The sequence below is a fragment of the Pseudomonas corrugata genome (assembly GCF_001269905.1).
GTDB classification, from domain to species: domain Bacteria; phylum Pseudomonadota; class Gammaproteobacteria; order Pseudomonadales; family Pseudomonadaceae; genus Aquipseudomonas; species Aquipseudomonas corrugata.
This window is the reverse complement of sequence record NZ_LHVK01000007.1, coordinates 1-112,115: the sequence shown is the minus strand read 5'-3', so window position 1 is coordinate 112,115 and position 112,115 is coordinate 1. Positions and strand designations below refer to the sequence as shown.

General features: G+C 59.1%; 107 protein-coding genes, 1 rRNA gene and 1 pseudogene. 47 read left to right on the top strand and 62 right to left on the bottom strand.

Annotation, left to right across the window (positions count from 1 at the left end; translation table 11 throughout):
• Positions 1 to 70: 70 nt before the first annotated feature.
• The 3 genes from AD665_RS10205 to AD665_RS10195 form a co-directional block, all read right to left on the bottom strand.
• Positions 71 to 841, bottom strand: a complete 771-nt coding sequence (locus AD665_RS10205; protein WP_024778397.1) for a MetQ/NlpA family ABC transporter substrate-binding protein — start codon at positions 839 to 841, stop codon at positions 71 to 73.
• Positions 842 to 919: 78 nt separating this feature from the next.
• A complete protein-coding gene (locus AD665_RS10200) occupies positions 920 to 1,594 on the bottom strand; it encodes a methionine ABC transporter permease (protein ID WP_024778398.1) in 675 nt (224 codons plus the stop codon).
• A complete protein-coding gene (locus AD665_RS10195) occupies positions 1,594 to 2,601 on the bottom strand; it encodes a methionine ABC transporter ATP-binding protein (protein ID WP_024778399.1) in 1,008 nt (335 codons plus the stop codon). Before AD665_RS10195 ends, AD665_RS10200 begins: the two co-directional genes overlap by 1 nt.
• 363 nt (positions 2,602 to 2,964) lie before the next feature.
• On the opposite strand from AD665_RS10195, the gene katE reads away from it, so the two are divergent.
• Positions 2,965 to 5,103 carry a catalase HPII gene (katE, locus tag AD665_RS10190; protein ID WP_053191972.1) on the top strand — a complete coding sequence of 713 codons (2,139 nt, stop codon included), beginning with the start codon at positions 2,965 to 2,967 and terminating at the stop codon, positions 5,101 to 5,103.
• 134 nt (positions 5,104 to 5,237) lie between these two features.
• Here katE and AD665_RS10185 read toward each other — a convergent pair whose 3' ends face one another.
• Genes AD665_RS10185 through zur form a run of 4 tightly spaced genes read right to left on the bottom strand, consistent with a single transcriptional unit; the run spans position 5,238 to position 8,034 of the window.
• Positions 5,238 to 5,951: a PA5502 family lipoprotein gene (locus tag AD665_RS10185; RefSeq protein WP_024778401.1), complete on the bottom strand. Its 714-nt coding sequence runs from the start codon at positions 5,949 to 5,951 to the stop codon at positions 5,238 to 5,240.
• A 37-nt stretch (positions 5,952 to 5,988) separates the two neighbouring features.
• The gene (gene znuB / locus AD665_RS10180; RefSeq protein WP_024778402.1) at positions 5,989 to 6,777 is read right to left on the bottom strand and encodes a zinc ABC transporter permease subunit ZnuB; all 789 of its coding nucleotides are present in this window, start codon (positions 6,775 to 6,777) and stop codon (positions 5,989 to 5,991) included.
• Positions 6,770 to 7,552, bottom strand: coding sequence for a zinc ABC transporter ATP-binding protein ZnuC (gene znuC, locus AD665_RS10175; RefSeq protein WP_024778403.1), 783 nt, complete (start codon positions 7,550 to 7,552; stop codon positions 6,770 to 6,772). The genes znuB and znuC overlap by 8 nt, the downstream gene beginning before the upstream one ends.
• Positions 7,552 to 8,034, bottom strand: coding sequence for a zinc uptake transcriptional repressor Zur (zur, locus tag AD665_RS10170; RefSeq protein WP_024778404.1), 483 nt, complete (start codon positions 8,032 to 8,034; stop codon positions 7,552 to 7,554). The genes znuC and zur overlap by 1 nt, the downstream gene beginning before the upstream one ends.
• A 66-nt stretch (positions 8,035 to 8,100) precedes the next feature.
• On the opposite strand from zur, the gene AD665_RS10165 reads away from it, so the two are divergent.
• Entirely contained in the window at positions 8,101 to 9,024 is a 924-nt protein-coding gene (locus AD665_RS10165; RefSeq protein ID WP_024778405.1) for a zinc ABC transporter substrate-binding protein ZnuA, read from the top strand.
• Between the two features lie 122 nt (positions 9,025 to 9,146).
• On the opposite strand, the gene AD665_RS10160 is transcribed toward AD665_RS10165, so the two are convergent.
• Positions 9,147 to 10,097 carry a homoserine kinase gene (locus AD665_RS10160; protein ID WP_024778406.1) on the bottom strand — a complete coding sequence of 317 codons (951 nt, stop codon included), beginning with the start codon at positions 10,095 to 10,097 and terminating at the stop codon, positions 9,147 to 9,149.
• Positions 10,098 to 10,151: 54 nt separating this feature from the next.
• Positions 10,152 to 10,442: a DUF2782 domain-containing protein gene (locus AD665_RS10155; protein WP_024778407.1), complete on the bottom strand. Its 291-nt coding sequence runs from the start codon at positions 10,440 to 10,442 to the stop codon at positions 10,152 to 10,154.
• Positions 10,443 to 10,516: 74 nt separating this feature from the next.
• Here AD665_RS10155 and polA point away from each other — a divergent pair, with 74 nt between their 5' ends.
• Positions 10,517 to 13,285: a DNA polymerase I gene (polA, locus tag AD665_RS10150; RefSeq protein ID WP_024778408.1), complete on the top strand. Its 2,769-nt coding sequence runs from the start codon at positions 10,517 to 10,519 to the stop codon at positions 13,283 to 13,285.
• Positions 13,286 to 13,588: 303 nt separating this feature from the next.
• Here the strand turns inward: polA and yihA are convergent, their stop codons facing one another.
• The gene (yihA, locus tag AD665_RS10145) at positions 13,589 to 14,230 is read right to left on the bottom strand and encodes a ribosome biogenesis GTP-binding protein YihA/YsxC (protein WP_024778409.1); all 642 of its coding nucleotides are present in this window, start codon (positions 14,228 to 14,230) and stop codon (positions 13,589 to 13,591) included.
• A gap of 190 nt (positions 14,231 to 14,420) precedes the next feature.
• On the opposite strand from yihA, the gene AD665_RS10140 reads away from it, so the two are divergent.
• The 7 genes from AD665_RS10140 (at position 14,421) to AD665_RS10110 (ending at position 21,719) form a co-directional block, all read left to right on the top strand.
• Positions 14,421 to 14,711, top strand: coding sequence for a c-type cytochrome (locus tag AD665_RS10140; RefSeq protein WP_024778410.1), 291 nt, complete (start codon positions 14,421 to 14,423; stop codon positions 14,709 to 14,711).
• A 46-nt stretch (positions 14,712 to 14,757) separates the two neighbouring features.
• Positions 14,758 to 15,369, top strand: a complete 612-nt coding sequence (locus AD665_RS10135; protein WP_024778411.1) for a c-type cytochrome — start codon at positions 14,758 to 14,760, stop codon at positions 15,367 to 15,369.
• 196 nt (positions 15,370 to 15,565) lie between these two features.
• Positions 15,566 to 16,210 (top strand): thiol:disulfide interchange protein DsbA/DsbL, encoded by a 645-nt coding sequence (locus AD665_RS10130; protein WP_024778412.1) that lies wholly within the window; start codon positions 15,566 to 15,568, stop codon positions 16,208 to 16,210.
• Between the two features lie 14 nt (positions 16,211 to 16,224).
• Positions 16,225 to 17,103 (top strand): endonuclease/exonuclease/phosphatase family protein, encoded by an 879-nt coding sequence (locus AD665_RS10125; RefSeq protein WP_024778413.1) that lies wholly within the window; start codon positions 16,225 to 16,227, stop codon positions 17,101 to 17,103.
• On the top strand, positions 17,100 to 19,145 hold the full coding sequence (locus tag AD665_RS10120) for a GGDEF domain-containing protein (protein WP_024778414.1): 2,046 nt from the start codon (positions 17,100 to 17,102) through the stop codon (positions 19,143 to 19,145). The genes AD665_RS10125 and AD665_RS10120 overlap by 4 nt, the downstream gene beginning before the upstream one ends.
• Positions 19,146 to 19,249: 104 nt before the next feature.
• The gene (locus AD665_RS10115) at positions 19,250 to 20,029 is read left to right on the top strand and encodes an N-acetylmuramoyl-L-alanine amidase (RefSeq protein ID WP_053191970.1); all 780 of its coding nucleotides are present in this window, start codon (positions 19,250 to 19,252) and stop codon (positions 20,027 to 20,029) included.
• Positions 20,030 to 20,105: 76 nt separating this feature from the next.
• Positions 20,106 to 21,719, top strand: coding sequence for an EAL domain-containing protein (locus AD665_RS10110; protein WP_024778416.1), 1,614 nt, complete (start codon positions 20,106 to 20,108; stop codon positions 21,717 to 21,719).
• Between the two features lie 12 nt (positions 21,720 to 21,731).
• On the opposite strand, the gene AD665_RS10105 is transcribed toward AD665_RS10110, so the two are convergent.
• Together AD665_RS10105 and algB are read right to left on the bottom strand one after the other, a co-directional pair.
• Positions 21,732 to 23,522: an ATP-binding protein gene (locus AD665_RS10105; protein WP_053191968.1), complete on the bottom strand. Its 1,791-nt coding sequence runs from the start codon at positions 23,520 to 23,522 to the stop codon at positions 21,732 to 21,734.
• Between the two features lie 10 nt (positions 23,523 to 23,532).
• Complete coding sequence (algB, locus tag AD665_RS10100; RefSeq protein ID WP_024778418.1) at positions 23,533 to 24,879, bottom strand: sigma-54-dependent response regulator transcription factor AlgB; 1,347 nt, start codon at positions 24,877 to 24,879, stop codon at positions 23,533 to 23,535.
• A gap of 436 nt (positions 24,880 to 25,315) precedes the next feature.
• Here algB and AD665_RS10095 point away from each other — a divergent pair, with 436 nt between their 5' ends.
• The 5 genes from AD665_RS10095 to AD665_RS10080 all read left to right on the top strand — a co-directional run bounded on the left by AD665_RS10095 (position 25,316) and on the right by AD665_RS10080 (position 29,786).
• Positions 25,316 to 25,603 carry a hypothetical protein gene (locus AD665_RS10095; protein ID WP_024778419.1) on the top strand — a complete coding sequence of 96 codons (288 nt, stop codon included), beginning with the start codon at positions 25,316 to 25,318 and terminating at the stop codon, positions 25,601 to 25,603.
• A 77-nt stretch (positions 25,604 to 25,680) separates the two neighbouring features.
• Positions 25,681 to 25,845: a DUF1328 domain-containing protein gene (locus AD665_RS26815; protein ID WP_009041538.1), complete on the top strand. Its 165-nt coding sequence runs from the start codon at positions 25,681 to 25,683 to the stop codon at positions 25,843 to 25,845.
• Between the two features lie 2 nt (positions 25,846 to 25,847).
• A complete protein-coding gene (locus tag AD665_RS10090; protein ID WP_053191966.1) occupies positions 25,848 to 26,312 on the top strand; it encodes an inhibitor of vertebrate lysozyme family protein in 465 nt (154 codons plus the stop codon).
• A 691-nt stretch (positions 26,313 to 27,003) separates the two neighbouring features.
• Positions 27,004 to 28,335: a glutamate/aspartate:proton symporter GltP gene (gltP, locus tag AD665_RS10085; RefSeq protein ID WP_024778421.1), complete on the top strand. Its 1,332-nt coding sequence runs from the start codon at positions 27,004 to 27,006 to the stop codon at positions 28,333 to 28,335.
• Between the two features lie 221 nt (positions 28,336 to 28,556).
• The gene (locus AD665_RS10080; protein WP_024778422.1) at positions 28,557 to 29,786 is read left to right on the top strand and encodes a nucleoside recognition domain-containing protein; all 1,230 of its coding nucleotides are present in this window, start codon (positions 28,557 to 28,559) and stop codon (positions 29,784 to 29,786) included.
• A gap of 201 nt (positions 29,787 to 29,987) precedes the next feature.
• Here the strand turns inward: AD665_RS10080 and AD665_RS10075 are convergent, their stop codons facing one another.
• From AD665_RS10075 to AD665_RS10050, 6 genes are all read right to left on the bottom strand, one after another.
• Complete coding sequence (locus AD665_RS10075; RefSeq protein ID WP_024778423.1) at positions 29,988 to 30,995, bottom strand: DUF5924 family protein; 1,008 nt, start codon at positions 30,993 to 30,995, stop codon at positions 29,988 to 29,990.
• A 210-nt stretch (positions 30,996 to 31,205) separates the two neighbouring features.
• Entirely contained in the window at positions 31,206 to 32,582 is a 1,377-nt protein-coding gene (locus tag AD665_RS10070) for a M16 family metallopeptidase (RefSeq protein ID WP_053191964.1), read from the bottom strand.
• Positions 32,583 to 32,640: 58 nt separating this feature from the next.
• Complete coding sequence (locus AD665_RS10065) at positions 32,641 to 34,299, bottom strand: Na/Pi cotransporter family protein (protein WP_024778425.1); 1,659 nt, start codon at positions 34,297 to 34,299, stop codon at positions 32,641 to 32,643.
• 323 nt (positions 34,300 to 34,622) lie between these two features.
• Positions 34,623 to 35,390, bottom strand: a complete 768-nt coding sequence (locus AD665_RS10060) for a TerC family protein (protein WP_024778426.1) — start codon at positions 35,388 to 35,390, stop codon at positions 34,623 to 34,625.
• Between the two features lie 76 nt (positions 35,391 to 35,466).
• A complete protein-coding gene (locus AD665_RS10055) occupies positions 35,467 to 36,774 on the bottom strand; it encodes a CitMHS family transporter (protein WP_024778427.1) in 1,308 nt (435 codons plus the stop codon).
• A 423-nt stretch (positions 36,775 to 37,197) separates the two neighbouring features.
• On the bottom strand, positions 37,198 to 37,524 hold the full coding sequence (locus AD665_RS10050) for a DOPA 4,5-dioxygenase family protein (RefSeq protein ID WP_053191962.1): 327 nt from the start codon (positions 37,522 to 37,524) through the stop codon (positions 37,198 to 37,200).
• 76 nt (positions 37,525 to 37,600) lie between these two features.
• Between AD665_RS10050 and AD665_RS10045 the strand changes: the two genes are divergently transcribed.
• Positions 37,601 to 38,260, top strand: coding sequence for an NAD(P)-dependent oxidoreductase (locus tag AD665_RS10045; RefSeq protein WP_053191960.1), 660 nt, complete (start codon positions 37,601 to 37,603; stop codon positions 38,258 to 38,260).
• A 170-nt stretch (positions 38,261 to 38,430) separates the two neighbouring features.
• Here the strand turns inward: AD665_RS10045 and AD665_RS10040 are convergent, their stop codons facing one another.
• Positions 38,431 to 39,381 (bottom strand): choline sulfate utilization transcriptional regulator, encoded by a 951-nt coding sequence (locus tag AD665_RS10040; protein ID WP_024778430.1) that lies wholly within the window; start codon positions 39,379 to 39,381, stop codon positions 38,431 to 38,433.
• Between the two features lie 114 nt (positions 39,382 to 39,495).
• Here AD665_RS10040 and betC point away from each other — a divergent pair, with 114 nt between their 5' ends.
• From betC to AD665_RS10025, 3 genes are all read left to right on the top strand, one after another.
• Positions 39,496 to 41,010 (top strand): choline-sulfatase, encoded by a 1,515-nt coding sequence (gene betC, locus AD665_RS10035; protein ID WP_053191957.1) that lies wholly within the window; start codon positions 39,496 to 39,498, stop codon positions 41,008 to 41,010.
• Positions 41,011 to 41,025: 15 nt separating this feature from the next.
• A complete protein-coding gene (choX, locus tag AD665_RS10030) occupies positions 41,026 to 41,946 on the top strand; it encodes a choline ABC transporter substrate-binding protein (protein WP_024778432.1) in 921 nt (306 codons plus the stop codon).
• Positions 41,947 to 42,082: 136 nt separating this feature from the next.
• Complete coding sequence (locus tag AD665_RS10025) at positions 42,083 to 43,651, top strand: SulP family inorganic anion transporter (RefSeq protein WP_053191955.1); 1,569 nt, start codon at positions 42,083 to 42,085, stop codon at positions 43,649 to 43,651.
• 104 nt (positions 43,652 to 43,755) lie between these two features.
• Here AD665_RS10025 and aroE read toward each other — a convergent pair whose 3' ends face one another.
• Positions 43,756 to 44,577, bottom strand: a complete 822-nt coding sequence (aroE, locus tag AD665_RS10020) for a shikimate dehydrogenase (RefSeq protein WP_053192117.1) — start codon at positions 44,575 to 44,577, stop codon at positions 43,756 to 43,758.
• Positions 44,578 to 44,598: 21 nt separating this feature from the next.
• Positions 44,599 to 45,513, bottom strand: a complete 915-nt coding sequence (gene hemF / locus AD665_RS10015) for an oxygen-dependent coproporphyrinogen oxidase (RefSeq protein WP_053191953.1) — start codon at positions 45,511 to 45,513, stop codon at positions 44,599 to 44,601.
• A 165-nt stretch (positions 45,514 to 45,678) separates the two neighbouring features.
• Between hemF and AD665_RS10010 the strand changes: the two genes are divergently transcribed.
• On the top strand, positions 45,679 to 46,656 hold the full coding sequence (locus AD665_RS10010) for an NADPH:quinone reductase (protein WP_053192115.1): 978 nt from the start codon (positions 45,679 to 45,681) through the stop codon (positions 46,654 to 46,656).
• 200 nt (positions 46,657 to 46,856) lie between these two features.
• Here the strand turns inward: AD665_RS10010 and tsaC are convergent, their stop codons facing one another.
• The 3 genes from tsaC to AD665_RS09995 all read right to left on the bottom strand — a co-directional run bounded on the left by tsaC (position 46,857) and on the right by AD665_RS09995 (position 49,683).
• Entirely contained in the window at positions 46,857 to 47,414 is a 558-nt protein-coding gene (gene tsaC, locus AD665_RS10005; protein WP_003196294.1) for an L-threonylcarbamoyladenylate synthase type 1 TsaC, read from the bottom strand.
• 61 nt (positions 47,415 to 47,475) lie between these two features.
• Complete coding sequence (gene dprA / locus AD665_RS10000) at positions 47,476 to 48,576, bottom strand: DNA-processing protein DprA (protein ID WP_053191950.1); 1,101 nt, start codon at positions 48,574 to 48,576, stop codon at positions 47,476 to 47,478.
• A gap of 81 nt (positions 48,577 to 48,657) precedes the next feature.
• A complete protein-coding gene (locus tag AD665_RS09995; RefSeq protein WP_053191949.1) occupies positions 48,658 to 49,683 on the bottom strand; it encodes a LysM peptidoglycan-binding domain-containing protein in 1,026 nt (341 codons plus the stop codon).
• Positions 49,684 to 49,838: 155 nt separating this feature from the next.
• Here AD665_RS09995 and def point away from each other — a divergent pair, with 155 nt between their 5' ends.
• From def to AD665_RS26810, 6 genes are all read left to right on the top strand, one after another.
• On the top strand, positions 49,839 to 50,345 hold the full coding sequence (def, locus tag AD665_RS09990; protein WP_041023908.1) for a peptide deformylase: 507 nt from the start codon (positions 49,839 to 49,841) through the stop codon (positions 50,343 to 50,345).
• Between the two features lie 69 nt (positions 50,346 to 50,414).
• The gene (gene fmt, locus AD665_RS09985; RefSeq protein ID WP_053191946.1) at positions 50,415 to 51,374 is read left to right on the top strand and encodes a methionyl-tRNA formyltransferase; all 960 of its coding nucleotides are present in this window, start codon (positions 50,415 to 50,417) and stop codon (positions 51,372 to 51,374) included.
• Positions 51,371 to 52,681: a 16S rRNA (cytosine(967)-C(5))-methyltransferase RsmB gene (gene rsmB, locus AD665_RS09980; RefSeq protein WP_053191944.1), complete on the top strand. Its 1,311-nt coding sequence runs from the start codon at positions 51,371 to 51,373 to the stop codon at positions 52,679 to 52,681. Before fmt ends, rsmB begins: the two co-directional genes overlap by 4 nt.
• Positions 52,682 to 52,705: 24 nt before the next feature.
• A complete protein-coding gene (gene trkA, locus AD665_RS09975) occupies positions 52,706 to 54,079 on the top strand; it encodes a Trk system potassium transporter TrkA (RefSeq protein WP_024778442.1) in 1,374 nt (457 codons plus the stop codon).
• 192 nt (positions 54,080 to 54,271) lie between these two features.
• On the top strand, positions 54,272 to 54,583 hold the full coding sequence (locus AD665_RS09970) for a tetratricopeptide repeat protein (protein ID WP_041023912.1): 312 nt from the start codon (positions 54,272 to 54,274) through the stop codon (positions 54,581 to 54,583).
• A 122-nt stretch (positions 54,584 to 54,705) separates the two neighbouring features.
• Positions 54,706 to 54,882 carry a colicin E3-like toxin immunity protein gene (locus AD665_RS26810; RefSeq protein WP_080996580.1) on the top strand — a complete coding sequence of 59 codons (177 nt, stop codon included), beginning with the start codon at positions 54,706 to 54,708 and terminating at the stop codon, positions 54,880 to 54,882.
• Between the two features lie 180 nt (positions 54,883 to 55,062).
• Here the strand turns inward: AD665_RS26810 and AD665_RS09965 are convergent, their stop codons facing one another.
• Complete coding sequence (locus tag AD665_RS09965; protein WP_053191942.1) at positions 55,063 to 56,028, bottom strand: endonuclease/exonuclease/phosphatase family protein; 966 nt, start codon at positions 56,026 to 56,028, stop codon at positions 55,063 to 55,065.
• A gap of 272 nt (positions 56,029 to 56,300) precedes the next feature.
• Here AD665_RS09965 and AD665_RS09960 point away from each other — a divergent pair, with 272 nt between their 5' ends.
• Positions 56,301 to 56,780 carry a hypothetical protein gene (locus AD665_RS09960; RefSeq protein WP_053191940.1) on the top strand — a complete coding sequence of 160 codons (480 nt, stop codon included), beginning with the start codon at positions 56,301 to 56,303 and terminating at the stop codon, positions 56,778 to 56,780.
• Between the two features lie 12 nt (positions 56,781 to 56,792).
• Entirely contained in the window at positions 56,793 to 57,035 is a 243-nt protein-coding gene (locus tag AD665_RS09955; RefSeq protein WP_053191937.1) for a hypothetical protein, read from the top strand.
• A gap of 21 nt (positions 57,036 to 57,056) precedes the next feature.
• Here the strand turns inward: AD665_RS09955 and AD665_RS09950 are convergent.
• Positions 57,057 to 57,447: pseudogene (locus AD665_RS09950) on the bottom strand (hypothetical protein).
• A gap of 101 nt (positions 57,448 to 57,548) precedes the next feature.
• Between AD665_RS09950 and AD665_RS09945 the strand changes: the two are divergent.
• Positions 57,549 to 57,854: an NIPSNAP family protein gene (locus AD665_RS09945; protein ID WP_053191935.1), complete on the top strand. Its 306-nt coding sequence runs from the start codon at positions 57,549 to 57,551 to the stop codon at positions 57,852 to 57,854.
• A gap of 123 nt (positions 57,855 to 57,977) precedes the next feature.
• Here the strand turns inward: AD665_RS09945 and AD665_RS09940 are convergent, their stop codons facing one another.
• Positions 57,978 to 58,574: a hypothetical protein gene (locus AD665_RS09940; RefSeq protein WP_053191933.1), complete on the bottom strand. Its 597-nt coding sequence runs from the start codon at positions 58,572 to 58,574 to the stop codon at positions 57,978 to 57,980.
• A gap of 899 nt (positions 58,575 to 59,473) precedes the next feature.
• Between AD665_RS09940 and AD665_RS27365 the strand changes: the two genes are divergently transcribed.
• The 3 genes from AD665_RS27365 to AD665_RS09925 all read left to right on the top strand — a co-directional run bounded on the left by AD665_RS27365 (position 59,474) and on the right by AD665_RS09925 (position 62,449).
• Entirely contained in the window at positions 59,474 to 59,977 is a 504-nt protein-coding gene (locus tag AD665_RS27365; RefSeq protein WP_147460430.1) for a hypothetical protein, read from the top strand.
• A gap of 14 nt (positions 59,978 to 59,991) precedes the next feature.
• Complete coding sequence (locus AD665_RS09930) at positions 59,992 to 60,555, top strand: YfbU family protein (protein WP_053191930.1); 564 nt, start codon at positions 59,992 to 59,994, stop codon at positions 60,553 to 60,555.
• Between the two features lie 409 nt (positions 60,556 to 60,964).
• Entirely contained in the window at positions 60,965 to 62,449 is a 1,485-nt protein-coding gene (locus tag AD665_RS09925; protein ID WP_053191928.1) for an SIR2 family protein, read from the top strand.
• 235 nt (positions 62,450 to 62,684) lie between these two features.
• On the opposite strand, the gene herA is transcribed toward AD665_RS09925, so the two are convergent.
• The 9 genes from herA to AD665_RS09875 form a co-directional block, all read right to left on the bottom strand.
• Positions 62,685 to 64,448 (bottom strand): anti-phage-associated helicase HerA, encoded by a 1,764-nt coding sequence (gene herA / locus AD665_RS09920; protein WP_053191926.1) that lies wholly within the window; start codon positions 64,446 to 64,448, stop codon positions 62,685 to 62,687.
• The gene (locus tag AD665_RS09915; RefSeq protein ID WP_053191924.1) at positions 64,445 to 65,695 is read right to left on the bottom strand and encodes a DUF4297 family anti-phage-associated protein; all 1,251 of its coding nucleotides are present in this window, start codon (positions 65,693 to 65,695) and stop codon (positions 64,445 to 64,447) included. The genes herA and AD665_RS09915 overlap by 4 nt, the downstream gene beginning before the upstream one ends.
• 647 nt (positions 65,696 to 66,342) lie before the next feature.
• Entirely contained in the window at positions 66,343 to 68,217 is a 1,875-nt protein-coding gene (locus AD665_RS26805; protein ID WP_057432283.1) for an AAA family ATPase, read from the bottom strand.
• Positions 68,218 to 68,518: 301 nt separating this feature from the next.
• Complete coding sequence (locus AD665_RS09900; RefSeq protein ID WP_053191917.1) at positions 68,519 to 68,881, bottom strand: DUF6124 family protein; 363 nt, start codon at positions 68,879 to 68,881, stop codon at positions 68,519 to 68,521.
• A 612-nt stretch (positions 68,882 to 69,493) separates the two neighbouring features.
• The gene (locus AD665_RS09895) at positions 69,494 to 70,129 is read right to left on the bottom strand and encodes an SCO family protein (RefSeq protein WP_053191915.1); all 636 of its coding nucleotides are present in this window, start codon (positions 70,127 to 70,129) and stop codon (positions 69,494 to 69,496) included.
• Positions 70,126 to 71,025: a heme o synthase gene (cyoE, locus tag AD665_RS09890; protein ID WP_024778451.1), complete on the bottom strand. Its 900-nt coding sequence runs from the start codon at positions 71,023 to 71,025 to the stop codon at positions 70,126 to 70,128. Before cyoE ends, AD665_RS09895 begins: the two co-directional genes overlap by 4 nt.
• The gene (locus AD665_RS09885; RefSeq protein ID WP_053191913.1) at positions 71,013 to 72,092 is read right to left on the bottom strand and encodes a COX15/CtaA family protein; all 1,080 of its coding nucleotides are present in this window, start codon (positions 72,090 to 72,092) and stop codon (positions 71,013 to 71,015) included. The genes cyoE and AD665_RS09885 overlap by 13 nt, the downstream gene beginning before the upstream one ends.
• Before the next feature lie 10 nt (positions 72,093 to 72,102).
• Positions 72,103 to 72,696 (bottom strand): hypothetical protein, encoded by a 594-nt coding sequence (locus AD665_RS09880; protein ID WP_024778453.1) that lies wholly within the window; start codon positions 72,694 to 72,696, stop codon positions 72,103 to 72,105.
• Positions 72,662 to 73,399, bottom strand: coding sequence for an SURF1 family protein (locus AD665_RS09875; protein ID WP_053191911.1), 738 nt, complete (start codon positions 73,397 to 73,399; stop codon positions 72,662 to 72,664). The genes AD665_RS09880 and AD665_RS09875 overlap by 35 nt, the downstream gene beginning before the upstream one ends.
• A gap of 70 nt (positions 73,400 to 73,469) precedes the next feature.
• On the opposite strand from AD665_RS09875, the gene AD665_RS09870 reads away from it, so the two are divergent.
• On the top strand, positions 73,470 to 73,673 hold the full coding sequence (locus AD665_RS09870; protein ID WP_024778455.1) for a twin transmembrane helix small protein: 204 nt from the start codon (positions 73,470 to 73,472) through the stop codon (positions 73,671 to 73,673).
• Positions 73,674 to 73,681: 8 nt separating this feature from the next.
• Here the strand turns inward: AD665_RS09870 and AD665_RS09865 are convergent, their stop codons facing one another.
• The 4 genes from AD665_RS09865 to coxB all read right to left on the bottom strand — a co-directional run bounded on the left by AD665_RS09865 (position 73,682) and on the right by coxB (position 78,065).
• Positions 73,682 to 74,569 (bottom strand): cytochrome c oxidase subunit 3, encoded by an 888-nt coding sequence (locus AD665_RS09865; RefSeq protein WP_024778456.1) that lies wholly within the window; start codon positions 74,567 to 74,569, stop codon positions 73,682 to 73,684.
• A gap of 24 nt (positions 74,570 to 74,593) precedes the next feature.
• Positions 74,594 to 75,145, bottom strand: coding sequence for a cytochrome c oxidase assembly protein (locus AD665_RS09860; protein WP_024778457.1), 552 nt, complete (start codon positions 75,143 to 75,145; stop codon positions 74,594 to 74,596).
• 117 nt (positions 75,146 to 75,262) lie between these two features.
• A complete protein-coding gene (gene ctaD / locus AD665_RS09855) occupies positions 75,263 to 76,855 on the bottom strand; it encodes a cytochrome c oxidase subunit I (RefSeq protein ID WP_024778458.1) in 1,593 nt (530 codons plus the stop codon).
• Between the two features lie 82 nt (positions 76,856 to 76,937).
• Entirely contained in the window at positions 76,938 to 78,065 is a 1,128-nt protein-coding gene (gene coxB / locus AD665_RS09850; RefSeq protein WP_024778459.1) for a cytochrome c oxidase subunit II, read from the bottom strand.
• A gap of 373 nt (positions 78,066 to 78,438) precedes the next feature.
• Between coxB and AD665_RS09845 the strand changes: the two genes are divergently transcribed.
• Positions 78,439 to 79,089: a hypothetical protein gene (locus AD665_RS09845; RefSeq protein WP_024778460.1), complete on the top strand. Its 651-nt coding sequence runs from the start codon at positions 78,439 to 78,441 to the stop codon at positions 79,087 to 79,089.
• A gap of 131 nt (positions 79,090 to 79,220) precedes the next feature.
• Here the strand turns inward: AD665_RS09845 and AD665_RS09840 are convergent, their stop codons facing one another.
• From AD665_RS09840 to AD665_RS09830, 3 genes are all read right to left on the bottom strand, one after another.
• Positions 79,221 to 80,750, bottom strand: a complete 1,530-nt coding sequence (locus tag AD665_RS09840) for a SulP family inorganic anion transporter (protein WP_024778461.1) — start codon at positions 80,748 to 80,750, stop codon at positions 79,221 to 79,223.
• 93 nt (positions 80,751 to 80,843) lie between these two features.
• A complete protein-coding gene (locus AD665_RS09835) occupies positions 80,844 to 81,575 on the bottom strand; it encodes a carbonic anhydrase (RefSeq protein ID WP_024778462.1) in 732 nt (243 codons plus the stop codon).
• A 196-nt stretch (positions 81,576 to 81,771) separates the two neighbouring features.
• The gene (locus AD665_RS09830; protein ID WP_024778463.1) at positions 81,772 to 82,830 is read right to left on the bottom strand and encodes a PA0069 family radical SAM protein; all 1,059 of its coding nucleotides are present in this window, start codon (positions 82,828 to 82,830) and stop codon (positions 81,772 to 81,774) included.
• 196 nt (positions 82,831 to 83,026) lie between these two features.
• Here AD665_RS09830 and AD665_RS09825 point away from each other — a divergent pair, with 196 nt between their 5' ends.
• Positions 83,027 to 83,707 carry a phosphatase domain-containing protein gene (locus AD665_RS09825; RefSeq protein WP_024778464.1) on the top strand — a complete coding sequence of 227 codons (681 nt, stop codon included), beginning with the start codon at positions 83,027 to 83,029 and terminating at the stop codon, positions 83,705 to 83,707.
• Here the strand turns inward: AD665_RS09825 and AD665_RS09820 are convergent.
• The 3 genes from AD665_RS09820 to prlC form a co-directional block, all read right to left on the bottom strand.
• Positions 83,688 to 85,685: a M3 family metallopeptidase gene (locus AD665_RS09820; RefSeq protein ID WP_053191909.1), complete on the bottom strand. Its 1,998-nt coding sequence runs from the start codon at positions 85,683 to 85,685 to the stop codon at positions 83,688 to 83,690. The two genes, AD665_RS09825 and AD665_RS09820, sit on opposite strands and share 20 nt — an antisense overlap.
• 112 nt (positions 85,686 to 85,797) lie before the next feature.
• On the bottom strand, positions 85,798 to 86,076 hold the full coding sequence (locus AD665_RS09815; RefSeq protein ID WP_024778466.1) for a YheV family putative zinc ribbon protein: 279 nt from the start codon (positions 86,074 to 86,076) through the stop codon (positions 85,798 to 85,800).
• On the bottom strand, positions 86,073 to 88,151 hold the full coding sequence (gene prlC / locus AD665_RS09810) for an oligopeptidase A (protein WP_170167965.1): 2,079 nt from the start codon (positions 88,149 to 88,151) through the stop codon (positions 86,073 to 86,075). The genes AD665_RS09815 and prlC overlap by 4 nt, the downstream gene beginning before the upstream one ends.
• 72 nt (positions 88,152 to 88,223) lie before the next feature.
• On the opposite strand from prlC, the gene AD665_RS09805 reads away from it, so the two are divergent.
• From AD665_RS09805 to AD665_RS26800, 3 genes are all read left to right on the top strand, one after another.
• Complete coding sequence (locus AD665_RS09805; RefSeq protein WP_024778468.1) at positions 88,224 to 88,769, top strand: gamma carbonic anhydrase family protein; 546 nt, start codon at positions 88,224 to 88,226, stop codon at positions 88,767 to 88,769.
• A 192-nt stretch (positions 88,770 to 88,961) separates the two neighbouring features.
• Positions 88,962 to 89,612 carry an HAD family hydrolase gene (locus AD665_RS09800; RefSeq protein WP_053191907.1) on the top strand — a complete coding sequence of 217 codons (651 nt, stop codon included), beginning with the start codon at positions 88,962 to 88,964 and terminating at the stop codon, positions 89,610 to 89,612.
• 187 nt (positions 89,613 to 89,799) lie between these two features.
• Positions 89,800 to 90,258, top strand: coding sequence for an REP-associated tyrosine transposase (locus AD665_RS26800; RefSeq protein WP_024778470.1), 459 nt, complete (start codon positions 89,800 to 89,802; stop codon positions 90,256 to 90,258).
• A 136-nt stretch (positions 90,259 to 90,394) separates the two neighbouring features.
• Here the strand turns inward: AD665_RS26800 and AD665_RS09790 are convergent, their stop codons facing one another.
• Positions 90,395 to 91,471: an aminopeptidase gene (locus tag AD665_RS09790; protein WP_053191903.1), complete on the bottom strand. Its 1,077-nt coding sequence runs from the start codon at positions 91,469 to 91,471 to the stop codon at positions 90,395 to 90,397.
• 60 nt (positions 91,472 to 91,531) lie between these two features.
• On the opposite strand from AD665_RS09790, the gene AD665_RS09785 reads away from it, so the two are divergent.
• Both AD665_RS09785 and AD665_RS09780 read left to right on the top strand, forming a co-directional pair.
• Positions 91,532 to 91,945 (top strand): PA0061/PA0062 family lipoprotein, encoded by a 414-nt coding sequence (locus AD665_RS09785; RefSeq protein ID WP_024778472.1) that lies wholly within the window; start codon positions 91,532 to 91,534, stop codon positions 91,943 to 91,945.
• A 39-nt stretch (positions 91,946 to 91,984) separates the two neighbouring features.
• Complete coding sequence (locus AD665_RS09780; protein ID WP_024778473.1) at positions 91,985 to 92,410, top strand: PA0061/PA0062 family lipoprotein; 426 nt, start codon at positions 91,985 to 91,987, stop codon at positions 92,408 to 92,410.
• On the opposite strand, the gene AD665_RS09775 is transcribed toward AD665_RS09780, so the two are convergent.
• Positions 92,407 to 92,640, bottom strand: a complete 234-nt coding sequence (locus AD665_RS09775; protein WP_024778474.1) for a DUF1161 domain-containing protein — start codon at positions 92,638 to 92,640, stop codon at positions 92,407 to 92,409. The genes AD665_RS09780 and AD665_RS09775 overlap by 4 nt on opposite strands.
• A gap of 130 nt (positions 92,641 to 92,770) precedes the next feature.
• Positions 92,771 to 93,202, bottom strand: coding sequence for an OsmC family protein (locus tag AD665_RS09770; protein ID WP_053191901.1), 432 nt, complete (start codon positions 93,200 to 93,202; stop codon positions 92,771 to 92,773).
• 233 nt (positions 93,203 to 93,435) lie between these two features.
• On the opposite strand from AD665_RS09770, the gene AD665_RS09765 reads away from it, so the two are divergent.
• Positions 93,436 to 94,437: an LLM class flavin-dependent oxidoreductase gene (locus tag AD665_RS09765; RefSeq protein WP_024778476.1), complete on the top strand. Its 1,002-nt coding sequence runs from the start codon at positions 93,436 to 93,438 to the stop codon at positions 94,435 to 94,437.
• 53 nt (positions 94,438 to 94,490) lie between these two features.
• On the opposite strand, the gene AD665_RS09760 is transcribed toward AD665_RS09765, so the two are convergent.
• Positions 94,491 to 94,712 carry a DUF1161 domain-containing protein gene (locus AD665_RS09760; RefSeq protein ID WP_024778477.1) on the bottom strand — a complete coding sequence of 74 codons (222 nt, stop codon included), beginning with the start codon at positions 94,710 to 94,712 and terminating at the stop codon, positions 94,491 to 94,493.
• A gap of 115 nt (positions 94,713 to 94,827) precedes the next feature.
• The gene (locus tag AD665_RS09755) at positions 94,828 to 95,043 is read right to left on the bottom strand and encodes a dodecin (RefSeq protein ID WP_024778478.1); all 216 of its coding nucleotides are present in this window, start codon (positions 95,041 to 95,043) and stop codon (positions 94,828 to 94,830) included.
• Between the two features lie 170 nt (positions 95,044 to 95,213).
• Between AD665_RS09755 and AD665_RS09750 the strand changes: the two genes are divergently transcribed.
• Positions 95,214 to 95,540: an ElaB/YgaM/YqjD family protein gene (locus AD665_RS09750; RefSeq protein ID WP_024778479.1), complete on the top strand. Its 327-nt coding sequence runs from the start codon at positions 95,214 to 95,216 to the stop codon at positions 95,538 to 95,540.
• Here AD665_RS09750 and AD665_RS09745 read toward each other — a convergent pair.
• On the bottom strand, positions 95,537 to 96,430 hold the full coding sequence (locus AD665_RS09745; protein WP_024778480.1) for a LysR family transcriptional regulator: 894 nt from the start codon (positions 96,428 to 96,430) through the stop codon (positions 95,537 to 95,539). The two genes, AD665_RS09750 and AD665_RS09745, sit on opposite strands and share 4 nt — an antisense overlap.
• Positions 96,431 to 96,542: 112 nt before the next feature.
• Between AD665_RS09745 and trpB the strand changes: the two genes are divergently transcribed.
• Both trpB and trpA read left to right on the top strand, forming a co-directional pair.
• Positions 96,543 to 97,775 (top strand): tryptophan synthase subunit beta, encoded by a 1,233-nt coding sequence (gene trpB, locus AD665_RS09740; protein ID WP_024778481.1) that lies wholly within the window; start codon positions 96,543 to 96,545, stop codon positions 97,773 to 97,775.
• The gene (trpA, locus tag AD665_RS09735; RefSeq protein ID WP_024778482.1) at positions 97,775 to 98,587 is read left to right on the top strand and encodes a tryptophan synthase subunit alpha; all 813 of its coding nucleotides are present in this window, start codon (positions 97,775 to 97,777) and stop codon (positions 98,585 to 98,587) included. The genes trpB and trpA overlap by 1 nt, the downstream gene beginning before the upstream one ends.
• Positions 98,588 to 98,647: 60 nt before the next feature.
• On the opposite strand, the gene AD665_RS09730 is transcribed toward trpA, so the two are convergent.
• The 10 genes from AD665_RS09730 to AD665_RS09685 all read right to left on the bottom strand — a co-directional run bounded on the left by AD665_RS09730 (position 98,648) and on the right by AD665_RS09685 (position 108,471).
• On the bottom strand, positions 98,648 to 100,609 hold the full coding sequence (locus AD665_RS09730; protein WP_053191899.1) for a DUF7844 domain-containing protein: 1,962 nt from the start codon (positions 100,607 to 100,609) through the stop codon (positions 98,648 to 98,650).
• Entirely contained in the window at positions 100,606 to 100,926 is a 321-nt protein-coding gene (locus AD665_RS09725; protein ID WP_003187020.1) for a DUF2388 domain-containing protein, read from the bottom strand. The genes AD665_RS09730 and AD665_RS09725 overlap by 4 nt, the downstream gene beginning before the upstream one ends.
• Positions 100,927 to 100,952: 26 nt before the next feature.
• On the bottom strand, positions 100,953 to 101,261 hold the full coding sequence (locus tag AD665_RS09720) for a DUF2388 domain-containing protein (RefSeq protein WP_053191898.1): 309 nt from the start codon (positions 101,259 to 101,261) through the stop codon (positions 100,953 to 100,955).
• 107 nt (positions 101,262 to 101,368) lie between these two features.
• Positions 101,369 to 101,686, bottom strand: coding sequence for a DUF2388 domain-containing protein (locus tag AD665_RS09715; protein ID WP_024778485.1), 318 nt, complete (start codon positions 101,684 to 101,686; stop codon positions 101,369 to 101,371).
• A gap of 327 nt (positions 101,687 to 102,013) precedes the next feature.
• Positions 102,014 to 102,229, bottom strand: a complete 216-nt coding sequence (locus AD665_RS09710; RefSeq protein ID WP_024778486.1) for a DUF1127 domain-containing protein — start codon at positions 102,227 to 102,229, stop codon at positions 102,014 to 102,016.
• 324 nt (positions 102,230 to 102,553) lie between these two features.
• A complete protein-coding gene (locus tag AD665_RS09705; protein WP_024778487.1) occupies positions 102,554 to 104,047 on the bottom strand; it encodes a succinyl-CoA:acetate CoA-transferase ScpC in 1,494 nt (497 codons plus the stop codon).
• A gap of 198 nt (positions 104,048 to 104,245) precedes the next feature.
• The gene (locus AD665_RS09700; RefSeq protein WP_024778488.1) at positions 104,246 to 105,682 is read right to left on the bottom strand and encodes an NAD(P)(+) transhydrogenase (Re/Si-specific) subunit beta; all 1,437 of its coding nucleotides are present in this window, start codon (positions 105,680 to 105,682) and stop codon (positions 104,246 to 104,248) included.
• Positions 105,682 to 106,002, bottom strand: a complete 321-nt coding sequence (locus AD665_RS09695) for an NAD(P) transhydrogenase subunit alpha part 2 (protein ID WP_003220416.1) — start codon at positions 106,000 to 106,002, stop codon at positions 105,682 to 105,684. Before AD665_RS09695 ends, AD665_RS09700 begins: the two co-directional genes overlap by 1 nt.
• A 15-nt stretch (positions 106,003 to 106,017) precedes the next feature.
• The gene (locus tag AD665_RS09690) at positions 106,018 to 107,139 is read right to left on the bottom strand and encodes a Re/Si-specific NAD(P)(+) transhydrogenase subunit alpha (protein ID WP_053191896.1); all 1,122 of its coding nucleotides are present in this window, start codon (positions 107,137 to 107,139) and stop codon (positions 106,018 to 106,020) included.
• Positions 107,140 to 107,574: 435 nt separating this feature from the next.
• Complete coding sequence (locus AD665_RS09685; RefSeq protein WP_024778490.1) at positions 107,575 to 108,471, bottom strand: LysR family transcriptional regulator; 897 nt, start codon at positions 108,469 to 108,471, stop codon at positions 107,575 to 107,577.
• Between the two features lie 157 nt (positions 108,472 to 108,628).
• Between AD665_RS09685 and AD665_RS09680 the strand changes: the two genes are divergently transcribed.
• The 3 genes from AD665_RS09680 to AD665_RS09670 all read left to right on the top strand — a co-directional run.
• A complete protein-coding gene (locus AD665_RS09680) occupies positions 108,629 to 109,810 on the top strand; it encodes an acyl-CoA dehydrogenase (RefSeq protein WP_024778491.1) in 1,182 nt (393 codons plus the stop codon).
• 13 nt (positions 109,811 to 109,823) lie between these two features.
• Positions 109,824 to 111,044 (top strand): CaiB/BaiF CoA transferase family protein, encoded by a 1,221-nt coding sequence (locus AD665_RS09675; protein WP_024778492.1) that lies wholly within the window; start codon positions 109,824 to 109,826, stop codon positions 111,042 to 111,044.
• Positions 111,045 to 111,685: 641 nt separating this feature from the next.
• Positions 111,686 to 112,115 (top strand): 16S ribosomal RNA (locus tag AD665_RS09670); the annotation flags it as partial.

The following is a 112,115-nucleotide window of genomic DNA, read 5'->3' as shown; positions in this document are numbered from 1 at the left end:
ATTTATCATGAGTGCAAAAAAAACGGGCCTGCATTCCCACGCAGCCCCGTTTTTTTCATCACCGATCAGATCAGAACGCCGGCAAAACCGCGCCTTTGTACTTCTCCAGAATGAAAGCCTTCACTTCCGGGCTATGCAATGCAGCGGCCAGCTTCTTCATTGCGTCGCTGTCCTTGTCGTCCTCACGGGCCACCAGGATGTTCACGTAAGGCGAATCGCTGCCTTCGATCACCAGGGCATCCTTGGACGGATCCAGCTTGGCTTCCAGCGCATAGTTGGTGTTGATCAGCGCCAGGTCGACCTGGGTCAGCACGCGCGGAATGGTCGCGGCTTCCAGTTCACGGAATTTCAGGTCCTTTGGATTCTCGGTAATGTCCTTGGTGGTCGACAGGATGTTGGTCGCATCCTTGAGCTTGATCACCCCGGCCTTCGCCAGCAGCAACAGCGCACGGCCGCCGTTGGTGGCGTCGTTCGGGATCACTACGTTGGCGCCGCCTGGCAGTTCTTCGAGCTTCTTGTACTTGCTCGAGTAGGCACCCAGGGGTTCCAGGTGCACACCCGTCACGCTTACCAAGTGCGTGCCCTTGGCCTTGTTGAACTCATCCAGGTACGGCTGGTGCTGGAAGAAGTTGGCGTCCAGGCGCTTTTCGGCGACCTGGACGTTCGGCTGGATGTAGTCGGTGAAGACCTTGACCTTGAGGTCCACGCCTTCTTTGGCCAGTGCCGGCTTGACGAACTCGAGAATCTGCGCGTGTGGCACCGGCGTTGCTGCAACGGTCAGGGTGTCGGCGTGGGCGGAAAACGCTGCGGCGGCAGCGAAGGCAACCAATAACTTCTTCATTCAGCTAACTCCTTGTGGGGCGCCCGCTCTTGGCGCCTGCCAGCGAATGGCTGGCTCATGGTTTATGGGCACGAGGCCTTATTTTCTAGAGAAATGCACAACCAGCTTGTCGCCTACCGTTTGCAGGACCTGGACCAGCACCAGCAGCAAGACCACCGTGACCACCATGACATCGGTCTGGAAACGCTGGTAACCGAACCGGATCGCCAGGTCGCCCAAGCCACCGGCCCCGACCACACCGGCCATGGCCGTGTAGGACACCAGCGTAATTGCTGTCACCGTAATCGCGGCAAAGATGCCCGGACGGGCTTCCGGCAGCAAGGCGTTGACGATGATCTGCCGGGTGGTTGCGCCCATGGCCTGGGTCGCTTCGATGATGCCGCGATCGACTTCGCGCAGGGCGGTTTCCACCAGGCGGGCGAAGAACGGTGTCGCGCCGACCACCAGAGGTGGAATTGCGCCGGCCACGCCCAACGAGGTACCGGTAATCAATACCGTGAACGGAATCATCACGATCAATAGGATGATGAACGGCAGCGAGCGCAGGATGTTGACGATCAGCGACAACAGCGCATAAACGCCGCGGGCCTCAAGCAACTGGCGTGGGCTGCACAGAAACAGCAGCACCCCCAGCGGCAGGCCGAGCAGCACGGTGAACAACAGCGAACCGAACAGCATCAGGAAGGTATCACCGGTCGCCAGCCAGATTTCCAGCCAGTCGATATTTGAGAAGAACGAACTCAACAGGTCCATCAGCGCAGCACCTCCATGTGGACATCGGCCGCGGTGAAGTGGGCGAACGCCGCTTCCATGTCACCGCCGGTGATGGCGAGGGTCAGTTGCCCGTAGGGAGTGTCTTTGATGCGGTCGATACGGCCGGCCAGGATGCTGTAGTCCACACCGGTTTCCCGGGCGACAGTGCCGAGTAATGGTGCGTAGGTCGCGTCGCCCTGGAATGTCAGACGCACGATGCGTCCCGGTACATGGGCAAAATCGTCGCGTTGTTCGCTCTCGTCGATTTGCTCGTCTTCCTGGACGAAACGCTTGGTGGTCGGGTGCTTGGGGTGCAGGAACACGTCGGCCACCGGCCCTTGCTCGACGATGACGCCGGCGTCCATCACCGCCACTTCATCGCAGACCCGGCGGATCACGTCCATTTCGTGGGTGATCAACACAATGGTCAGCTTCAGCTCGCGGTTGATTTCGGCCAGCAGTTGCAGCACCGACGCGGTGGTCTGCGGGTCCAGCGCACTGGTGGCCTCGTCGCACAGCAGAATCTTGGGCTTGGTCGCCAGGGCGCGGGCGATGCCGACGCGCTGCTTCTGGCCGCCGGACAACTGCGCCGGGTATTTCCTGGCGTGATCGGACAAGCCTACACGGGCCAGCAATTCAGCCACTCGCCGGTCGATTTCGCTACGGGACAACTCACCCGCCAAGGTCAGTGGCAGGGCCACGTTGTCGGCCACGGTCTTGGAGGCCAACAGGTTGAAGTGTTGGAAAATCATCCCGACCTGTTGACGGAAGCGGCGAAGGCCTGTGGCGTCCAGGGCGGTGACTTCTTCACCGTCGACGATGATCTTGCCGCCGCTGGCGTCCTCCAGGCGATTGATCAGACGCAGCAGGGTACTTTTTCCTGCACCAGAATGGCCAATCAAGCCGAAGACCTGACCGTTCTCGATCGTCAGACTGGTCGGGTGCAGCGCGGGGATATCCTTACCGGCGACGCGGTAGGTTTTATGGACGTTTTGAAACTCGATCACGTAGCGAACCTTGTGGGGCGCGTTGGAAAAGGGGGCAGCGGTTAGCCGGGGCGCATTTTAGCCTGTCTGTATAGAGGTCATTAGCATTTATTTCGCAATCTGGCTGCCATTTGGCAATAACACGATCGAAGGCCAGCAGGCCTGGGTGTCAGTTGTTGGGGGCTCACCCTGGTCGCTATCGGGGACCAAGCAGCCGCATCGTCGGCTTGGCGCCGGCCGGGAAAATCCAGGCACGCTCCGAGGGAACGGCTAGAACCCTCATCAGTCACTACATAAGCCACTCCCGAATGCCTGGGCGCCACTGCCCGGCGCTTGTCCGCAAGCCCTGTGTGGAAAGGGATCGAAACGAGGAGTTTATGTCTGATGAATACCAAGCAGCCTGCAACCGGCAAGAGCCAACTGGCCGGGACCGACACCCTGGATCGCGGCAACAGCAACGCCAAGCTTGAGAGCCTGGAGCCGTTTCGCTCCGATGCCACCGAACAGGCCTTGCGCACCAATCAGGGTGTGAAGATCGCCGACAACCAGAACACCCTCCGCGCTGGTGCCCGTGGGCCTTCGCTGCTGGAAGACTTCATCATGCGTGAAAAGATCACGCATTTTGACCATGAGCGCATTCCTGAGCGCATCGTTCATGCCCGCGGCACCGGCGCCCATGGTTATTTTCAAAGTTATGAAGCGCATTCGGCACTGACCAAGGCTGGCTTCCTGCAAGACCCGAGCAAGAAGACCCCGGTATTCGTGCGCTTTTCCACCGTGCAAGGCCCGCGGGGTTCCGGTGACACGGTGCGTGATGTGCGGGGCTTTGCGGTGAAGTTCTTCACCGACGAAGGTAACTTCGACCTGGTTGGCAACAACATGCCGGTATTTTTCATACAGGATGCGGTGAAGTTTCCAGACTTCGTCCACGCGGTAAAACCCGAACCCCACAACGAGATTCCTACCGGCGGCTCGGCCCACGACACCTTTTGGGATTTTGTCTCGCTGGTGCCGGAATCGGCTCATATGGTGATCTGGGCGATGTCCGACCGAGCCATTCCAAAAAGCCTGCGGAGCATGCAAGGTTTCGGCGTGCATACCTTCCGCATGATCAACGCTGAGGGCCGCAGCAGTTTCGTCAAGTTCCATTGGCGACCCAAGGTCGGTACGTGTTCGTTGGTGTGGGACGAAGCCCAGAAGCTGGCCGGTAAAGATACGGACTACCACCGTCGCGATCTGTGGGAGGCGATCGAGATGGGGGATTACCCGGAATGGGAATTCGGCGTGCAGATCGTCGCCGAGGAAGATGAGCACACATTCGATTTCGACCTGCTCGACCCGACCAAGATCATTCCTGAAGAACTCGTACCCATTACGCCGCTGGGCAAGATGGTGCTGAACCGTAATCCGGACAACTTCTTCGCTGAAGTCGAGCAGGTCGCCTTCTGCCCCGGGCATATCGTGCCGGGAATCGACTTTTCCAACGATCCTTTGCTGCAAGGCCGGCTCTTTTCCTACACCGATACGCAAATCAGCCGGCTCGGTGGACCGAACTTTCATGAGCTGCCGATCAACCGTGCGATCACTCCGGTGCACAACGGCCAGCGTGACGCCATGCACCGCACCACCATCGACAAGGGCCGGACCTCCTACGAGCCCAACTCCATCGACGGTGGTTGGCCGAAGGAAACCCCGCCCGGCCCGCAAGACGGTGGCTTTGAAAGCTATCCAGAGCGCATCGACGCCTACAAGATCCGCCAGCGCAGTGACTCGTTCGGTGACCATTTTTCCCAGGCGCGACTGTTCTACAAGAGCATGAGTGCTCACGAGCGGGAGCACATCATCGCGGCCTACAGTTTCGAATTGGGTAAGGTCGAGCGGGAGTACATCAGGGCGCGGCAGGTTAACGAGATCCTTGCCAACATCGATCTGGAACTGGCGGCGCGGGTGGCGAAAAACCTCGGATTGCCGGCACCCGCCGCATGCACCGTGGATGTGCCGACCCCTTCGCTGGAGACATCCCCGGCCTTGAGCCAGGCGAACCTGCTGTCTGGAGATATCAAGACGCGCAAAGTCGCGGTGCTGGTGGCGAACGGTGTCGATGGGGCGATCATCGATGCGCTCAAACAGGCACTGAAGGCCGAGGGCGCCCATGCAAAAGTTCTCGGGCCGACCTCCGCGCCGGTCATGACCGCCGATGGGCAGACGCTGCCGGTGGATGCGTCCATGGAGGGGTTGCCGTCCATTGCGTTTGACGCCGTGTTCGTACCGGGCGGCGCGCAATCGATTCAGGCCTTGAGTGCCGATGGCGTTGCGTTGCATTACTTGCTGGAAGCCTACAAACACCTGAAGGCCATCGCCCTCAACGGCGAAGCCAGGCAGTTGCTGGCGTTGCTGAAACTGGAGGCGGATGCAGGGCTGATTCCGGAGGCGGATGCCGGTAAGTTCGCGGATTTCTTTGCGGCGATTGCCCAGCATCGGGTTTGGGCGCGGGAGCCCAAGGCCAAGGGGATTCCGGCTTGATGAGCGTCTGAAAAGGGCTTTTTGCCTGTCAGGCCGCTATCGCGAGCAGGCTCGCTCCCACATTGGATGTGTTGTGAATACAAATGTTGTATTCGACACAACCCCCTGTGGGAGCGAGCCTGCTCGCGATGCTTTTAAGATTTACGCGGAGTCAGCACCAGCTGTGCCTGCACGCTGCGCAGAATCTGTTTGCGAAGCCTCAGATCAAACCCGGGATCGAGCTTTTTAACCCGCTTGGTCAGCAAGTTCGCCAGCCACGGATAATCGTCGGTGCGCGGCGCCTGGACAGTCACATCACACTGAAAATTCACCACATCAGCGGCAATGGCATCCAGTTGCCGACGCATTTGCTGGATATCGCTGATGTTTAGCTGAATCGTGGTGCTCTCGGCGCTCGGATCGATCAGCTTGGCAACCGGTTTGGTTTCGGCAGCCTGGAGAGCCGCTTCGGCTTTATCCAACTCGATCTTGCGGGCTTCGGCGATCGCGCCGTTGACTTCACCGGTCAGTGCCGGGGCCTTGGGCATCAGAGCGCGGGCACGGCTCAGGGCGGTGGCGGCGGCGTTTACATCGCCTTTTTGCAGATCGATCTGGCTGCGGCGCAGATACGCCTCGGCCAGTTGCCGCTGATAGGGCTCCAACGCCGGGTCATTCGGCGCCTGGGCCTGCAGTGCGGCCAATTGATCTTCAGCGGTGGCCAGCTCATTGCCGGCCAGGCTTTGTTCCAGCTGCGCAATGGCCGGGCCCCGGGTGTCGGGCGCTTCGGTCACTGGCGGCGAACTCGTGCAAGCCCCCAGCAGCAAGAAAAATGCGACAAGGAGCAGATAACGGGAGGCGAACGGCTTCATTCCTGCGACTCTCTATTTGCGCAAAAAGCGAGCAAGTCTACACCCCTCGGCGGGGCAGGACAAAACTCAGCAGAAACAATGCCGCGGCGCTGACCACGATCGACGGGCCGGCCGGGGTGTCCTTGAACCACGACAAGGCCAGCCCGCCACACACCGCAAGCATGCCCAGCAGGCTCGCGCCCAGGGCCATCTGCTCCGGCGAGCGGGCGTGACGTTGTGCCGCGGCCGCCGGGATGATCAGCAATGAAGTAATCAGCAACACCCCGACGATTTTCATCGCCACGGCAATCACCACGGCAATCAGCAGCATCAGCGCCAGCCGCAGCCCGGTCACGGGCAGGCCTTCTACCCGGGCCAGTTCTTCGTGGACGGTGACGGCCAGCAAGGGTCGCCAGAGCGCTACCAGCAACAGCAGGACGGCTGCACTGCCACCCAGGATCCAGGCCAGATCCGTCGGACTGATGGCCAGCAGGTCACCGAACAGATAGGCCATCAAGTCGATCCGTACTTCACGCATGAAGCTCAGCACCACCAGCCCGAGGGACAGGGTGCTGGGTGCAAGGATACCCAGCAGTGTGTCGGACGCCAGGGGCTGGCGCTGTTGCAGGGTCACCAGCACCACTGCCAGCAACAGGCAACCGACGGTCACCGCCACCGTTGGGCTGACATCCAGCAGGAACCCCAGCGCTACACCCAGCAATGCCGCATGGGACAAGGTATCGCCGAAATAGGCCATGCGTCGCCAGACCACGAACGAGCCCAGGGGACCGGCCACCAGCGCGAGGGCCAGGCCTGCGAGCAGGGCATACACCAGAAAATCAGCCATGCTTGCAGCCATCTCCATGAATGTGGGGGGTAACAGGTGCACCGATGACCACCGAGCCGTGCAGGTCATGGGCGTGGTCATGGTGGTGGTGATAGATCGCCAGGCTGGGTGCGTTCTTGCCGAACAGTTCGACGAACGCCGGGTCGCCGCTGACCTGCTCGGGATGCCCGGAACAACAGACATGACGATTGAGGCAGACCACCTGGTCGGTGGTGCTCATGACCAGGTGAAGATCATGGGAGACCATCAGCACACCGCAGCCGTGACGGTCGCGCAGGCGGGTGATCAGGCTGTACAGCTCGGCCTGTCCCGCGACGTCGACCCCTTGTACCGGCTCGTCGAGCACCAGTAGTTCAGGCTCGCGCAGCAAGGCACGGGCCAGCAGTACCCGCTGCATTTCACCACCGGAGATGCTTTGCACCGGGTTGTCGATCACGTGCTCGGCGCCGACTTCGTTGAGTGCCGCCAGGGCCCGCCCGCGATCCACGCCAGGTACCAGGCGCAGGAAACGCAGGACCGACAGGGGCAGCGTCGGGTCCACATGGAGTTTTTGTGGCATGTAGCCGACCCGCAGCTTCGGCTTGCGCCAGACACTGCCGCTGTCCGGCTTGAGCAAACCCAGCACGGCACGCACCAGGGTGGTCTTGCCGGCGCCGTTGGGGCCGATCAGGGTGACGATCTGCCCCGGCTCGACGCTCAGGTGGATGTTGTCCAGCACGTTCTGCCCGGCGAACGTCACGGCCACCTGCTCGAGGCGGATCAAGGCATTGCTCATCAGGCCCCCTGGCAACCGGAGCAGAGACCGACCACTTCGACGGTCTGGCTGTCGACCACGAAGCCGACCTCCTTGGCACTGGCGACGATGGCATCGCTGATGGACTTCTGCTCCAGCTCGATGGCGGCGTGGCATTCGCGGCAGATCAGGAACTGGCCTTGATGGGCATGTTCGGGATGATTGCAACCGACAAAAGCGTTCAGGGAGGAAATTCGATGCACCAGGCCGTTTTCCAGCAGGAAATCCAATGCCCGATAAACTGTTGGCGGCGCGGCGCGGCGGCCGTCCTGTTCGCTGAGCACCGCCAGGATGTCGTAGGCGCCCAACGGCTTGTGGCTTTGCCAGACCAGTTCCAGCACGCGGCGTCGCAAGGCGGTCAGGCGCAGCCCCTGCCGTGCGCAGATGGCATCAGCCTCGGACAGCGCGCTATGCACGCAGTGGGAGTGATCGTGGGGACGACTGGCGAGTGGCGTAATAGGCATGGGCAGCGACGAGTTCAGTGAGAGACGTTATTATGTTACCCGTTCTCGCCTCTTCGAGTAGTTATCGTGTCCCGATTTTTTTCGCTCTTTGTCGCTTTTGTCGCAAGTTTTCTACTGATCGGTTCGGCCCAGGCCGAGGTCAAGGTCCTCACCAGCATCAAGCCGTTGCAGTTGATTGCCGCTGCGGTGCAGGACGGCGTGGCGGTTCCCGAGGTGCTGCTGCCTCCTGGAGCTTCGCCTCACCACTACGCCTTGCGCCCATCCGACGTACGCAAGGTGCAGTCGGTGGATCTGTTGTACTGGATTGGTCCAGACATGGAAGGTTTCCTGCCGAGGGTGTTGAACGGTCGTACGCTGCCTTCCGTCGCGGTACAGGATCTGCCGGGGCTCAAATTGCGGCACTTTACCGAGGACAGCCAATCCCATACCGACGATGATGGCGACGACCATGATCATGACCATCGTCCTGGCACGATCGATGCCCATTTGTGGCTTTCACCGATCAATGCACGGGTGATCGCCGCCAGAATGGCCGCTGACCTGAGCGCTGCCGACCCGGCCAACGCCGAGCGTTATCAAAGCAACCTCAAGGGCTTCAACCAGCGGCTCGATGCCTTGGATACGCGTCTCAAGTCTCGTCTGGCCGGGATTGCGGACAAGCCCTACTTCGTGTTCCACGAAGCGTTCGATTATTTCGAGGACACCTACGGGCTCAAGCACACCGGGGTGTTCGCCGTGGCCGCCGAGGTCCAGCCCGGCGCCCAGCATGTGGCGGCGATGCGTACGCGTTTACAGGCCGTGGGCAAGACGTGCGTGTTCAGCGAACCGCCCCTGCGCCCGCGCCTGGCCGAAACCCTGGTGGCGGGGTTGCCGGTGAAGCTTGCGGAGCTGGATGCGCTGGGCGGCTATACCCCGGCGACGGCACAGGGGTATGAGCAGTTGTTGGAAAAGCTGGGGAATGATTTGGCGGGGTGCCTGGAGTCGTTGTAACGTTTGATTGGCGACGATCCCGATCGCGGGCAAGCCTTGCTCCCACAGGGTAAAACACAGGCAGGCCTTGCTCCCACAGAGTAAACACAGACCTGTGGGAGCAAGGCTTGCCCGCGATGCTTTTACAGGGCAAAAGGCAGCGGTGTATGAACGTCCTGTCGCTGCGCCAACCGCTGCTGAAACTCCATCGGATCGTGGATCAACACGTCCTGTCCGGCAAAGGATTCGGCTGCGATCAGACGCGACAGCCAGAACCGCACGCACGCCACACGCAGCATGGTCGGCCAAAGCTCGGCTTCGGCGGCGGTGAAGGGGCGCAGCGCCGCGTAAGCGCCCAGCAACGCCCGTGCTCTCGGGCCATCGAGCACACCGTCGTCATCCGAGCACCAGTCGTTCAGGGCAATGGCGACGTCATACAGCATCGGCCCGGAGCAGGCGTTGTAGAAGTCGATCAACCCGGTCAGGTGCGTGCCTTCGAACATGGCGTTATCACGGAACAGGTCCGCATGGATGTTGGCGCGGGGCAGCGCAAGGATGGCTGTCTTCTGAGCCGATATTTCGTCCAGCGCCGCTTGCAGCAGCCGACGAGGCTCGGTAGCCAGGTGTGACAGCAGCTTTGCGCCCTCCTCCTGCATCCAGTCGAGGCCGCGATCGGTCTTGCGCTTGATCATGTGGTCCCGGGTTGCCAGGTGCAGACGCGCCAGCAACTCGCCGACCTGGGCGCAATGCTGCGCATTGGCCTGTTTGACATGCTTGCCAGCCAGGCGCGGTTGCAGCAGCGCCGGTTTGCCGGCCAGCTCCCTGAGCGCAACACCGTCGGTGGTGCGCAGCGCATAAGGCACCGGCAGATCGGCCTCATGCAGTACGTCCAGCAGTTCGATGAAGAACGGCATTTCCTGCACCGGGCCGCGTTCGACCAGGGTCAGGACGAATTCACCCTGCTCCAGACTGATAAAGAAATTGGTGTTTTCGCTGCCGGCGGCGATCCCCTGGAAATCAAGCAGGCGGCCGAGCCCGTAAGGGGCAAGAAAGGTTTCCAGCTCGGGCCGAGCCAGGGGGGTGAACACAGACATGGTTAAACTGCCAGTACGGGCGCCCTTTAGCGGGCGCCGGTTGAAATTAGGAAACTATTTCCACTCAAAGATCTTCCATGACGGGATCAGCATATCCGGTTGGTCCGAACGGATGAAGTTTGCATCAGTGCCGTCGGCGCGTACCAGAAAATAAGGTTTGCCGTGCTTGGGCGTGACCTTGATCGCATACAGGAAACCGTTTTGCCGGTACTCCTGGATGGTTTTATCGCCTTCCGTGCGAATGGTGACGGAAGGGTCTGCCGAAGGCGCGTCGTCCGCCGCCATGACGGTAAGCGGGGTGATCGCAAACAAGCCAGCCAGTAACAGGCGATTTAGTGTACGCATGATAACCTTGTCCCTTTGTCGTCAACGGTCCCGCTATTCTAGCTCCGGACCCGCCGAAAAGGTTGATCTTGCTCATGAGCCAAGCCCCCCTCGTCCTGGTGGACGGTTCTTCTTATCTGTACCGCGCTTTTCATGCGCTGCCACCGCTGACCACATCCAAAGGCCTGCCGACCGGGGCGGTCAAGGGCGTGCTGAATATGCTCAAGAGCCTGCGCAAGCAGTATCCGGACAGCCCGTTCGCCGTGGTGTTCGACGCCAAGGGCGGGACGTTTCGCGATGCGCTGTACGCCGAGTACAAGGCCAACCGCCCGAGCATGCCCGACGACATGCGCGTGCAGATCGAACCGCTGCATGCCAGCGTCAAGGCCCTGGGCTTCCCGCTGCTGTGCGTGGACAACGTCGAAGCCGACGATGTCATCGGTACCCTGGCCCGCAGCAGCGCCGCAGCCGCCCGCCCGGTGGTGATCTCCACCGGTGACAAGGACATGGCTCAGTTGGTCGACGGGCACATTACCTTGGTCAATACCATGACCGGTAGTTCGCTGGACGTGGCTGGCGTAAAGGAGAAATTTGGTGTCGCTCCGGAGCAGATCATCGATTATCTGGCATTGATGGGCGATTCTTCCGATAACATCCCGGGCGTTCCGGGGATCGGGCCCAAGACCGCCTCCGGCTTGCTGGTAGGGGTCAACGGCGGCCTGACCGAGTTGTATGCGCAACTGGACGTCGTTCCCACGCTGCCGATTCGCGGCGCCAAGACCCTGCCCGCCAAGCTCGAAGAACACAAGGAAATGGCGTTTCTTTCCTACGAGCTGGCGACGATCAAGACTGACGTGCCGCTGGATGTCGGCCTCGACGACCTGCAAATGGGCCCACCGGACCACGAGAAGCTCGCCGAGCTGTACACCTTGCTGGAGTTCAAGAGCTGGTTCGAAGAAAACCAGCGGGACGCCAAGCGTCTCGGCCAGGAAATCGTCGAAGTGGCCGACGAACAACCCAGTGGCACCGAGGCGAAGTACGAAGTCATTCTCGATCAGGCGCGCTTCGACGCCTGGCTGGCCAAGCTCGAGCAAGCGCCGCTGTTTGCGTTCGTCACGGAAACCAGCGGTGATGATCCGCAGCATGCGCAACTGGTCGGGTTGTCGTTCGCCGTTGCGGCCCACGAAGCGGCTTACATTCCGCTGACCCATTCCTACATGGGCGTGCCGGAGCAGCTGGACCGTGACACGGTGCTTAAAGCTCTCAAGCCGTTGCTGGAAAACCCCGACAAGCTCAAGGTCGGCCAGCACGCCAAGTTCGAGACCAACATCCTGGCCAACTGCGCCATTGGTGGCGATCAGGACAACGGCATCGTGGTCCAAGGCGTTGCCTTCGACACTATGCTGGAGTCCTACGTGCTGGACTCCACCGCGACCCGTCACGACATGGACAGCCTGGCACTCAAGTACCTGGGGCAAAGCAAGACCGATTTCCAGGACATCGCCGGCAAAGGGGTCAAACAGCTGACCTTCGACCAGATCTCCCTGGAACTGGCCGGCCCTTACGCTGCCGAAGATGCCGACGTAACCTTCCGGTTGCACCAGGCCTTGCAGGAAAAGCTGGCGGCAATCCCGAGCCTGAACAAAGTACTCAATGAGATCGAGATGCCGCTGATGCCGGTCCTGGCTCGCATCGAGCGTCAGGGCGCGTTGGTGGATGCCAATCTGCTGGGCGCGCAGAGCGTCGAGCTGGGCGAGAAACTGGTGGCGTTGGAGCGTGAGGCGTTTGCCATCGCCGGAGAGGAATTCAACCTCGGCTCGCCGAAGCAATTGGGCGTGATCCTGTACGAAAAGCTTGGTTTGCCGGTGCTCAGCAAAACCGCCAAGGGCCAGGCATCCACAGCCGAAGCGGTGCTCGCCGAATTGGCCGAGCAGGACTATCCGCTGCCCAAGGTGCTGATGCAATACCGCTCGCTGAGCAAGCTCAAGAGCACGTATACCGATCGCCTGCCGGAGCAGATCAACAGCCGTACCGGCCGCGTCCATACCAACTATCAACAAGCCGTTGCCGCGACCGGACGGCTGTCGTCCATCGATCCGAACCTGCAGAACATTCCGATCCGCACCGCCGAAGGTCGACGGATCCGGCAGGCGTTCGTTGCACCGAAAGGCTACAAGCTGCTCGCGGCGGACTATTCGCAGATCGAGTTGAGGATCATGGCGCACCTGGCCAAGGATGAAGGTCTGCTTCACGCGTTCCGCAACGATCTGGACGTTCACCGGGCCACTGCCGCCGAGGTGTTCGGCGTCGAGCTGGAGGCCGTCAGCCATGACCAGCGTCGCAGCGCCAAGGCGATCAACTTTGGCTTGATCTACGGCATGAGCGCCTTTGGTCTCGCCAAACAGATCGGTGTCGATCGCAAACAGTCCCAGGCCTACATCGACCGCTACTTTGCCCGCTACCCGGGCGTACTGGAGTACATGGAACGCACCCGCGCGCAGGCCGCCGAACAGGGTTTTGTCGAAACCATTTTCGGCCGTAGGCTCTACCTGCCGGATATCAATGCAAAGAACCCGGCGCTGCGCAAGGGGGCTGAGCGCACGGCGATCAACGCTCCGATGCAAGGCACCGCTGCCGACATCATCAAGAAAGCGATGGTGGCCGTGGATCGCTGGTTGTCGACCTCAAGGCTGGATGCGAGGGTCATCCTGCAGGTACACGACGAACTGGTGCTGGAAGTACGGGAAGATCTGGTCGAGCAGGTCAGCAAGGAAATCCGCCAGCACATGAGCGCCGCCGCCACGCTGGACGTGCCGCTGCTGGTGGAAGTGGGCGTGGGCAACAACTGGGATGAGGCGCACTGAGGCGTGACGAACTTCTGGGGGCTGCTTTGCAGCCCGGCGGGGATAAATCCCCCCGCCACAATGGAATGTCATTGCCTGCGAGGGGTGAGTAAGAAATTTCCTAAGGTCATTTCAAAAATAATCTGAACTAAACCCATGAAATGCTACTCAGAGATTCTGAATGGCTGGTGAAGCCCTTCAATGCTCCTATGTTGTGTTAAGTGTTGGCAGATATCTGGACCCCGCCCTAGCGGTCCGGAACTTGGACCCCGAACTTCCCCCTCCCCATACGAAGTCCGGGGTTTTTTTTGCCTGCGATTCGGCTTATTCGGCCTCTTCGCTGCCCTTGTCCGCGAGCTCCATCCAGTCGGCCAGCACGGTATAGGCTTCTTCGAGGCCCATGCGCTTGGGTGCCGAGAACAGCTGGATGGTGATCGCATCGCCCCAGCCCTTGCGGATTTCCGACTGCACTTTGAGAAGCGTGTTCTTGGCCGCACCGTAGGTGAGCTTGTCCGCTTTGGTCAGCAGGATGTGCATGGGCATGCCGCTGGCGACCGCCCAGTCCAGCATCAGCGTATCGAAGTCGGTCATCGGATGGCGGATGTCCATCATCAGGATCAGACCCTTCAAACTTTCGCGACTGCCCAGATAGGCTTCCAGGTGGCGCTGCCAGTGTTGCTTGAGCGGAATCGGCACCTTGGCGTAGCCGTAGCCGGGCAGGTCGACCAAACGGCGTTCATCGTCTAGTTTGAAGAAGTTCAGCAGCTGCGTGCGACCTGGGGTTTTCGAGGTGCGTGCCAGGCTTGCATGGGTCAAGGTGTTCAGCGCGCTGGATTTGCCGGCGTTTGAACGCCCGGCAAACGCTACTTCGAAGCCTTCGTCGTCGGGGCATTGATCGACTTTGGCGGCGCTGAGCATGAAGGTGGACTGTTGGCACAGGCCAAGGATGGGGTTCTTCAGTTGCATGGGATTTCCGATGTGGGTGGCGTCGGGAATGGACGCGGCAAGCTGTGTCGTTTCCGTTTCAGTGACGCCAGTATATAATGCCGCAGATTTTGTGTGCGCTTTGTCCCAGCGAAGGATGAGGCTCACGAGAGCGACCGACCTGAATGCGCACAAGAACGCAGCTTGCTCTCAACCCTGAAAAGGTCGTTTTATGACGAAATGGCTGCTAGCTGCCGGTGTCCTGATGCCGCTTTACAGCGCTCAGGCTACACAGGATCCGGAAGCTGTGTACAACCGTGTTTGTGGTGCCTGTCATTCCGGCCAACTCCCAACGGCGCCCCGCAAGGGCGATCAGGAAGCTTGGACGCCGAGGTTGGCGAAAGGTATGGGGACGCTGGTGCAACACGTGACCCAGGGTTTCAAGGCGATGCCGCCGCGTGGTTTGTGCATGGACTGCAGTGCCGAGGATTACCAAGCCATCATCCAGTGGATGAGCGAGTGAACCCGGTCCATAACTCTTTAACCCTTAGCCGTAGTTGGATTAGCTGATGAACAAACTGATCGTGAGTCTGCTGTTGACCTTGGGGATATCCGGCGTAGCCCACGCCGCTGGCGATGCCGCCGCCGGTCAGGCGAAAGCCGCCGTTTGCGGGGCCTGCCATGGGCCGGATGGCAACAGCGCAGCACCAAACTTTCCGAAACTGGCGGGCCAGGGCGAACGCTACCTGACCAAGCAATTGCACGACATCAAGTCGGGCAAGCGTACCGTTCTGGAAATGACTGGCCTGCTGACCAACCTGAGCGATCAGGACCTGTCGGACATCGCCGCCTATTTCTCCAGCCAGAAAGGCAGCGTCGGCGCCGCCGACCAGAAACTCGTGGCCCGCGGTGAGAAGCTGTTCCGTGGCGGTGACCTGGAAAAAGGCCTGCCGGCCTGCACCGGTTGCCATTCGCCGAACGGTGCCGGCAACGCCGCTGCCGGCTTCCCGCACCTGGGCGGTCAGCATGCCCAGTACGTGGCCAAGCAATTGACCGATTTCCGCAAGGAAGAAGGCGGTCGTGCCAACGACGGCGACGCGATGCCCATGCGCACCATCGCTCGCAAGCTGAGCGACGAAGATATTGCAGCTGTCGCCAGCTACATCCAGGGCCTGCACTAAGGTCTTTGAGCGGCGTTGCGAGGGGTGTATACCGCTTGTAACGTTAACGCTCGATTAATCTGTCGATGCAAGCATCAAAAGGGTGGCTTTGGCCGCCCTTTTTTGTGGCCGCTGCCGTTACACTAAGAACTTGAACCCGCCATGGTCTGTCTGAGAACACACCTCGCGAGGCCACCTATTTGTCCAGGAGTAAAGCATGCGTAATCTGATCATCAGCGCCGCGCTCGTCGCCGCCAGCCTGTTCGGCATCGGCGCTCAAGCCAACGCCGAGGAATCGAAAGCCCCTTACGTCGAATTGAGCAACTCGGTTCCGGTGGCCGTGCCCGGCAAGATCGAAGTGGTGGAGCTGTTCTGGTATGGCTGCCCGCACTGCTACGCTTTCGAGCCGGTGATCAATCCATGGGTCGATAAGCTGCCTTCGGACGTGAACTTCGTTCGCATCCCTGCCATGTTCGGCGGCCCGTGGGATGCCCATGGCCAGATGTTCCTGACCCTCGAGGCCATGGGTGTCGAGCACAAGGTTCACGCTGCGGTGTTCAACGCGATCCAGAAAGAACATAAAAAGCTGACTGACAAAAATGACATGGCAGACTTCCTGGCAACCCAGGGCGTAGACAAGGAGAAATTCCTGGCGACCTTTGACTCTTTCGCCGTGAAGGGCCAAATCGTCAAAGCCAAGGAGCTGGCGAAGAAGTACGAGATCACCGGCGTACCAACCATGATCGTCAACGGCAAATACCGCTTTGATATCGGCTCTGCCGGCGGCGCGGACGAAGCGCTGCAACTGGCCGACAAGCTGATCGCCAAAGAGCGAGCGGCAACCAAGGCTGTTGCCAACTAAGCGCGGGCCACGTCATGGCTCGCTGGAGCACCGAACGCATCGTTGGCCTGCATGAGCCGCGGGTCAACGAGCATCATGTCGCGTCCACGGGCCTGCCCACCGACAGTCGTTTGCGATTGCTCAGCTTCAACATCCAGGTTGGTATCAGCACCGAACGCTACCGACATTACCTGACCCGGGGTTGGCAACATCTGCTGCCACACACCGGGCGTGCCGGTAACCTGCAGAAAATCGGCGATCTGCTGAAGGATTTCGACCTGGTGGCCTTGCAAGAGGCCGATGGCGGCAGTCTGAGGTCGGGCTACGTCAACCAGGTGGAGCATCTGGCCCAACTGGGTGCGTTTCCCTACTGGTATCAACAACTCAATCGCAACCTCGGCCGTCTCGCCCAGCACAGCAATGGTGTGCTGAGTCGCCTGCGGCCCTGGGCGATCGAAGACCATCCACTACCGGGTCCCAAGGGGCGTGGAGCGATCCTTGCGCGCTTCGGCGAAGGTCCGGAGGCATTGGTCGTGGTCATGATGCACCTGGCCCTCGGGGCGCGTACCCGGACGATGCAACTGGCCTATATCCGTGAATTGATCGGTGGGTATAAACATCAGGTACTGATGGGAGACATGAATACCCATGCCAGCGATCTGCTGCAGACGTCGCCACTGCGTGACCTCGGCCTGCTCGCGCCCCAACTCGAAGCGACATTCCCCAGCTGGCGCCCCCAGCGCTGCCTGGACCATATACTGCTGAGCCCGACCCTGACCCTTGAGCGTGTCGAAGTTCTGGCCCAGCCCATTTCCGATCACCTGCCGGTTGCAGTCGAAATTCGTTTACCGGGTTCGCTCACGGCTGACGCATTGCCTGCGCTGAGTTCTGCCCCTTGCGGACCCGATGAATGAGCGACGACGCCGAACGCTGGAGAGAGAAGTACCTCAAGAGCATTGAGCAGCAGGAAAAGCTGGAGCGCCGCTGGGGCGCTCGGCTCGATTTGCTGCGCCGTGGCCTGGTACGCAGTACCCTGGCCGCCGAAGGCACGGACCGGGCCGTTGATCAATGCATGAAAGAGATGCGCGAAGTGGTGCGCACCGATGACATGGACGCCGCCCTCGCCGCCCTGTTGCCACGCCTGGAAAAAGCCGTGCTGGATTCCGAGCAGCGCCGCGAGACCCGGGTCGAACAGATGAGCACCGCGTTGACTGCGTTGGTCGCTCAGTTGCAGACCCTGCCGCTGCCGAAGGACGTTCGCCGGCCGCTGAAAAAGTTTGCCAAGCATCTGGAGACGCGAGTCGACCAGGCCCGGGAAATTCCCCTGCTGCTCAGCGAGTTGAGCGACTTGCAGGGCAAGGCGCTGAGTGTATTGGAGGCGCCTGCCGAAGCGAGTCGTCCCGGCCTGCTGCAACGGTTGTTTGGTGGCCATGGTCATGAGGAGGTGGCACCTCAGCCCCACGAACCCGTTCCGGACAGCGTTGCGCCTGTGCCCTTGGCGACACCGATCGAAGCGCCACCGCCAGCGCCGACGCAGCCGATGACCGTTACTGCACCGGTCATGTCGACGGTGGAACAGGCCAGGCCCGTTGATGAAGCCCCCGAACCGGTGGCCTTCATTCCGCCGATGCTCGACCCAGCTCCGAAGTCGATCACCGACAATGCCCCGCCGGTTCTCGAGCCGGAGGAAGCCACTGGGCCTGTGCCGACTGCCACGCAGCCTACTGTCACAGAGCCTACGGTTGCCGCCGCTGCGCTGGAGAATCCCGACGAGCTGGTGTCCGAAGCGCTATCAACCGATGAAGCACAGCCCCCCGATACAGAACCTGATGAGCCGTCGACAACCGTCGCGCCAGTGGCTGCTGATTCGGATGAGGCCCATTACGCCCTGCCCGACTCCCCGGAACCCTCCTACAGTTCGGTGGCAAGGCACATCGAAGACACCCTGCTGGGCCTGCTGGGCGACCTGACCCTGCCTGAGCGTCATCGTCCTCAAGCCGAGGCCATGGGTGAACGCCTTCGAAATGGTCTGAACTGGTATGAATTGCTACCGATTCTCGACGATTTCGCGACGCTGATGTTGGCCGTGACGGACAGCGGTCAGCATGAATTCGAAGCGTATCTGCAACGTCTCAATGATCGCCTGGAGTCCTTCCAGAGCAGCCTGCGTGCCGCCAGTGAAGGCCATGCCGACAATCGTTCGGCCTCCAGGGAAATGGACACCCAGATTCGCGAGCAGGTCGATGGCCTGCAAAGCAGCATGCAGGAAGCCGACGATCTGGAAGGTCTCAAGCAGGTGCTGGAGAACCATCTGGAAGGCCTGCTCGGTACGATGGATCAGCACCAGAAGCAGCGTGATCAGCGCGAGCAGGAGGTTTCCAGTCGCCTCAAGAGCCTGGCCGAGCGCGTCGCGGTGATGGAACAAGAAGCCCAGGTCGTGCGTGAGAATCTGGAAGAGCAGCGCCAAAAGGCGCTGATAGACCCGCTCACCGGGCTGCCCAACCGTGCCGCCTGGGCCGAGCGGCTGGAACACGAAGTCGCTCAGTGGCAGCGGCACGGCAACAGCTTGTTGCTGGCGATGCTCGACCTCGATCACTTCAAGCGCATCAATGACAATTACGGGCACCTGGCTGGTGACCGGGTATTGAAGATCATTGCCACCGTGCTGCGTAAACGTCTGCGGGGCAGCGACTTCATCGCTCGCTTTGGTGGCGAGGAGTTTGTCCTGCTGGTGCCCGACACGCCGTTGGCATCGGGCGCCAAACTGGCTGAGGTCCTGCGCGCGGCAATCGAAGCCTGCCCGTTTCACTTCAAGGGCGAGCCGGTAACGATCACCGTGTCCATGGGCATGACCGCGTTCAAGCCGGGTGAACACAGCGATCTGGTACTTAAAAGGGCCGATCAGGCGCTATATCGGGCAAAATCTGCCGGGCGTAACCGAGTGGAACTGGGCTGAGATCAATTGTTCCATTCTGTTTAATCCTGGAAGGCAATCCAGATCCTTGCACAGTGATACGTTACACTGTTGCATTATTCGCCATCCGTAAACGCATTCGCGCCATGAAAACTGTCTCAATCATTGTATTTTTGCTGGCCCTGGCCGGTTGTGCCAGCGGCCCCCGGATTGATACCAGCCACCCGTCGGCCAACCAGGACAGCCGTATCCAGTTCGTCGTGGTGCATTACACCTCGGCCTCCCTGGAGCGGTCCCTGGCGCTGCTGACCCACGGTGAGGTCAGCGCCCACTACCTGATCAGCGACGACAAGGATGCGACCATCTACAAGCTGGTGGATGAAAGCCGGCGCGCCTGGCACGCCGGGGACAGCGAATGGCAGGGTCGGACCTGGCTCAACTCCAGTTCCATCGGTATCGAGATCGTCAATCCGGGGTACCTCGACACCCCCACCGGGCGTCTCTGGTATCCGTATAGTGAAGCCCAGGTCCAATCCTTGATCGCATTGCTCAAGGACATCACCCGGCGCAACGCGATCAACCCAATCAACATCATCGGACACAGCGACATCGCCCCCCTGCGCAAGCTTGATCCGGGGCCGTTGTTCCCCTGGAAGCGCCTGGCGGAAGCAGGCCTGGGCGTCTGGCCGGACGAACAGGCAGTGGCACGCCAGCAGGCTTCCTTCGTAGCGCAACTGCCGAGCGCCACGTGGTTCCAGACCGAGTTGGCCCGCCTCGGCTATCCAACTCCCCGGACCGGCGACTGGGACGTGGCTACCCGCCATGTGCTGGCCGCCTTCCAGATGCGTTATCGACCGACCCGGTTCGACGGTATGCCTGACGCGCAAAGCGCGGCGATCCTGCAGGTGCTCAACAGGACAAAATAATGACGCCTGTCCGATGATAAAGGCCGATTCCCAATCAGGGGCTATAACTCATTGGTAACTTTCGGATTACCAATCGATGAAGGCTGCCCGCGAAACGCTGCACAGCTGGCTCCATCGCCCTCTCTTCCTGGCGACGGTTGCGGCTGCCCTTAGTACGCTGCTGTTGCTGGCGGGGAGCCTGTTTGTGGTCGTGCAACAGACCCAGCAGCGCGAAAGCGACCAGATGAATGCCCAAGGCGAACGCTTCCTGCAAAGGCTGGAGCAGCTTTTCGGACAACTGCGCGAAAGCCTTGATGACCTGCAAGCCCAACCGCTGCGTGGGTGCGACGAGGAAATGATTGCGACCTTGCAACAGGCCAGCTTCAACTATCGCTTCGTCTACGAGGCGGTGTATGTCGACAGTCGCGGTGCCTGCTCCAGTCGTCCACGCCAGAGCGGATTGTCCCTCGCCCGTGCCCCTGACTTACGGGGGCCGACCTATAGTTATTGGCTAAACACCACCACTGAGCCCGACGAAAACCGCGCCGTGTTGATGTTGGGACGCGGTAATTTTCGGGTCGCCACTTCCAGAGGGCATCTGACCGACGTGGTGGACCTGCCGCCAGGCAGCAGCCTGCTGGTGGTCCTGGACCATGGTGAGCGTGCCGTTCCCGTGCTGGGTACCGATCAATACTGGCCACCCACCGAGCCTTGGCCTCCGAAAAACCGCAATGCCCTGCAGGTGACAGCGACCCGGTTGATCTATCGCATGCAGACCGACAGCCCGGAATATCAGTTGGTGCTGATTGCCCAGCGCAACGGCTTTCATATTCCGGCCAACGCCTGGTGGATGCTGCCCACCAGCCTGATACTGGGCCTGGGGATCGGTTTTCTGGTGTTCCTCCTGGCGCGTCAGCATCAATCCATGGATGCCGAGCTGCATGGGGCCATCCGTCGGGGCGAGTTCCAGGTGCTTTATCAGCCGATCTTCGACTTGCACAGCCGCAACTGTGTCGGTGCTGAAGCCTTGTTGCGCTGGCGACGACCGGACGGCACCTTGACCAGTCCCGATCTGTTCATTCCCATGGCGGAAGATACCGGGCAGATCCGCCAGATCACCGACTTCGTCTTGCAGCGGCTGTTTGATCAGTTGGGCCAGCTATTGCGAGCCAATCCGCAGCTCTATATTTCCGTGAACCTGGCGGCGTGCGACGTGATGGTACCGCGCATCGGTGAGGTGATTGCGCGCTTGCTGGCGCGGCATCGGGTGTCGGCGCGGCAGATTGCCTTTGAAGTAACGGAGCGCGGGCTGATCGATGTGCTGGTTGCCAGGGATAACCTGCAGTCGTTGCGGGATGTGGGCCATCAAGTACTGATTGACGATTTTGGCACCGGTTATTGCAGTCTGGCTTACCTGCAGACGCTGCCGGTGGACTGTCTGAAAATCGACAAGGCCTTTATCGATGCCCTCGGCCACGACGCCGCCAGCAGTGGCGTGGCGCCGCACATCATTCGTATGGCTCACGCGCTGGAACTCAAGGTGATCGCCGAAGGTATCGAGCACGAGGCCCAAGCGTCATACCTGCGTAGCGAAGGCGTCACGTTCGGCCAGGGTTGGCTGTTTGCCCATGCCCTCAGCGCCGTGCAGCTTATTGAGCTGATTACCCGCGGGCGACGACTGGTCGGAAGGCGCCTGGATGATGAGGCCTAGACACTTACGGCTTCAAACCGTCAGCGCCATGTAGAACTGCGTACCCTGCCCTGGCCTTGAATAAACACCCATGCGCCCGCCATGGAGCTGCACGATCTCCTTGCACAGGGCCAGTCCGAGGCCTGCGCCCCCTTTTTTGCGTCCGACCTGGACGAAAGGTTCGAAGATTCGCCCTTGTTGGCCATAGGCAATGCCTTCGCCATTATCTTCGACGCTGATGATGACCCGCTCACCATGGCGCCGGGCCTGCAAGCGGATCTGGCCGTTGTCGCCGGTGTGACGCATGGCATTGTCGATCAGGTTATCCAGCACCCGTTCCAGCTGCGCCGCATCGGCGTGCAGGCGTGGCAGCGGACCTTGGATCGCCACGAGCAACTCGATGCCCTTGGCTTGGGCCTGGGCGGCAAATCGCAGGCGGGTCGCCTCCAGCAGGTCTTCGATGGAGCAAGGTGCCAGGGTCAGCTTTTGCAGGCCGTTCTGGTAGCGCGAGAAATTCAGCAGGTCATTGATGAGCTGCATCAAGCGCTGCATCTCTTCATTGACGGTGTCGAGCAGGTCTGCTTCGCGGGAGTCTTCAGGGAAATGAACGCGCTCGCGCAACAGGCCGAACGCCATGTGCATACCGGTTACCGGTGTGCGCAGCTCGTGGGAAGCCCGCAGCACGAACTCACTGCGTACCCGTTCGAAGGCACGTTGTTCGGTGACGTCGTGCAGCACCATCACTGCCCCGAGAATATGTCCCTGGGTATGGCTGACAGGCGTAAGGCTGTAGGTCAGCAGTCGGGATTCGCCATCCACTTCGATGCCCAGATCGTCCGGTGCCCGTTCCAGCGTTCCGCCGCGCAGCACCAGGTGCAATTCCTCATCCAGATCAGGGCGGCCAAGCGCCTCGCCCAATCCCTGGCCCAGGCGCTCCTCATCCCAGCCCAGTTGTCGTTGAGCCACCGGGTTCAGGTGCTCCAGGCGGCCCTGGCGGTCGATCATCAGCAAGCCATCGTCAATGCTGTCCAGTACCGCTTGCAAGCGCTGCTGGCCGGCCAGCAGCTCATCGACGTTGGTGGCCTGGTGCTCTCGCAGGGCCTGGGCCATGATTCCGAAACGACGCGTCAGCAGGTTCAGTTCAGGGGTAGAGGAAACCGGCAACGTTACTTCGAAATTGCCCTGGCCGATGTCGTCCGCAGCCGAAACCAGCGCCTCGATCGGTGTCCCGAAACGCCGGGCGATGCCATGGGCCGTAATGAAACCGATGACCAGCACCGCCGCTCCTACCAGGCCCAGCAGGCCGGAAATCAGAAACGCCCGGTCACGGCCGCGGGTCTGAGTGTCGCTGATGTTGGTCAAGGCATGCCGGTACCCTGCGATCAGCCCTTTACGCAATACATTGAATTTCTCGGTGAGGTCCTGGATGCTCGTGAGCTGGGACGGCTGCTGGCGAGAGGCTGCAAAGGCCTCGAGGAACCCGAGATAGTCGGCCTTGGCCTGGGTGAAGCTGGTCGTCGGCTCGTCCAGGCTCTGTTCGTGGGCAATGCCCTCCTCCAGCAGACCGAAATATTGCCGCTTGGAATCTTCGAGCGCGGCGAGGTCGGGTTTGTCATCGAGCATGATCATCAGCTGGTCGCCCAGGGTCTGGCGTAGCTTGAGACCCAGGTCCAGGAGGACGAAGTTGTCGCGCACCGATTTTTCCTGGGTATTGGCCATTTGCATCACGCCGACCAAGCCAAGCAGCAATCCCAGCAACGCCACCGTTATCAGCGCCGAGATACTGAGAAACAGTCGAGTGCGCAGCTTCATCGCCAGTTTCATAAGGTACCGCTCATAGGTTGTATTGCTTGCGTTTGCGATACAGCGTGGAGGCGTCGATGCCCAGGGTCTTGGCAGCCTGGTCCAGCGTATCAGCCGTGGCCAGCACGGCACCGATGTGGGCTTTCTCCAATTCGTCGAGGCTCAGCGCGGCGCCGATTCGCGGTGCGTTGTTGACCGTTTGCTCGGCCATGCCCAAATGACTGATCTCAACTTTTTCCTGGGGGCATATGATGCTGGCGCGCTCCACTACGTTACGCAGTTCCCGGATGTTACCCGGCCAGCGATAGCCTAGCAGCGCTTCACGGGCCTCATCGCTGAATCCCCGGGCTGGACGGGCATATTCCTTGACGAAGCGGGCCAGGAAACGGTCCGCCAGGGTCAGGATGTCTTCGGCGCGCTCGCGTAGCGGCGGCAAGTGCAGCGTAATGACATTCAACCGGTAGAGCAGATCCTCCCGAAAACGTCCGTCGCGGACCATGTCTTCAAGGTTCAGGTTAGTCGCTGCGAGGATCCGTACATCGGCCCGGCGGGTGACCGGGTCGCCGACCCGTTCGTATTCCTTGTCCTGGATGAAACGCAACAACTTTGGTTGCAACGTCAGCGGAAAATCGCCGATCTCATCGAGAAACAGTGTTCCGCCATCCGCCTGGTTAACCCGCCCCAGCGTACTCTCGCTGGCACCGGTGAACGCGCCACGGCTGTGACCGAACAACTCGCTTTCCATCAGCTCGGTCGTCAGCGACGGACAATTGATGGTGACACAGGATTTTTTCGCGCGTTTGCTCCAGCCATGGATCGCTCGGGCCAGTTCTCCCTTGCCGGTACCTGATTCGCCAAGGATCAGGATATTGGCGTCGGTGCTGGCCACTTGGCGGGCGGTCTCCAGCACCACCTTCATAGCCGGGCTGTGGGAGTCGAGGCCGTCCTTGGGTTTGCGCATCTCCCCTTCCAGTGCCTCCAGCCTTGCCGACAACTGGCGGACTTCCAGTTGTTTGGCGGTCGCCAGACGCAATTGGTCCGGGCTGCATGGCTTGACCAGATAGTCGGCGGCACCGGCCTGGATCGCGTCTACCGCAGTGTCGACAGCCGAGTGGGCGGTGACAATCACCACGCGCATCCACGGTGCCTGGATGCGCATCTGGGCCAACACATCCAGGCCGTTGTCTTCCCCCAGGCGAAGGTCGAGAAAGCACAGATCGAATACCTGGCGCTGCAACAAGGTATCGGCCTGGGCGGCGCTGTTGGCGGTGGCAACGGTATAGCCTTCGTCTTCCAGGCAATAGCGGAACGTACGCAGGATGGCGGACTCATCGTCTACCAGCAGAATGCGGCCTTGATGCTCAGTGGCTGATTCCATTTTTCCTACGCTCCTTTAATGAATGATGTTGGTTAGTGTCAGAAAAATCGGGCAAGTTGCATGGTCGATTCTGAGCGAATATTACCTATAGAAAGCGCCACGGTGAGCTGTAGAAGTCTAAAGACCTGATTTACGTATAGTTTCTGGGGTTCGTTCGCCATGAGTGGTCAGACCTGCTCATTCCGACCGCCGTTCTCGAACAGCAATTCAAAAAGAATCTGCCCGTCTCTCTCTCCCTCGTTCGTGCAATACGCACGACTGCGCTTCGGGCCATCGTGCAGGATGCGATTTCCCTGTTTTTATAAGCACGTCTAACTCACTGATTAATAAAGTATATTTCTAGGTAAATTTCTGGCATGACGTCTGCAATGGTCTGGTCATCGTGGCGTTAAAGCGCCTAACCAGATCACCACCCGGGGTGGGGAGGAATTCCAGGATGAATTTGCAACGTGCCGCCCGATTACCTGTCACCCCCCTGCAGATTCAGCAGGGGCTGTGGGCTGTTCTGGCATTGCTGGTAACCCTCGTGGTTAGCCAGCAACTGCTCCTCTGGCACTACAGCCAACAGCCCGAGCCAGTACAGGTGTCGATGCATCGAGCGCCTCAAACCCACTTCAGTGCGGTAAGCAGTGTTGCCGAAGCGTCTGCCTCAATGCGGATGATGGATGTCGATCAGGCTCAGCCGGTGACCGACGTGCCCCGTCAGGAACGCTGGGTGTTTTGACTCGACCGTGCGTCCGACATGTCCGGAACCATTCCAACCAGTCTTTCACTAAATAGAAAAGCGTAAGGAGAATCACCATGTTGAGTTGGGCAATTACCTTCCTGATCATTGCCATCATCGCTGCAGTGCTGGGCTTCGGTGGTATCGCAGGCACTGCCACGGGCATCGCCAAGATTCTCTTTGTCGTGTTCCTGGTGATGTTCATCGTCTCCTTCTTCTTTGGCCGTCGCGGCCGAGGTTGACCATGAATGCTGTATTGAAAGGACTGGCCGCCGCCCTGCTCCTGGGCGGCAGTGCCACGGCAATGGCTGCCAATGACGGACAGATGCGGGTCAATCAATTGCTTCAGGCTGACGCGCAATACCGTGAAACCTGGCAGCACGTCGTCAAGAAAGAAGAGCGTCTGCCGGAATGGGTGATGAATCTGTCGGGCGATTCGGAACAGATGAACGCTGTCGAGGAAGACGGTGACAAGTATCTGGTGGGCCCGTTGTGTGAAACCCACGCCACATGCCGTAATGAGCGCCTGTTCGTCGCTTTCAGTTTCGACAAGGATGAGGCCTACGCTTTGCTGGTCGAGGTGCCCGCCGGGCTGCCCGCCGACAAGTCGCCGACCCGTCATGCCAACTACCGCTTCCTCGGCAATCCCGATGACGGTATGCAAGAACTGTTAATGGAACAACTCAAGAAAGATCCAGACTGGTACTGATTCTGGAATACGGGAAAAGCAGCCTTGCTTTTCTCCCTGCACAGCCCGAGGAGGGCCGATGCATGACCAGGGGGCCGGGACGTTCTGACTGTTCAGGGTCGGAGTGACCTACGGGCACAAGGGGTGCCTGCGAAAGGGCCGGGTCAGGAAAAAGCTGCGACGCAGGTTCGCGAAACCGCAATGGCTTGGCGAACCTGCGTAGAGCTTGGCAAGCAGGAAGCCCGTTCCAGAGCGGCTTGTTCTCAGCACCTCATGATCACAGATCCGATGCGGCATTTTGTCCTGTCACTTCCATCTCTTTCCTGACGTCTGACCGTATATCGGAGAGCTTTCCGGCCATTGCGGTCGCTTTCGGCTGCCCGGTTCGTCGGTTTTACCGGCGGATGAAACAAAGCCCGGCTACGCTGAAACCGCCGGTTCACGGCATTTATGCCTGCTGAAATGTCGCATTCGAACCGTTTGGGACGCAGGTTTTGTTTTGAAAATCCTATGCCGATTCGGCATAGGGTAGGCGTTTACGGCATTAGACGATCCCCCCTCGCATCGCAATAGTTGCGCCTTTTTTCGCCCGCCAGTAAGCCGCCAGCGCGCGCTCGGGTGACCTTATACGGGGGCGGGAGCACGACTTGTATCGCCATTGGCGGTTCGATTTGCGCTTCTGTCCGAGTCCAATCGAAGTAAGGGTAATGATATGAAGAAGGCAAGATTAAGCCTCGCCTGGCAGATCCTCATCGGTCTCGTGCTCGGGATTGCGCTGGGCGCGCTGCTCAACCATTTCAGTGCCGAGAAGGCCTGGTGGATCAGCAACGTGCTGCAACCGGCGGGCGATATCTTTATCCGTCTGATCAAGATGATCGTGATCCCGATCGTGATCTCCTCGCTGATCGTCGGCATTGCCGGGGTCGGTGATGCGAAGAAGCTCGGGCGAATCGGCCTCAAGACGATCCTCTACTTTGAAATCGTCACCACCATCGCCATTGTCGTCGGTCTGTTGCTGGCCAACTTCTTCCATCCAGGCAGTGGCATCGACATGAGCACTCTGGGCACGGTGGATATTTCCAAGTATCAGGCCACGGCCGCCGAAGTGCAGCATGAGCATGCCTTCGTCCAGACCATTCTCAATCTGATCCCGTCGAACATCTTCGCGGCGCTGACCCGCGGCGAGATGCTGCCGATCATTTTCTTCTCCGTACTGTTCGGCCTGGGTCTTTCCAGCCTGCAATCGGACCTGCGCGAGCCGCTGGTGAAAATGTTCCAGGGCGTGTCGGAAAGCATGTTCAAAGTCACCCACATGATCATGCAGTACGCCCCGATCGGCGTTTTCGCGCTCATTGCGGTGACGGTGGCCAACTTCGGTTTCGCGTCTCTGCTGCCGCTGGCGAAACTGGTGATCCTGGTTTATGTCGCCATTGCCTTCTTCGCTTTCGTGGTGCTGGGGCTGATCGCCCGCCTGTTCGGCTTCTCGGTGCTCAAGCTGATGCGTATCTTCAAGGATGAACTGGTACTGGCCTACTCCACCGCCAGCTCCGAAACCGTGTTGCCGCGTGTCATCGAGAAGATGGAAGCCTACGGGGCTCCGAAAGCCATCTGCAGCTTCGTGGTGCCGACCGGTTACTCGTTCAACCTCGACGGTTCGACGCTGTACCAGAGCATCGCGGCGATTTTCATTGCCCAGTTGTATGGCATCGATCTGTCCATCAGCCAGCAATTGCTGCTGGTGCTGACGTTGATGGTCACCTCCAAAGGTATCGCCGGCGTGCCGGGCGTGTCCTTCGTGGTATTGCTGGCAACTCTGGGCAGCGTCGGTATCCCGCTGGAAGGCCTGGCCTTCATCGCCGGTGTCGACCGCATCATGGACATGGCCCGTACCGCATTGAACGTGATCGGCAACGCCCTGGCCGTGCTGGTCATCTCTCGCTGGGAAGGCATGTACGATGATGCCAAGGGCCAGCGCTACTGGAATTCCCTGCCGCACTGGCGCAGCAAGGAGCCGCTGCCGGCCGGCGAGCCTTCCAGTCGCTGATCCGAGATGTTGGTGAGAGCAAAAATACCTGTGGAGCAAAGCTTGCTCGCGATAGAAATCTGTCAGCCACATTGAGCCAGCAGACCTTTCGCTGATCGCGAGCAAGCTTTGCTCCCACAACGAATGCTCTGTGTACCCTGTCTGAACCCCGGAGAAATCCGGGGTTTGTCGTTTCTGCTGGCCCCGCTATTATTCGCGGCATCTTCCGGGGGATTTAACCGATGCTCAATGGCCTGTGGCTTGGCTTCTTTATCGTGGCGGCCGTCTCGGCGCTGATGCAGTGGCTGGTGGGTGGCAACGCCGGCATCTTCGCGGCGATGGTGGAAAGCATCTTTGCCATGGCCAAGCTGTCGGTGGAGGTGATGGTCGTGCTGTTCGGTACCTTGACCCTGTGGCTGGGATTCCTGCGAATAGCCGAAAAGGCCGGCATCGTCGACTGGCTGGCCAAGGCCCTCGGCCCGCTGTTCCTGCGGCTGATGCCGGAAGTGCCGCCGGGCCATCCGGCCATTGGCCTGATTACGCTCAATTTCGCCGCCAACGGCCTGGGCCTGGACAACGCCGCTACCCCCATCGGCCTGAAGGCCATGCGCGCCTTGCAGGACCTGAATCCCAACCCGACCATCGCCAGCAACGCACAGATCCTGTTCCTGGTGCTCAATGCCTCGTCGCTGACGTTGCTGCCGGTGACGATCTTCATGTACCGCGCCCAGCAAGGCGCGCCGGACCCGACCCTGGTGTTCCTGCCGATCCTGCTCGCCACCAGTTGTTCCACCCTGGTGGGGCTGTTGTCGGTGGCATTCATGCAACGCCTGCGTCTATGGGATCCGGTGGTGCTGGCTTATCTGATCCCTGGTGCGCTGGCGCTGGGCGGTTTCATGGCGTTGCTGGCGACGCTCTCGGCGACGGCCCTGGCGAGCCTGTCCTCGATCCTCGGCAACTTGACGCTGTTCGGCCTGATCATCCTGTTCCTGGTGGTGGGAGCCCTGCGCAAGGTCAAGGTGTACGAAGCGTTTATCGAGGGTGCCAAGGAGGGGTTCGACGTTGCCAAGAGCTTGCTGCCTTACCTGGTGGCGATGCTGTGCGCGGTCGGTGTATTGCGGGCTTCGGGGGCACTGGATTTTGGTCTGGATGGTATTCGGCACCTGGTGCAGTGGGCCGGCTGGGATACACGTTTTGTCGACGCCTTGCCGACTGCCATGGTCAAGCCGTTCTCCGGCAGCGCCGCACGGGCGATGCTGATTGAAACCATGAAGACTTCCGGCGTGGACAGTTTCCCGGCCCTGTTGGCGGCGACCGTCCAGGGCAGCACCGAGACCACGTTCTATGTCCTGGCGGTGTACTTCGGTGCCGTGGGCATCCAGCGGGCGCGGCATGCGGTGGGCTGTGCGCTGCTGGCGGAGTTGGCCGGTGTGCTGGGGGCCATCGGGGTCTGCTACTGGTTCTTCGGCTGACAACGAGTTTCTGTGGGAGTGGGCTTGCCCTAATGCAAGTCTGTCAAGCCACAAACCTAATGTAGGAGCAAAGCTTGCTCGCGATAGCGACAGACCAGTCACATTGTTGCTGACTGACTTACCGCAATCGCGAGCAAGCTTTGCTCCCACGGGTTTTGCGTCGTTTGATCCTTAACTGACTGGTATCAGGGCTTATCCTGCTCATTCGGTTACGTTGAAGCGCAGCACCCCGATCATCTGTCCGTTTTCTGTCAGTACCCGTACCTGCCATTTGCCCGTCGGGTTGTCCGGGAAGTTCTGCTTGTGGGTCCAGGCGCGATAACCTTCCTTGCGCCCGCCATGAATGTCCAGGGCGATGCGGTCCACTTCTTTGCCGTTGAACTGCCACACGTGATAGATCCGTTCGTCCAGCCCCCGCGGTGCATTGATGGCGGTATAGGCATACAGGCCGTTGCCGCGGATCTGGGCGGCGCTGACTTCCTTGAGGCTGTCGCCGGGTGTGCGGTCCTCCAACTGTGTGCTGATCGCCACTTCGGTCATCCACAGGGTGGCCGGTGGTACCCAGGAACGCAGCATCCATCCGACAGCGCCAATCCCCAGGGTGATGCACAGAATCGCCAGCGCGTTGCGCACCGTGCGGATCGGAAAGATCGAAGCCAGGCTCGGGAACGACAACAGCATGGAGATGCCCAGCGCCAGCTTGAAGCTCTGGTCGGTGGTCAGGTGCATGATGATCGGCAGCGCGGTGAGCAGGGCGGCGAACAGCGTCAGCGTGTGCAATGCCAGGAACGCCCAGCGTCGGGGCGCCAGCCATTTGTAATACAGCGGATCGGTGATCGAAATCAGCCCTGACGCCCCCAGCAACCCGGTGAAAATCAGCTGGCTGCTGTTCCAGGTGGTAGTGATCAGGAAAAACGGCAGGACAAAAAACAGGCTTTCCTGATGAATCATCTGTGTGGCGTAACGCAGCAACGGCTGCGGTATTTCCCGCTTGAAAATGCGTGTGAACAGCCGGGTCAGGCTGTTTTCCAGCATCAGCCAGAGCCAGCTCACCAGCATCAGGATGGCGATCCAGGTTGCCAGGCCCTGCTGGCGGTCCACCAGTATGAAACTGCCGGCACCGGAGATGAAACCGCCGAGCGCAATGACCCCTGGGTAGCGCTTCATCAGTTCAAGGATGCGCTGGATGTAATGAGTCAGGGTCTGCATTAGGCGGTTTCACAGTAAGTCGTAGGAAATATCCCCGACAGAGTATCGTCCAGGCACCTGCATGGCGAGGCTCTCATCCGCTTCTGTGGTCAGGGACTGTGGGAGCAAAGCCTGCTCGCGACGCAGGCGATGCTATTCAGAAAGACTTCATCAACTTCATCGCGGGCAAGCCTTGCTCCCACCGGCTTTGCGTCTTCACGCCTTGTTGCCTCAAACCCGGCGACGCAGCCGCCACACCACCAGCCCCAGCAGCAACAACCCCAGCAGGCCGCTCACCCCCCACACCAGCTCATCATCACTGAGCAGCGGCTTCTCGATGCGCAGGTAGCCCGGGTCCTTGAGTAGTTCGCGCAGGGCCTGGTTGGCTTGTTCCAGGCTCACCCCCTGCAAGCGCACGGCCGGGTTGGCGAAGCGGCCGTCTTCATAGTCGCCCAGGGCGCCCCAGTAATAATCGGCCAGCGCACTGTTACCTTGAACCGCCCAGGTCTGGTGGGCGATGGCTGCGCGCTTGATGCGCATGAAGCTGTCAGGGTCCAGCCCGTCCTTGAGTAACGACCTGCGCAATTCTTCGAGCGCCTGCTCGGCTTGCGGCAGGTCCTCACGAGCCAGGTCCGCGTTCAGGCTGAGGAAACCGACGCCGCCGAACACCTCCCGCTCCACCCATGGCCCATAGGACAGGCCCCGGGCCAGGCGCAGCTGGCGATAGAGGGCCCAGTCCAGATAGTTCTTGAGCAGGTCGAAGGTTTCGTCGTGTTGCTGTTCCAGTACCGGCTCGGGGAACAACCAGTGCAGCTTGGCGCCATCACCCACCAGGCTGCGGATCAGGTTGCGCTTGGTCACGGCGCTGTAGCGGATCTGTGGCAATGCCTCATGGACGCTGGGTTCGACTGGTTTGAGTGTGCCGTAGGTGCGCTCCAGGTAGGCCGGCAGCAAGCGATCGAGGTCGCCGACCACGATCAATGTCATGTTGTTCGGTGCATACCAGGCCTTGCGAACCTGTTCGAGCCGGGCGAGAGTGTGGTGCTCGACCTCGGCCCGTTCCGCGCAACGCAGGCCCAGTTCCACTGCCAACTGGTTGCTGGCCTTGTGTCCCAGGTCCTGGCGGTCGAGCCAGCGTTGCAGGTGGGTGTAGTGGCCGCCGTCCTCGCGTTCAACTACCTGTTTCGCCGCCTCCAGGGCCTTCTCGTCGATGCGGGTGCGCGTCAGCACCGCCAGCAGAAGATCGAGGATCTTGCGCTGGTTGCTCGCCGGCGCCTCGATGACAAAGGTGGTGTCGGCATTGCTGGTGAAGGCATTCCATTCGCCGCCCAGTGCCTGCATCCGTTCTTCCAAGGCGCCTTCGCCGCCCTCGTCGATCCCGCTGAACAGCGCATGTTCGAGCAGGTGCGGCAGTTCCTTGTCGGCGCAGCTGAAGTCATCCAGGCCCACGCCGACCACCAGCCGGATGGCGACGTGACCGCGTTCGCTACCGGGCTTGAGCAGCAACTGCATACCGTTGGGCAGCGTGTAGCCCTCGACCTGGAACCGGTCGAGGGCTACCGCAGGCAGCGAACCGAACAAGAAAAGAGCGAATAACAGACCACGCATAAACGGCTTCCTGGCGACTGACAGTCCAACCCTACTGACTGAACAATACGTCAGATGTTCAAGGCGAGTGGGTGATGTCGGATATTTCATCCGCCGCCAAGGCACCGATTTCGGCAGTTTCCAGCACCACATAGGCGCTGCCGCAGAACAGCGAGTTGAGACGTCGCATATCAGCAATCAGCTCCAGGTGCAGGGCACTGGTCTCCAGGCTTTGTACGATCTTGCGCTGCAAGCGACTGACATGGGCATGGGCCATCCGCCTTTCCTGGGCGCGAAAGCGCCGTTTCTCGCGCAGCAACTGACGGGCGCTTTCCCGATCGCCACTGAGGAACACCGACAAGCCCAGTCGCAGGTTGGCGATCAAATGGCTGTGCAGCCCTGCCAATTCTTCCAGGCCCACCTCGGAAAAGGACAGGCGTTGCGAGGTCTTCTGCTGCTGGACCTTGCGCAGCATACGTTCGATGAGGTCGCTGCCGAGCTTCAGGTTGATCGCCAGCTCAATGATCTCTGCCCATCGCCGGCTGTCCTGCTCACTGAGGTCTTCGCGGGGCATTTGGGCCATGTACAACTTGATGGCACTGCACAGTACCTCGACATCATCGCCCACGCCCCGAACTTCCTGAGTGAGCGCCGTCTGCTGGCCGCGCAGCACGTCGAGCATGGCTTCGAGCATGTTTTCAATCAGGTCGCCGATGCGCAATGTCTCCCGGGCTGCGTTCGCCAGGGCCAGGCTCGGCGTGACGAGGGCCGTGGGATCCAGGTGCCGGGGCTTGGCCGTGCCATTGGTTTCGGCGCGCTCCGGCAGGAGCCAGGCGCACAGCTTGGCCATCGGCGCGACGCTGGGCAGCAGCACCAGGCAACGCACGGAGTTGTAGAACAGGTGAAAGCCGATGACGGTTTCCTGGGGGCTGAAATCCAGGCTGTCCAGCCACCCCACCAGCGGGTCGAGCGCTGGAATGATCAGCAACAATCCGATCAGCTTGTACAGCAGGCTGCCCAGCGCCACCTGACGTCCGGCGGCGTTCTGCATGCTGGTGCTGAGAAATGCCAGCACGCCGCTGCCGATGTTGGCGCCGATCACCAGGCCGATGGCCACCGGCAGGCTGATCACGGCTGCGCCGGCCAGTGTGGCGGTCAGCAGCACGGCGGCCAGGCTCGAATAGGAAATCATGGCGAACAGCGCACCCACCAACGCATCGAGCAGGATGTCGCCGGTCAGTGAGGCAAATATCACCTTCACGCCTTGGGCCTGGGTGATGGGCGCGGCGGCTTCGACGATCAATTGCAGCGCGAGGATGATCAGGCCCAGGCCGATGGAGACGCGGCCCATTTGCCCGACGCGGGTCTGTTTACGCGACAGGAAAAAAATCACTCCGAGGAAAATCAGCAGCGGCGATAACCACGACAAGTCGAGGGTCAGCACCCGGGCCATCAACGCCGTGCCGACGTCGGCGCCGAGCATGGTCGCCAGGGCAGGGGTCAGCGCCATCAACCCCTGGCCGACAAACGAGGTGACCAGCATGGCCGTGGCGTTGCTGCTCTGGACCATGGCGGTGACCATGATACCGGCGACAAATGCCAGCCAGCGTCGAGACATGTTCTGGCCGATGACGTGGCGCAGGTTGGAGCCATAGACACGCAGGATGCCGGTACGGACGATATGCGTACCCCAGATCAGCATGGCCACGGCAGAGAGTAGATTCAGCAGGGTCAGCATGAGAGGCCCCCTGTTAGTGTCTCAAAGAGACAAGTTGACGATGCCACATCGTTCTTCGTTGTACTTAAGCTGTAGTTGGCGAACGGTTCGGACGCCAGCATTGCACAGCTAAAGAGTCGTTTGAAACAAATCTGTCATGAAAAGCACCGCAAACCCTGTGGGAGCGAGCCTGCTCGCGATAGCGGTGTGTCAATCGATACTGTTGTGACTGAAAGGACGCTATCGCGAGCAGGCTCGCTCCCACAGGTCCGGGGTCCAGGGCAACTTTCCTGCGGGCATGAAAAAGGGGCTCCAAGAGCCCCTTCGTTCATTGCTCCGTCCAGTTATTGACCCGGAACATCCTTGCGCAGTTTCACCGGATCCTGCTGCTTGCGCTTGCGCGCAATCGCGGTGCGCATCTTGATGTTGATCGCCTCCACGGCCAGGGAGAACGCCATGGCGAAGTAGACGTAGCCTTTGGGCACGTGGACGTCGAACGACTCGGCGATCAGCACGGTACCGACCACCAGCAGGAACGACAGCGCCAGCATCTTCAGCGATGGATGCTTGTCGATGAACTCACTGATGGTGCCCGAGGCCAGCATCATCACCAGTACGGCCACGATGATCGCCGCCACCATCACCGGCACATGGGAGACCATACCGACGGCGGTGATGACCGAGTCCAGGGAAAACACGATGTCGATGATCGCGATCTGGATGATGGTGTAGAGGAAGTTGCCACCCTTGCCCGAAGGCTGATCGTCGCTTTCGTCGTCGCCTTCCAGCGCGTGGTACATCTCCTGGGAGCTTTTCCACAGCAGGAACAGGCCACCGAAGAACAGGATCAGGTCGCGACCGGAGATGCCCTGGCCGAACACTTCGAACAAATCGGCGGTCAGGCGCATAACCCAGGTGATGGACAGCAGCAACAGGATCCGCGTGATCATGGCCAGGGCCAGACCGAAGATCCGGGTGCGCGCCTGCATGTGCTTGGGCATGCGGCTGACCAGGATCGAGATCATGATGATGTTATCGATGCCCAGGACGATTTCCAGGGCGGTCAGGGTAAAGAAGGCAACCCAGATTTCCGGGTTGGTCAGCCATTCCATGTGAGTTCCTTTGAACGAGTGTTAGGCCGCGGCGCGCTTCGGGTTGAGCAAAGCGGCGACGCTGCGGGCATTGCTTTTATAGAGTGCTGAACAGCGGAAAGATCCCCATCAGCAAGGCGGCGACCATTATGCACAGGCAAACCAGCACTGCCCACTTCAGGGTGAAACGCTGGTGATCACCGAACTCGATCCCGGCCAGGGCCACCAGCAGGTAGGTGGACGGAACCAGCGGGCTCAACAGGTGGACGGGCTGGCCGACGATCGAGGCACGGGCCATTTCCACCGCAGTGATGCCATAGTGGCTGGCGGCTTCGGCGAGAACCGGTAACACCCCGTAATAAAATGCATCGTTAGACATGAAGAACGTGAACGGCATGCTCGCCAGTGCGGTAATCACCGCCAGGTACGGACCGAGGAAGTCCGGGATCACCGCCAGCAGGCTCTTGGACATGGCGTCGACCATGCCGGTACCGGACAGGATACCGGTGAAGATACCTGCCGCGAAAATCAGCCCGACCACCGCCAGTACGCTGCCGGCGTGCGCCGCAACGCGGTCTTTCTGCTGTTGCAGGCACGGGTAGTTGACGATCATCGCGATACTGAAGGCCACCATGAACAGCACCGGCAGCGGTAACAGGCCGGCGATCAGGGCGCACATCAGGGCGAGGGTCAAGGCACCGTTGAACCAGATCAGCTTTGGACGGCGGGCGTCAGGGAACTGGGAAACGCTGATTTCGCTATGGTCGATTTCATCATGGGCCAGGTGCAATTCACCCAGGCGCGCACGTTCGCGTTTGCCGTACATGTAGGCAATCGCCAGGATCGCCACCACACCGAACGCCATTGCAGGAATCATCGGCACGAAGATGTCGGATGGATCCACGTGCAACGCACTGGCCGCGCGGGCCGTCGGGCCGCCCCAGGGGGTCATGTTCATGACGCCGCCAGCGAGGATGATCAGGCCGGCCATGATTCTAGGGCTCATGCCGATGCGGCTGTAGAGTGGCAGCATCGCGGCCACGCAGATCATGTAAGTGGTCGCGCCGTCACCATCGAGGGAAACGACGAGCGCCAGAACGGCGGTACCGACCGAAACTTTCAGCGGGTCACCCTTGACCAGCTTGAGGATTTTGCGCACGGCCGGGTCGAACAGGCCGGAGTCGATCATCAGGGCAAAATAGAGAATCGCGAACATCAGCATGACCCCGGTCGGGGCGAGCTTGGTGATGCCTTCGAGCATCATCGGGCCGATCTTCGGCGCAAAGCCACCGAACAGAGCGAACAGGATCGGAATGATGATCAGGGCGATCAGCGCGGACAGGCGCTTGGTCATGATCAGGAACATGAACGTGATGACCATGGCGAAGCCAAGGAAAGTCAGCATGGGAAATACTCCAGGCGTGGCGCGGCGAGGTTAAGGCGAACCGGACAGGTCAGCGCAGAACGTGAGACACGAGGCGGACGAATGGAGTGGGTGCAACTGGACGGGTAGCAGCGGACATCAGAATCACCATTGTTGTTGTTAAAACGGCCAAGCGGGTCGTGGAGACCCGTTTCTGGCCACCGGTCTTTTGCCGGTAGTGAGGCGATCCTAATCGCGCAAGCTTTCAGCCAGCTTTCGCCGCAGGCAATGGTTTTTTTCCGCTGGTCGGGGTCTGCGGGAGCAAGGCTGTGGGAGCAAGGCAGTGGAGCAAGGCAGTGGGAGCAAGGCTTGCCCGCGATGAAGCTGACGCGCTCGTCCTGCATATCGAGTGCCCCTTGTCGCGAGCAAGCTTTGCTCCCACAGGTCGTCCTGTCTCAGTACATTTCAGAACACCGAAAGATCCAACGGCCGCATCGCCCCCATCCAGATCGCATGGTCGGTGTGGTCTGCCAGCTCATCGCCGGTGTTCGGGTGAAGAAAGATCACCAGCCCTTTGCGATAGAGCGCCAGCCACGGCAGTACCACGCCGATGTACTGCGGATCGAACGACAACTGACAGCTCCAGTCTGGATGGGGGCCGACGGGGCGCTCGTGGACGCGGCCCATTTTCAGCGGAAACAGACGCGACGCTTCCTCACACAGTACCCGTGCCTGGTCGATGGTGCTGGCATCGAAGTAAACGTGGGCGTGGTAGCCCTTGATCCGTTGCATTGTCACTCCTTGCGAACCCTCGCCGTTTCCCGCAGGTCAGAGGCTTACACGCGGTAAAAAAAAGGGAAAAACAGCCATGAAAAACGCCGAAACCCCGGTGATCAAAATGGTGCTCTATGGTGCCATGAGCAGCCTCGGAAGTGCGTTGATGGCTGAAATGCTGCGACGCCAGCATGAAGTCATTGCCGTTCTCGATGATCTCACGGCCTTGGCGCCGCGTCCGGGCCTGCGGACCAAGACGGGGGACCTCTACGACCCCGAGCGGGTCAAGCAAAGCGTTGCCGGCGCCGATGCGGTGGTCTGTCTGCTTAATGCGCCGGGGCTGCCGATGAACAGCGAGCACGTGGAGCGCACGCTGGTTCCGGGCCCGGTGGAGCAGGTATTGGCGGTGGATGCGCTGATCGCCGGGATGCAGGCGGTGAACATTACCCGGCTGTTTCTGGTGGGCGATTTCGCCGTGCTCGACGAGGAGGAGGGCGAAGATGATTTGCAGCGTCATGCCGCCGAGGAAATCCTCGATGCCCTGCGAAACAGCAGATTGCAATGGACCCTCATCAACTCGCCTTATGCTGCCGCCGGGTTGGGCATCGAGCATTTCACCCAGGTCAGCACCAGTCTGGAGCCGGGTATGGCCGAGTCCCTGGAGCGGCTCAACCGGGTGGCCGTCGGCATTGCCGATGAGCTGCGCTTGAATCTGCACGTGGGCCAGCATGTCAGCTTTGTAGCCGCCACCTGACGACCGTGCAAAACCTGTGGTGAGGATTGCTGTTTGTGGCGAGGGGATTTATCCCCGCTGGGCTGCGAAGCAGCCCAAAAAAAACAGGGCCGCTTCGCGCCCCAGCGGGGATAAATCCCCTCGCCACAGTAGTTTTTCTTTGGCTATGGAAGTGCCTTCACCCGCACATCTCAAACAGCAATGGACGGCAACGGCAACCCCGTGAGCGACTCGCCGCTGTTGGCCTGTTCTTCCATCAGCCAGTCCACAAACTGTCGGATCAGTGCCCCACGCCGTTTACGCTGGGGCAGGACCACGTAATACCCCAGGCGCGACAGCACCGTCTCGGCGATGGGACGACACAACAGGCCCTGGGCCAATAAGTTATCCACAAGGTGGCGCCAACCGATGGCAACACCTTGTCCGCCAATCGCCGCCTGGATCAGCAAGGTGTAGTTGTCGAAACGCAGTTGCCCTGGCGCCGGTGGTGAGGTGATGCCCAACTCGCGGAAGACGCCATTCCAGTCGAACCAGTGACTGCTGTTGCCGCTGCGCAGGTGCAACAGGGGGAACTCCGACAAGGCCTGGGCGGGCAAGGGCAGGGGGCGTTCCTTGAGCAGCAACGGGCTGCACACCGGAAAGACTTCTTCGCTGAACAACCAGCGACTTTCACCCTGTTTGAAGCGACCATCGCCGAACAGCACGGCAACATCGATATCGGTGCGCAACATGTTGTGGTTGCGCTCGCTGGTCACCAGGCTAACGTCCACCTGCGGGTTGGCGGCGTGAAAACGATGCAGGCGCGGCATCAGCCAGTAGGCGGCGAAGGCGAAATCGGTGGCGACCTGCAACACCTCATGCTGATGTTGAGCGGTGATTGCGCTCAATCCCGCGTCGATATTCTGCAAACCTGCCTGAACTTGTTCGAACAGCGTCGTCCCGGCCTCGGTCAGTTCAATGCCACGGTAAATGCGATCGAACAACCGCGTGCCGAGCTGTTCCTCCAGGCGTTTGATCTGCTGGCTGATGGCCGGTTGTGTAGTACCCAACTCAATGGCGGCCGCCGTAAAGCTTCGTTGCCGGGCCGCGGCTTCGAAGGCCCGAAATAGATCCAGGGACAGGTCACCCAAGGCGTCATACATAAGCTGTGCTTATCCTAGTCATTATCCTGCATGGGCTTTACCCCAATAGGTTGGGGGGACATGCTCAATCGCAGCAATTTCGCATAACCGCTCACTATGGAATGCCGCGATTACATGAAGCGCAAGAACATTCTTTTCATCATGGCCGATCAGATGGCCGCGCCAATGTTGCCGATCTACGGTCCTTCGCCGATCAAGCTGCCGAATCTGTCGCGCCTGGCCGACCAGGGCGTGGTGTTCGATGCTGCGTACTGCAACAGTCCGCTGTGTGCGCCGTCGCGCTTTACCCTGGTGAGCGGCCAGTTGCCGAGCAAGATCGGCGCCTATGACAACGCGGCGGATTTTCCGGCCGACGTCCCGACATATGCCCATTACCTGCGGCGCCTGGGCTACCGCACGGCGCTTTCCGGCAAGATGCACTTCTGCGGGCCGGACCAGCTGCACGGCTACGAAGAGCGCCTGACCAGCGACATTTATCCGGCCGACTACGGTTGGGCCGTGAACTGGGATGAGCCGGACGTGCGGCCGAGCTGGTACCACAACATGTCGTCGGTGTTGCAGGCCGGGCCGTGCGTGCGCACCAACCAGCTGGATTTCGACGAAGAAGTGGTGTTCAAGGCGCAGCAGTACCTGTTCGACCACATTCGTGAGGACGGCGACCAACCGTTCTGCCTGACCGTGTCGATGACTCATCCACACGACCCGTACACGATTCCCAAGGCGTTCTGGGATCTGTATGACGACAACGACATCCCACTGCCGCAAACACCGGCGCAGACCGAGCTCGACCCACACTCCCAGCGATTGCTGAAGGTCTATGACCTGTGGGACAAATCGCTACCTGTGGATAAGATTCGCGATGCCCGCCGGGCCTACTTCGGCGCTTGCAGCTACATCGACAGCAACATTGGCAAGCTGCTGCAGACCCTTGAGGACACCGGCCTGATGGAGGATACGATCATCGTATTCTCCGGCGATCATGGAGATATGCTCGGCGAAAAAGGCCTTTGGTACAAAATGCACTGGTTTGAGATGTCGGCGCGGGTGCCGCTGCTGGTCAGCGCGCCGGGTCAATTTGCCAGCGGCCGGGTCAGCGCGGCGGTTTCCACCGCCGACTTGTTGCCTACCCTGGTGGAGCTGGCCGGTGGCACGCTGGAGCCCGGCTTGCCGCTGGACGGCCGGTCGCTGGTGCCGCACCTGCAAGGGCAGGGCGGGCACGATGAAGTCTTTGGTGAATACATGGCCGAGGGCACCATCAGCCCGTTGATGATGATCCGCCGCGGCCAGTGGAAATTCATCTACAGCGAAGATGATCCGTGCCTGTTGTTCGAAGTCCGTAACGACCCCAGGGAACTGGAAGATCTCAGCCAATCACCGGAGCACCAAACCCTGTTCGCCGCGTTTCTCGCTGAAGCCAGGGCCAAGTGGGACATTCCGACCATTCATCGCCAAGTGCTCGCCAGCCAGCGGCGCCGTCGTTTCGTCGCCCAGGCGCTGACCCTGGGCAAACTCAAGAGCTGGGATCACCAGCCGCTGGTGGATGCCAGTCAGCAATACATGCGTAACCACATCGACCTCGACGATCTGGAGCGCAAGGCCCGTTATCCACAACCCTGCCAAAACCAATAACGTAAGGGGAAGCACATGCAAAAGTTATCCACAGTACTGGCCGCTGGGCTGTTGGCGTTGAGCAGCGCTTCGGCGTGGGCCGAGCAGAGCTGCGAGACGGTAAAGATGGCTGACCCGGGTTGGAGCGATATCGCGGCGACCAATGCCATCACCGGTTTCCTGTTGGAGGGCATGGGCTACAAGCCCAAGGTTGACACTCTGGCGGTGCCGATCACTTTCGGCGGCCTCAAGGATGGCCAGGTCGATGTGTTCCTGGGCAACTGGATGCCGGCGCAGCAGGGGTTCTATGACAAATTCGTAGCTAACGGGGATGTCACGCAGCTGGCCAAGAACCTGGACGGCACCGAATTCACCCTGGCCGTTCCGGACTACGTCTGGGACGCTGGTGTGCATAACTTTGCCGACCTGAACAAGTTCGCCGACAAGTTCGAGAAGAAAATCTACGGCATCGGTTCCGGCGCGCCGGCAAACCTCTCCCTGAAGGAGATCATCAAGACCAACGATTTCGGCATGGGCGAGTGGAAACTGGTGGAGTCCAGCGAGCAGGCGATGCTGGCCGAAGTGGCCCGGGCCGTGAAGAAACAGAAATTCGTGACCTTCCTCGGCTGGACGCCACACCCGATGAACGTGCAACTGAAAATGCATTACCTCAAGGGCGGCGAGAAGTACTTCGGCGATACGGGCAGCGTCTATACCCTGACCCGCAAAGGTTATGCACAGGCCTGCCCGAACGTGGGCAAGCTGTTGACCAACCTGAGCTTCACTCAGGAAATGGAAAACAGCATCATGGCTGACGTGGCGAACAAGAAGCTCAGCAATGCCGAGGCGGCCCAGGCCTGGATCAAGGCCAACCCGGCGGTGTTGGACAAATGGCTGGATGGCGTGAAGACGATGGATGGCCAGGAGGCGTTGGCGGCGGTGAAGGCCAAGCTCTGATGACCCGTGTGCTCCGGATAAGCCCTCAGAAGGTGATCCGGAGCACTTTTGTGGCGAGGGGATAAATCCCCTCGCCACAGGGAGAACGGTGCCTGGTCCTGATACTCTTGTTCTCAACCCCCATCCTTGAGGCCCCATGGCAATCCCCACCCGCCATTCACTGTTCCCTTTCCTGAGCTGGCTGCCCCGGCAGACCCGGGCCAGCGTTAGCCGTGACCTGATCGTGGGTTTAAGCGGTGCGATCCTGGCGTTGCCGCAGTCCATTGCCTACGCCCTGATTGCCGGTCTGCCCCCTGAGTACGGCTTGTACGCCGCGATCGTGCCGGTGCTGATTGCCTGCCTGTGGGGGTCGTCATGGCATCTGATCTGCGGTCCTACGGCGGCGATCTCCATTGTCCTGTACGCCAGTGTCAGCCCTCTGGCCATGCCTGCGACCCAGGACTACATCACTCTGATCCTGCTGCTGACGGTACTGGCGGGCATTTTCCAATGGTTGTTGGGCCTGTTGCGTTTCGGCGCCTTGGTGAACTTCGTCTCGCACTCGGTGGTGCTCGGTTTCACCCTGGGCGCTGCGGTGGTGATTGCACTGGGGCAGTTGCCGAACCTGATGGGGCTCGATCTGCCGAACGAGGCCACGGCCTTGAAGAGCGTGCTGATGTTGCTCAGTCACCTCGGGGCTGTGGACAAGCCTTCGTTGTTGTTGGGCTTGGTGACGCTGGTCCTGGGTGTGCTGCTCAAGCGGCTGCTGCCACGCTGGCCGAGTCTGTTGATAACCCTGGTCATCAGCAGCCTGGTGGTCTGGTTGTGGCCGGCCATGTTTGGGCATGTGGCGCTGGTCAGCGCCTTTGCCGGGCGCCTGCCGCCATTCACTGCGCTGCCCCTGGACCTGGACCTGATGCTGCGCCTGCTCCCCGGTGCCGTCGCGGTGGGGATGCTCGGGCTGGTCACCAGCCTGTCCATTGCCCGTTCGTTGTCGGTGCGCTCCGGGCAATTGCTCGACGCCAACCAGGAGGTCAGGGCGCAGGGGCTTTCCAACATCGTTGGCGGATTCTTCTCCGGCTCCCTGTCGGCCGGTTCCTTTACCCGTTCCGGCCTCAGTTACGACGCAGGGGCCTGTTCGCCCCTGGCCGGAGTGTTCTCGGCACTGTGGGTCGCCTTGTTTGCCGTCGCGGGTGCGAAACTGATTTCGCACATCCCGATTCCGGCGATGGCCGGCAGCATTCTGCTGATCGCCTGGGGGCTGGTAGACCATCGCGGCATCCGGGCGTTGTACCGCGTGAGCCCGGCCGAATTCGTGGTGATGAGCCTGACTTGCCTGGCCACGTTGCTGCTGGAGTTGCAAACCGCTATTTACGCCGGTGTGCTGGTGTCGCTGTTTTTCTACCTCAAGCGCACGTCACAACCGCGGGTGCACCATGCCCACGAAGGCGAGGCGGATGTCCTGCGGGTCGGCGGTTCGATCTTCTTCGGGGCCAGTCATTATCTGCAGGTGCGCCTGCAACGCTTGCAAGGGCAACGGGTGGTGATCGATGCCCAGCAAATCAACTTCATCGATTACTCAGGGGTGGAAATGCTGCACCAGGAAGCCCGCCGTCTGGGTGCTCAAGGGCGCAGCCTGACCTTGCGCAAGGCCAAGCCCCATGTGGTGGAGGAATTGAAGAAGCTGGAAGGGCCGGAGAGGTGCCCGATTCACTTTGAGGATTGATACGGTCAGCGCTGTGGGAGCAAAGCTTGCTCGCGATGAAAGCGCCCCGGTCTGTTGGAAACCGAGGCGTCTGTCTCGCGAGCAAGCTTTGCTCCCACAGGGGTTTACAGCGCCAGCTGTCGGCGTAATTCGGCCAGCACCGGCGCGGTGTCCGGGCGCACGCCGCGCCACAGATAGAACGCTTCACCCGCCTGTTCCGCCAACATGCCCAGGCCGTCCATCGCCACCGCGGCGCCCTGTTCGCGGGCCCAGCGGCAGAACGAAGTAGGCTCCTTGCCATACATCATGTCGTAGCAAACAGTCTTGCCGGGTTCGATCAGGCTTCCTGCAATCGGCGGAACATCCCCTGACAGGCTCGCGGACGTGGCGTTGATGATCAAGTCCACCGGCTCCTGCAGCCAATCGAAACCACTGGCCGAAACCGGGCCCAGGTCTGCGAACAATTCGGCCAGCAGTTCAGCTTTTTCCACCGTACGGTTGGCGATGATCACCGACGCCGGCGCCTCGGCCAGCAGCGGCTCCAGGGCGCCGCGTACCGCGCCTCCGGCCCCCAGCACCAGGATGCGTTTGCCCTTGAGGCTGAAACCGGCATTGACGGTCAGGTCCCGCACCAGCCCGGCCCCGTCGGTGTTGTCGCCCAACAGACGACCATCGGCCAGCTTGCTCAGGGTATTGACTGCCCCGGCCCGCTGCGCCCGCTCGGTCAGGCTGTCGGCCAGTCGGAAAGCGTCTTCCTTGAACGGTACGGTGACATTCGCTCCACGTCCCTCGCGGAAAAATTCCCGCGCGCAGCCGGCAAAATCATCCAGGGGGGCCAGAAGGGTGCTGTAGTCCAGTGTTTGCCCGGTCTGTTCGGCAAACAGGCGATGGATCAACGGCGACTTGCTGTGGCCGATGGGATTACCCATTACAACGTAGCGGTCCATGGTCATCGGGTCAGTCTCCGTTCAGGCCTGCGCCAGCCAATCGCGATCCTGCAGGAAGTACTCGGTCAGGCGTGCTTCTTCGCTGCCCGGCTCGGCTTTCCAGTCGTAACCCCAGCGTACCTGCGGCGGCAAGGACATCAGGATCGACTCGGTCCGTCCGCCTGATTGCAGCCCGAACAGGGTGCCGCGGTCGTAGACCAGGTTGAACTCCACGTAGCGACCGCGGCGGAACTCCTGGAACTCTCGTTGCTTGGCGGTGAACGGCTCGTGTTTGCGACGGCGCACGATGGGCAGGTAGGCCTCGATGTAGGCATCGCCGATCGCACGGATGAAGGCGAAGCAGGTATCGAACCCCCACTCGTTCAGGTCATCGAAAAACAGGCCGCCGATACCCCGGGGTTCGTTCCGATGCTTGAGGTGGAAATAGCTGTCGCACCAGGCCTTGTAGCGCGGATACACCTCCGGGCCAAACGGCGCACAGGCCTGTTCGGCCACGCGGTGCCAGTGAATGCAGTCTTCGGCGACGCCGTAGTACGGCGTCAGGTCGAAGCCACCGCCGAACCACCAGACCGGTTCTTCGCCTTCCTTTTCCGCGCTGAAAAAGCGCACGTTGGCGTGGGAGGTTGGCACGTGGGGATTGTGCGGGTGGATGACCAGCGACACGCCCAGGGCTTCGAAACCGCGTCCGGCCAGTTCCGGCCGATGGGCACTGGCCGAGGGTGGGAGACCGCTGCCGAAGACGTGGGAAAAGTTGACCCCGCCCTTTTCAATGACCGTACCGTTCTCCAGCACCCGGGTGCGACCGCCACCGCCGGCAGGCCGGGTCCAGGCGTCTTCGACGAAGCGAGTGCCGCCGTCCTCGGCTTCCAGTGCAGCGCAGATGCGGTCTTGCAGGTCGAGCAGATAGGCTTTCACGGCCTCGGTGCGAGTGGTCATGACACCCCCTTTGATCAGGACTGGGCTACGCGGCGTACAGCGGGCCGGTGGCCAATGGGCGCACAGGATACCACCGCACTTGCCCACGCCACAGTTGACGAAGGTCAAGCTTAGGAGTCCGATGTCAGGCTTGATAAAAAGTCCTGCGACAAGGAGAGAATGAAGATGGCCAAACGTATCCAGTTCAGTTCCCACGGCGGCCCCGAAGTGCTTGAGTACGTGGACTATCAACCTGCCGAGCCAGGCCCGCAGCAGGTACGCGTGAGCAACCGGGCCATCGGCCTGAATTTCATCGACACCTATTACCGCAGTGGCCTTTATCCACCGCCAACCCTGCCTTCGGGTCTGGGTGCCGAAGGGGCGGGTGTGGTCGAGGCGGTCGGCTCAGAGGTCACCCGGTTCAAGGTGGGCGATCGGGTGGCCTATGGCAGCGGTCCGCTGGGCGCCTATAGCGATGTGCATGTGTTGCCCGAGGCCAACCTGGTGCATCTGCCTGAATCCATCAGCTTCGAACAGGCTGCCGGCGTCATGCTCAAGGGTCTGACGGTGCAGTATCTGTTGCGCCAGACCTATGAGCTCAAAGGCGGCGAAACCATCCTGTTCCATGCCGCTGCCGGCGGCGTCGGCTCCCTGGCCTGCCAATGGGCCAAGGCCCTGGGCGTGAAGCTGATCGGTACGGTGAGCTCGGCGGAAAAAGCGGCCGTTGCCAAAGCCCATGGCGCCTGGGAAACCATCGATTACAGCAAGGAAAACGTCGCACAGCGTGTGCTGGAATTGACTGACGGCAAGAAAGTGCCCGTGGTGTACGACGGGGTTGGCAAGGACACCTGGCTGACCTCGCTCGATTGCGTCGCGCCCCGTGGCCTGCTGGTGAGCTTCGGCAATGCCTCGGGGGCGGTGGACGGCGTGAACCTGGGGATTCTGTCAGCAAAGGGCTCGCTGTACGTAACCCGCCCGACCCTGGCGACTTACGCCAACAACGCCGAAAACCTGCAGCGCATGGCTGATGAACTGTTCGCGATGATCAGCAGCGGCAAGCTCACGGTGGATATCAATCAGCGTTATCCATTGGCGGAAGCGGCCAAGGCCCAGGCCGAATTGTCGGCGCGGCGCACGACGGGGTCGACGATCCTGCTGCCTTGAAATGGTGGTGTGCATAAGTGCTGTGGCAACACAAAACCTCTGTGGTGTGCATAGGGTCTGTGGTAACACAAACCCTGTGGGAGCGAGCCTGCTCGCGATGGCGGTGTATCAGACAACACTCATTCGTCTGACCCGGCGCTGTCGCGAGCAGGCTCGCTCACACATTGGATAGGTATTGAATCCGGAGGGTGCGACCGGGCTCAGTCCGGCCGAACCACTTTTCCGGTGGCCAGGTCGCGAATCACGCTGGGGTTCTTGCGCCCGCCGAGGTTGCCGCCGAGTACCAGGTCGATCTGCCCGCGGAAATACTGCTCGACGCGAATCCGCGTGCGCGCCGCCGGGCGGCCTTGGGGGTTGGCCGAGGTGGATACCAGCGGCCCGACCAGCGAACACAAGTCCCGCACGGTGGGGTGATCGCTGACCCGCAACGCAACCGTATCGTGCACCCCGGTGATCCATTCCGGCAGCAGGTTCTGGTGCGGTACCAGCCAGGTGTTGGGTCCCGGCCAGGTGCTGGCCATGCGGTCCATCCAGGTGTCGGGGAAGTCTTCGAACAGGAAGTCGAACTGGTGAATGTTATCCGCCACCAGGATCAGCCCCTTATCGGGCAGCCGCGATTTGATCGCCAGCAGGCGCTCCACCGCCTCCTCGTTCCATGGATCGCAACCCAGGCCCCATACCGCTTCGGTTGGATAGGCAATCACCGCCCCGGCGCGAATTTCTCGCGCGGCTTGTTGCACACGCCAACTGTTGACCATGAAAGATTCTCCGCAACACAAGATAAGGCTGTGCGCAGTTTACCGATCTTCCCTATAAAACCTAGCGCGTGCGCGCAAACCAGCGGCCATTGTCAGACGTGGCACGTCCCTCCATTTCCAGATCGGTCAGCGCCGCCAGCACTTTGGGCAATCCCCAGCCGCTGGCCTCGGCCAACGCTTCGCTGGTGAGCGGCGCGGCGTGGAGCAGACGCAACAGCGGATGAGTAACAGGCTCCGGTTCCAGGGTCAGCGGCAGCCGTTGCCAACCACGCAAGGCTTCGAGGATGTGCTCGACAGTTTCCACCAGCGCCGCACCGTCACGGATCAATTGATGACAACCCCGGGCCCCCGGGTGATGGATCGAGCCTGGAATGGCGTACACCTCGCGCCCCTGTTCCGCCGCCAGGCGCGCCGTGATCAGCGAACCGCTGGCGACACTGGCTTCGACCACCAGGACGCCAAGGGACAAACCGCTGATGATCCGGTTGCGGCGCGGAAAGTGGCTGGCGTGGGGCGGCGCGTCCAACGCAAACTCCGAGAGCACCGCGCTGCCTTGGGCAATCATCGCGTCCGCCAAGCGACGATTGCGCTGTGGATAAAAATTTTCCAGCCCGGTGCCCAGCACCCCGACGGTGTGCCCGCCAACGTCCAGTGCCGCCTGATGAGCCGCCGCATCGATGCCCAGGGCCAGGCCGCTGGTGATGACAAAACCGGCGCTGGCCAGGCTGCGGGAAAACGCTGCTGCCGTGTCCATTCCCGGACGCGAGGCCCGGCGACTGCCCACCATCGCCAGCTGCGGTTTTTCCAGGATGGCAGTGTCGCCAGCGGCGAACAGCAGCGGTGGCGCATCGCTGATCTGTGCCAGCAGCGCCGGGTAGTCAGGCTGGTCCCACATCAGCAAATGCTGGCCCGAACCCTCCAGCCAGGCCAATGCGTGGGCGGCGCCGTCGCGCACCTCCGGGTTGCGCCGGGCTTCGGCGCTCGCCACGGGCAACCCCAGCGCCCGCCATGCGCTGGCCGGCGCGCTGAGGGCTTTGGAAGCCGAGCCGAAGGCCTCCATCAGGGTCATGAAACGTTTGGGTCCCAGCTCCGGCAAGCGGTGCAGGCGCAGGCGAGCCTCCAGTTCCGCAGGGGAAACCGGGGGGCATTCAGGCAATGTCATGTGATCAATCCTTGATCGTCATAGGTTCCGTTCGAACCGGAACAAGCTGTGGATAACTCTGTTGGTAAGTTGTGAGACCCGTTATGGATTGCGCACCTTGTCGAGCACCGCCAGCGAGCGCGAGGCATGGAGCACCAGGCCGTAGCTGAGCTTGTCGTAGGTGCGGAACACCATCAGCAGGCCGGCCCGTTCGTCGGGGATCTTCACCGGTTCGCCGGTGACGCGGTCGCGCACGGTTTCACCGGTCTTCATCACCGCCAGGACATTGCCTTCGGCCAGCCCGTCGCGCCGGCCCTTGTTCAGGGTGACCACATCCAATGCGCCGATCTGGGTCACGCCCCGTGGCACGTCGAGGATCAGCCCGTTGATGTCCGTTTTCGGCGCGCTGGGCATGAACGTCGAATTGATCGAGCGTTCTTCGCCGCTGAACAGCCGATCGCCGAGGCGTACTTCCTGGGTGGTGCGCTGCAGGGTGAGGGTGGTGACGTCGCCCTCGGCGGCCACGACTTCGGCGCTGCCGATGTCGTCGGCATTGATGCCCAGTAACTCCTTGGTCTTCGGATCGGTGTAGACCTTGCCCTGGCGGAAGATGCCGTAGGCCGACTGGTCTGTGTCGAATGCCCCGCGGGCGAAGATCTGGTCCCCGGCGCCGCTGAGCACCCGTTCGGCATTGCCGGCGACGACATAGGGCGCCTTGTTGAAATCCGCCGCCGTGTCGACGATGCGGTTGCTCAACAGGAAACTGTTGATGGCTTGCAGCGGGATACTCGGGATGGCATCGGCCACCGGCGAGCTGCGGATACGCGGCGACAGCTTGATGGTGCCCCGGGAGGCGCCGCGGTTGAGGGTCAGCCGTGGCTGGCCATTGACGTAGACCAGTGACAGGGTATCGCCGGGGTAAATCAGGTTCGGGTTGTCGATCTGCGGGTTGGCCTGCCAGAGTTCGGGCCATTTCCACGGTTCGCGCAGGTATTTGCCGGAAATGTCCCACAGTGTGTCGCCAGCGACCACGGTGTATTGCTGCGGGAAACCTTCCCGAAGTTGCACTTGCCCGTGCGCGATACCGGCCGAGGCCAGGAGCAGCAGGGCGAGTAGTGATTTCCTCATGCGGTGAATCCCTTTATCATGTGCGTTCGCGTAAAACGCCAGAGCCCCCGTGGCTCGCTCCGTAGCAAGAGCAACGTTTTACAACGGTAGCCTGCATCCCAAGACACGCCAGGCCAGCCACCCGACTTTACCTCACACGTGCATTTATCAAGCTTATGGCCATTTTGAACATTCTCGAATTTCCGGACCCGCGCCTGCGCACGATTGCCAAACCGGTGGCCGTAGTGGACGACGAAGTGCGTCAGTTGGTCGATGACATGTTTGAAACAATGTATGAAGCGCCAGGCATCGGCCTCGCCGCGACCCAGGTCAACGTGCACAAGCGTATTGTCGTCATGGACCTCTCCGAAGACCGCAGCGAGCCACGGGTGTTCATCAACCCCGAGTTCGAAACCCTCACCGACGAGATGGACCAATACCAGGAAGGTTGCCTCTCGGTACCGGGCTTCTACGAGAACGTCGACCGTCCACAGAAAGTCAGAATCAAGGCGTTGGACCGTGACGGCCAGCCATACGAACTGGTCGCCGAAGGGTTGCTGGCGGTGTGCATCCAGCATGAGTGTGACCACCTCAACGGCAAGTTGTTCGTGGATTACCTGTCGACCCTCAAGCGTGACCGGATCAAGAAGAAACTGGAAAAGATCCATCGCCAGAATGCTTGATGCCCCCTTCAAAGGCTTGCCGCGGCAAGCCTTTTTTCTTTATGCGACTGCTGTTAATTGAGAGCTTCCATGACTGAGCCACTGCGCATCGTCTTTGCCGGCACTCCCGAGTTTGCCGCCGAACACCTCAAGGCCCTGCTGGCCAGCCCCCATGAAGTCATCGCGGTCTACACCCAGCCGGACCGGCCGGCCGGCCGCGGGCAGAAACTGATGCCCAGCCCGGTCAAGCAACTGGCCCTGGAAAACGGTTTGCAGGTGTTGCAGCCGCCGACCCTGCGTGATGGGCAAGCCCAGGCCGAACTGGCCGCGCTGAAGCCGGACCTGATGGTGGTGGTTGCCTATGGCCTGATCCTGCCCCAAGTGGTGCTGGACATCCCGCGCCTGGGCTGCATCAACAGTCACGCCTCGCTGCTGCCGCGCTGGCGCGGTGCGGCGCCGATCCAGCGCGCCGTGGAAGCGGGCGATGCCGAGAGCGGCGTGACCGTGATGCGCATGGAGGCGGGCCTGGACACCGGGCCGATGCTGCTCAAGGTCGCCACCCCCATCGGCGCCGAAGACACCGGTGGCAGCCTGCATGACCGCCTCGCACTGATCGGCCCGCCGGCCGTGGTCGAGGCCATTGCCGGCCTGGCCGCCGGTACGCTGGAAGGCGAAGTGCAGGATGACAGCCTCGCCACCTACGCCCACAAACTGAACAAGGACGAGGCCCGCATCGACTGGAGCCGTCCGGCGGTCGAGCTGGAGCGACTGGTGCGCGCCTTCAACCCGTGGCCGATCTGCCACAGCACCTTGAACGGCGAAGCGGTGAAGGTACTGGCCGCCCACTGTGCCGAAGGGAAGGGCGCTGCGGGGCAGATCCTCGGTGCCAGCAAGGACGGTCTCGTCGTGGCCTGTGGCGAACAGGCGCTGTGCCTGACCCGTCTGCAACTGCCCGGCGGCAAGGCACTGAACTTCAGTGATCTGTACAACAGTCGACGTGAGAAATTCGCCGTCGGCAGCGTCCTCGGCCAAGCGGTGGAGGCTTCATGAACCCGCGTCTGGCCGCCGCCAAGGCGCTTGCCGCCGTGCTCAGCGGCAAAGCGTCGCTCAACAGCTCCTTGCCGACCCAATTGGACAAGGTCGAAGACCGTGATCGCGGTTTCACCCAGGACCTGGCGTTCGGCACCGCTCGCTGGCAGCCACGGCTGTCGGCCCTGGCGGCCAAACTGTTGCAGAAACCGTTCAAGGCCGCCGACGCCGACGTCGAAGCGCTGTTGCTGGTGGGGCTTTACCAGTTGCTCTACACCCGCGTGCCTGCCCACGCCGCCATCGGCGAAACCGTGGGCTGCGCCGATAAACTGAAGAAACCCTGGGCCAAGGCCTTGCTCAATGCCGTGCTGCGCCGCGCCCAACGGGAAAGCGAAAGCCTGCTGGCCGAGCTCGAGCATGACCCGGTGGTGCGCACCGCCCACCCGCGCTGGTTGCAGAAAGCCTTGAAAGCGTTCTGGCCCGAGCAATGGGAAGCCATCTGCGCGGCCAACAATGCCCATCCGCCAATGATCCTGCGGGTCAACCGTCGCCACCATACCCGCGATGCGTATCTGGCCTTGCTGGGCGAGGCCGGCATCCCGGCCCGGCCATGCGTGTACAGTCGCGATGGCGTCCTGCTGGAAACCCCGGGCGATGTGCGCGCCCTGCCGGGCTTCGCTGACGGCTGGATCAGCGTCCAGGACGAAGCCGCCCAATTGGCCGCCGACCTGCTGGAACTGGCGCCCGGACAACGGGTGCTGGACGCCTGCTGCGCGCCGGGGGGCAAGACCTGCCACATCCTCGAAGCCGAGCCGAAACTGGCCGGAGTCGTGGCGGTGGACCTGGAAGCCAAACGCCTGGTGCGCGTGAAGGAAAACCTCGAGCGCCTGGGCCTGGACGCCGAGCTGATTGCCGCCGACGGTCGCGATACCGCGACCTGGTGGGACGGCAAGCCGTTCCAGCGGATCCTGCTGGACGCGCCGTGTTCGGCCACCGGTGTGATCCGTCGTCATCCGGACATCAAGCTTACCCGCCAACCGGACGACATTGCCGCGTTGGCACTGCTGCAGGGCGAGCTGCTCGACGCCCTGTGGCAGACCCTCGAAGTCGGTGGCATCTTGCTCTATGCCACCTGCTCGACCTTGCCGACCGAGAACACCGAAGTGATCGAAGCTTTCCTCGCCCGCACCCCCGGCGCCCGGGAACTGGACATCGCCACCCAGGCCGGCCTGAAACAGCCCCATGGCCGCCAGTTGCTGGCCCAAGAGGGCGGGCACGACGGGTTCTACTACGCCAAGCTGATCAAGATCGCCGCCACACGCGGTTAAGACCGATTCGATAGGAGTGAACGGATGAAAATCATCATCCTGGGTGCAGGGCAGGTCGGCGGTTCGCTGGCGGAGCATCTGGCCAGCGAGGCCAACGACATCACTGTGGTCGACACCGACGGCGAACGCCTGCGCGACCTCGGTGACCGTCTCGACATCCGTACCGTGCAAGGGCGCGGTTCCCTGCCGACCGTGCTGCGCCAGGCCGGCGCCGACGATGCCGACATGCTGGTGGCCGTCACCAACAGCGACGAAACCAACATGGTTGCCTGCCAGGTGGCCCACACCCTGTTTCACACCCCGACCAAGATCGCCCGGGTACGGGAAGCGGCCTACCTGACCCGCGCCGACCTGTTCGACAACGAAGCGATTCCTGTGGATGTGCTGATCAGCCCCGAGCAGGTGGTGACCAACTACATCAAGCGCCTGATCGAACATCCGGGTGCCCTGCAGGTGATCGACTTTGCCGAGGGCAAGGCGCAACTGGTGGCGGTCAAGGCCTACTACGGCGGGCCGTTGGTGGGGCAGCAACTGCGTCAGTTGCGCGAGCACATGCCGAACGTGGAGACCCGGGTTGCGGCGATCTTCCGCCGCGACCGGCCGATCCTCCCCCAGGGCGATACGGTGATCGAGGCGGACGACGAGGTGTTTTTCATCGCCGCCAAGGCGAATATTCGTGCGGTAATGAGCGAAATGCGCCGTCTCGACGAGAACTACAAACGCATCGTCATCGCCGGCGGCGGGCAGATCGGCGAGCGCCTGGCCGAAGCCATCGAGAGCCGCTACCAGGTGAAGATCATCGAGATGAGCCCGGCCCGCTGCCGCTACCTCTCGGACACCCTCGACAGCACCGTGGTGCTGCAGGGCAGTGCTTCGGACCGCGACCTGCTGCTGGAAGAAAACATCGCCGACGCCGACATCTTCCTGGCCCTGACCAACGACGACGAAGCCAACATCATGTCGTCGTTGCTGGCCAAGCGCCTGGGAGCGCGGAAAGTGATGACCATCATCAACAACCCGGCCTACGTCGACCTGATCCAGGGCGGCGACATCGACATCGCCATCAGCCCGCAACTGGCAACCATCGGCACCTTGCTGGCCCACGTGCGTCGCGGCGACATCGTCAGCGTGCACTCCCTGCGTCGTGGCGCGGCCGAAGCCATCGAGGCCATTGCCCATGGCGACGCCAAGTCCAGCAAAGTGATCGGCCGGGCCATCCGCGACATCGGCCTGCCGCCGGGCACCACCATCGGCGCGATCATCCGCGACGAAGAAGTGCTGATCGCCCATGACGACACCATGATCCAGACCGGCGACCATGTGATCCTGTTCCTGGTGGACAAGAAGCACATTCGCGATGTCGAGAAGCTGTTCCATGTGGGGTTGAGCTTCTTCTGACCCTGGATGTGCAGTGATAGATGGGGCCTCATCGCGGGCAAGCCTTGCTCCCACAGTGGAGGACGTCCCATGCAACATGACTACAGTGGGATCAGACTGTGGAAGCAGGCCTGTGGGAGCAAGGCTTGCCCGCGATAGCCATCTAACATTCAACCGATCAGTCACTGGAACAGCCAAAAAGGACAGGCCCCCATGCTCGAATCCCTGGAAAAAATGCTCGCCAAAGGTGTGGATAACCCACTGCTGCGCTTCGGCCTGGGCAAGGGCTATCTCGACCTCAACGAATTCCCCCGCGCCGCCGAACACCTGCAACGCTGCGTCGAACTGGACCCCAAGTATTCGGCCGCCTGGAAACTGTTGGGCAAGGCTCACCAGGGCCAGGGCGACTTAGCGGCCGCGCGCCGTGCCTGGGAACAAGGCCTGGAAGCCGCCCGCGCCCATGGCGACAAACAGGCCGAAAAGGAAATGACGGTGTTTCTCAAGAAACTGGACCGCCATTCCTGAACGCCACGCACCTGTGGCGAGGGAGCTTGCTCCCGATTGAGTGCAAAGCACGCACAAAACCCTGTGGCGAGGGGATTCATCCCCGCTGGGCTGCGCAGCAGCCCTAAACAGCCAGCTCAAGATTGGCTGAACGGAAAAAACCACCCGGCGACTTCGGCGAAGACGGCACCGTCGTTGAACTGCTTGAAATCCCCCTCGCGGGCAACATAAACAATGGCGGGCTTGATGTCCGCCGAGAATGGATTGAAACACTTCAGCCCCATTTTCAGCATGCTATTGATTGGCACAGCTACGACTAACAAATCGCCTTCGATTATCGCGATGTTTGGTAGCGCACTGATCGTTCCCACGCTCCGCGTGGGAACGCAGCCAGGGACGCTCTGCGTCCCCTCAAGAGCCGAACGCAGAGCGTCCGTAGAGGTCATTCCCACGCAGAGCGTGGGAACGATCTGAATAGGACATCCGACGGTCACCGGCTATTAAAATTTCATCTTGAATGCAACCGGACAATGGTCGGAGCCTTTCATGGGTACAGGAAACTCTAATAACGAACCTGCTACATAGTGTTTTCTCAATTCGCTGGACATCAATGCATGGTCAATCAGCCATCTGGAGCCTCCGCCCCGGCATTCGGGTAGCGCCTCAAAACCCTTGGTTGGGCGAAACAACCTGGCAGCAGAAGGCTCGCCATCTGAAAGCTCAGCAAAAAGACTCACTTCTGGCGCTGTTTCGTGTTCAACCTCCGCGTCAAATCGACGATTGAAATCGCCGATAATCACTGCGGAAGCGCCAGACTGGATTGCCTTATCGAGCCAGGCTTCCAGAGCTGGTGCTTGCCTTCTAAGCACGTCGCAGGTGACGACCCCGTTAGCTTTATCACGCTTGGTCGCATACCCGCTGTTCAATGCCTGGTCAAAACAGCCACTTTTGAGGTGTACGGATAAAAGCTTGAGGGTCATGCCCTTGATCGTCACGGGTAACTCCGCGCCATGGCGAGCATGACTCTTGAAGGCCTCTCCAAGTGGACGAACATCGCCGAGCCTCCCGACCTCAAGCCTGCTGGATTTGCGGACAACAAACCCCGCGCGCTGTATCCAAGGGCTCTGCATGTTCACGTAGAAATCGTACTGATCCTGCGGCCAGATCTGCTGAAGCGCCTCAGGGCTTTCGACTTCCTGCACGGCAATCACATCAGCATTCAGCTGTGCCGCCACGGCTTTCATGTCCGCTATCTGCGCCGGCGATTTGCATTCCCACCGGTAGGGGTGTGTTTCTTCAAGTCGCTCGCGATCAGCGGCCTTGATCTGGGAGCACTCCTCGAACTCACGCTGGCTGAGCGGAGCCGACCGCTGCCACTCCAGGTTCCATGTTGCGAGGGTGAGGGTTTCAGCCAGGACAGGATGTGAGAGGCAGGTAAGCGATAGGGCTAGATAGAGTGGTTTCATGGGGGAGCGTTCCGAGCGCGGTGGCGGTGGGAGTCCAGGAAACGGCACTGCCTTTAGCCGCTCTTTGAGCGTAGCAGTGCCGTTCCGTCGGCGCAGGGTGCTGGCTGCTTGGCTGAGGGGCATTCATCGTCGGCTTCAGTCAGATCATCGATCAATATCCAATGCACAACACCTGTCACTGGCACATTCGTGTTCCCAACAAGGTGAAATGATTTGAATCCAATGCGCTCGTTGTAGAGAATCGCCGCCTTTACCTCGAAAGGATACGAGTGATGAAGTTCGAAGGGACTTTCCAATACATGGGCAATCACGGGATCGTCTTCAACGTCTCGCAGATCACCCTCACCGACAGCGAACGCGGACGCCTGCGCGAACTGCATTTTGGCGAGGCGAAACGCGCCCACTATGAGGTCAACAGCAAGGTCGTCGAGGTGTACGACAAGATGCAGGCCAAGAACCTGCCTTGTGTGATGATGATCGGCATCTCCAAGCCGCTGACCCGGCAACAGGGCGATGCCCTCAATGCCCAACGCACCGCGATCGCCAATCTTGCTGCCAGTGCCTTTGCTGCCGCCACCAAGGTCGTGGCCCCCTCTTACGTGTATGTACCCGTAGGGGCCGGTGTGCGCACGTATGTTAATGAAACCCTACCCACCTACCATGCGGGCGACGTACTGGTCAGCATCGAGGCGCAGGTCAACGGCGGTATCGGCCCGCAACGCACCCTCTCGACATTGATCATCAAGACCTGACTGGAGACCTATATGTCCGACATTACCCAGATGGTTATTGCCGTGGTGTTGTCCTTTCTGCTCGATCGGTTTCTCAAGCCGTATCTGCTGCGCAAGTGGCTGGGAGTGGTGTTGGTGGCGGCGGGTGCGGTTGGCTGCGTTGTGGCAGGCCAGACACGCTTGTTGGGGTTTGATCTGGGGTTGTGGTCGGTTTTTGCTGTGCCTATAGGGATGGGGTTATTTATGAAGCGGCGGCGGTTTGAAGAGGATTGCTGAAGGAAAGAAGATGGCAAAACATCAGTAAAAATCATAATAAAACGCCCACTCCCCAGTTTCGTTGTGCTTCCAGAACATCAGGCTCCCACTGTCGACCACGTTCAGATTGATCTTCGCGTCCGATGAGATCTGGAACACAAACTCGAAGCCTTCACCCGGATCGACACCCGACTGGCGTCAGCACACGAACCCCCGCCAGCAGCGGATTGTTGACGGGCAGGGCGGGCAGGTAAAACTGTGCATAGGGGAGCAATGGTTGCCCTGCCTGGTTGGCGGGCAGCCCTTCATCCGGCCGGAACAGGAAGACCTTGCCCAGCCAGCTTTCTTCATCGGTGCCGGTAGGGCGAAAGCCGCCGGCAATAAGCTTTACGGCAGGGCGGGCCAGGCGTTGCTTGATTTCCTGGATGTCCATGGTGATGTAAACCTGACTTTTGCTACACAACATTGCCGTCAAAAACGCAGCTTACAGCGTGTGTAGAATAGCGATTTCGCCATTTTCAAAGGAATGATCCAATGATTACTTGCCACGTTAGATATGTAATCGACCCCTACCAACTCCCGGCTTTTGAAAACTATTCTCGACAATGGATTCGTGTGGTGACCCGTATGGGAGGAAACCATCACGGCTACTTCCTGCCTGCCGAAGGCGCCAACAACATCGCTTATTGTCTGTTCAGCTTTTCCAACCTTGCAGATTACGAGAGGTATCGTAGCGAGGCCGAAGTAGATCCTGAATGTGTTGAATTGGTGACGCAAGCTTCCGAGCAAAAATTTATCTTGAGCTACGAGCGCAGTTTCCTTCGCCCTGTTCTTGTTTGAATTGATGTGCTTGCGGCCAGTATCGGGGCAGTGGCAGGAAAAACAATAAAAGCCCAGGAGCAAGACGCATTTATTTGTCCGCAAATAAACCTGCTCCCATCCTGCTTTTGTCTAATGCTGCCCTTACAACTTGGCAGTGGCAATTTTCTTGAAAGCCGCCTTGAATGCATTTTCCCTTGCTTGAGTCGTGCTGACGGGGCTTGAAAAGCAGCAGAATAGTCTGCTGAAGCACCCTTTTGCTGCACCTGCTTGGTTATAGGCGGTTACAAAGCTTCTGATTAGTTTTACGCGTGTCTGGCCGGAAGGATGTGAGTTCGTTGCCGGACCCAATATATTACTTATCTCGTCTAACTGTGCCGCTATCACGGCCCAGAAGTCGGGAACTCGAGTGAGTAATACCTTTGTAGCAATCAAGTCGGCCCAGGCTTCATGCTTCTTACGATCGCTCCCTTGCGCTTGTGGGCATGTGGTGCCTTGTTTAATGTGTTCCAGATAAACAACGCCATGTGCAGTCTCGTGCGCAATAGCAAACTTTACTAAAAAGTCCGCTTGTTGGCGCGCCCCCTTTGTAAGTCCAACGATGCCTGGTCCACCCGATCCATCTATGTCTTCACTATCCTCATCGATGAAGAAAATAGTGTCGTCCATATTCGGGTATTCGTTTTGAAAAGCAGGAAGAACCCGAGTATTAAAAAGGTTTTCTGCATCCGGCCCAGTCATCGCTCATTTCCTTATGAAAAAAGGCTACCTGCATGCCGATTGATAATTGTCCTGCGACAAATACCCGTCACCCTGACAACATGAAAAGCGTAGCAGCAGTATGCCGGTTGTCGACGCTATGGGCCGATTGCGTGCAATTTCCGCAGCGACCATATTCAGGACTGCCCCTCAGGCAGATCACGACGCGGTGATACACCTGGCTCGGCTCCACTGCCTGCGCCTCTTGATGTACCTCTGCGCGCAGCGCGTGCTCAAGCCTCTCCAAGGTGCTTCGAGAATTTGAGCCGCGTCCGCTGCGCCAGTATTCCAAGCCCAGCCGCCACAGCGATAGCACTCGTCAAGATGTCCAGCCTCTGCTTTCTTGCTCAGCTGCCATTTCCCGCTAGGCAGGCAAGCTTAAGTGCCCTGTGACGATGAGATTGAGGCAGCCCCCGATTCTCGGCGCAATGAGCCAAGAGTTGGCTCAGTTCCAAATCCAGGGGAAAGCCCTCTTCCAACCATCGGAGCGCCAGTCCTGCCCAGTACTCCGAATGTGAAGCCAGTGCTTCCAGTATGAGAGTACGTTGTACTCGCGGGACGCAATGGGCCTGCATCGTTCCCGAGGTTAAGGTCGCCGAGAAATTTGACCGTCCCGCTATGGGGCGGAAGCAGCCGCTCATCACTGACCGCTTTCGGCCAGAAGCGGACGGTCACCCAGTAAATAAATCTGTCCCCTTTTCCCACCTGGTTTCGTAATGGGGCTGGGTTATTCAGGATCTGTTCCGTGTGGTCGGTCGGCTAGATGGGCAGGCGTTGAGGCCGCTGACGGTGGTGCTGGGGGAGGAAAGGGGCGTGGCGGTTGCGGCTTGATGAGGATAAGCTTCAATGCCTAAAGCGAAGTCATATGGCAGGGAGGCTGCGTGGAAACAGGTTTTATGTGGTGGCTCGGTCTTGTCTCGTCAATCGCATCTATCGGCAGCGCTGTATGGGCATGGCGTGAGGCATTAAATGCATCTGGCTCGGCATCAAAAGCCGATGCACTGTATTCGCGAATGATTAGCTCCAGGCAAAGTGCTGAGGCGCATCAGGTGCTGCATGCTACTAGGACGATATTGCAGGCTATCTCTCCTATAGGGCCCTCTGGACAAGTTAAGCAGATCAAGGGCATTGATCTTTCTCACATATCTAGAGCGCTAGAGAGTTATTGTCAGACCCTCTCAGAACATGGACATCTTTTTAGTGTTGATATAGAAAGTCATGCAGTCAACCTTTCGAAGTCAATATTGAATAATTTGCCAGCTGTGGCTAACAAGTCTGATTTGGAAGGTGTTATAAAGGCCGGTACGTTGATTTATATTGAAATCAATAATTTCATGCCAGTCGCTAAGCAGATATCTGACGAACGCATGGAAGACGTGAAATAAGGAGTGGCGATTATATGAAGTTTACAGATGGTGAAAAAGTAATCGCTTTGATGCTGTGCGAACTTTACGACAAGCTCGGAGTAGACAGCGAGATAGATCCAGATTTCATAAGGTCGGCGATCCACTCAGAAAGTGAGTGGAGTATCGCATGGAAATATCCAGGCATCCCTTTTACTGAACAGGATGAACCTGAAAGCCTAAGAGAAATTTTGGATGTACTTGAAATGTGGGACTGGATTGAAGAGTCCTACGCTGAGCTTTCTGCCGACGACAAAAAAGCGCTTATTGAGAAGGCCAAGCCGTTTGGGGTAAATCCTACATTTCGGGGATTTGATGGTAATAATGAATCGAGATATATAGGGATTGCATCAACGCTTGTTAACGATCTTGATCGGTTCGAACGATTCAAGGGTAGATATCTCAACTCACATTCCCCTATGATGGACGTTTATCAGCGCATGCTTCACGCTTTCGCTATGGTTCGAATACCGTCCTATGATAGGTACCTGAACGTTGACGAGATTGCGCAGGTATTAAACGCATGCACTCATCCTAGCCAACGAAAGACATCGACTTGACGCTCTTGTGTTGCTTTCGGAATGATTCTTCCTAAGTTGATAAGCAGCAGGGAAAAGGGGACGGATTTATTTACTGGGAAACAGTCCGCTTCTGGCCGATTGCCGCCCTTGGCGACAGGCAGCAATCGGCCAAAAGCGGACGGTCGCAAGCGAATGTTTACCGATAGAAGCTACTATTCGTAATGAGCGATTGTCGGCTGCTCGATGAAATCCGACAAAACCAGAACTCTATATTTCTAAACTGGCGCTGCTTCTCGCGGTAGCAGCTATCGCCAATGGGCCCCCGCGAAAGTGATAGCGACGCAGTGGTTCAATTCCGCAGTGGCATTGTGATAGCGTGCGTGCTTTGAAAATATGACCAGTGGCCGGACTTTGGCCCGGGCGACGTCATCTACTGAGATAGGAAATAATGGATTTTTTTGCTTTGGAAGAACGACTGGCGTCTTACGGCTCCGGGGGATATCTGTTTCTAGAGGCGTTCCTTACCAAGCTTCTTCAAGTTGAAGCGTCTCATTACGGTCATGAGGTTAATAGTCTCGACACCCACACGTCATTGTTCGACGCTGTCGCCCCTCAAGGCGTTGGAGATCTATCTACCCCCGTTTTTATTGAATTTATTTTTACTGCAACTAAAAATAAAATTAAGTTGTTGGTAGACTCTTTTCGAATGCATGGCGAGCCTGGATTCGGACTGTTAATTATTGCGCCGAAGATGCCCGATCCAACATTGAGTTACATGCTCCATGAACCTGATGCTCTTGGCCGCGCCCCCGTGGTTATCTGGGGAGAGAAAAAAATCAATGACCTCATGCACAAGCATAAAGAAGAGGTTAGCAAGCTAACTGATAGTTTGTTTTCATTACGTTTGAAAATGGCCGCGACTCGTCCAACGAAACCGTGGCAGGAAGAACGAGATCAACTTGTTAAGCTTGTTGCAGAGCAATATCGATCCGGCAGTTTTTCGTTGGTTTTGGGAGCGGGGGTATCAAGTAGCGCAGGTTTGCCAGACTGGAATACTCTATTGAACTCTCTTTTCGTATCTATGTTGGCTCAAGAAAATATTGGAGGAGATAAAAGCGATACGGCGCAAGTTTCTCAGATTGTTTCTAGGCTTATGGAGGTTGATGGCCCCTCCGCTCTGATGCTGGCCAGGTATATCAGGAAGGGACTTTCTGTAGGGTCGCCGACGGAACAACGAAGTTTTATTGAGGCAATCACTCACCAGCTATACTCTCTACGTAACGCAGAGTTCCACATAGAGTCAGAACTTATTACAGCCATTGCTCGTCTCTGCACGCCTACAAGGACAGGCGCTAAGGTAAAATCAATTCTCACTTATAACTTTGATGATTTTATTGAGCGTGCTCTGTCAGGACGCGGCCTTGTCCATAAAAGTATTTTTGAGGAGTTTGAAACTCCTAGTGCTGAGGATCTGCCGGTTTACCATGTGCACGGTTTTTTACCTGAGGTTAGAGATAAGTATTCTAACTTAGATCGTTGCACTTTGGTTTTTTCAGAAGAAGGCTATCATCTGATTTATCGCGACTCTTATCATTGGTCGAACTTGGTGCAGTTGAATAGCTTCAAGGAAACATCGTGCCTTATGATTGGTCTTTCTCTCACTGATCCGAATTTGCGACGCTTATTAGAAATCGCGTCAAAATCCATTGAGAAACCAAAGCATTTTGCATTTATGCGTCGGCTGACCTCAAAAAAATTTAAGAGTGGCGATCGGGGACATCAGCTGAAAATTCCAAGCGCAGTGATTGACCGTTTCTTGGACAGGCACCACAGCACAAACGAAGAGCTCATGCGAGAGCTCGGTGTAACGGTGATCTGGTATGAGGAATATAGCGATATTCCTAAAATTTTGAATCGTATTCGCGAGGGCTAATACTTCGTTAAGCCATCCTTTAGTAAAGGACAGCTGAAGAGAGGCGATATATCCATTGAACGGCCCTGAAGTTTGATCGAGGCTGATCCCCCCTTTTCCTAAGAAGTGTCAGCTTCTGGCCAAGCAGCCGCCCACGACCGGCGGCTTTCGGCCAGAAGTTGGTCATCTGTCGCCTACAAAACCTGGAGCGATTCAAGCCGCTTGTGTTTACCGGTCTCAAGATCGGCTGCAGCGCTCATTTTAGCCACTCAGTTGTGATGTCATCGAAGCTGAGATCTTTCCATTCGTCCTTCCACAACTCCCAATATGGGATGTCGGCAGACGATGGCGCTGGATCGCAGACGTCGATCTTCACTAGAGATGGCATGACCAGCGAATCCCCGATCAAGAGCGCCTCGCCAGCGCCAAGGTTGGGCATTTTTTCAATCAGCTTGCCCAATGTGTCGGGCAGAAGTCTGCGCACATAATTCTGATCGCTTGGGTTCGTAAGACGCATTGCAACAAAGTTGTTGCACTGGGAAAAGATGGTTTCTGAAATCTCGGATGGACGCTGACTAGAAAGCAGCAAGGTCACACCGTATTTACGACCTTCTTTTGCAATTCGTTCAATGGACTGTTTTGCGGCACGGTACTTTGTAAGCTCACTGGTGGGTACGTACTTATGGGCCTCTTCATATACCAGCAGGATAGGAGCATCATTATTGATGGTTTCTCCCTTTTTCGTCCGGTACACCTTGTAGTGGTAGCCGTGTTCAAAGATAAGCCGTGAGATCAGCGACACGGTAATGCTCAACACCTCAAATGGGATGCCGCTCAGGTCGAGTACGGTTACGTTAGCTGTTTTACCTAGTTGGTAACCTATAAGGTTGCGCAGAGTGTCCTCAAGCGTAGCGGCTTTGGCATTAGCCCCAAAGAGGAAACTCAGTCGTTCCTGAGCAACTTTTGACTCAAAGCGGGTGAAGAATTTATCCAAAGACCCATCTGCATAGCTACCGTTAGTAATACTTTGAGATTTAGTTGGATGGAATTCCAATTTCGCTTCGAAGTATTTAAGGATGCGTTGCTCGTCATCAAGTGGTATCCCAGTGGTGGGGTCGGTTTTCCCCTCGGCTAATAGCTTGTAGGTACCGTCATTGATCATGTATAAGCTTGAGTTTTTAGCGTTCGTTGTTTCGCTTTTGATGTTGTACAGCGCATTCAGAACTTCATGGATGTCGAAGAAAACGGGGCTATCGTAAAAGATTTTTGAGAAGGACTTATTGTGTTTTTTTTTGTTTTCCGTTACTAGATATCTAAAAACAGAGGACTGGTTGTAATTGTCGCGTTCGCCGGTGTCAAGGAGCACCTCTTCCAACTCCTCACTATTAAGCAGCCAGTACGGGAGGTTCAAGCTGTTGATGTCGATATGGTTGGCAGTTGGGAAAGCTGTTTTATATTCGGAATGAATGTCAAAGATGATAGCGTGAGAGTTGTTGGGAGAGTCAGTAGCGTTTTTTTCCGTAGATGTTTGGATGATTCGTGTGACGGTATTCGATTTGCCCGCCCCAGTTGAACCTACCACAGCAATATGCTTGTTGAAGAACTTGTTTCCGTCAACAGGTACCCTGATCTCAGGGTCGGCGAGCAGTGCTGAAAACTCAAGTTTCTTGTGTTCAGGTACGGAATCCTCAAAGATTTTTTTAATGTCGTTCATTGTGGCAGGCTCAACCCCAGTAGGAGGTATAGTCAGAGCATCTCCACCTCGAATAAATTTCCCATCCTTGATCACCCCCAGCGGCAAAGCCTCGATAACATGCCGGCGATCGAATTTATGGTCTACTTCAATTAGAAAACTCTCTATGATGGCGATGAGGACACAATCCTCATGGTCTGTCACTCTCAGGTAGGAGCCAACACGTAATAAGGGATGACCATTGGTAAAACTCCCTAGGTCATCTACGCAGATTCGAACTTTGTTAGGGTAAACTGCGATAACCTCAGCTTGCGGTTTTTCTGTCATTTGATCATCTCTTTGATGTCTTCGAAGGAGTCAACCTTGATTGCTGCATACAGTGCTGCTTGGGGAATATCCAGGCCGGCTATAGGTATTTCGTGGTAAAACTCGAACACCTCAATTGGGCGGCGGTGCGCTCCACGTAATGTGCTATTGACGTCGGTCAGTTCGTCAATCAACTTCAGGCGTGTTTCCGTATAGGAAGTAGGCCCTTTCAAAATAGAGTCGACGTAGAACTCTGACCCCTTGAAATCATGTCCGTCTAGGAAGAGGACAGCCGAATCAAGTAAAGACTTTTTCAGTTCTCTATGACCTAATTCATCTGTATTGGCCAGATGAAGATACGGACAAAATCTATCGTTATCTTTGATTCTAGAGCTCGCGCGGTTAGAGAATTTTTTACTGAGTTTCAGTGCAAAGTCCAGCGCATTCCCCACGTCAAAGCTGTTGGGAGGAAGATTTACAATGAAAAATCTGGCCTTGTTCTCAATTGATGTGGCAGTGCTTTGTTTGAAATATTTATCCCGTACTAATGCCGCATATTTCCTGGCGCCTTGATATTGCTTAAGCCAGCTATCGAATAGAAATTTCTTATTGTTGATCTCTTTGAGAAATCGTTTTTTTGTGGTTACTCGTTCCGCTTGATTTTTCTCGATTGCTAGGGCTCGGATATTGTTGATCGATGCAGGGTAAAAAAGGTTTTTGGCGTCTTCCTTTGTAGCACCTGGTATGGCAGAGGCCAATAGTTCTGCGATGTTTTCAAATTGACTCTCATAGCTTTGGGCAAATACATCTATTTCAAGCTGGCCAGCGAATTGGAGTATTTCGGCATCTGAGATACTATTCTTCACATGAACCAGTTCAATCGCCCCTTCTTTCTTTGTCGTTGTCAGGAAGTGATTTTTAATAAAGTCTACGGTTATTAAATGTCTTTCAGGAAGTTTTTCTTGGCCACTATTGTAATGGCCGTAAAGTTTATATTTTGGGAAGGGTGTTTTTTTTGAGCCTACTTCCTTGAAGTGAACAATCATTGCCGCAATTGCAGGCTTTATCACGGAGTGGTTATAGTCCGTGGCTGCATAATATTTGCATTGAATGTAATCTTCATTAGATACGTCTTCAATGTCGACGTCTTCAACACCCTCAACGGTAATTTTAGCATCCTCATCGGCTGTTTTTAGCAGCTGGAGAATCGCGAAATCGAACTGGTAAAAATATCCCTTGATGGTAGCGTTGGCAGCCCGGTTAACCATTAAGACGTCCTATTAAAAATGACATCGAGATAGGCAGTATGAATCCCACGGGTATTCCACTTGCAGAGGAGGCAAATGAGACCTTCGTGCTTCATCGTTATAGCACGCCCCTACGTGCGAATATCTTTTACCATAGTGGCATGGTGATATTTCGCAAGGCGCGTTTGTTTCAAATCGATGCAATTTTTAAGGTAATGAGCTTTATGCGGGGTTTGCTGAGGTGAAAAATTTTAGGTGTGCGCAGCTACTCCGATACTTATATGAGTGCTTAACTTATTGTATTTAATCGTTTTTATTGGGTTGCCATGTGGCATCCATTCCCCAGTTTGATATTTCAGAAACACTGCTGAACACACGCCATGAGCATGCCATCGCCTTGGCTGACTAATGATCCTCCTGTGGGGCATAGACTGCTTCTGGTCGATTTCTGTGTGCCACCAACGGCAGCTATTGGCCGATTTCGGCCTGTCGCGACGGGCAGGAAATCGCCCCCAAAGCAAACGTTTTACTCGACGACTTCTTCGATTCGAATCTGCTATTCAGGAGCCCTAGGCTGACTCGCCTGTGTTGTCACAAGGAAAATTTGTCACTAAAACTGACAACAATACTTGCCTAGGTGAGTCGCACCTCCTATCACTTCGCGAGTACTATCCTTCGGCTTTACCACTCAGAAGCTCGTGCCAACTTTTATCACGAAGAAATTCCGTACAGGTCATAATCTTCGGCTCTATTGATCTGCTATCACCTTTTATTATTTTGTGAAGCTCTGCAATAAACGAACGATAGGCGATTTTTCCATGACATTGAGAGATTTCGATGGGATGCCTTCCATCTTCAGGGAGAAATGTTTTGTTTTTTGGAGGTTTTAGAGAGATACCGGAAGACTTTCTATCCCCTAACTTTTTCTTCATTCTTTCACAATCATACAAGTTTCTTTTGATAACTTCCCTAGCTGAATGTATTTTTGCGGTAAGTTCATCGCGCTTTATTTCCAAAGCATTGCTTAGTGCATCTTGGATCTGCTGTGGGTTGGCGAGCTTGGCTAGGCTCTCCTCAAGGTGATGCGAATTCAGAAATGAGTGCTCTATATCATTTAGAGGGGTAAACATTTCAAAGGTTTTCTCGCATCCATCCAGTTTAAGGCGCGCAGATGCCAGTGCAAGCTCAAATGACATTTCTTCGGTAGTTCTAAAGTCTCGATCTCTGTGTATAACAATTCTCGCGTCAGGTCTAAGTTCACTTAGCAATACGGAAAGCTGTCGCGCACCGGATAAGTTTCCGCAGCCATGATAGGACAAACACGCAAAACTCCCCTCGTAGTTGGCTTTAATAAAAACCTTTATAAAGTCCGCTTCTTTGTCTTCAGTCAAAACTATAAGTTTGTTTTTTGGGTCAAATACTTGTGCGCCAAGTGCAAGGGCTCCGAGCTCCATCAGTATGGGGATCGCAGGGAGTTGGCCGTCTGGGACTGATACTTCTTTACCGGAATCTAACCAAATTACTTTGACATCATGGTCATCCATCATTAACTGGAGTAGTTGAGGTGAATGTGTTGCCAATACGACTCTTGTAGTCGTATTCGTAGTAAGCGCCTTCAGTGCACGATGTAAACGAGTTTGACTGTCTGCATGTAAATGCGCGTCAGGCTCATCAAGTAGAAGGAGTGGTGGTGCATAGAAGCACGCGTACGCAAGAATTTGAATTACTTGCAACATTCCGGTTGACGAGGAGTCGAGTGTGAATTCCAAACCTCTATACTCCACACTTACATCAATATAGCGATCCTTGGCGCTGTTGTGCTTAATGTATACATAAGCACCAGGGTAGCAGTCATTTAAAAAAGTACAAAAGGCACGCCATGAAGATGATTCAGGTAGGTCTTCAATTTCCAAGGCGCCCCTACACCACTCTGAAACTGTATCAGCAGGTAAATCTTTATGTAGAAGGTGGTCTAGAAGAGTTCGCAAATATAGATTTGCGTCACCGTGCATAGCTGCGGCATCAAGTGCACCTCTAGTTTTCCATTCCTCCTTTAGGGGAATGCCTGAAAGCCCAGGAGTGAAAATGGAAAATGGTAAATCCCTGTCTCCAATGGTGGGCATTAGTTTGTCATCTCCCTCGTAGTTTAAGGCGAGGTTTGCATTTTTTCCTCTCGTTACAGCAACTGATAGAGAAAGCGTTTCGGCTTCTTCGTTTTGTTTAGAAAGTGTGCACTCGAACCCAAGCTTGAAACCTTTGGTTTGGCTAGCAGCATCTCCATGCCTTAAGCTCAAAAGCTTTTCGGTAGGACGATAAAAAACCTCGTCCAATGCTAATGTTTTTAGCTTTCTAATAGTTCGACCTGTATTCTCAATATAAGCAGATTGCATTAGTGACGTGCAGAGCTGTGCTGCCTGAAGAATACTACTTTTTCCACTGGTATTGCCCCCTACTAACACAGTGATAGGCTTAAGAACTATTTCCTGATTTTCAATTTTTTTAAAATTTTGGATGTATATTTTATCAACGCGAACTCCAGTCATTTCTCTATCCCCTCAGGCTTTGATATCACTACAATATCACAGCGTCGTGGCGTTGAGTTACAGGGGGTAATTGATCACAAGGCTCCATGGTTCATCGTATTAGAGGGATAGGCTAGTACTTCTTTCAAACCCTAGCAAAGAAGCGTGATTTATCGATTTTCCGAGCTATGCCTTCACTAATGCTTGAAGGCCATCATCGGCGCCACCGTCCGCTATTGGCCGTTGTCTGCCACTTGAGGAGGACGGAGTCAAAATGGAAACCCGGCGCGTAACGCCGGGTTTTTTGTTGGGAAACGCTTACTTACTGCCTCGGCTCCACATTATCCAACACCCGATTCGCCAACAACGAGCTCAGCTCAATCAACTGCTGAATCCCCATCGCCAAATGACGCCGCGAGCCATCCAGGTCGAACGCCAGATCAGTAACCATGGCATCGGCTGACGCCAGCGTTTCACTCAGGTTAGCGAGCATGCACTCGTTATCGAGGCCTCTCACAACGGTGAAAACCTGCCCCGGTTTTGGTTCGTCTTTGGATTGATCCGGCTTCGGCAGCAAGTAGTGATCGAGCACACGTTTGGTGGTTTCGTCTTGCTGCTTGGCTTTCGATTTTGCGGATTGCGGGGTGGGGTCTGCATCTGGGGGATTTGGAGTTGCTTTGAACATTTTCACGTTTCCTTTGTTAGTAGGCCGCTACCGTCTCGCTACTAAACGAAAGGGAGGCAGCTGTGCGCAAGTTAGTAGACCGGTAGGAAAACGGAAAACCCGGCGCGCCCGAAGGCGCCATGCGCACAGCCACCATCGAGTGCGGGCAATGCCCGACTGATGAGACTCATGCGACCGTATCCTTAACCGGGCTACTAAACCCGACCACTGATGAGCAGTGGCAAGGAAACGATAGAGCCCCGGAACAAGGCGCACAAGCGGGCGGATTCTGGCGTAGTTGTAGGCAAAGGCGCAAGGATGCGTGGCTTGGTGGTGGGGTGTAGGTGGGGGCTGTAGGAGGAGGGATTTTGGGGGATGCAGGGGGTGGTTTTCGCTTGGAACCGCGTTGAGTTCATCGCGAGCAGGCTCGCTCCCACAGGGGTATGCGGTTCGCTTAAAGGTTTGTCGATTCAGTTGTGGCGGGGGGAGCGCAGTTCTTCTCAGCCTGTCTGACGCGTCCCGTGCTCGGGTTTTGGGGGCGCTTTGCGCCCCAGCGGGGATGAATCCCCTCGCCACAGGTTTATCTACTTTCTCTGGTGAACAGCATTGGTCCCACAGAGGTGTGGGTAGGTGCTATTTGCGCTTGAGCATCTCTGGCAACTGCGCCACCAGTTTCTGGTTGTTCAGCGGTGCGCGGATGAAGCCGCGTTGGTGGCCGTCCGGGCCGATGACGGCGAGGTTGCCGCTGTGGTCGACGGTATAGTTGGGTTTGCTGGTGTCCGCCGGGATGAACGGGATGCTCACCGCGTTGGCGAGTTTTTGCAGGTCTTCGATGGATGAAGCGGTGAGGCCTATGAACTGTGGGTCGAAGTAGCCCAGGTACTGCTTGAGCTGTTTGGGCGTGTCGCGGTTCGGGTCGACGCTGACCAGTACGATCTGCAACTTATCCACAGCCTCTTTCGGCAACTCGCTCTTGATCTGGCGCAGTTGGGCGAGGGTGGTCGGGCAGATGTCCGGGCAGAAGGTGTAGCCGAAGAACAGCAGGCTCCATTTGCCTTTCAAGCCGTCCACGGCCACGGGCTGGCCGTCCTGGTCGGTCATTTTCACGTCCGGCAGGGTGCGGGCCTGGGGCAGCAGGATGATGCCGGCGTCGATCAGCGCCGTCGGGTCGCCTTCACCCTTGCCGGACAGCACTTTGTTGACGGTGAGGCCGAGAATCAGTGCGATCACGGCCACGAGGATGAAGACGGTTTTCTGGGTTCGGGTCATAGGCTCAACAGTAAGTAATGATCTACAAGCAGGGCGATGAACAGCAGGAACAAGTAGTAGATAGAGTACTTGAACGTGTTGATCGCCGCGTGCGGCCGACTGCCACGGTACAACACCACGGCCCATTGCAGGAACCGCGCGCCGAGCACCAGCGCGCACACCAGGTAGAGCAGCCCGCTCATCTGGATCACGAACGGCATCAGGCTCACCGCCAGCAGCACCAGGGTGTAGAGCAGGATGTGGATTTTGGTGTAGTGCTCACCGTGGGTGACCGGCAGCATCGGGATGTCGGCCTTGGCGTATTCCTCCTTGCGATGGATCGCCAGGGCCCAGAAGTGCGGCGGGGTCCAGGCGAAGATGATCAGCACCAGCAACAGCGGTTCGGCGCTGACATGGCCGGTGGCGGCGACCCAACCCAGCAGCGGCGGTGCGGCACCGGCCAGGCCGCCGATGACGATGTTCTGCGGCGTCGCGCGCTTGAGGAAACCGGTGTAGATGACTGCATAGCCCAGCAAGGAGGCCAAGGTCAGCCAGGCCGTCAGCGGGTTGGTGAAGGCCAGCAGCAGGGCCTGGCCGATCACCGCCAGGGCCAGGGCGAAGGTCAGTGCGGCGGCCGGCGAAACCCGGCCTTCGGCCAAGGGGCGTTTGTGGGTGCGGGCCATCACGGCGTCGATGCGTCGGTCCACCACGTGGTTGACCGCCGCCGCGCCGCCGGCACACAGGGCGATCCCCAGGTTGCCGAACACCAGCACCGTCCACGGCACGCCGGCGCGGGTGGCGAGGAACATGCCGACCAGTGAGGTGATCAGCATCAGCACCACCACTTTCGGCTTGGTCAGCTCCAGATAGTCGCGCCAGATCGCCTGGCTGCGGCGTGCACCGGTCAGGGTTGCCATGGCATCTCTCCTTTTATTGTGATGGGGCTGGTGCCGTGTTTATGCGGGTTGAACCGCCAGCGCAGCGGGACTTGATGCTTGACCCGGACCAGGCTGGTACGGGCGTGATAATTGACCAGCACCAGGGTCAGCAGCAGCGTTGCGCCCCCGGCATTGTGGGCGACGGCCACCGGCAGCGGCAGGTGGAACACCACGTTGCTGATGCCCAGGGTGATCTGCGCCGTCAGCGCGACCAGCACCAGGCCCGCCAGGCGGGTCATACCCACCGCTTTCAATTGCCAGGCCAGGCCCAGCAGCACTACCGTCACCAGCAACGCGCCGATCCGGTGGGTCAGGTGAATGGCGGTGCGGGCGTCGCTGTCGAGTTGGCCGCCCAGGTAGTTCGGGCCGATGTGTTGGGTCAGGTGGAAGCCATTGGCGAAGTCCGCCGCTGGCAGCCATTGGCCGTGACAGGTGGGGAAGTCGATACAGGCCACTGCGGCGTAATTGGAGCTGACCCAGCCACCGAGGGCGATCTGCCCGATCACCAGCAGCAGCCCGGCCGTGGCCCAATGTTGCAGGCGCTTGGGCACGGTCAGCGCCGGCAGCACCCCGGACAATCGCAAGGTGAGCAGGAACAGCAGGCTCAACGTCGCGAAGCCGCCCAGCAAATGTCCGGTCACCACCTGCGGCCATAACTTCAGGGTTACGGTCCACATGCCGAATGCCGCTTGCGCGAAGACCACCGCCAGCAGGAACAGCGGCAACTTCAAGGGCTGGCCCGGGCGGTGGCGGTTCATCCAGGACCGTGCCGCCAACGCTACGATCATCAAGCCCAGGGTCCCGGCGAAGTAGCGATGGACCATCTCGTTCCAGCCCTTGTGGGCTTCCACCGGGGTATCGGGAAAATGCAGTTCGGCATGGGCCAGTTGGGCTTCGCTCTTGGGCACGCTGATGAATCCGTAGCAACCGGGCCAGTCCGGGCAACCGAGGCCGGCGTGGGTCAGGCGGGTGTAGGCGCCCAGCAATACGACGATCAGTGCCAGCAGGGTGGCAAACAGCGCAAGGCGAAATCCTGGTTTGGCCATGTCGATGCCCTCATCCGATGTTCGACAGTTTCAGCAGGTGCCGCAGGTCGTTGAGCAGGTCCTTGCCCTTGACCCGCGCGTCGTAGCGCAGCACCAGGTTGCTGTGGGGATCGATGATCCACAGCTGGGCGCCGTCGGTGTTCTGGACGTCTTTCTGATAGACCGGCAGGTCCAGCGGGTAGCGTTGCAGTTGTGGGTATTCGCGCTGCAGCTGGGCGTCGTATTCGGCATCCAGCGGTTGGGCGATGGCCAGGGCATGGCTGGCACGGGACGCGTCGCGACCGAGGCCGATCTGCACCTGCCGGGCCAGGTACACCAGTTGCCGGCAGTCCACCGAGCATTCCTTCGGCGCTGTGACGAGGATCTGCCAGCGCTGCTCATCGGCCTGTACGCCGATCTCGGCGCGGGTCTGGCCGGTGCCGATCAGTTCGCCGTGATAGCTGCGGCTGTCCGGCACCCAGAACTGGAATTTGTACATGCCGGTGGCCAGGATCATCGGGCCGATCACCCCGAATACGATCAGCAGCAGTTGCAGGCGGCCCTTGCGACGGTCGCGTGCGGAGGGTGCCTCAGACGTGTTGGTTGGATTCATGGCAGTTCCCATGGTGTCTCCCTGCGTTATGCCATCCGAGATAAAGGAAAAGGCCGAACAGTGCCGCCGCCATGGCGAACCACTGCACGGCATAACCGAGGTGTTTTTCCGGCCCCATGCTCACCACCGGCCAATCGGTCCGGTAGGCGCCAGGGCCGCCTTGTTGGCGCAATTCGTAGGCGAAACCGTGGCGGCCCAGCTCGGCCCAGAGCTTGTCCGGTTCGATGGTGGTGACCAGGCGTGGCCACGGTGCGCCGGTGGGGTCGGCGTGGAGCTGGAACGTGGTGCCGGGCGCGACGTAGACCCAGGCCTGCACGCTCACGGATTGTTCGGGGGTGTCGAAGACCGGCGGGGTGCGGCGGTCAGGCCAGGGCAGCCAGCCGCGGTTGACCAGCAGCCACAGTCCGCTCCGGTGGTCGAGAAAGGGTTGCAGCAATTCGACGCCGACCTTGCCGTCGTGCTGGCGGTTATCCAGCAGGATGCTGTGTTCGGCGTCGAACTGACCGCTCAGTTGCACCGGCCGAAAGGCCGGATCCGCCGTCTGTTGCAGTTCGGCGCTGTCCATCGGCGGCGCCACGCGACGCTCGGCGTAATTCGCCATGAGCACGCGCTTCTGTTCGCCGCGGCTCAATTGCCAGAAGCCCAGGCACACCATGACCGGGACCAGGATGGCCACCACCAGAGACGGCACGAGGCCCGGCCGGAAGCCTTTCATGGCGCCGCCCGAAAGTCGTCGAACGGGAAAGCTATACTCACGTGCATCGCGTCCCCCCGGAGTGTCCCTGATGCTAAAAGCAGCCATCGTCCTGATGCTGATCGCCACCGTTGTCAGCCTGTTCAGCGGCCTGTTTTTTCTGGTCAAGGACGAAAGCGATTCCAATCGCCTGATGATCGCCCTGGCGATTCGGGTCAGCCTGGCCGCTGTCACCGTCGGCTTGATTGCCTGGGGCTTCTTCAGCGGCCAGTTGGTGTCCCACGCACCTTGGTAAACAGCGCCCTAGAGCACGTAGACGAAGATGAACAACCCGATCCACACCACATCGACGAAGTGCCAGTACCAGCTCGCCGCCTCAAAGCCGAACTGATGCTCGTTGTCGAAGTGCCCGCGCATGATGCGCATCAGCATGACGAACAGGATGATCGTGCCGATGGTGACGTGGGCGCCGTGGAAACCGGTGAGCATGAAGAACGTCGCGCCGTAGACACCGGAGCCCAGGGTCAGGCCCAGTTCCTTGTAGGCGTGGATGTATTCTTCAGCCTGGAAGCTCAGGAATGCGCAACCCAGTAGCACAGTGATCGCCAGCCAGAGCTTCAGCGCGCCACGGTGGCCTTTTTTCAAGGCATGGTGGGCGATGGTGACCGTGACGCTGGAGCTGACCAGCAGCACGGTGTTGAGCAGCGGCAGGCCCCAGGGGCTGATGACTTCCTTGGGCGCCGGGAAGAGTTTCGGGTCGGGGTTGTTCAGCAAGGGCCAGGTGAACTGGAAGTTCGGCCAGAGCATATGGGCCAGGCCCTTGGTGCCTTCGCCGCCCAGGGCCGGTCCCGACACATGGCGCACGTAGAACAGCGCCCCGAAGAAGGCGATGAAGAACATCACCTCGGAAAAGATGAACCAGCTCATGCCCCAGCGAAACGAGCGATCGAGCTGCGGGCTGTACAGCCCGGCGCGGCTTTCCTTGACCACCGCGCCGAACCAGCCGAACAGCATGTAGGCCACCAGCAGGCCGCCGACGAAGAAGATCAGCGGGCCGTGGGATTCCGGTCGGGCAGCCTTCAGGTCGTTGAACCAGGTCGCCAGGCCATACACTGTGACGAACATCCCGACCGTGGCGATGATCGGCCACTTGCTCTGGGCCGGAACGTAATAGTGTTCGTGAGTTGCCATTTATTGTTCTCCTTATCGGGCACGCTATCGTTCAGTGTTTTGAGCCACCGGTGGATGACGAGCGGTGATATCGAACAGCGTGTAGGACAGCGTCAGGTGCTTCACATCCTTGGGCATGTCCCGGTCGACGATGAAGCGCATGGGCATTTCGATCCGTTCACCGGGTTGCAGCACTTGCTGGGTAAAACAAAAACATTCGGTCTTGTGGAAATACGCCGCCGCGTTACTCGGCGCGATGCTCGGAACGGCCTGGGCACTCATCGGCCGGTCGGTGGGGTTGTGGGCCACGAACACCATCTCGTTCACCGCGCCCGGCTGGACCACCAACTGATCGCCCTTGGGGTAGAAGTCCCAGGGCATGTCCACCGCATTGGTCGACAGGAACTGCACGCGAACCTGCCGCGACACATCGGCCACCTGCTCGCCTTCGTACTGCCCGGCGGTCTTGCCATTGATGCCGAACGCCTTGCACATCACGTTGTAGATCGGCACCAGGGCAAAGCCGAAGACGAACATCGCCACCACCACGATCATCAGGCGGGTGATCAGTTTCTTCAGTGAAATCGAGTCAGCCATGGTTCCCAACCTCCCCACGAACCCCTGTGGGAGCGAGCCTGCTCGCGATAGCGGTGCATCTGGCACACCGAGTCGCGTCTATCGCGAGCAGGCTCGCTCCCACAAGGGCAACCGTGTTCATTTCACTTCCGGCGGCGTGGTAAAGGTGTGATACGGCGCCGGTGACGGCACGCTCCACTCCAGCCCTTCGGCGCCATCCCACGGCTTGGCCGGTGCTGGCGGGCCGCCACGGATGGTCTTGATCACAATGAACAGGAAGAAGATCTGCGTGGTGCCGAACATGAACGCGCCGATGGACGACACCATGTTGAAGTCGGCGAATTGCAGGTTGTAGTCCGGAATCCGCCGGGGCATGCCCGCCAGGCCGACGAAGTGCATGGGGAAGAACGCCATGTTCATCCCGATGAACGACAGCCAGAAGTGCAGCTTGCCGAGGGTTTCGTCGTACATGTGGCCGGTCCATTTCGGCAGCCAGTAGTAGGCCGAGGCGAAGATCCCGAAGATCGCGCCGGGCACCAGCACATAGTGGAAGTGCGCGACCACGAAGTAGGTGTCCTGGTACTGGAAGTCCGCCGGGGCGATGGCCAGCATCAGCCCGGAGAAGCCACCGATGGAGAACAGGATCACGAACGCCACGGCAAACAGCATCGGCGTCTCGAAGGTCAGCGAGCCTTGCCACATGGTGCTGGCCCAGTTGAACACCTTCACCCCGGTGGGCACGGCGATCAGCAGGGTGGCGTACATGAAGAACAGCTCGCCCACCAGCGGAATGCCCACCACGAACATGTGGTGCGCCCAGACGATGAACGACAGGAACGCAATGGCCGCCGTGGCGTAGACCATCGAGGTGTAGCCGAACAGCGGCTTGCGCGAGAACGCCGGGATGATCGAGCTGACGGCACCGAAGGCCGGCAGGATCATGATGTACACCTCGGGGTGACCGAAGAACCAGAACACGTGCTGGAACAGCACCGGATCACCGCCGCCGGCGGCACTGAAGAAGCTGGTGCCGAAGTGGATGTCCATCAGCATCATCGTCACGCAACCGGCCAGCACCGGCATCACCGCGATCAGCAGGAACGCGGTGATCAGCCAGGTCCAGACGAACAGCGGCATTTTCATCAGCGTCATGCCGGGGGCGCGCAGGTTGAGGATGGTGGCGATCACGTTGATCGCGCCCATGATCGAACTGATCCCCATCAGGTGGATGGCGAAGATGAAGAACGTCACGCTTTCCGGCGCGTAGGTGGTGGACAGCGGGGCGTAGAAGGTCCAGCCGAAGTTCGGCCCGCCCCCCGCCGTGAACAGCGTGGACACCAGCAGCAGGAAGGCGGCCGGCAGCAGCCAGAAGCTGAAGTTGTTCATGCGCGGCAGGGCCATGTCCGGCGCGCCGATCATTAACGGGATCATCCAGTTGGCGAGGCCGACGAAGGCCGGCATCACCGCGCCGAAAACCATCACCAGGCCATGCATGGTGGTCATCTGGTTGAAGAACGCCGGTTCCACGATCTGCAGGCCGGGCTGGAACAGTTCGGCGCGGATCACCATGGCGAACGAGCCGCCCAGCAGGAACATGGAGAAGGCGAACCACAGGTACAGCGTGCCGATATCCTTGTGGTTGGTGGTCAGTACCCAGCGCATCAGGCCCTTGGCGGGGCCGTGGGCGTGGTCGGCGCCGGCATGACCGTGGTCATCGATCACAGCACTCATGTCCTGTCTCCTTCGAACGAATGGGCTGGTCGGCGCGGGGCGATGAGCCCCGACCGGTTGCGGGAACACACGTCAGGCCGGCTCATTTGCTTTCCGCCTGTTTGAGTTCCAGCACTTCTTTCGGCGTAACCATGTCGCCCTTGTTGTTACCCCAGGCGTTACGTTCATAGGTCACGACGGCGGCGATATCGACTTCCGACAGTTGCTTGCCGAACGCGGCCATGGCGGTCCCCGGTTTGCCGTGGAAAACCAGGCTCAGGTGATCGGCCTTCGGCCCGGTGGCAATCTTCGAGCCCTTGAGTGCCGGGAACATCGGTGGCAGGCCCTGGCCTTCGGCCTGGTGACAGGCCACGCAGGTGGTGTGGTAGATCTTGTCGCCACGTTCCTTGAGTTCTTCCAGGGTCCATTCCTTGCTGGTCAGCTCTTTGAGCTGCGCGGCTTCGGCCTTGCGTTCGGCCAGCCATTTTTCGTAGTCGGGCTTGCTCTTGACCTCGACCACGATGGGCATGAAACCGTGGTCCTTGCCGCACAGCTCTGCACACTGGCCGCGATACACGCCGGGCTTGTCGACCCGGGTCCAGGCTTCGTTGACGAACCCGGGAATGGCGTCGCGCTTGACCGCGAAGGCCGGTACCCACCAGGAATGGATCACGTCGGCGGAGGTCACCAAAAAGCGCACCTTGGCGTCGACCGGCAGCACCAGCGGCTTGTCGACTTCCAGCAGGTAATGTTCGCCCTTGGTGCTTTGGTTATGGATCTGTTCGGCGGGTGTGGTCAGGTTGCTGAAGAACTCGACGTCCTGGCCCAGGTATTTGTAGTGCCACTTCCATTGGTAGCCGGTGATCTGGATATCGATGTCCGACTCGCTGGAGTCGTACATCTTGATCAGGGTCGCGGTGGCGGGAATCGCCATGGCCACCAGAATCAGGAAGGGCACGATGGTCCAGAGGATCTCGACGCGGGTGTTTTCGTGGAAGTGGGCCGCGTTCTGGCCGGTCGAGCGGCGGTGCATCATCATCGACCAGAACATGGCGCCGAAGACGATGAGGCCGATCACTACACAGATCCAGAAGATGGTCATGTGCAGGTCGAATACTGCATTGCTGATCTGTGTCGCTCCAGGCGCCATATTCACAGTCCAGGCGGCTTGCGCCTGGCTGAAAATCGAACACAACAGGAGGCCCATCCAAACATGTGGATGTCGCGTCATTGCGGGTTCCCCTTATCGTTCTTGTTATCCCGTAGGCGTAACGCCTGCGGCAAGGAGAGCGGCTACATCAGACTACGAACTCGAACCGCCGTGCCTTGCTGCCGTACATCGGGTTCATCAGCTAACTCCATTCAGATCCGAGTATAGACAGCGACTGCAACCTCGCAACGCGACGGCGTAAATCGTTTGAAACAGACGGGACTTGCGCTGGAGGCCACGAATGGAGAAGGATGCGAAACCAGATGATGGCAAACCGATATAACAGCGTTGCATCAAGGAAGAGGCATTTATGACAAATAGGTCTTAGGCGTGTTTATTCGCCAGCTAAGTTATGTCTTCCCTATTTCATTGCCTTTGTTTTCCTGGAGTTGTCATGAACACCGCCGCATTGCGCGAGCAGATCCAAAAAGCCCAACAACACGAAGCCGAGACGGGGCAGTTGGCCCTTCAGTTGGAAGGCCAGTTACCGCACCTGCACCGGGCTATCCAGTTGCCAGAGACGAACGCTAACGACGTCCTGGCGCGGTTTGTTGCTGCCTATATCGATGAAGTCCCCGACTTGCTGGATGCCGCCAACGAGGTTGCCAAGGAGGCGGGCATCGAGCCGCAAATCAAACCGGTGCTGACAATCGCCGAGCAGTACTTCCTCCAGCCGCCGTCGATCATGGCCGGCCATGTCGGGCTCGACAGCCTGTTGGATGAGGCCTACCTGGCGCATCGATTTGTCGAAGAGGTCAATGACCTGTACATCAAGCATTTCGGCCAGCCATTGATCCCCCTGGACATGACGGTCGCCAATCTGATTGCCCACCAGTTGATCGGCGAAACCTTTGCCAACCAGCTCGACGAAGTGGTGCATCACGCCTTTGATGAGATGCTCAACGAAGAGACGTTTGCCTTGGAGTCGGTAGAAACCTACCGCGAGAAACTCAGCAGCCCAGACACCGGCGCCGCCTGGAAGCGCTGGCCGTGCATGTCGCGGCGCTTGGGTGTGGGACTGGAGCTGGATCAGCCGGCGGCTTGATCCAGAGCTGAATTCACCAAACTCTTGTGGGAGCGAGCCTGCTCGCGATAGCGGTCTGTCAGCCGACTAAAATGTTGCCTGATGCACCGCCATCGCGAGCAGGCTCGCTCCCACATTCGTTCATCAGGGTGTCAGGACGCCGCAGCGCCAATCCCCGTCGTCGTTCGCAACCGTCCCTCCAACCGGCGCTTGAGCCCGCGGGACTCGATCAGCAGCTTCGATCCCTTACTGGCGTTCGCCCGGCCCCATTCTTCCAACAACTCCAGGCACGAATGGTCGATGTAGCTCAGGTTGTTGAGCGGCACATGCACCGTCACGCCCTCGGGGATGGTCCCCAACACCTGGGTCAACGCCGGCACCTTGAGGAAGGTCGCGGCACCGATCAGGCGCAGCTCCATCTCTCCTTCCCTGGGAAGATCGACCAGGCTGATTTTCAGTCGCGAGGCTTTCCAGGCCAATTTCGCCAGGGTCAGGCCGAAACCGATCAGCACACCGGTCAGCAAGTCGGTGAAGATGATCGCCAACGCCGTTGCGGCATAAGTGAACATCGGCATCCGGCCATAACGGCCAAGGCCACGAAACGCCTTGAGATCCACCAGTTTGAAGCCGGTGTAGACCAGCACGCCCGCCAGGCTTGCCACCGGAATGCTTTGCAGCACACTGGACAGCAACAGGACGAAGAGCAGCAACCACAGGCCATGGAAAATCGTCGACATCCGCGTGGTGGCCCCGGCCTGGACGTTGGCCGAGCTGCGCACGATCACCCCGGTCATTGGCAAGGCGCCGAGCAAGCCGCAGAGCATGTTGCCGATACCTTGGGCGGACAGTTCCCGGTCGAAGTCCGCACGCTCGCCGCTGTGCATGCGATCCACCGCGGCCGCCGACAGCAGGGTTTCAGCGCTGGCGATAAAGGCCACCGCGAATGCCGCGATCAGTAGCGTGGGATCGGCCAGGTTCAGCAGGTCCGCCGGGCGCAGCCAGTCGATGGCTTCGGCGAGGTTGTCCGGCACTTCGACACGCTTGATCTGCAAGGCCAGCAGGAGGCTGGCAGCGGTGGCCAAGCCTACGCCGAGCAAGGCGCCGGGTATGAAGCGCAGGCGATGAGGGCGAAACTTTTCCCACAGCCACATCACCGCAATCGTCGACAGCCCCAGCAGGCCGGCCTGCCAGCCGAACGACGGCAACGCCTGGGCGACTGCGCCGGGGAACGCCGCCAGGTTATCCAGCCCTGACGGCTTGGGCGCCGCATCGAGCATCACATGGACTTGGGACAGCACGATCAGCACACCAATACCCGCCAGCATGCCGTAGACCACGGCCGGCGCGGTTACCCGGAACCAGCAGCCCAGGCGAAAACGCCCGGCCAGTAATTGCAGGAGCCCCGCCAGCAACAGGATCGGTCCGAGCATGCCTACGCCATGTTGGCGCACCAGTTCGAAAACCAGTACCGCCAACCCGGCGGCCGGCCCGCTGACTTGCAACTTCGAACCGGCGAAAAAGCCCACGATCAGACCACCGACGATACCGGTGATCAAGCCCTTGGCGGGCGGTAGGCCGGATGCAATGGCGATGCCCATGCACAAGGGCAGCGCCACCAGAAACACAACCACCGAAGCCAGCAGCTCCCGTGGCAGAACAGCTTTCAATTGAGCGGCACGCATGGTGACTCTCCCGAAGATTCTTCAGGCATGGCAAGGCCCGGCCGCTCGAAGAGCAGACAGGGCTTTACCACGCAAAAATTTATTTAGGAGCGATTAGAAGCGCGCTTTGGGCGTCGCGACCGGGATCGGTTGGCTGCCATCGAGCGGCAGGAAACGACCCTGGTCCGCGTCGAAAGCTTTGATCTCGCTGGTCTCGATGTTGTACACCCAGCCATGGATGAACAACTGGCCGCTGGCCATGCGCGAGGCCACCGAAGGGTGCGTTCGCAAATGATGCAACTGCGCGATCACGTTTTCTTCGGTGAGGATGGGCATGGTCTGTTTTTCGTCGCCACACGGGCAGTTGTCGTGGACCATGGTCTTGGCCACCTCGGCGTGGCGCAACCAGGCTTTGACCGTGGGCATTTTTTCCAGGGTTTGGGGATTGAGCACCGCGCGCATGGCACCGCAGTCGGAATGGCCGCACACAATGATGTGCTGCACCCCAAGGGCCAGCACGGCGTATTCGATGGCGGTGGAGACGCCGCCATTCATTTGTCCATAAGGCGGAACGACGTTGCCGACGTTGCGGGTCACGAACAAGTCGCCTGGAGAGCTGTGGGTGATCAGCTCGGGCACGATGCGCGAATCGGCGCAGGTGATGAACATTGCCCTGGGCGATTGGGCGGTGGCGAGTTTCTTGAAGAGTTCTTCCTGCTGCGGGAAGACTTCGTGATGGAAATGCAAAAAGCCGTCAACAATATGCTGCAGCGCTGCATCGGCGGTTTCCGCCTCGGGTTGGGCTGAAGCCGACGCAGCCAACGGCTGTTTATCCTTGTCACTCATGATTCATCCTCATAACGCCAGTGGCTGGTTAAAAAACATCCAGGTCGAAGGGGTCGACCCGTCAGTCACTCGATGAGCAAGGTAGCGGTCGAAACTTAACTCAAACTGAATCGAAGGCTCTAGGACAACGATTACGGACATGACCTAAAGTGCAGGTGCCATCCTGTCCGGCTTGTGCTGCCGGGGTCTGCTTCGATCAAATCAACGACATCTGTCGGCCCGGCGGACAAAAGGCTTCGCAGTCGAGATGGTAGCCATCGCGCCGGTCGAGCCCCAAGCGCTTGATCGCCTTGGTGAAGCGCTGGGCCAGCAAGTCGGCAAAGGGACCTTCGCCGCGCATGCGTTTGCCGAACTGGCTGTCGTACAACTCCCCACCACGGCTCTGGCGGACCAGGCTCAGCACGTGGGCGGCGCGCTGGGGGTAGTGGGCCTGCAACCACTCCTCGAACAGCGGCGCGACTTCCAGCGGCAGGCGCAACATGATGTAGGAGGCACTTTGGGCTCCGGCGGCATGGGCTTCGCTCAGCAGGCTTTCGATTTCGCTGTCGTTGATCATCGGAATCATCGGCGCGCACAACACACCCACGGGAATGCCTGCCTCCCGCATCACCCTGATCGCTCGCAGCCGTGCCTTGGGTGCCGCAGCGCGGGGTTCGAGAATACGCTTGAGCTCGTCGTCCAGGGTGGTGAGGCTGATCATCACCGCCACCAGTCGTTGTCGGGCCAGCTCGGTGAGCAGGTCCAGGTCCCGCAGAATCAGCGAGCCTTTGGTCACGATGGTCACCGGATGGCGATATCGCAGCAGCACCTCCAGGATCCGGCGGGTGATGCGCTGTTCGCGTTCGATGGGTTGGTAAGGGTCGGTATTGGAGCCCAGGTTGATCGGCGCGCATTGATAGCCGCGCTTGGACAACTGCTCCTCCAGCACATCGGCGGCGTTGCTTTTGGCGATCAGCCTGGTCTCGAAATCCAGCCCTGGCGACATGTCCCAGTACGCATGGCTGGGCCGGGCATAGCAGTAGATACAGCCGTGTTCACAGCCCCGATAAGGATTGATCGAGCGATCAAAAGGGATATCCGGCGAGGTATTGCGGGTGATGATGGTCTTCGCCGTTTCGAAGCGTACTTCGGTGCTTTGGGTCAGTGGTACTTCCTGGTACCAGCCGTCATCTTCGACCACCGAGCGATTTGGGGCGAAGCGGTTGTGCGGGTTGGCAGCGGTGCCACGGCCGCGAGGCGGAAGGGAGGCCGACATGAGGAATGCTCCATAGCTGTATGCGCATACAGTATCTCCGGTATTCGGATTGAACCAGTGCCATTCAGCGCCTGAGCGGAGGTGGCACATGTGCCGGTGATAATTCACAACACTTTGACGTCCTTGTTACGGCTTTTTTACCGGTACGAGTCGAAACTGCTTCACCTCCAACCCTTCTGTTTCCGGTCATCCGTGCATGCTCAAGCTCCGCTCCCGTTCACTGTGTTGTCTGGCCTTGCTGATAGGGCTGGCCGGATCCTGCGCCCAGGCCGCTGATGTCGTACAGACGAGGCCCGCTGAGTGGGCCCAGCCGGTGGAAAAGGATTACAACCTCTATCAGATGTCCCCCACCCTTTACCGCAGCTCCTTACCGGATGGTGGAGCCCTGCCCCTGCTGACGAAACTCAAGATCGGCACGGTCATTACCTTCCTGCCGGAATCGGATGCGCGCTGGCTTTCCACCCCCGGCGTCGAGCAGGTACGGTTGCCTTATCGCACCAATCATGTCGACGACAGCGACATTCTCCGGGCCTTGCGTGCCGTCCAGGCCGCCGAAGCCAAGGGCCCCGTGTTGATGCACTGCAAGCACGGCTCGGACCGCACCGGACTGGTGGCGGCGATGTACAGGGTGGTGGTGCAGGGCTGGAGTAAAGAGGACGCGCTGAACGAAATGACCGAAGGCGGTTTCGGTGACAGCCATCACTTCAAGGACGGGATCCGTTACATGATGCAGGCCGATGTGGAAAAGCTCCGTCTTGCGTTGGCGAATGGTGAATGCAGCACCAGTGTGTTTGCCCTTTGCTCCTTGAAGAGCTGGGTCAATTCGACCACTACAGCCCATCACCTTGAGCCGCAGCTCACCCTGCCGGGGAGCTGATCGGTGGCGTGCCTGAGAAGGCGGCGATGGAGACCGACAGCGGTCGCGAGTCACCCGGCGCAAAAACGGTTTCACGCAACGCGCGACCGGTTGCCGGGTTGAACACCCCGTCGCGTTTGAATCGCTGGAACACAGTCACAGCCAACTCCTTTGACCAGACGTAGGCGTAGATAGTCGCCCCATAACCGGTCACCAGGTAGTCCAGGCCATTGGGCCAGCGCTCGTTCGCGAATACAGGCAGATGCCCGACCTGTGCGCTGACCTGGTCAAATACCTGCTGGACGGTTCGCCCATCACCGTGGGTGCGATGTAACTCCATGTCGAATAACGCGTTGCGCAACAACGCCGCGGTTTCCCAACTGGTCTGGGTCCCGGCAAAGGTCAACAGTTGAGTGGCGACCTCGTCAGGCATCTTTCTTCCGGTCTGGTAGTGCTTCGAGATCCGCACCAGGCATTGCCGGGAAAAGCACCATTGTTCGAGCAGGATTCCGGCAAACTCGGCGGCATCGTGAGACAGGCTATTGATGCCTGACAGGTCGCGATATTCGGCGCGGGTCAGGACATGCTGCAGGCAATGGCCGAACTCATGGAAAAGGACTCGCAGCTGCCGGTGATCGAGCAGGACCGGGTCTGCACCTTCACTGCGCGGCAACCACGCATGTAACGTTGCGATGGGATGCCGAGGGCGTCCCTCGGCGGTGATATGGCGGCTTCGCAGGGTGGTGGTACTGGGAAAACCGTCTCGGTTTTGATCCGAAAACGGATCGAAATAAATGTAGCCAATGACCGCGCCCCATTCGCTGACTTCGAACAGCCGCACGTCCGGGTGCCAGGTCACCACATCCTGGCGTTCGACGAAGTCGACGCCGAACAACTCCGTCGCCATCCGCAATAGTTGGGCAAACGTCGGTTCCAATGCAAACCAGACATTCAGCGCTTCCTTGGAGATCCCTGCCGCTTGCTGGCGAAGTTGATTCACCAGATAGGGGTAGTCCCAGGGCTGGAGGTCGCTGAGACCTTGCTGCGTGGCAAAGGCCTTGAGTTGGTCGGCGTCCCGCTTGAAGTGGCGCTGCTGTCGTTCTAGCTGTGCCCGCAGGAACGTCATGACTTCCTCAGTGGAGGCGGCTTGCTCAGGCTCGATCGCCAGTTGGGCAAAGTTCGGATAGCCCAGGGAGGTGGCGTACTGATGACGGTCTTCGAGCAATTGCCTGAGTACGTCGGCATTGTCGAACCGGCCTGCTTGTGGGCCTTGATCTGACGCGCGCGTGCTGTAGGCCTCGTACACCTGTTGGCGCAGAAGACGGTCGTCAGCGTTGTGGGTGACGATGCCAAACGATTCATCGCTGAGCGTCAGCAACCAACCCGTGCGCCCGGCTTCCCGCGCCTGGCGGGCCATCTGTTGCTTGAACCGCGACGGCAACCCGCTCAGCCGGGCTTCATCGTCGAACGTTTTGTGCCAGGCCTGGTTGGCCATTTGCAGGTTTTCCAGGAATAACCCCTGGACCTCCTTGATGCGCAGCTTCAGCAGGCTCAGGCCTGCCGGCATGTTCTGGTGAAACTGGCGCAGGATTTTCTTCAGGACCCGGGTGCGAGTCGGTGCGAAATGCCTGGCGATCTGGCTGTCCGCCAAGCGCTGATAGAGCTCGAACAGCGTGGGGTGTTGTTTCAGCGAGGCCTGGAAATCATGCAATCGTTCACTGCAATCCAGGGAGGCCCGCGCCCAGGCGTCCTCTGTCCTGGTCGTGGTCAGAAGGTGCAGCAGGTAACCGAAGCCTTCCAGTCGTGTGTGGATTTCATCCATGGCCAACACGAGGTCATCCCAGGTAGGGAAGGGCGTCTGGGTCTTGATGATGTGGGCCACCTGATTGCGACTTTCGGCAAGCAGCCAGTCGAGGGCGGGTAAGAAATGTTCGGCTTGAATCTGCGAAAAAGGCGGCAGGTCATACACCTGCAGCAGCGGATTATCGTCGTGGGGCATGAGGAGCCTTCCTGTCTGTCTGGGCGACCAGTCTGGGGAGGAAGGCGTGAAGCCTGGCGGTATATATGTATCGCTTCCGGGCCGGGTGGCCCGGAAGGTGATGCCGGACATGTCAGTCGGTTTTTTTCTTCAACTTGGGGTTGGGAAAGAACTGCACTGCCTGGACCTTGGCGTCCGGCACTTTAAGCGCCGACGTATTGACCCGGGTGCCCAGTTCCTTGGGCACTGACAGGCCTTGTTCGTTGAGCGTGTCGGAATACCCGCAGGCGACGCACTCGCGGTGCGGCACGCCGTCTTCGTTCCACATCATCAACTTGTCCGGCTCGCTGCACGCCGGGCAGACCGCCCCGGCGATAAAGCGTTTTTTCGTGATCACAGGCCCCTCGCTCATGCTGCCGCGTCCTCGCTCAGGCCGCTATGGCGCAAGAGTGCGTCAATCGACGGCTCACGGCCACGGAAGTCGACGAACAGCACCATCGGTTCCTGGGAACCGCCACGGGCCAGGATCGCCTCGCGGAAAGCGCGGCCGGTGTCGGCGTTGAGCACGCCGTCTTCCTCGAACTTCGAGAACGCATCGGCCGACAGCACTTCCGCCCACTTATAGCTGTAGTAGCCCGCCGCGTAGCCGCCGGCGAAGATGTGGGCAAAGCTGTTGGGGAACCGGTTGTAGGCCGGAGGACGCATCACCGACACCTCGTCGCGCACGCCCTCGAGCACTTGCAGCACGCTGCGGCCGTCGCCATGGGTGGCGTGCAGTTCGAAGTCGAACAGCGAGAATTCCAGCTGGCGGACCATCATCAGGCCGGACTGGAAGTTTTTCGCCGCGAGCATCTTCTCCAGCAGGTCCTGGGGCAGTGGTTCGCCGGTCTCGTAGTGACCGGAGATCAGCGCCAGGCCTTCAGGCTCCCAGCACCAGTTCTCCATGAACTGGCTTGGCAGCTCCACGGCATCCCAGGCCACGCCGTTGATGCCGGATACGCCGGCGTGCTCGACGCGGGTCAACAGGTGGTGCAGGCCATGGCCGAACTCGTGGAACAGCGTGGTGACTTCGTCGTGGGTCAGCAGGGCCGGTTTGCCACTGTCGGCCGGGGTGAAGTTGCACACCAGGTTGGCGACCGGGTTTTGCAGCACGCCATCGATCGTGCGACGACGGTCCCGGGCGCCGTCCATCCAGGCGCCACCACGCTTGTTGGCGCGGGCATAGAGATCGAAGAAGAACCGCCCGACGTGCTGGCCGTTCTCCTTGATCTCGAACAGGCGCACGTCCGGGTGCCAGGCGTCGAAGCCTTTCAGCTCGGTGATCTCGATGCCATAGAGGCGTTGCACGATGGCGAACAGACCGCTCAGTACCTTGTCGATCGGGAAGTACGCGCGCAGGGCTTCCTGGGCGACGCTGTAGCGTTGCTGGCGCAGTTTTTCACCGTAGAAACCGCTGTCCCAGCTTTGCAGGTCGGGGCAGCCTTGCTCGGCGGCGAAGGCTTTCAGTTGTTCCAGATCCTGGGCGGCAAACGGTTTGCTGCGCTTGGCCAGGTCACGCAGGAAGCTGAGGACCTGGTCGCTGGACTCGGCCATCTTGGTCGCCAGGCTCAACTCGGCGAAATTGGCGAAGCCCAGCAATTGGGCCAGCTCCTGGCGCAGGTCGAGGATCTGTTCCATCACCGGGCCGTTATCGTTCTGACCGGCATTCGGGCCTTGGTCCGACGCGCGGGTGCAGTAGGCCGCGTAGACTTCTTCACGCAGGGCGCGGTCTTCGGCGTAGGTCATCACCGCGTAGTAGCTAGGGAATTCCAGGTTGATCAGCCAGCCGTCCAGCTCTTTGGCCTGGGCGGCCGCGGCCATTTGTGCCTTGGCCGAATCGGTCAGGCCGGCGAGAGCCGCTTCGTCGGTGACGTGCTTGGTCCAGGCCTGGGTGGCGTCCAGCAGTTGGTTGGAGAACCGGCTGCCCAGCTCGGACAACTTGCTTTGCACCTCAGCGTAGCGTTTCTGCTGCTCCGGCGGCAGGTCGATACCCGACAGACGGAAGTCCCGCAGGGAGTGTTCCAGGATGGTTTTTTGCGCCACGTCGAAACCGGCGGCCTCGGGGCTGTTCGCCAAGGCTTCGAAGGCCTGGAACAACTCACGGTTCTGGCCCAACTCGGTAGAGTAGGCGCTCAGAGCTGGCAGGCAGGCTTCATAGGCTTCACGCAGTTCAGGGTTGTTGCGCACCGCGTTCAAGTGGCTCACCGGGCTCCAGGCGGCGCCCAGGCGATCGTTGAGCTCGTCCATCGCCAGCACCAGGCCTGCCCAGCTTGGCTGTTGGCCTTGGGTCTTGAGGATCTGCGCGATGGCGGCACGGTTGTCAGCCAGGATCTGCTCGATGGCCGGTTGCACGTGCTCGGCACGGATCGCCGAGAATGGCGGCAGGTCATAGGGCTGTAAAAGAGGGTTGTTCACGCTCACGGTTGGCACCTTGGCTGGAAGAAACATCGGCCCATCTTAATTACAATCGACCTTCACCGCAGCTAGCAGCGACTATCAGTAGAAAAGAGAGAGCCTATCGTGACCCTTCGCACGTACCAGAATCACACCCCACGGCTTGCCCGGGGCGCTTTCGTCGACAGCACCGCGGTGGTGATCGGCGACGTTGAAATCGGCGAAGACAGCTCCGTCTGGCCACTGACGGTCATTCGCGGTGACATGCACCGCATCCGCATCGGCGCCCGTACCAGCGTCCAGGACGGCTGTGTGCTGCACATCACCCACGCCGGCCCTTTCAATCCCGATGGTTTTCCATTGCTGATCGGCGATGACGTGACCATCGCCCACAAGGTCATGCTCCATGGCTGCTCCGTAGGCAGCCGGGTGCTGATCGGCATGGGCAGCATCGTCATGGACGGCGCCGTGGTCGAGGATGATGTGATCATTGGTGCCGGCAGCCTCGTACCGCCGGGCAAACGCCTGGAGAGTGGCTTCCTGTATGTGGGCAGCCCGGTGAAACAGGCCCGGCCGCTGACTGACAAGGAGCGCGCCTTCTTCACCTACAGCGCGGCGAACTACGTGAAGCTCAAGGATTTGCACTTGGCTGAAGGTTATGACCAGCCCTGAAACATCTGTTGAATCACTGTGGCGAGGGGATTTATCCCCGCTGGGCTGCGCAGCAGCCCCAATGAAGCAGATTGCAATCCTTCCTGACATACCGCGACTTTTGGTTTGGGGCTGCTACGCAACCCCGCGGGGATAAATCCCCTCGCCACAGATGACCCCCTTGCTACTGATTCATTCACCTCGGGAGCTTGCATGCACTACCAAACCGTACTGTTCGACCTCGACGGTACCCTCACCGACCCGCGTGAAGGCATCACCCGTTCGATCCAGTTCGCCCTCAGCCAATTGGGCATCGACGAGCCCGACCTGACCCGCCTCGAACATTTCATCGGCCCGCCGCTGCTGCAGGCCTTCATGCAGTTCTATGGCTTCGACGAAGCGAAGGCCTGGGAGGCGGTGAATTTCTACCGCGAGCGCTTCAAAGTCACCGGCCTGTACGAAAACCGCGTTTTCGAGGGGGTGATGCCGCTGCTGGATACCCTGGTGGGGCAGGGGCGGCAGTTGTACATCGCCACTTCCAAGCCTTGGGTCTTTGCCCGGGAAATCGCCCGGCATTTTGATTTTGCGCGGCACTTCAAGGTGATCTACGGCAGCGAGCTGGACGGCACCCGCACCGACAAGGTCGAATTGATCGCCCACCTGCTGGCTGAAGAAGGCCTCGACCCGGCGAAGACCCTGATGATCGGCGACCGTAAACATGACCTGATCGGCGCGCGCAGCAATGGCCTGGATGCGGCGGCGGTGGGGTATGGGTTTGGCAGTCGTGAGGAGCTCATCGCCGAGAATCCGGCGCATCACTTTCAGACGGTGGATGAGCTGCATCAGGCGTTTTTGCGGGGTTAGTTCAATAGTCGTCGCGGGCAAGCCTTGCTCCCACAGAATCCATCCGGCATGAGGGAATTGTCGGTTCTGTGGGAGCAAGGCTTGCCCGCGATGAGGCCACCCAGACACATCCTGCTCCAACTTTTCAGATCAGATCCGCTTCTGCTGTCTAGCCTTAGGACAAAGACAGATCAAGGAGGATCCCCCATTGAAAACCCAGGCACATTCCAATCGATTGCGTTTCGGGCGTTATTCGCAATCCGGACAAATTTATCTATTGACGGTAGTAGCGCTCCGTCGCGATCCGGTTTTCAATCGCTTCGAGACAGGACGTTTGGTAGTGGACGCCTTTCGAAAAGCTCAGCAAGAACAATTCGCCCGTTCCCTGGCCTGGGTTGTCATGCCGGACCATTTTCATTGGCTGATCGAATTGCAGGATATAGGGCTTTCGAAATTGATTGCGCGCACGAAGTCCCGGACCACCGTAGCCTTCAATCGACAGATGCAGCGTCAAGGACCGCTTTGGCAAGAAGGTTTCCACGACCGGGCCATTCGCAAGGAAGAAGATTTGCAAACCGTGGCGCGTTATATCGTGGCAAACCCTCTGCGAGCAGGGTTGGTTAAGCGGATAGGGGATTATCCGTTGTGGGATGCAGCATGGATCTGAGTCGGCTTATGCGGTGTTCATAACGGCCTCATCGCGGGCAAGCCTTGCTCCCACAGAATCCATCCGGCATGAGGGCATTGTAGGTTCTGTGGGAGCAAGGCTTGCCCGCGATGAGGCCAGTCCAATTACCCGAAATCTATGACCCTGCCAACGCCTTCAACGCCGCCTTACGCTCATCCATTGGCAGCTTGCCCAGTTTTTCCACCGCGGCATAAAACGCCACCCAGTCACCCGATTCCTGTCGGAACAAGGCCGCAAACGCCGGCACCCATTGGTCATACAAGCCAAACGGTAGTAATCGCGCATTGTTCAGTGGCGCATAGACCCAGGCGTCATAACGTTTGTCGCCGGCCCACTGGCTGTCACGTAGCTGCGCATATTCGGCGCGCAGGCGTTCGAATGCCTGGGCCTTTTGCTGACGCATCTGTTCGATCGGCAAGGGCTGTGCGTAGAGCTTTTCCAGTCGTTGACGGGTGTCGAGGATCAGCTGGATGAACTGGTCGCGCTGAAGTATCTGCTTGCCATCATCCGGTGCCAGCCCGCGGCTGGCGCGCCATTGCCGGGTGCCTTCCTGTTCGACGAAGGTGGCAAAGGACTCGTTGAACTCGGTGTCGTCCTGTACGTAGAACCGCTGGTGCGCCAGTTCATGAAAAATCAGCGTGGCCAGGCGTTCGTCGCCCCAGTGCATCATTGAGCTCAGGATCGGGTCGTTGAACCAGCCCAGCGTCGAATAAGCCTCTACCCCGCCAATCGACACATCCATGCCACGCAAACGTTGCAAGGCGGCTTCGCCACGAGCGGCACTCTGGCTGTAGAAGCCGCGATACGCCACGCAACCGGCGATGGGAAAGCAGTGGTTTTGCGGGGCCAGGGAAAATTCCGGCGTGGCGAAGACATTCCAGACTACGTAAGGCCGGCCAATGTCCGCATACAGGCGGTAACTTTTGTTATCCGGCAGATGCAGGTGAGCGCTGGCGAATGTTCGCGCCTCACGCGCCTTGGCCAAATGCTCCCGCAACCGGGCGTCGCGAGTGGGGTCGGCAATCACCTGGTCGACCGGCTCCCGAGCCTGCAACAGCCGCAGCTGTCCGCTGACGAGCTGGCCGTAATAACCGACGTTGGAACAACCGTTGAGTAACAAAAGCAGGAGGCCCGGAAACAAAAGCCTGAAAACACGGTCGAGTAACCGATGGCTGGAACGCGGCCTGATCAATTGGAATCACCTTGGGAAAAGTCTGCCCACAAGACTATCCCGCCTGCCCGGAGCTTCGCTATGCGCATGTTGCTGCTGACGAGTGGCCTGTTGCTGTTGACCGGTTGTGCCAGCTTGCCCGACCCTGATCCTGCGCAAGCGTGGATCGATCTTGGCAACCATCAGGACACGGCGTTGCAAGCGCTGGAAGTCGATGACAAGACGTCCGTGGACAAACGTTATTTCGAAGTACAGCCCGGTGCCCATGAGCTGACCGTGCGTTATCAATTTGCCGTTGAGCCTGGAAACATTGGGCCGGATGCCGAGCCGCTGTGGCGCGATTGTCGGTTGAATGTGAAATTCAAGGACTTCAACGCAGGCCAGCGTTACCAGTTGCAGGCCGGCAGCATCGGTTTCCGACCATGGGCCAAGCTCTATGACCAGCGGCGCAAAGTCGTGGGCCAAGGTACACCGGCGGGCTGCCAGCAGAGTTGATTGGCGCTATGCTCAAACCCTGACTTCAGGAAATCCACCATGCGTCTTCATATCCTGTTACTGGCTTTTGTCTCGGTGAGCGGTTGTGCATCAAGTCCGCTGCCCCCGGTCGATCCGAATATGGCCTGGGTCGATTTTGCGACCCCCATGCCGGGTGGCAAGATGCTCATGGCCGAGGGCCTGGATGGGCAACGTCTGCGAGATGGGCGGTTCTTCCAGGTTTCGCCGGGCAGCCATGAGCTGAAAGTGCGCTTCGACTTCGAGGTCATGAGCGGTGGTGGACTGGGTATGCAAGCCGAACCGCAGGAGCGGTTGTGCTACATGATCGTGCGCTACGATCATTTCGAGGCCGGCCAGCGTTATCGTCTGGAAGCCCGCAACCTGGCATTTACTCCAAGCGCCCGGCTCTACAATGCCAAGCGTGAAATTGTCGCCGAGGAACGGCAGGTCAACTGCATTCCTTAGCTGTCATTCCTCTGGTAGATGATTTTCTTCGTACCGTTTTCGCAGGTGCCGACCACCATGTTCTGATCGTGGACGTCTTCGTTCGTGACGATTTCCAACGTGTAGGACGACACCTTATTCGCCTGGATCTTCGCCTCGATTTCCGCTTTCAGTTCTTCGCAGGATTTTGGCGCCGCCAGGGCCGACGTGGTCAAGGCGCAACCGATGATGACCAGAGCAAACCGTTTCATGCTCGAACTCCTCGCTGCAGCACGTACCGCATATACGTTGAAACTGCCTACTGCATTCGATCACACATTGCTTGCCGGGTAACAGAGGAAAGATCGCAGCCTTCGGCGACTGCGATCCTGATGCGGGGCGTCAGTTCAGCAGCGTGGCATCCAGGGTGATCCTGGCGTTCAGCACCTTGGAAACGGGGCATCCTTCCTTGGCCTTGTTACTCAGTTCTTCAAACTGCTGCTGACTGGCGCCGGGAATCTTCGCCTTGAGGATCAGGTTCACCGCAGTGATGGCAAAGCCGCCGTCGACCTGGTCGAGGGTCACTGCGGCATGGGTATCGATACTGTCGGCCTTGAGCCCGGCATCCCCCAGGATCATCGAAAACGCCATGGAGAAGCACCCGGCATGGGCCGCTCCGATCAGTTCTTCGGGGTTGGTGCCGCGGCCGCCTTCGAAACGGGCCTTGAAACCATAAGGTGCTTCGCGCAGCACGCCGGTTTCGGTGGAGATGGAGCCGATACCGGTTTTCAGGTCGCCTTCCCAGTGAGCCGATGCTTTCTTAATGATAGCCATATGTATGCCTCCTCAAGATCCGGCGCGAGGGTGTGCGCCGGGTGTTTTTTAACTGTCAGGCTTGTGAGGATAGACCGCTCGATAAAGTTCACCTCATCGATTAGTCGACTAATTTAGTAGGAAAATTTGTTGTAGCTATTGAAACTCGGGTATATGCCCACATTGCAGGGAACACACCTACTGAAAACGGCAGGCTTTTGCCCGCAGGAAAGCCCCGTTGGAGACGCCGGCCCATGAAACAGCTGTCCGAAGTGAAATTCTCAACCCTCGACCTCGTGCCTGTACGCGCGGATGGCAACGCCGCCCGCTCCTTGCGTAACTCGCTGGATCTGGCGCAGCACGTGGAAAAATTCGGCTACACCCGTTTCTGGGTGGCTGAGCACCACAACATGGATGGCATCGCCAGCTCCGCGACGGCGGTGTTGCTGAGTTATCTGGCCGGTGGTACTTCGACCATTCGTGTCGGCTCCGGCGGGGTGATGTTGCCCAACCATGCGCCGTTGATCATCGCCGAGCAGTTCGGCACCCTGGAAAGCCTCTTCCCGGGTCGGATCGATCTGGGACTGGGTCGTGCACCCGGTTCCGATCAACTGACCGCCCGGGCCTTGCGTCGTGAGCGCTCCGGTAGCGCCGACGACTTCCCTGACGACGTGGCCGAGCTGATGCGCTATCTCGGCCCGCGCACGCCTGATCAGCGCATCATCGCCATGCCCGGCACTGGGACCAACGTACCGGTGTGGTTGCTGGGCTCCAGCCTGTTCAGTGCGCAACTGGCCGGTGAACGCGGTTTGCCCTACGCCTTTGCCTCCCATTTCGCACCGCGCTATATGCATGAGGCGATTCGCATCTATCGCAACCATTTCAAACCGTCGGCGGTACTCGACAAACCCTACGTGATGCTCGGCGTGCCGTTGGTGGCAGCGGATACCGATGAGCAGGCTGATTATCTGGCGACCTCGGTGTATCAGCGGATCCTTGCGCTGATGCGCGGTCAGAGTCTGGTGCAGCGTCCGCCCGTCGAAACCATGAACGGTCTCTGGTTGCCCCATGAGAAAGAAGCGGTGGGCGATTTCCTTGGCCTGGCGATGGTCGGTGGTCCGCAGAAGATCCGCGCCCGCCTCGAGGTGCTGATCGAGCAGACTCAGGCCGATGAGCTGATTTTCACCAGCGATCTGTATGAGCATGCCGACCGTTTGCGTTCATATGAATTGTTGGCGCAGGTCATGAAGGGCTGAATCGTGCCCATGAAAAAGCCGACGCATGCGTCGGCTTTGACATTCGAGCAGCATCAGCGCTTGTAGACGATTTCCTTCGTACCACCCTCACATGTACCGACGACCTTCCCATCACTCGCCGTACCTTTATCGACGATTTCCAGCGAATAACCTGACACCTGCTTGGCATCAAGCTTCGCTGCAATTTCGTTTTTCAGCTCCTCGCAGGGCTTGCCGGCGGCAAATACAGAACCGGCAAGGCTCAGCAAACCTACAGCAACCATCAACTTTTTCATCGCTCGCACTCCTTGGTCGGATCAATCAGGCTGGTATCAAACAGGAGGGATGCGCTTACCGGATAGCGCATCGCCATTCCTATGGCACTCCGCCAGCGTGCAAGTTCCAGGCACCTCAGCTATTTGCGATCCGGAACCCGACCTTTAGGGTCACCTGAAAGTGCGCGGCCCGGCCGTTTTCAATATGCCCGCGGGTTTCGGTGACTTCGAACCATTCCAGGTGCTTGAGGCTTTTGCTGGCTTCGGCCAGGGCGTTATTGATGGCGTCTTCTATGCTGGTGGAGGACGAGCCGACCAGCTCGACCTTTTTGTATGTGTGATGATCTGTCATGACGTTCTCCAGGGTTATCTCTGGCCGCTTGGTTATCAAAAAGCCTAGCAGTGATTTTTCGCCTTACATGTGGTGCCGTTCATGCGCTGAAGTTCAGATTTACTGCACTTTCAGAAACGGTGGCAGTCCCAACTTTCACACGCACTCAACCACTGCAGGAGAGAACCATCATGGCCAGCAATTCATTACGCAAAGCCTCGTTGCAAAGCATGGAAGCGGAAATCGAGAATCTGCTCAAGTCGCTGGAAAGCCTGAAGGACGACGCTTCGGACGAGTCGCGTAAGACCCTCAAATCGCTCAAGGCAAACGCCGAAAATGCATTGAAGCATTCCCGTCATCTGCTCAGCGATGCGTATGAAGAGGTCAAGGTGAAAACCCGCGAAACCGGGCTCGCCACACGCGATTACGCTCAAGAGCACCCTTGGACGACCGCCGGTGTCGCGGTCGGGGCTCTTGGTCTGTTGGCCGCTTATCTGCTGTGCAAGCGCGGTGATTAAGCCGGTTGGCTCAGCTCATGCCTGAGCCACTGGGCCAACTGCCGGGCGCGGCCGTCCGCGGCGCGCTTGGGTAGCCACAACGCCAGTCGCGCCGGGGTTTCGCCGAAGCCCCATGGCGCGACGAGGCGTCCGGCACGCACATCTTCGGCCACCAACGGTTCGGGAGCGATTGCCACGCCGAGCCCTGCAACGGCGGCCTCCAGCAAATAATACAGATGCTCGAAACCCTGGCCGAACTTCAGCGCCTGGGGATCGAGGCCGTTCTGCCGTGCCCAGGTCGGCCAGGCTTGTGGACGGGACGTGGTGTGCAGTAGCGGCTCACTCAGCAGCGCGCTGGCCGGGGCGGATTTCAGGCCGATGAAACCGGCATAACGCGGGCTCATGACTGGGCCGATCCGCTCGCTGACCAACTCGTACACCTGCATGTCTGCCGGCCAGGGCGGCTCGGCAAATACCAGCAAAGCGTCCAGTCCTGGGCGCCTGGGGTCCAGATCGCCTTCGCCGGCGGACAGATGCAAGCGCAAGTCCGGCAGATCGGCATTGAGCCGGCCCAGGCGAGGAATAAACCAGCGTGCCAACAGGCTACCCGAACAGCCCAGTACAAACGGAGCATCCGCCGTGCGTTGGGTCAGCTCGGCGCAGACAGTGCGTAGCCGCTCGAAAGCCTCGGCGCTGGCATCGCGTAGGCGCAGGCCCGCATCTGTGAGTTTCAGGCCGCGTCCATCCTTGACGAACAGGCTGACACCCAAATGCTCCTCCAGCAACTTCAACTGTCGGCTGACCGCGCCATGGGTGACGTGAAGCTGTTCGGCCGCCTGGCTTACGCTGTTCAGGCGAGCAGTGGCTTCGAAGGCACGCAAGGCGTTGAGCGGGGGAAGATCATGGCTCATGGTATCTGTGAGTTTTCCTGACAGGTTGCGGCGATCTTATCGGTTTTCAGGGCGAGATGTCAGGGGTAGAGTGAGCCTCATTGTCTTCTCATGCATTTGCCTGGAGCGTTCCATGACCCAGTCTACGACCCCTTTCAACCTGCGCAGCGGTCCCGACGCCAACGGCCTGTTCGGTGCGTTCGGCGGCCGCTATGTGGCCGAAACCCTCATGCCGTTGATCCTCGATCTGGCCCGTGAATACGAAGTCGCGAAGGAAGATCCGGCGTTCCTCGAGGAATTGGCCTACTTCCAGCGGGACTACGTCGGTCGTCCGAGCCCGCTCTACTTCGCTGAACGTCTGACTGAATACTGTGGCGGCGCGAAGATCTATCTCAAGCGTGAAGAGCTGAACCACACTGGCGCGCACAAGATCAACAATTGCATTGGTCAGATTCTGCTGGCGCGGCGCATGGGCAAAAAACGCATCATCGCCGAGACCGGCGCCGGCATGCATGGCGTGGCCACTGCCACCGTGGCCGCACGTTTCGGCCTGGATTGTGTAATCTACATGGGCACCACCGACATCGAGCGCCAACAGGCCAACGTGTTCCGCATGAAATTGCTTGGCGCCGAGGTCATTCCGGTGGTCGCCGGTACCGGGACCCTGAAGGATGCCATGAACGAGGCGCTGCGCGACTGGGTCACTAACGTCGACAGCACGTTCTACCTGATCGGCACCGTGGCTGGCCCGCACCCGTATCCGGCCATGGTTCGTGACTTCCAGGCAGTGATCGGCAAGGAAACCCGCGATCAACTGCAAGCACAAGAAGGTCGCCTGCCGGACAGCCTGGTGGCGTGCATTGGCGGCGGCTCCAATGCGATGGGCCTGTTCCACCCGTTCCTGGATGATAAGAGCGTCGACATCATCGGCGTCGAAGCGGCTGGTTATGGCATTGAAACCGGCAAGCACGCGGCGAGCCTGAACGGCGGTATCCCCGGTGTATTGCACGGCAATCGCACCTTCCTGTTGCAGGACGATGATGGCCAGATCATCGACGCTCATTCGATTTCCGCCGGCCTCGACTACCCGGGGATCGGTCCGGAACACGCCTGGTTGCACGACATCGGCCGTGTCCAGTACACCTCGATCACCGATACCGAGGCTCTGGACGCCTTCCACAAATGCTGCCGCCTGGAGGGCATCATTCCTGCGCTGGAAAGCTCCCATGCCCTGGCTGAAGTGTTCAAGCGTGCGCCGAACCTGCCCAAGGATCACCTGATGGTGGTCAACCTGTCCGGCCGTGGCGACAAAGACATGCAAACCGTGATGCACCACATGGAACAGTCCCAGCAGGAGAAACACTGATGAGCCGCCTGCAAACCCGCTTTGCCGAACTCAAGCAACAGAATCGCGCCGCCTTGGTGACTTTCGTGACCGCTGGCGACCCGAACTACGACACTTCGCTGGCGATCCTCAAGGGACTGCCTGCGGCCGGTGCCGATGTGATCGAACTGGGCATGCCGTTCACCGATCCGATGGCCGATGGCCCGGCGATCCAGTTGGCGAACATCCGTGCGTTGGGAGCCCAACAGAACCTGGCGAAAACCCTGCAGATGGTTCGCGAGTTCCGTAAAGGCAACACCGAAACACCGCTGGTGCTGATGGGCTACTTCAACCCGATCCATCGTTATGGGGTGCAGCGCTTCATTGGCGAGGCGCTGGATTCCGGCGTTGATGGTCTGATCGTGGTGGACATGCCGCCCGAGCACAACGGCGAACTGTGCGATCCAGCCCAGGCTGCGGGCCTGGACTTCATCCGCCTGACCACACCGACCACTGATGATGTGCGGTTGCCGACCGTGCTCAATGGCAGCTCGGGCTTTGTGTACTACGTGTCTGTGGCGGGTGTGACCGGCGCCGGTGCCGCGACGCTCGAGCATGTGGAAGAAGCCGTGGCGCGTCTGCGTCGCCATACCGATCTGCCGATCAGCATCGGTTTTGGTATCCGCACGCCGGAGCAGGCCGCCGCCATTGCTCGGTTGGCCGATGGCGTGGTGGTAGGCTCGGCGTTGATCGACCATATCGCCAGCGCCGAGACCTCGGAGCAGGCTGTCGATGGTGTGCTGAGCTTGTGCGCCGCCTTGGCTGACGGTGTGCGTAAGGCGCGCGTGAGCTGATTTATTGCTGAAAAAAAGGGTTCAGAACCAAGTTCTGAACCCTTTTTTATGCCTGGGACACTAGGGCAATTCCAACCCACCGCTCGCCTTGTGCAGCTTGCGCAAATGCTTACCAAGCTCCTTGACGTTGGCCTCGCTCGCGGCGATTTCAGCAGCGCGGCTAGGCTCGAGCAGCGCCCGGACTTCCTTGTCCAGATCTCCCGTCAGTGTTTGAAGCTGTTTCTGGCGCAGGCTGCTTTCCGATTCCAGTCGCTGCCACTCGCTGGGTTGTGGCAACCCGTAGCCGCTACTGCCCAGCAACTCCGCGGGGCGGCTCAGGAAACCGCTGTTGGCGAGGATCTGTTGCAGCGTCGCGTTGGCCCGTTCCATGCCTCCGTTCTGCAATTCCCGGGCACCGAGGTAACGTTGTTTGACTTCATCCTGGGCCAGCAGCAGTTGCCGGCGATAACTGGCCTGTTCCAGCAGCAGCAACGCCGCGCTGGTGCGCAGGTCGGCCTGTTCGAACCAGACACGACGCTCGGCGGCATCCAGGGCCAGCCAGTCCTCCACCGATTGTTGTTTGATCGGCAGGTACTTTTTCAGCACATTGAACATCGCCTGATATCGATCGCGAAATGAGTCGAAGCGGTAGCCCAGGCGCAGGGCTTCCTTGGGATCGTCCAACACGCTGGTATCCGCCAGGCCCCGCCCCTTGAGCACTTCCAACAATCCGTTGGGCATGATGCTGTCGAGGCCCTTGAGTTGCTCGTTATTGCTGCCGCTGCGCAGCAGCTTCAAGCTCTCTACCGCGCAGTTATTGGACAGGAAGTAATAGTTGCCGTCGTAGCTCCAATGCATTTCGGCGGCATGTTCGACCGTCTCCTCAATCTCGGTCCGTGACAGGTTCAGCGGCACGGACGCCAGGCTGCGCAGTTCAGTCTTGGTGTATTCGTCGATCACCTGGGCCAGCGGCAATACAAACAGGCGCGACGGGTACTTGCCCACCAGGCCATCCCAACTGGACAACTGCACATCACCCACGAAGGCGCGGTACGAGAGAACCAGGTGTTGGTCCAGATCCAATCGGCAATCCGGCCCACGTGGTCGGCCGGGTGCGCAGATCACCAACCGGAGCATGCTGTGCCCCCAGCGGCTGACCCAATTCTGGTTGGCTTCGGCCAATAGGTAATCGATGGCGTAGACCCGTTCCGGGTCGACCTTGCCCAGTGGGGTCCTGGCGAAGTCGTTGCCGGCATTGAGGAAGGCGAACGACTTGGCGCAGGTGTCCTTGGCGGGTGGAGCCCACCCAAAGTGTTCCTGGTAATAGCGGTACAGCGCGGGCCTTCGGCAGGCATAGCTCGGGTCGAGGAGAAAGTACTCCATATTGACCGCAACGAATTCCTTGGGGCTGCTGGTCTCGTAGAGATCCGGACTGCGGGCGACCTGGCGGTTGTGCTGCTCCCGTTCGCCGCGACGACCGACGTACTGCGGCCAGCCGGCCAGGTCCAGCAGGCGGGGATCGTCACTGAGGGTGAAGCGGCGGTCGTTCTGGCCCCGACACTCATCTGGAAGGCCGATCAGCCCGGCGCTGCTGTGGCGTCGCGTGCAGCGCTGGATCAACGCGCGCTCGGCATCCGGCCATAAACGCGCGCGGTCGTAGATGTGGGTCAGTTCATGCAGGACGGTGGCGAGCATTTCCCGCCGCACGGTGCCGTGGGGACGATGAGTCTTCTGGGTAGCGGCGCTGCCGTCCGTGAGGCTGTCGAGCAGATTGCTATTGAGATCGAGCTGCGACACCAGCGAGGCTTGGCCATAGGCGTTGGCGGGCATCTGGTCGGTCCAGCCGACATCGATACGACGGTTCAGTTGCTCGATGAAGCGTGGCGGCAAGGCTGCCATGGCTTCATCGAGCAGTGCCTGGCTGGCTTGCTGCTGCGCGGGGCTCAGGCCTTCGCCGTTGAGGTGCAGTCGCAGGCCGGCCTGGACAGTGCCGCCCATGAGCAGCAGGACTCCGGCCGCCAGCCAGGCGGCGAGCCGCCTCACAGTGCGAGGATGGCTTCGGCGAGGACCTGGTCACTGGCATCGCGGGCTTCCGGCACGCGGGTACGCAAGGTATCAAAGGCGGCTTCGAGGTGAGCTCCGCGGATTTCACCGTTGCTGGCGACGAAGCTGGCGGCATCGTCATGGGCTTCGCGGACGATTTTCGAATCACGGATGGAAGTGGTGGTGTCGGAGGTGAAATCGATCGTGCGCTGCGAGGCGCGAACGATGATGTTACTGGTGGCTACCAGGGTATGTGCCTGGGCCACATCGGCCAATACCAGCAGGCCTAGGGCGGCAGCAATCAGCGGGCTACGCATGGAACGACTCCGGAAAGTAGGGATAACTATTGGACGAGAATTGCCTGTGCCAGTTCAAGGTCGCTGACATGAAGTTTTGGCTGGGTCTGGCGTAGATAAGCCAAGGCCGACTCCAGTCGTGCGCCTCGCAACTGTCCGTCACTGGCAACGAACGCCGCTGCGTCATCGCGAGCGGCGACGATCAGTTTATGGTCGAAGGGCGCGGAGGTCACCATGCTCGTGGCATAACCGCTCACAACCACCTGTTGGGTGGATACATCGAAGGCATGAGCCGAAACGGACCAGCAGGAAGCGACCAGGAACAAAGCGATAGGCAGATCTGAAATAAAACGCATGGCACTCGACGGTTGATGGCGAACCTGAAGGCTAGCGCAAACCGTCGGGCCAGAGCCAGCGCTGAAACATCGGGATTACCTTCGGCAGCCCGATGTTTCATGTTGGATCAGATCACCAGGATCGCCTGGGCCAACTGTGCATCGGTGGCGTTCAATTGCGGGGCCTGCTGGCGGATCAGATCGAGGGCACTTTCCAGCTTTACGCCACGGATAGCGCCTTCGCTGGCGACGAAACTGGCGGCATCGTCACGGGCTGCCTGGACAATTTTGTTGTCCCGCAGCGACGAAGTCGCATCAGATGACGCGTCAGACGTGGCCTTGAGCGCCCCCACGATGGAGTCGGTGGTGACGATGAAGCTACTGGCATTGGCCTGGGCGGCTACGGCCAGCAAGGCTGCAACGCTGAGCAGACGAAGACGGATCATGATGAGGCTCCTTGGATGATGGGAATGCCGATTCTTGTTGCGGGAAAGGAGGCGCCTGTCCGACTCGCTTCGCCACGCTCGACTGGATAGTAAGTCAGATCGCGAAGCAGGACAGCTTCGATATGGACGTCCTTTCTTGCGCTTTTGGGATGCAGGTTAAACTGTACCTGCAATAATCCATTTTATGGAAACTGTACCTCTTCTGGAGCCAGCACCGAAATCCAGGCTCCGAAACGACAAGACCCGTCGCGGTTTCCCGCGACGGGTCTTGTTTGTTCAATTCGGTGCTGGCGGTGGACCCGATGGGTCAGGGCCAGCGACGCTGAGTTAGCGCCAGAACGGCTTGCTCAGCTCTTCGTAGCGTTGTGCTTCGCTGATACCAGCGTCAGCCAGCAGGCGGGCATCCAGACGAGCCAGTTGATGGCGGCTGGCGATGCGGCGCTGCCACAACATCAGGTTGGCAATAACGCGAAGAGGCAGGGAAGCCTGGTTTTTTGCAGCGTTGTCTTCGAAAAACAGCTCGGAACTGAGTGTACGTTCCATGGTTGACATCCTTCCGCTTATGGCGGGATTAGGTAGTGGTTTAACTTTAACTGGTGCCCATGATCCTCTCGTTTGGCCAGACACTGTAGATACAGTTCTCTAGTATTGTGCGCGACCAGTTAACTGTTAAAGGGTGGTGTACTGGTCTATATCGAGGCAACTGTACCTATCTGCACTGTTGTGGTGCAATTTGTGAAGGGGTGGAGGGTTGAACAGTAAAAATGGCCAGGAAAACACCGGTACAGCAGTACAGTTTTTGTAGGATCTGGCTGCGAGTCTTTGACCGATCCAAACTGTACGTGCTGTAGCGTTGTTCCAGCTGTATCAAACGGCCAACATACGCCCGGTCTCTTCCAGGTTCAGGTGCCAACTCAATGCTTCGCGCAGGATGTGCGGCGTATGCCCACCCAAGGCGCACGCCGCGTCAAAATACTCCTTCAAGGCCTGACGATAGGTCGGGTGCACGCAATGGTCGATGATCACCCGTGCCCGTTCACGCGGTGCCAGACCTCGCAGGTCGGCCAAGCCGACCTCGGTGACCAGGATATCGACATCATGCTCGGTGTGGTCCACGTGGCTGACCATGGGGACGACGCTGGAGATGGCGCCTCCCTTCGCGATCGACTTGGTCACGAAGATCGCCAGGTGCGCATTGCGGGCAAAGTCTCCTGAGCCGCCGATGCCATTCATCATCCGTGTACCGCAGACATGGGTAGAGTTGACGTTGCCGTACAGGTCGAACTCCAGGGCGGTATTGATGGCGATGATGCCCAGGCGGCGGACGATTTCAGGATGATTGGAAATCTCTTGTGGTCGCAGGACCAGTTTGTCCTTGTACTTCTCCAGGTTGGCGAACACATCGGCATTGCGCCGGCTCGACAGCGTGATGGAGCTGCCTGAGGCGAAGCTCAGTTTGCCGGCGTCGATCAGGTCGAAAGTGGAGTCCTGCAGTACCTCGGAGTACATGGTCAGTTCTTCGAAGGGCGAATCGATCAAACCGCACATCACGGCATTGGCAATGTTGCCGATACCGGCCTGCAGGGGGCCAAGCTTGTTGGTCATGCGCCCGGCTGCGACTTCCCGCTTGAAGAATTCGATCAGGTGATCGGCAATGGCCTGGGTGTCGTTGTCCGGTGGTGTGACGGTCGACGGTGAGTCGCCTTGGTCGGTAATGACTATGGCAGCGATTTTTTCCGGAGGGATCGGGATGGCGGTACTGCCGATACGGTCGTCGGCTTTTACCAGTGGAATCGGCGTGCGGGTCGGGCGATAGGTTGGGATATAGATGTCGTGCAATCCTTCCAGGTCCGGGTTGTGGGCCAGGTTGATTTCAACGATCACTTGTCGGGCGAAGATGGCAAAACTGGCGGAGTTACCTACTGATGTGGTCGGAACGATGTGGCCTTGCTCGGTGATGGCGACTGCTTCGATCACGGCAATGTCAGGTAGCTTGAGTTGGGCATTGCGCAACTGCTCGACGGTTTCCGAAAGATGCTGATCGATGAACATCACCTCGCCTGCATTGATCGCCTTGCGCAAGGTGCTGTCGACCTGGAACGGCATGCGTCGAGCCAGCACACCGGCTTGAGTGAGCTCCTTGTCGAGGTCGTTACCCAGGCTGGCGCCGGTCATCAGGCTGATTTTCAGCGGGCTGACCTTGGCGCGCTCGGCCAGGGCGTGGGGGACTGCTTTCGCTTCACCGGCGCGGGTGAAGCCGCTCATGCCGACGGTCATGCCGTCCTCGATCAACAACGCTGCGTCGGCAGCGCTCATCACTTTATCCAACAAGGAAGGCAGGCGAATGCGGTCACGGTACATGAAGTGTTTTCTCGGGCTGGGAGCATGGATGCGCAGTCTAGTGAATTCGCGCCGTACCCGACCCGCGACAAAAGTCGCATTTTAGGCGTCTATTACGAGGGTTTCAGGCAAAACATCATTACCGGATCGGTAACATCGGGCCTTGATACAAATCAAAACGCCCCGACAAGTCGGGGCGTTTCAGTGAAGCAGAGAGCGTTATTCCACCGCTTTGACCATGTCTTCGATGACTTTCTTGGCGTCACCGAACACCATCATGGTCTTGTCCAGATAGAACAGCTCGTTGTCCAGGCCGGCATAGCCGCTGGCCATGGAGCGCTTGTTGACGATGATGGTCTTGGCCTTGAAGGCTTCGAGGATCGGCATACCGGCAATCGGCGATTTCGGATCGTTCTTCGCTGCCGGGTTGACCACGTCGTTGGCGCCAAGCACCAGGACCACGTCGGCCTGGCCGAACTCGGAGTTGATGTCCTCCATCTCGAACACCTGGTCGTATGGCACCTCGGCCTCGGCCAGCAACACGTTCATGTGTCCGGGCATGCGACCGGCCACCGGGTGGATCGCGTACTTCACGGTCACGCCATGGTGAGTCAACTTCTCGGTCAGCTCTTTCAAGGCATGCTGCGCCCGGGCCACCGCCAAGCCATAGCCCGGCACGATGATCACGGTATCGGCGTTGGTCAGCAGGAACGTTGCGTCATCCGCGGAGCCCGACTTCACCGGACGCGCTTCTTTCGAACCAGCCGGGCCCGCCGCATCGGCGCTATTGCCGAAGCCGCCCAGCAGTACGTTGAAGAACGAACGGTTCATGGCCTTGCACATGATGTAGGAGAGGATCGCACCGCTGGAGCCCACCAGGGAGCCGGCGATGATCAGCATCGAGTTGTTCAGCGAGAAACCGATACCGGCCGCGGCCCAGCCCGAATAGCTGTTGAGCATCGACACCACCACTGGCATGTCCGCACCGCCGATGGGGATGATGATCAGCACGCCCAGCACGAATGCCAAGGCCAGCATCAGGGCGAACGCGCCGAGGTTGCCCGTGACCATGAACGTCACGCCCAGTCCCAGCGTGGCCAGGCCCAGGATCAGGTTGAGCTTGTGCTGGCCGCCGAACTGCACCGGCGCCCCCTGGAACAGGCGGAACTTGTATTTGCCGGACAGCTTGCCGAAGGCGATCACGGAACCTGAGAAGGTGATTGCGCCGATCGCCGCGCCGAGGAACAGCTCCAGGCGGTTACCGGCCGGAATCGAGTCGCCCAGTTGCTTGACGATGCCCAGGGATTGCGGCTCGACGACAGCAGCGATGGCAATGAACACGGCCGCCAGGCCGATCATGCTGTGCATGAACGCCACCAGCTCCGGCATCTTGGTCATCTCGACGCGTTTGGCCATGATCGAACCGGCGGTGCCGCCGATCAGCAGGCCGACGATGACATAACCGATGCCTGCGGTGGCAAGCTCGGCCCCCAGCTTATAGATGAGGCCCACGGTCGTGGCGATCGCCAGCGCCATGCCGAGCATGCCGAACAGGTTTCCGCGACGGGATGTGGTCGGGTGCGACAGGCCCTTGAGGGCCTGGATGAAACAGATCGACGCGATCAGGTACAGCGTCGTTACCAGGTTCATGCTCATTACTTGGGCGCCTCTTCTTTTGCTTTCGGGGCTTTTTTCTTGAACATCTCAAGCATGCGGCGCGTCACCAGGAAGCCACCGAATACGTTTACGGCAGCCAGGGCCACAGCCAGGGTGCCCATGGTCTTGCCCAGCGGCGTCACGGTCAGCGCGGCGGCGAGCATCGCGCCGACGATCACGATCGCCGAAATGGCGTTGGTCACCGCCATCAAGGGGGTGTGCAGTGCAGGCGTTACGTTCCAGACCACGTGATAACCGACATAAATCGCCAGCACGAAGATGATCAGGTTGTAGATACCGGGGGAGATAAGCTCTTCCATTGTCTGAATCCCTGCTTAGGCGTTTTTGCGGATGACTTGGCCGTCGCGGCACATCAGGCACGCGGCGACGATGTCGTCTTCCAGGTTCACGTCGAACTGACCTTCCTTGGTGAAGACCAGCTTCAGGAAGTCCAGCAGGTTACGGGCGTACAGCGCCGAAGCATCGGCTGCGACTTCGCCGGCCAGGTTGGTCGGGCCGACGATGGTCACGCCGTTCTCGACAACCACCTGATCGGCCACGGTCAGCGGGCAGTTGCCGCCCTGGGCTGCCGCGAGGTCAATCACCACCGAGCCGGGTTTCATCTGTGCCACGGTTTCGGCGCTCAGCAAGGTCGGTGCCTTGCGGCCGGGGATCAGCGCGGTGGTGATGACGATGTCAGCCTGCTTGGCGCGCTCGTGCACAGCCTGGGCCTGGCGTTGCATCCAGCTTGCGGGCATGGGGCGAGCATAACCGCCGACACCGACGGCACATTCGCGTTCTTCGTCGGTTTCATAAGGCACGTCGACGAACTTGGCGCCGAGGGATTCGATTTGTTCCTTCACTGCCGGACGCACGTCCGAAGCCTCGATCACCGCACCCAGGCGTTTAGCCGTGGCAATCGCCTGCAACCCGGCCACGCCTGCGCCGAGAATCAGCACGCGCGCCGCTTTCACGGTGCCCGCCGCCGTCATCAGCATCGGCATAAAGCGTGGGTAGTAGTGCGCGGCCAGCAACACGGCCTTGTAGCCGGCGATGTTGGCTTGGGACGACAGCACATCCAGGCTCTGGGCGCGGGATGTACGTGGGGCCGCCTCGAGGGCGAACGCGGTAATGCCGCATTCCGCCAGTTTGGCGATGGTTTCGTTGTTGAACGGATTGAGCATGCCCACCAGAACGGTGCCGCTCTTGATCAGCGCCAGTTCGCTGTCGCTGGGAGCAACCACCTTGAGAATCAGTTCGGCCCCGAACGCGTCGCTGGCGCTGCCAATGGTCGCGCCGGCGGCTTCATAGGCACTGTCGATAACGCTGGCCTTGAGGCCCGCGCCGCTTTGAACAGTCACTTTATGACCTTGGCCGATCAGCTTCTTGATGGTTTCCGGGGTAGCAGCAACCCGTGTTTCACCCGTCTGGGTTTCGAGAGGAACACCAATGTGCACGTCAAATCTCCTGCGTGATCTTATTGAGTAAACCCATGCACTTCGGATGGTGCGGCTGGGGCGGCGGATCAGCACGATCCCGCCGAATCAGGCGGGGCGCGGCATTTTGCAGGCGAAAATACAGCCCTTCAAGGGATTATGACGGGTGACGAAAAATTAACTACAAGTCACCCTGTGACCGAATGTCGCAATCATCGGCCCTCAACCCTTGCAGGCCTTGCCTTTCCCGGATTCAGGCTCAAATTGATAAATTTCCCCATCGGTCAGATGAATGAGCCGTAATGAGCGGGGCGATGTGGCTCAAAGCCACGTATTTGAACGCTTCTGAGACTACTGTACTGATTTATGAACAGATTGACTGATTGCGACAAAAACTTATATCTGTAGCGCTTTTTATTAGCTTACTACCAGACAGCGTTGTGAATGATTTCCTTATTAATCAAGTAGATACCCTCTAGCTTGGCTCACCAGCCAATCACGAAAAGCCCGCAGAGACGCGGATTCGACCTTTCGTTCCGGGATCATCAGGTAATAGGCCTTGATGCTCGATAACGCATTGCTGTTGGCAACGACCAAGCGTTTTTCTGCCAATTCCCGCTGTATCAGGAAGGGCGGAATCAAGGCTATTCCCATGTCGTGCATGGCGGCTTGGGCAAGCATGGAGAATAGTTCATAACGCGGACCTGTCAGGTCGCGCGCAATGTTGAGGTCTTGCGCGTTGAACCACTGCCGCCAGGCATATGGACGGGTGGTCTGCTGGAGCAGAGGCAACTCGGCAATGGCTTGCGGTGTCAGGTTATTGCGGTCGCCCAGCAGTGCGGGGCTGCACACTGGCATGGGGTTTTCGCCCATGAGTTTGTGGGATTCGGTACCGGACCAGTCGGCGTCGCCAAAGTAGATGGCGGCGTCAAAGTCCGTGTCCGCAAACAGAAAGGGGCGCGTGCGGTTGGTCAGGTTGACGGTGACCTCTGGATGTTGCTGCTGGAAATCCTTCAGGCGAGGTAACAGCCATTGGGTTCCAAACGTGGGAACCACGGCCAGCTCGATCACGTTCGCGCCGGTGTGCCCCATCACCGAAAGCGTATCTCGCTCGACAGCGTCCAGTTGGGTGGCAACACGGCGGCTATAGGAAAGTCCTGCTTCAGTCAGCTTGACGCCGCGCCGCGAGCGTCGGAACAACTCCACGCTGAGAAAGTCCTCCAGACTGGCGATCTGTCGGCAGATCGCCCCTTGCGTGAGAGAAAGCTCCTGCGCGGCCTTGGTGAAGCTCTCATGGCGAGCGGCGGCTTCAAAGCTAACCAGTGCGGCAGTGCTGGGGATCTTGCGGCGCATGTACGGTGACCTCACTGATCGTTGGCATAAACAGCGATTCTGACGTTTACGGAGTGAGAAATTAGCACAAGCACATGCGTAATCGTCGTTTGCCCTCGTAGGAAACCGCGCCTAGGATCAATCCACGATTTTTCATTTGATTGGCGAGGATTTTTTCATGGCCGGTAAAGCGAGCTTCAACTGGATCGATCCACTGTTGCTGGACCAGCAACTCACCGAAGAAGAACGCATGATCCGCGACACTGCCGAGCAGTTCGCCCAGCAGAAGCTTGCGCCGCGGGTGCTGGAAGCGTTCCGTCATGAAAAGACCGATCCAGCGATTTTTCGTGAGATGGGGGAGGTCGGGCTTCTGGGCGCCACCATCCCCGAACAGTACGGCGGCAGTGGCTTGAACTACGTCAGCTATGGCTTGATCGCCCGTGAAGTGGAACGTGTTGACTCCGGGTACCGCTCGATGATGAGCGTGCAGTCCTCGCTGGTCATGGTGCCTATCAACGAGTTTGGTACTGAGGCCCAGAAACAGAAGTACCTGCCAAAGCTAGCCTCCGGTGAGTGGATCGGATGTTTCGGTCTGACCGAGCCGAACCATGGTTCTGACCCGGGCGCGATGCTTACTCGTGCGCGCAAAGTCGAAGGTGGCTACAGCCTGACGGGCAGTAAGATGTGGATCACCAACAGTCCGATAGCCGATGTGTTTGTCGTATGGGGCAAGGACGACGCCGGTGATATCCGGGGCTTTGTATTGGAGAAGGGCTGGAAGGGCCTGAGCGCGCCGGCCATTCATGGCAAGGTCGGGCTGCGGGCTTCCATCACCGGCGAGATCGTCATGGACAACGTGTTTGTTCCAGAAGAGAACATCTTCCCGGATGTGCGTGGTCTGAAAGGTCCGTTTACTTGCCTGAACTCGGCACGTTACGGCATTTCCTGGGGCGCCTTGGGGGCTGCCGAATTCTGCTGGCACACCGCCCGCCAATACACCCTGGATCGCCAGCAGTTTGGTCGTCCACTGGCGGCCACTCAGTTGATCCAGAAGAAGCTGGCCGACATGCAGACTGAAATCACCCTTGCTCTGCAAGGATGCCTGCGTCTGGGGCGTATGAAGGATGAAGGCACGGCGGCGGTGGAGATCACTTCGATCATGAAGCGCAACTCTTGCGGCAAATCCCTGGATATCGCGCGTATGGCGCGGGACATGCTGGGTGGCAATGGTATCTCCGATGAGTTCGGCGTTGCCCGTCATCTGGTGAATCTGGAAGTGGTGAACACTTATGAAGGGACTCACGATGTGCATGCGCTGATCCTCGGTCGTGCGCAAACCGGTATCCAGGCGTTCTATTAATAGGAGGACGGCCATGGGCGCGCTTTCGCACCTGCGGGTACTGGATTTATCGAGGGTCCTGGCCGGGCCGTGGGCCGGCCAGATACTGGCGGACCTGGGGGCGGAGGTCATCAAGGTCGAGCGCCCGGGCAATGGTGATGACACGCGCGCCTGGGGGCCTCCCTTCCTGAAGGATGGTCGTGGAGAAAATACGACCGAGGCGGCTTATTACCTGTCAGCCAACCGCAACAAGCAATCGGTCACCATCGACTTCACCCGGCCCGAGGGACAGAACCTGGTGCGGGAGCTGGCGGCCAAGTCCGACATCCTGATCGAGAACTTCAAGGTCGGTGGGCTCGCGGCATATGGCCTGGACTACGACTCACTGAAGACGATCAACCCGCGTTTGATCTATTGCTCGATCACCGGGTTTGGCCAAACCGGTCCTTATGCAAAGCGCGCCGGTTATGACTTCATGATCCAGGGGTTGGGGGGCTTGATGAGTCTCACCGGGAGGCCTGAAGGAGAGGAGGGGGCTGGGCCGGTGAAGGTCGGGGTTGCGCTGACTGACATCCTCACGGGGCTTTATTCAACTGCGGCCATCCTGGCGGCGCTGGCTCACCGCGACCAGGCAGGTGATGGTCAGCACATCGACATGGCATTGCTGGACGTTCAAGTGGCTTGCCTGGCCAACCAGGCGATGAACTACCTGACGACAGGCAATGCGCCGAAACGATTGGGCAACGCTCACCCCAATATCGTGCCTTATCAGGATTTTCCTACGGCTGATGGCGACTTCATTCTTACCGTGGGTAACGACGGCCAGTTCCGCAAGTTTGCTGAAGTCGCTGGTCAACCGCAGTGGGCTGATGATCCTCGTTTTGTAACGAACAAGCAGCGGGTGGCGAACCGAGCGGTGCTGATCCCATTGATTCGCCAGGCGACGGTGTTCAAGACCACTGCCGAATGGGTGGCCCAGTTGGAGCAGGCCGGCGTGCCATGCGGGCCGATCAACGATCTGGAGCAGGTGTTTGCCGATCCACAGGTGCGGGCTCGTGGGTTGTCGATAGAACTGCCCCATGCGTTGGCCGGTAAGGTGCCACAGGTCGCCAGCCCGATTCGCTTGTCCAGGACGCCTGTGGAATACCATCGTGCGCCGCCTTTGTTGGGGGAGCACACGCTGGAGGTGCTGCAACGTGTGCTTGGCTTGGATGAAGCGGCTGTAACTGCCTTTAAGGAGGGGGGAGTCATTTGAAGCTTTCTTCTATATAGATGGGAGGCTTTTGGCGGGTGCAGACGGCGTTTTATCGGGTGTGTCGCAACGTATTGATAGAAAAGCGAAATTAAGGGTTGACGGCAGATTCTGAGTCTCTATAATTCGCCCCACTTCCGGCGCAGTCGAAACGGAAAACTCCTTGAGTTTCAATGAGTTAGACGATTTAAGATGGCGCAGGGCTTCAGTTCATCGAAGTCGCGGAAGGAGTTGGCAGGGCAGGTTGTCTGGCTCGGTTGACGGTTCGATCTTCTCGGTCGAAAGCGGTGAAAAAGAGGTGTTGACAGCAGCGACTAACGCTGTAGAATTCGCCTCCCGCTAACGAGAGATCGAAAGCGCAAGTGGTTGAAGTTGTTGAGGTTTTGAAAAGCAAAACTTTGAAAACTTCCAAAATAATCGCTTGACAGATACACGGGGCGCTGTAGAATGCGCGCCTCGGTTGAGACGAAAGGCTCAACCCACCGCTCTTTAACAACTGAATCAAGCAATTCGTGTGGGTGCTTGTGGAGTCAGACTGCTAGTCAACAGATTATCAGCATCACAAGTTACTCCGCGAGAAATCAAAGATGTAACCAACGATTGCTGAGCCAAGTTTAGGGTTTTCTCAAAACCCAAAGATGTTTGAACTGAAGAGTTTGATCATGGCTCAGATTGAACGCTGGCGGCAGGCCTAACACATGCAAGTCGAGCGGTAGAGAGGTGCTTGCACCTCTTGAGAGCGGCGGACGGGTGAGTAATGCCTAGGAATCTGCCTGGTAGTGGGGGATAACGCTCGGAAACGGACGCTAATACCGCATACGTCCTACGGGAGAAAGCAGGGGACCTTCGGGCCTTGCGCTATCAGATGAGCCTAGGTCGGATTAGCTAGTTGGTGAGGTAATGGCTCACCAAGGCGACGATCCGTAACTGGTCTGAGAGGATGATCAGTCACACTGGAACTGAGACACGGTCCAGACTCCTACGGGAGGCAGCAGTGGGGAATATTGGACAATGGGCGAAAGCCTGATCCAGCCATGCCGCGTGTGTGAAGAAGGTCTTCGGATTGTAAAGCAC

What these genes read in the sequence shown, in the direction of transcription:
- AD665_RS10205 (WP_024778397.1), bottom strand. Translation starts at nt 841, where the DNA reads ATGAAGAAGTTATTGGTTGCCTTCGCTGCCGCCGCAGCGTTTTCCGCC.
- AD665_RS10200 (WP_024778398.1), bottom strand. Translation starts at nt 1,594, where the DNA reads ATGGACCTGTTGAGTTCGTTCTTCTCAAATATCGACTGGCTGGAAATC.
- katE (WP_053191972.1), top strand. Translation starts at nt 2,965, where the DNA reads ATGAATACCAAGCAGCCTGCAACCGGCAAGAGCCAACTGGCCGGGACC.
- AD665_RS10185 (WP_024778401.1), bottom strand. Translation starts at nt 5,951, where the DNA reads ATGAAGCCGTTCGCCTCCCGTTATCTGCTCCTTGTCGCATTTTTCTTG.
- znuB (WP_024778402.1), bottom strand. Translation starts at nt 6,777, where the DNA reads ATGGCTGATTTTCTGGTGTATGCCCTGCTCGCAGGCCTGGCCCTCGCG.
- znuC (WP_024778403.1), bottom strand. Translation starts at nt 7,552, where the DNA reads ATGAGCAATGCCTTGATCCGCCTCGAGCAGGTGGCCGTGACGTTCGCC.
- zur (WP_024778404.1), bottom strand. Translation starts at nt 8,034, where the DNA reads ATGCCTATTACGCCACTCGCCAGTCGTCCCCACGATCACTCCCACTGC.
- AD665_RS10160 (WP_024778406.1), bottom strand. Translation starts at nt 10,097, where the DNA reads ATGTCTGTGTTCACCCCCCTGGCTCGGCCCGAGCTGGAAACCTTTCTT.
- AD665_RS10155 (WP_024778407.1), bottom strand. Translation starts at nt 10,442, where the DNA reads ATGCGTACACTAAATCGCCTGTTACTGGCTGGCTTGTTTGCGATCACC.
- polA (WP_024778408.1), top strand. Translation starts at nt 10,517, where the DNA reads ATGAGCCAAGCCCCCCTCGTCCTGGTGGACGGTTCTTCTTATCTGTAC.
- yihA (WP_024778409.1), bottom strand. Translation starts at nt 14,230, where the DNA reads ATGCAACTGAAGAACCCCATCCTTGGCCTGTGCCAACAGTCCACCTTC.
- AD665_RS10140 (WP_024778410.1), top strand. Translation starts at nt 14,421, where the DNA reads ATGACGAAATGGCTGCTAGCTGCCGGTGTCCTGATGCCGCTTTACAGC.
- AD665_RS10135 (WP_024778411.1), top strand. Translation starts at nt 14,758, where the DNA reads ATGAACAAACTGATCGTGAGTCTGCTGTTGACCTTGGGGATATCCGGC.
- AD665_RS10130 (WP_024778412.1), top strand. Translation starts at nt 15,566, where the DNA reads ATGCGTAATCTGATCATCAGCGCCGCGCTCGTCGCCGCCAGCCTGTTC.
- AD665_RS10125 (WP_024778413.1), top strand. Translation starts at nt 16,225, where the DNA reads ATGGCTCGCTGGAGCACCGAACGCATCGTTGGCCTGCATGAGCCGCGG.
- AD665_RS10120 (WP_024778414.1), top strand. Translation starts at nt 17,100, where the DNA reads ATGAGCGACGACGCCGAACGCTGGAGAGAGAAGTACCTCAAGAGCATT.
- AD665_RS10115 (WP_053191970.1), top strand. Translation starts at nt 19,250, where the DNA reads ATGAAAACTGTCTCAATCATTGTATTTTTGCTGGCCCTGGCCGGTTGT.
- AD665_RS10110 (WP_024778416.1), top strand. Translation starts at nt 20,106, where the DNA reads ATGAAGGCTGCCCGCGAAACGCTGCACAGCTGGCTCCATCGCCCTCTC.
- AD665_RS10105 (WP_053191968.1), bottom strand. Translation starts at nt 23,522, where the DNA reads ATGAAACTGGCGATGAAGCTGCGCACTCGACTGTTTCTCAGTATCTCG.
- algB (WP_024778418.1), bottom strand. Translation starts at nt 24,879, where the DNA reads ATGGAATCAGCCACTGAGCATCAAGGCCGCATTCTGCTGGTAGACGAT.
- AD665_RS10095 (WP_024778419.1), top strand. Translation starts at nt 25,316, where the DNA reads ATGAATTTGCAACGTGCCGCCCGATTACCTGTCACCCCCCTGCAGATT.
- AD665_RS26815 (WP_009041538.1), top strand. Translation starts at nt 25,681, where the DNA reads ATGTTGAGTTGGGCAATTACCTTCCTGATCATTGCCATCATCGCTGCA.
- AD665_RS10090 (WP_053191966.1), top strand. Translation starts at nt 25,848, where the DNA reads ATGAATGCTGTATTGAAAGGACTGGCCGCCGCCCTGCTCCTGGGCGGC.
- gltP (WP_024778421.1), top strand. Translation starts at nt 27,004, where the DNA reads ATGAAGAAGGCAAGATTAAGCCTCGCCTGGCAGATCCTCATCGGTCTC.
- AD665_RS10080 (WP_024778422.1), top strand. Translation starts at nt 28,557, where the DNA reads ATGCTCAATGGCCTGTGGCTTGGCTTCTTTATCGTGGCGGCCGTCTCG.
- AD665_RS10075 (WP_024778423.1), bottom strand. Translation starts at nt 30,995, where the DNA reads ATGCAGACCCTGACTCATTACATCCAGCGCATCCTTGAACTGATGAAG.
- AD665_RS10070 (WP_053191964.1), bottom strand. Translation starts at nt 32,582, where the DNA reads ATGCGTGGTCTGTTATTCGCTCTTTTCTTGTTCGGTTCGCTGCCTGCG.
- AD665_RS10065 (WP_024778425.1), bottom strand. Translation starts at nt 34,299, where the DNA reads ATGCTGACCCTGCTGAATCTACTCTCTGCCGTGGCCATGCTGATCTGG.
- AD665_RS10060 (WP_024778426.1), bottom strand. Translation starts at nt 35,390, where the DNA reads ATGGAATGGCTGACCAACCCGGAAATCTGGGTTGCCTTCTTTACCCTG.
- AD665_RS10055 (WP_024778427.1), bottom strand. Translation starts at nt 36,774, where the DNA reads ATGCTGACTTTCCTTGGCTTCGCCATGGTCATCACGTTCATGTTCCTG.
- AD665_RS10050 (WP_053191962.1), bottom strand. Translation starts at nt 37,524, where the DNA reads ATGCAACGGATCAAGGGCTACCACGCCCACGTTTACTTCGATGCCAGC.
- AD665_RS10045 (WP_053191960.1), top strand. Translation starts at nt 37,601, where the DNA reads ATGAAAAACGCCGAAACCCCGGTGATCAAAATGGTGCTCTATGGTGCC.
- AD665_RS10040 (WP_024778430.1), bottom strand. Translation starts at nt 39,381, where the DNA reads ATGTATGACGCCTTGGGTGACCTGTCCCTGGATCTATTTCGGGCCTTC.
- betC (WP_053191957.1), top strand. Translation starts at nt 39,496, where the DNA reads ATGAAGCGCAAGAACATTCTTTTCATCATGGCCGATCAGATGGCCGCG.
- choX (WP_024778432.1), top strand. Translation starts at nt 41,026, where the DNA reads ATGCAAAAGTTATCCACAGTACTGGCCGCTGGGCTGTTGGCGTTGAGC.
- AD665_RS10025 (WP_053191955.1), top strand. Translation starts at nt 42,083, where the DNA reads ATGGCAATCCCCACCCGCCATTCACTGTTCCCTTTCCTGAGCTGGCTG.
- aroE (WP_053192117.1), bottom strand. Translation starts at nt 44,577, where the DNA reads ATGGACCGCTACGTTGTAATGGGTAATCCCATCGGCCACAGCAAGTCG.
- hemF (WP_053191953.1), bottom strand. Translation starts at nt 45,513, where the DNA reads ATGACCACTCGCACCGAGGCCGTGAAAGCCTATCTGCTCGACCTGCAA.
- AD665_RS10010 (WP_053192115.1), top strand. Translation starts at nt 45,679, where the DNA reads ATGGCCAAACGTATCCAGTTCAGTTCCCACGGCGGCCCCGAAGTGCTT.
- tsaC (WP_003196294.1), bottom strand. Translation starts at nt 47,414, where the DNA reads ATGGTCAACAGTTGGCGTGTGCAACAAGCCGCGCGAGAAATTCGCGCC.
- dprA (WP_053191950.1), bottom strand. Translation starts at nt 48,576, where the DNA reads ATGACATTGCCTGAATGCCCCCCGGTTTCCCCTGCGGAACTGGAGGCT.
- AD665_RS09995 (WP_053191949.1), bottom strand. Translation starts at nt 49,683, where the DNA reads ATGAGGAAATCACTACTCGCCCTGCTGCTCCTGGCCTCGGCCGGTATC.
- def (WP_041023908.1), top strand. Translation starts at nt 49,839, where the DNA reads ATGGCCATTTTGAACATTCTCGAATTTCCGGACCCGCGCCTGCGCACG.
- fmt (WP_053191946.1), top strand. Translation starts at nt 50,415, where the DNA reads ATGACTGAGCCACTGCGCATCGTCTTTGCCGGCACTCCCGAGTTTGCC.
- rsmB (WP_053191944.1), top strand. Translation starts at nt 51,371, where the DNA reads ATGAACCCGCGTCTGGCCGCCGCCAAGGCGCTTGCCGCCGTGCTCAGC.
- trkA (WP_024778442.1), top strand. Translation starts at nt 52,706, where the DNA reads ATGAAAATCATCATCCTGGGTGCAGGGCAGGTCGGCGGTTCGCTGGCG.
- AD665_RS09970 (WP_041023912.1), top strand. Translation starts at nt 54,272, where the DNA reads ATGCTCGAATCCCTGGAAAAAATGCTCGCCAAAGGTGTGGATAACCCA.
- AD665_RS09965 (WP_053191942.1), bottom strand. Translation starts at nt 56,028, where the DNA reads ATGAAACCACTCTATCTAGCCCTATCGCTTACCTGCCTCTCACATCCT.
- AD665_RS09960 (WP_053191940.1), top strand. Translation starts at nt 56,301, where the DNA reads ATGAAGTTCGAAGGGACTTTCCAATACATGGGCAATCACGGGATCGTC.
- AD665_RS09955 (WP_053191937.1), top strand. Translation starts at nt 56,793, where the DNA reads ATGTCCGACATTACCCAGATGGTTATTGCCGTGGTGTTGTCCTTTCTG.
- AD665_RS09945 (WP_053191935.1), top strand. Translation starts at nt 57,549, where the DNA reads ATGATTACTTGCCACGTTAGATATGTAATCGACCCCTACCAACTCCCG.
- AD665_RS09940 (WP_053191933.1), bottom strand. Translation starts at nt 58,574, where the DNA reads ATGACTGGGCCGGATGCAGAAAACCTTTTTAATACTCGGGTTCTTCCT.
- AD665_RS09930 (WP_053191930.1), top strand. Translation starts at nt 59,992, where the DNA reads ATGAAGTTTACAGATGGTGAAAAAGTAATCGCTTTGATGCTGTGCGAA.
- AD665_RS09925 (WP_053191928.1), top strand. Translation starts at nt 60,965, where the DNA reads ATGGATTTTTTTGCTTTGGAAGAACGACTGGCGTCTTACGGCTCCGGG.
- herA (WP_053191926.1), bottom strand. Translation starts at nt 64,448, where the DNA reads ATGACAGAAAAACCGCAAGCTGAGGTTATCGCAGTTTACCCTAACAAA.
- AD665_RS09915 (WP_053191924.1), bottom strand. Translation starts at nt 65,695, where the DNA reads ATGGTTAACCGGGCTGCCAACGCTACCATCAAGGGATATTTTTACCAG.
- AD665_RS26805 (WP_057432283.1), bottom strand. Translation starts at nt 68,217, where the DNA reads ATGACTGGAGTTCGCGTTGATAAAATATACATCCAAAATTTTAAAAAA.
- AD665_RS09900 (WP_053191917.1), bottom strand. Translation starts at nt 68,881, where the DNA reads ATGTTCAAAGCAACTCCAAATCCCCCAGATGCAGACCCCACCCCGCAA.
- AD665_RS09895 (WP_053191915.1), bottom strand. Translation starts at nt 70,129, where the DNA reads ATGACCCGAACCCAGAAAACCGTCTTCATCCTCGTGGCCGTGATCGCA.
- cyoE (WP_024778451.1), bottom strand. Translation starts at nt 71,025, where the DNA reads ATGGCAACCCTGACCGGTGCACGCCGCAGCCAGGCGATCTGGCGCGAC.
- AD665_RS09885 (WP_053191913.1), bottom strand. Translation starts at nt 72,092, where the DNA reads ATGGCCAAACCAGGATTTCGCCTTGCGCTGTTTGCCACCCTGCTGGCA.
- AD665_RS09880 (WP_024778453.1), bottom strand. Translation starts at nt 72,696, where the DNA reads ATGGGAACTGCCATGAATCCAACCAACACGTCTGAGGCACCCTCCGCA.
- AD665_RS09875 (WP_053191911.1), bottom strand. Translation starts at nt 73,399, where the DNA reads ATGAAAGGCTTCCGGCCGGGCCTCGTGCCGTCTCTGGTGGTGGCCATC.
- AD665_RS09870 (WP_024778455.1), top strand. Translation starts at nt 73,470, where the DNA reads ATGCTAAAAGCAGCCATCGTCCTGATGCTGATCGCCACCGTTGTCAGC.
- AD665_RS09865 (WP_024778456.1), bottom strand. Translation starts at nt 74,569, where the DNA reads ATGGCAACTCACGAACACTATTACGTTCCGGCCCAGAGCAAGTGGCCG.
- AD665_RS09860 (WP_024778457.1), bottom strand. Translation starts at nt 75,145, where the DNA reads ATGGCTGACTCGATTTCACTGAAGAAACTGATCACCCGCCTGATGATC.
- ctaD (WP_024778458.1), bottom strand. Translation starts at nt 76,855, where the DNA reads ATGAGTGCTGTGATCGATGACCACGGTCATGCCGGCGCCGACCACGCC.
- coxB (WP_024778459.1), bottom strand. Translation starts at nt 78,065, where the DNA reads ATGACGCGACATCCACATGTTTGGATGGGCCTCCTGTTGTGTTCGATT.
- AD665_RS09845 (WP_024778460.1), top strand. Translation starts at nt 78,439, where the DNA reads ATGAACACCGCCGCATTGCGCGAGCAGATCCAAAAAGCCCAACAACAC.
- AD665_RS09840 (WP_024778461.1), bottom strand. Translation starts at nt 80,750, where the DNA reads ATGCGTGCCGCTCAATTGAAAGCTGTTCTGCCACGGGAGCTGCTGGCT.
- AD665_RS09835 (WP_024778462.1), bottom strand. Translation starts at nt 81,575, where the DNA reads ATGAGTGACAAGGATAAACAGCCGTTGGCTGCGTCGGCTTCAGCCCAA.
- AD665_RS09830 (WP_024778463.1), bottom strand. Translation starts at nt 82,830, where the DNA reads ATGTCGGCCTCCCTTCCGCCTCGCGGCCGTGGCACCGCTGCCAACCCG.
- AD665_RS09825 (WP_024778464.1), top strand. Translation starts at nt 83,027, where the DNA reads ATGCTCAAGCTCCGCTCCCGTTCACTGTGTTGTCTGGCCTTGCTGATA.
- AD665_RS09820 (WP_053191909.1), bottom strand. Translation starts at nt 85,685, where the DNA reads ATGCCCCACGACGATAATCCGCTGCTGCAGGTGTATGACCTGCCGCCT.
- AD665_RS09815 (WP_024778466.1), bottom strand. Translation starts at nt 86,076, where the DNA reads ATGAGCGAGGGGCCTGTGATCACGAAAAAACGCTTTATCGCCGGGGCG.
- prlC (WP_170167965.1), bottom strand. Translation starts at nt 88,151, where the DNA reads ATGTTTCTTCCAGCCAAGGTGCCAACCGTGAGCGTGAACAACCCTCTT.
- AD665_RS09800 (WP_053191907.1), top strand. Translation starts at nt 88,962, where the DNA reads ATGCACTACCAAACCGTACTGTTCGACCTCGACGGTACCCTCACCGAC.
- AD665_RS09785 (WP_024778472.1), top strand. Translation starts at nt 91,532, where the DNA reads ATGCGCATGTTGCTGCTGACGAGTGGCCTGTTGCTGTTGACCGGTTGT.
- AD665_RS09780 (WP_024778473.1), top strand. Translation starts at nt 91,985, where the DNA reads ATGCGTCTTCATATCCTGTTACTGGCTTTTGTCTCGGTGAGCGGTTGT.
- AD665_RS09775 (WP_024778474.1), bottom strand. Translation starts at nt 92,640, where the DNA reads ATGAAACGGTTTGCTCTGGTCATCATCGGTTGCGCCTTGACCACGTCG.
- AD665_RS09770 (WP_053191901.1), bottom strand. Translation starts at nt 93,202, where the DNA reads ATGGCTATCATTAAGAAAGCATCGGCTCACTGGGAAGGCGACCTGAAA.
- AD665_RS09765 (WP_024778476.1), top strand. Translation starts at nt 93,436, where the DNA reads ATGAAACAGCTGTCCGAAGTGAAATTCTCAACCCTCGACCTCGTGCCT.
- AD665_RS09760 (WP_024778477.1), bottom strand. Translation starts at nt 94,712, where the DNA reads ATGAAAAAGTTGATGGTTGCTGTAGGTTTGCTGAGCCTTGCCGGTTCT.
- AD665_RS09755 (WP_024778478.1), bottom strand. Translation starts at nt 95,043, where the DNA reads ATGACAGATCATCACACATACAAAAAGGTCGAGCTGGTCGGCTCGTCC.
- AD665_RS09750 (WP_024778479.1), top strand. Translation starts at nt 95,214, where the DNA reads ATGGCCAGCAATTCATTACGCAAAGCCTCGTTGCAAAGCATGGAAGCG.
- AD665_RS09745 (WP_024778480.1), bottom strand. Translation starts at nt 96,430, where the DNA reads ATGAGCCATGATCTTCCCCCGCTCAACGCCTTGCGTGCCTTCGAAGCC.
- trpB (WP_024778481.1), top strand. Translation starts at nt 96,543, where the DNA reads ATGACCCAGTCTACGACCCCTTTCAACCTGCGCAGCGGTCCCGACGCC.
- trpA (WP_024778482.1), top strand. Translation starts at nt 97,775, where the DNA reads ATGAGCCGCCTGCAAACCCGCTTTGCCGAACTCAAGCAACAGAATCGC.
- AD665_RS09725 (WP_003187020.1), bottom strand. Translation starts at nt 100,926, where the DNA reads ATGCGTAGCCCGCTGATTGCTGCCGCCCTAGGCCTGCTGGTATTGGCC.
- AD665_RS09720 (WP_053191898.1), bottom strand. Translation starts at nt 101,261, where the DNA reads ATGCGTTTTATTTCAGATCTGCCTATCGCTTTGTTCCTGGTCGCTTCC.
- AD665_RS09715 (WP_024778485.1), bottom strand. Translation starts at nt 101,686, where the DNA reads ATGATCCGTCTTCGTCTGCTCAGCGTTGCAGCCTTGCTGGCCGTAGCC.
- AD665_RS09710 (WP_024778486.1), bottom strand. Translation starts at nt 102,229, where the DNA reads ATGGAACGTACACTCAGTTCCGAGCTGTTTTTCGAAGACAACGCTGCA.
- AD665_RS09705 (WP_024778487.1), bottom strand. Translation starts at nt 104,047, where the DNA reads ATGTACCGTGACCGCATTCGCCTGCCTTCCTTGTTGGATAAAGTGATG.
- AD665_RS09700 (WP_024778488.1), bottom strand. Translation starts at nt 105,682, where the DNA reads ATGAGCATGAACCTGGTAACGACGCTGTACCTGATCGCGTCGATCTGT.
- AD665_RS09695 (WP_003220416.1), bottom strand. Translation starts at nt 106,002, where the DNA reads ATGGAAGAGCTTATCTCCCCCGGTATCTACAACCTGATCATCTTCGTG.
- AD665_RS09685 (WP_024778490.1), bottom strand. Translation starts at nt 108,471, where the DNA reads ATGCGCCGCAAGATCCCCAGCACTGCCGCACTGGTTAGCTTTGAAGCC.
- AD665_RS09680 (WP_024778491.1), top strand. Translation starts at nt 108,629, where the DNA reads ATGGCCGGTAAAGCGAGCTTCAACTGGATCGATCCACTGTTGCTGGAC.
- AD665_RS09675 (WP_024778492.1), top strand. Translation starts at nt 109,824, where the DNA reads ATGGGCGCGCTTTCGCACCTGCGGGTACTGGATTTATCGAGGGTCCTG.